Below are 115,343 nucleotides of genomic sequence, written 5' to 3'. Positions count from 1 at the left end.
AGTGAAAGCCGCGTGCTTCATTTCAAGGATGCTGAATCATGGATGGAATATCAGTCTGAATTTGGCGGTATGCCGTTTGTAGACTTGGTGGAAGCGCATATTAACGGCTTGTCTAAAGATATTGCATTGGTTGAAAATCTTGGCAGCAGTCCTAGAAATTCCATGCGCATTTTGATGGATGCTGCAGAACAAAAGGACTGGCAGAAAGGCATTGATGCAAATGATACAGGTAAGTCACGTAAACGTGCACAGACCATGTTTGATGAGTTTACTGGGCAGAACACACCACAATCCGAAGTATTAGCCAATTTAGGCTTGGCATACCGTTCAATGAATGTGGCATCTATGCTTGGTGGTACCACACTATCATCCATTACTGACCAAGCCATGATTGCTAAAACAGCACACATGCATGGCATTGCATTCCATAAAACTTTTGGTGAGCTGCTAACACAATTAAATCCAGCCAATAAGCAAGATCGGGAGCTGGCACACAGTTTAGGTTTAGCCACAGAAGAAATGCTTGGCAGCATTGCACGTTGGTCAGACGATGGATTGACTTCGGTGCATGGGAAGTCACAGAAATTGGCACGTGTATCCAGTGGTGTTGCCTCTCAGGTGATGCGTGTATCTGGTTTAAATGCTTTGACTGCGGCCAGTAAGGTTGGTTTTTCCAAAATGCTGATGGAGAAGTACGGACGTTTAAGCCGTTCAAAAGCGTGGGCAGACTTGGACGCTATAGACCGTGAGATGATGGAAAAAACAGGACTCAGTGAACGTGCATGGGAGGTAATGCGCTTGGCTGATCCAGTGGTAGACCGTAAAGGCAATCAATTAATGTCGGCACGTTCTATCTATCAAATTCCAGATGATAAATTAAAAGCCTTTGGTGATCCGCAAAAAGTACGTGACGAAATTGCTAGCCAATTCCAAGCGCACCTACTTGATGAGCAAGGCATGGCCGTTGTAGAAGCAGGCTTGCGTGAACGTACATGGATGAGCGCAGGGCAGAAAAAAGGCACGGCAATGGGGGAAATTCTAAAATCCATGCTGCAGTTTAAATCGTTCCCTGCATCGTTTTTAATGCGCCATGGTAGCCGAGCAATGAGCCAGCCAACATTACAAGGTAAAGCTGCTTATGGCATTTCAATATTTGCCATGACAACCTTACTCGGTGCATTGGTTGTTCAGCTTAAAGAGCTGTCAAACGGTAACGATCCGCAAACTATGTGGGATAGTGACGATCCACAAAAGACAATGAATTTCTTAACACGTTCAGCCATTCAAGGTGGGGGCTTGTCTATCCTTGGCGATATTGTTGTTGCTGGTACAGATACATCGGGGCGAAGTGCTACAGACTTCATGGTAGGCCCATTTGGTTCTGATGTTAAATCAATGCTTGGTTTAACCGTTGGTAACTTCACTCAATATTATGAAGGCAAGGACGCCAATGCAGCCAGTGAAGCATTCCGCTTGGTTAAAGGTAAGATTCCTGCGCAAAACCTTTGGTACACTAAGGCCGCAACAAACCGTTTAGTGTTTGACGAAATTCAGGATATTGTTGCGCCTGGTTATCGTGAAAAGTTATTGCGTAAAGCAGAACGTGAGCATGACCGAACACGTTGGTTAGGTGATGATTTTGGCGATATTCAAGCGCCTGATTTTGAAAAAATGGTTCAGTAATACTTTACCCAACAAACCACAATTTTATCCCCCGTATATATGGCTTATATGCGGGGGATTTTTTATGCGTGATGATCAAGTAGAACGAATTAAATTGCTGTCCGAAGAAATTGCGGACGACATGATTAGCACAGCCGCAGTGGCCATTGATACGACAGTGGAAACTAAAGTGGGCCGTGGTGACAAGGCTTTCTTGTATGGCATTGTGAAAAACCAAGCTGGGGTAATTGCCACTTTGCAGCGCGTACTTGATGTGAAGTCCGGGGCAATTCCACCGATCAGTGCAACTCAGGCCACACAGGAGAAATACGAACAGCAGTTAATTAAAAAAGCCGAAGAAGCAGCCGCAAAACTTAAACAACGCCTTAGCTAATGACCAACCCGAAGATTTCATTCTTAGCGTTCTTTCTGCTTTGGGCTGAGCTTCAAGGCTGGAAGGTACCGCTATTCCATGTTCAGGTCTGTATTTTCCTTGAGGTTTTCTACCTAAAGGGACGTACAGGCTTGCTCATGCTTCCGCGTGGGCATTCCAAGTCCAGTATTCTGGACGTGTTTAACGCCTGGGTAATTTACTGCTGGCCAAGCACTCAGATTTTGCATCAAGGCACAACGGACTCAGATGCTTATAAGTGTTCCAAAGGTACACGTGATGTTCTGGAACGGCACCCGCTATGCCAGGGAAACCCGAATACCGGTATTCGTCAGGGTGAAATTGAACGATGGTTCGTAAATGGTACGCCCGATGTGCGTTACGGCACCATGCTGGCCAAAGGGATTTTATCAGGCGTGACAGGCCACCGTGCGCATTTCATTCAAAACGATGACGTCGAAACACCTCAGACCACAGCCAATCCTGAACAGCGTGAAAAGCTGCCGAAGAAATTATCTGAACAGACGCACATTGCCATACCAGGTGCTAGAAAGCTTTGGATCGGCACACCGCATACGCACGATTCCCTGTATGAAAAAATCAAGAAGCAGCGGAAATTAGACAAATTAATTCTCAAGATGTTTGAACATGAAAAGCGTTTTGAGGATACACAGAAGGGCCAGAAAGTATTACTTGATTTTGCACCGGTGCATGCCTTCTCTGGTATTGGTACCGGGTCGAAATATCTTCATAAAGGCGAACATTACGAATGCCGAAAGAAAGGTAATGTCTGGGAAATTACCTTCTTAGAATCAAACTATGTTGTGGATTTCTATTCGAAAGGGCTTTGGGAAGAACGTTTCACGCCTGAAGAAATGGAATTTCGCCGTGAAGAATGTAAAACCCTGAATGAATGGGATTCACAGTATCAGATGCATGCCAAGCCGATTGGCGATGTGCGTCTTGATCCTGACAAGATTCTGGCCTATGACTGCGAACCGGTGCTGAAACGCGCCAATGGTGAATACTTCATGATGCTGGGTGAACGCCGTATTGTCGGCATGTCTGCTAAGTGGGACCCATCATCCGGAAAACTTAAATCGGATATTTCATCGGTTGCATTGGTGCTGCATGATGACCTGGGGAACAAGTACTGGCACAGATCCATTGCCTTGACTGGTCCCGATATTCTTACCAATGATAATGGTGAAATTGTTGGTGGTCAGGTATGGCAGCTTTGTGATCTGATTGAAGAATTCCATATTCCAAAAATTGTGATTGAGACTAACGGCATTGGTGGCTTTGCAGGCTCATCACTTAAAGCAGCTTTGAAGAAACGGAAACTTCGCTGTGGTGTTGAAGAACGTCATGCATCGCAGAACAAGAACAAGCGAATCCTGGAAAGTCTGGAAGGCCCATTAATGTCTGGTCTGCTTTGGGCACACATATCTGTGCTTGTGGTAACTGGTCCTAGCGGTGAAGAAGATTCACCAGAAGCAAAACAAATGCGCGAATGGAACCCAGCACTTACCAATCAGCCGGATGACTATCTGGACTCAGCCGCAGGCGCTGTCGTGGATCAGCCAGAACGCGTCGGAAAAATACACAGAACAAACGAAGTGAATGAAGGCCCTAATTGGAGGACAAACGGTGGCGTAGTTGAAGCCACTCTAGACTTTGAGAATTAGGGGTAAGTCATGGCAGTACAAGAGCAAACGCCGCTGCGAGAATACACAGCAAATGGGGTAACTACCTCGTTTGCATTAGGTTTTGATTGTGATAATCAAGACCATTTAATTGTACTGGTTGATGATATAGAGTCAGTTGTAGGTACCTGGTCTTTAAGCAGTGGTGCTGTGGTTTTTAATACTGCGCCTGAGAATGGTAAAAAGATTACCATTCAACGAAATACACCATTTAGTCGCACTACAGATTACCAATCCTACAATAATTCATTCCGTCCACCTGCGGTAAACAAGGACTTTGACTGGATTTGGTTAAAGCTACAGGAGTTGGGTGTTGCAGACTGGATTTTAAGTAATCGTATTGATGCACTGAAAAACTATGTGGATGATCGAGATGATGAGCTTCGCACCTATCTTTTGGAGGAGATTCGCAAGCAAGGTGTTGCTCTTGATCAGTTAGAAAATTATTACAATCATTTAATCCAGCGTCTTGCTAATGCTGCTATGGATGGTGGATTTGATACCAGTCTAGTTGCTGAAGGAACAACAGGTTTCTCCCAATCTCAAATTAATGCAGGTCTGTCATCTGTGGCAGAATTATTATCAATCGAAAGTCCGTTAAAAGGGATGCGTTTTTTTGTAAAAAGTCATCACAATGAGGATGCAGTTGCTTCTTCCGAGTTCTTGGGGAACGGTTGGTATGTTTATGATCCAAAACAAGCAAACATTAATAATGGTGGAACAGTCATTAATGGTTGGGTGTTAATTCCCGAAAACAATACGATCACACCATATCATTTTGGTTGGACAGGTCGTGATTTAGCAGCAGATATGGAGGCGTTTCAGAAATGTTTTGATGCTGTGAAGAATGGTCAGACCATCCGTTTCTGGCATACTTCACGTTTAGAAAAGCAAGTTGGTAAGCATACTGACATTTATGGTACTGAGGGTCGATCACTAGGTCGATTAACACTCAATGGTGGTCAGCCGTGTTTGATCATGCGAGCCAAGAAGAACGTAACTGTTATTCTTGATAGTGCTGAACTGTTTACAGAAACCGCATGTCAAGGCTTATTAGATTTGTACAAGTGCCATCGTTGCAAAGTGATTTCAGGAACACTAACTGGCGGTAACTATATTCGAGAGACAGGCGAGTATCAATTCCCACCTATCGACGGAACTACAGGACGAGCAGAAAAAGGCTATTCAGATAGTGGGTTTAATACAACAACATTAAGCCCTGATATTGGTGGTATGTCTAATAACATGGTCATTACCCAAAACGAAACATCTGGCGGATATGGTGGTCAATTTCCTCAATTTGATGGAACTACAGCACCAACATGGGGTGTTTGGCGTGGTGGTCAATTAGGTAATCACTCAGAAGGAATTCGTGTGATTGGTGGTTTTGGTAATGAAATTTTAGGCACAGAAATTCACGGATTCAACGGTTCAGCAATTCGATTGGGATTATTGCGTTCACTTGATGGTAAAGTTGATTATCCACGCATAAGTAATCCAGAATCTCGCGCTATTACTGCAAAGGGTACTAAGATTCGTGGCACTTATCTTCACAATTGCTATATTGGTGGCTGTCAATCAGACCGCTCTATTGATACGTATTTTAATGATTATAACATTGTTGAGGATATGGGACATCCAGACGCATCTATTGCTCATGAATACGTAGACCCTGGCTACGGATTCTCAACGTCTAGGGCAATGCCTAACTTCAAGATACACATCAACCATAACGCTTTCACCAACTGCTTCCGAAAAGGCATTGACTGCCATCAGGGTTCACAATTGCATATAGAAAAGAACAGTATCAAGGGAACTATGTTTCATGGGATTGGTATTGCTGTTGATGATGATTTTGCAGATACTTTCTATCAACCATACTTTGAGCATGTTGGTATCATTAAGGACAATGAAATCGAGTCTCACGATGTTGGTATTTTCTATGCAAACGGACAGTTTGGGCGAGGAAGGCGTGAAACTGCTAAAAAACGATGGGAGCGATTACATGTCAATATTACTGGTAATGTGATTAGATCAACCAGCCCATTCTTTTATAATTTTGCTCATAGTCCGTTTTATATTGCAAATAATACATTTATTTTTGCTGCACCATATGCATATCAAAAAGCCGTAGTGGGTAATAAGTGTGGTGTTTATATAGGCTCTTTTGCAAATCGTGGTTTTACATCAGGAGATGTGATTTCACATAACAAATTCCTCAACTCAAAAGACGGGAACTTTGCTTATGGTGTTTTTGTAGAGAATGGATCAAAGCAAACTAAAGCTATAAAAATTACTGAAAATCATTTTGATATTAGTCGATGGTATCAAAAAGACGGTGCAGACTCGATGTATGTCCATAATGATGTTGTCTATCGTTCAGGATTTTCAACTGCCCCCATTCAGTTTGGCGGTAACAACATTCCTCAAGATGTGGTAGTTGAAAATAATACTGTTTGGGATGATTTTAATCATGAGCTTGTCGCGTTATATGCAGGTGGTGGGTCGGGTTTAATTGCATACCCATTGATTGACGGGCATGGGCGAGTGACAGGTATTCAAGTGTTTGATGGTGGTAGTGGTTATTCACCGTCTACGGTATTTGTATTGAGGGCAAAGGGGAGATCGGCTGGGGCTACGCTAAATGCAACTATCGTAGATGGAGTTGTAACTGGCATTCAAGTTACGAATGCTGGTCGGTTCTATAGATCAAGCTATGGTTTAACTATACCGAGAGGTTTGGTTTCATACGATATGCGTCACGTTTCTGGTTCGAGTTGCTACGACAAAGGTATCGGCTCATCTACAGATACAGGATGTGTCCTTTCTGTCGTTAGAACAGATATGACCCCACCTATTACACCATTCTCCATAGAATCAGGTGTACGCTGGATGAACACAACAAAAGAAGGTCAGTATGCTATTCATAGCGGTGGTGTACGTGGTGGTACTTTGAGTTTCTGGATTGAGGTATCTTCAACTACGTCAGCAGGGGGACGGGCACTTGCCCTACCAGTTGATAGTCTCGATGAATCTAGTAACGCAGCTGCAGCAATATTAGCAAATGTGAGTACAACTGGGTTTACTGTATCAGGGGTATATGTAGATAATGAGCTTAGCACTGGGCAGACTCTAAGCTTTGATACTCCATATCTGATTACATTAAGCTCTGCTGAGTTGAGTGGGGCGAGTATATTATTTGGGTCTAATGCTGATTTTACGGGCGCATTTCTAGATGCTAAATATGCATTCATTGAACTTCATCGAGGTTATACATACTCAGCGAACGAGGTTTCAGATTTGTTTGAAATGAGACGATCAATGTTCGGTAAGTAATAGAAAAGCCGTGCTGGATTTAATCTGACACGGCTTTTGGATCATTTAATTCCAAATAAGAATCTAGTTATTTTGAATATCTTTAAAATTTTAAATATTAAAAATGAAATAATGAACGTTAAAGTACATATAAAAAAGAATGAATATATGCTTGAGTTAAAATTTTGTGCATAAGGCTCAATTATGAAAATTATTGGATAGTGAACCATATAGACAACTAATGAGCTATCAATCAAGAATTTAGTAACTTTTGAACTGCTCTTATTGATTGATAGAAAGAATATAAAAATATATAAGCTTAATGATAATGATAAAATATTGTTGATTGATATATTTAATATCTTGAAGTAAAAGGAATTAATAAGATCATGTTGCTGATAGCTTAAAATTTGAAGTATTGTAGCGACTATAAGACTAACTGCTGCTACTAGAAATGCTGGCTTTTTTAAAATTGAAAAATAATTTTTATCTTTATGTATGTATAAATAATATCCAATCGTGAAATATGGAATATAGTATACGGTTTTATAAATAAATATAAAATTTAGATCGTTAATTATGGCTGGTAGGTATTTTGTTATGACTATAAAAGGGATACTAATAAAAGTTACTATTAAAGATAATGTTAATGTGCTTCTAAGGCTTATACTTTTTAATATATTTTGATATCTATCGGTAATTGATATTCCTGAGAAAATTAGAAGGGTGATTAAAAACCAAAAATGAAGAATAATATTTTTTAAAGTGAAATTTTCTTCATTTAATAATATGAATGGTATTGATATAAGCAAAATGCCTGTTATTAAGGGTATTAAGACCCTATCAATCCTATTTTTAATATAGTAATTTCTGTTTTTTTTAACTAAAACCATACTAGATAAGAAACCGCAAAGAATAAAAAAGGTTTCCATTCTAAAAGAACTAAGAAAAAACTGAAGATAAGATATCAACAAACTTGTATCGTATAGTTCGATATATTTTTCACTTGCTGATACCGTAAAGAAATATGCAGCATGAACCACAATACCAAGTAGCATCATTAAAGCTCTAAGTGTATCTAGACCGTAAAATCTCATTTAAATAGATCTACTAAAAAATTTTAATTGATTATAAGTATTTTACTTAAAAAATCATTAGCTAATTACACTCAACAAACCACCACCAACCCTGATCTTTAATAAGGTCAGGGTTTTTTATTACCAAATTTTAGGGGGCGCAAGTGAATGAGCCGAGTGCATCGCTTTGGAAAAAATTAAATGAGGTATCGGATCGACTGCAACGCGTATCCGAACAATTGATTGAAGCAAATGCGATTAACAAAAGTTATCACCAAGCACTAGAGCAGCAGCGCATTAAAGTTGAAGTGCTAGAGCAAGACAATCACAAAGCGCAGGGTGCAATTGGAATGCTCAAATGGGGCTTAGGGATTCTTATTAGCATCGCAATTTCAGGCGGCAGCTGGGCTGTAACTTCTATTAACCAACTTAAACAAGATGTAGCCATTGTTCAAAGTCAGCGAGAGGATAAAAAACAATGAAATTTATTCAAGAAAGCGCATGGCAATATTTGTCTGTAAAACTTCCAGCTTGGGGGGCATTTATTTTTGGTGTGTTGCCTGTGCTAATCCAAGAGGGTGTGAACACTCAGTTGATAGCACCGCAGTATCACGCCATGCTTTTAACTGTAGTTTTGCCTGCACTAGCATTGTTCGGCAAAAAAAAATATCAGCCCGAATTGCATCCTGAACCAACCGTTTTAGGCTTCGCAAATCTTCCAGTTGATTCTATTACTTTTGATGAAGCATTTAAGCGATTAATCGGGCATGAAGGTGGTTACAGTACAGATCGTCGTGATCCAGGCAACTGGACTGGTGGGCGTGTTGGTGTAGGCACCTTAAAAGGCACTAAGTTTGGCCTAGCTGCAAATACATACCCTAATCTTGATATTAAAAATCTCACACTGGCGCAGGCTAAAGCGATTTATAAAAAAGATTGGTGGGACAAACTTGGGGCAGATGGCATGCACTCGGCAATCGTGTTTCAGTTGTGGGACTTTGCGATTAATGCAGGGAAAAGTCGAGCGATTAAAGAATTACAGCAAGCAGTTGGTGTGCCTGCGGACGGCATCATTGGGCCACAAACTTTAGCAGCTGTGAATGCGCATGACTTGAACGATGTAATTTTAAGTTTAACCGCAGAGCGTTTAAAGTTTTACACCAGCCTGAGCACATTCAAAACATACGGCAAAGGCTGGACTAATCGGGTAGCAGACAACTTGAAGTACGCGGCTCAGGATAATTAAAAAAAGCCCTCAAGTGAGGGCTTTTTAATCCATCTAAGCGATGGTTTAGACTTATTAACTCAAAAAGAGCTAGCAAGTGTTAATTTCTAAACCACCTATGCGGTGGTTAATCATTAATCTACATAGCTACGCGAGAAATGTCAAATTTTCAGTACCGTGTGCCGAAACTTGTATATATCTCGCTTTCTGAGATCGATCAACATACAGACGTCTTGCGCTATTTTTCATGCTTTGAATACTGCAAGTGCGATTAAGTCGAGATGGCGCTGCATATACAACCGCTTTATTTAAATAATCTAGCTGGTTTTGCAATTCAGCAATAAAGCTAATGTTTTCGTCTTCGCAAGTTTGTAGAACAGATTGCCAGTTTTCTACTGATTTTAAGCTATGTCTTTCTTGCGAAAAGCGCATGTGTGCAAATGCGCCAGTGGCTTTTTGATTATTTAAATAATTAAAACAATCATTAATCGTTGGCACCATTTTTCCGTTATAAAAATCAAGTTTGATTTCAACGTCTTTAAATTTAATCACAATGTAATTAATATCTCCACTTCGATAATCTTCAACAATCTCCAAAATTTCAAAATGAGAGTTGATAATTGACTCATCAATGTCAATAGCACTTAAAAAATCTTTTTCTAAATGCTTTGGTAGATGAAAGTTTTTGTGATACTCAAGTGTTTCCGTGATGTACTTTTCACTGTAATGTGATGATTTTGAAAGAACATGAAGCCACTTGCCACCATGTTTCTTTCTTAATTCTGCGATTAATGTTGCTGGCATCATGATTCAATCCTCTTGTTCTTCTGTGTTTTCTTCAATATCTGAAAAATTAATATTCTCTTGAAGATAGTTTTTAATGTCGTTGTAAGTTACATCTGAATCTTCAAGAAAGTCACTAGCTTCACGTCTTGCTCTATTAAACCCATACATGCCATCCACATATTCAAAAGAATAAAAAACAACATGGTCTCTATATACACACTGCTCTGAAACATAATCGTAAATCGAGAACCAAATTCTATTTCCTTTTTTTGACAAATAAATGCGGTATGTTTTTTTATTTTTCGTAAAAACTAGAACATTTTGTTTTTTAATATATCGACCATGAAATTCCTGAGCCAACTCATCAAGCAATTCAAATTTTACTTTCACTAAGACACCAAGGTCATTGCCAACTTTTTCAGGCACTGGTGATTCACCGCTCAACCAGCGACGCATGGTTCTATCATTTACATCAAGTGCTTTTGCTAGATCGGTTTGAAACTGAGTACCAAAAAGTGCCATGCCGTATTTAACTAGATCTTCTTTAGTTAGCGTTCTCATGTTGTGCTCCAGTTGGGGTTTTCACCCCGTTTTGAATTAAGCGTAGATTTTGCAGAATTTGTCGAACTTAGTTTCTGACATGAAGATTTTAGTTTTGATTTTCTTTTCCATTGCTGCGACAACTTTTAAAGTCACAAACTCAACAAATAACTGGTCTTCAGTTTCAATAACAATTTCAGAAGAATTAAGGTCGACATATAAACCTTTTTGACCAAAAGCAGGAGAGAAGTAAATGCGATGATGTTCGCCTTTTTCCCACTCTTTACCACCTTTGTTTAAAAGCAATTCGCGTGAAACTTTAGCCACTTCTACAGATGCGTTTGCGTAAGCAAGTTTTAAGCAGGCTGCAAAAGTAACAGCGTAGCAGTCGCCTTTTTTATTAATAGCTTTTGCTGCTTCGTGAGCTTGTTTGAAGATTGTTTTGCGAGATAATTTGAAAGTTTTCATTTGGTAGCCCTTTAGCTTTTAGACATTGCCTTATGCCCTGTCTGTAGTATTATAATGCCCTAAAAATAGGGCAAATGCAATAAGTATGATGATTTATTTTTATTCTGCCGACGAACGGCAAACCCTACGCAACAAGGCGTGTTGGGGTTTGCTGTTTTAGAATACATTAAATTATTAAAATGTGGATAACCTACCTTTTTATGAGCATACGAATCACGCACAAAGAAACGGAAATGGGGATTGATTTTTATTTATGCGTTACAGTTTGCGTTACACATACTTTTATTAGTTTATTATTTAATATAAATCAACAATATAAGAATTATATTATATGCACGCTGAGCGCACCATTTCCTTGTTTGATCACATCCGAATTAATCCTAATATTATTAAAAATTAATAACTTATATCTACTTATTGTCCGATAATGTCCGAGGGCGTTTTAGGATACCGTAATCTTTTACGGTATTTTTTACGGTACATTCCATTTCTGACAAAAATATACCGTAAAAATGCCTAGATTAGTTATCAGTCTGACTGACTCAAAAATTAAGTCTGCAATATCAATGCAAAAGAAATCATTTGAAAAGAATATTAAGCTTTCAGATGGTGGTGGCCTTTATCTATTGTTAGATAGAAAAGGTGGGGCATATTGGCGTTTTGATTATATTCGCCCAATCTCTAAGAAAAGAGCCACTATAGCTATCGGTATTTATCCAAGTTGTACATTGGCCAGAGCTCGCGCAAAACGAAGTGAGTTTAGAGAACTGCTTGCGCAGAATATTGACCCAGCAATTCAAAAGCAAGATAAACAGTCCCAATGTCGAAATAATAGTTTTAGATCAGTAGCAGATGAATACCGTAAGACTGAAGAGCTGGAACCAAGTACACAACGTCGGAATCAGTTTATCTGGGATAAGCTTTATGTTGCTATTGGTGAGTTCCCCATTGATTCGATAACAGCCACTCAAATTTTGGAAGTATGCCGTCTTTATGAAAGACAAGGTAAGACTGACTCAGCAAAGCGAATGAGAAGTAAAGCATCTCAGGTGTTTCGGTATGCGATTGCTTTGGGTTTATGTCAATTTAACGTTGCTGACCAAATTAGCGGTATTTTGAAGGTGGGTAAAACTAAGCATCGAGCGGCTATTACTGATGAGCAAAAGCTAGGACAACTATTAAAGAATATTAATACACATGCAGGTCGTGGGGATATTGCTATTGATTATGCAGTCAAAATCTTACCCCATGTATTTGTGCGTCCTGGAGAATTACGTGCAGCAAAATGGGCAGATATCGATTTTAAAAATAGAACATGGAGTTATACACCGCCTAAGACCAAAAATCAGACAGCCCTACAACATATTGTTCCTTTGTCTGATCAAGTCTTGAAGCTGTTCCAAGAATTGTATTGCATTACTGGATATACCGAATATTGTTTTGTGTCTATGCGAGATAAAACGAAAACCATCAGTGAATCAACTATTAATAAACGATTGAAACAATATGGTTTTGAAAATGGTGAGACAACAGGGCATGGCTTTAGAGCTACGGCAAGAACTTTATTAGATGAAGTTCTAAAATTTCCTATTGAACGTATAGAACAACAACTTGCACATCAGGTTCGCGATATGCATGGTCGAGCGTACAACCGTACTAAGTATTTGGAGGAGCGTTCAGTGATGATGCAAGCATGGTCTGATTATTTGGATCAATTAACGCATAAAAATGTAGAGTAATTAATTTAATAAATATTAGTAAGTTATAGTTTCAGTTAAGTTGACGCCACCTCCACCAAAATTCTTTCCGAAGTAATCCATCGGAATCTAAAAAAGCCTTTAAACTCAATGTTTAAAGGCTTTTTTATTGGCTGTATTGTCCGACTCTGTCCTAAGCTGTTTGACCCTATTTTTGCTTTATTAGGGTCAAAATTGGGACAATTTGACCCACTAAATAAGTTTAATTATGTGGGACAAAGATATGTCGCTTACTGATGTGCTGTGTAAAAAAGCATTACCGCAGGAAAAACAGTACCGCCTTTCTGATATTAATGGTCTGTCTTTACGAGTCGATCCGAATGGCAAAAAATATTGGTCTATCAGATACACGGAAAATGGACAAAGGAAGTCCAAAGCATTAGGTATCTATCCTGAGCTAAGTTTAAAGCGTGCAAGGGAGATCGCGCTTGATCTGAGATATAAACTCAAAAATACAACTGAGGTCGAGCAGGAGCAGCCTTATTTTAAGGAAGTCGCAGAGGATTGGTTCAATAATCAAAAAGAAACCTGGTCATCCAAACATATTAGTAATGTTCGAGCTTCCTTGGATGAGCTTTATATTGCTCTTGCTAATAAGCGTATTAATCAGATTCAGGCACCTGAGATTCTGCAGATCATTAAGAAAATTGAGGCAAGAGGCTCGCTTGAAATTGCAAAACGTACCTTATCTCGTTGCGGCATGGTCATGAAATACGCTATTGCCCATGGATACCGCTATGACAACCCGGCAGGTGATTTAGTTTATGCCCTCAAGAATAAACGGGTCAAAAACTTAGCTTCGCTTTCGGCCTCTGAAATGCCTGAATTTTTAAGAAAGGTAAGAGCATACCCAAGTGATGCTCAGACACATCATGCGATTATTCTGATTATGCTGACAGGCGTTCGGGTTAGTGAGTTGCTGCAAGCACGCTGGGAAGAATTTGATCTGGAAGGACGTAAGTGGGATATCCCTGAAGAGCGTATGAAGAACCGTCTTCCGCATCGTGTACCGTTGACGGACATGATTATTGCTGAGCTAAAGGCTTTGAGGCTTACTCATAATCAGGAACTGTTATTTCCACATCGTTTAAATAACAAAGAATCAATGCGTAGTGAGTCTATTTTGGCTGTGATCAAACGTTCAGGCTATACGGGACGAATGACCACACATGGTTTTAGATCTCTATTCAGTACTGTCGTAAATGAATCGAATCTGTTTAATCCAGATGCCATTGAGCGCCAGCTTGCTCATGTGCCGCAAAATAGAATTCGCTCGGCCTATAACCGAGCGCAATATTGGGATGAAAGGGTAAGGTTGATGGAGTGGTACGGGGAGCAGGTGAGGGAATGGATGGCTCAGTAAAGAGCCCTCCCTTCATCATCACACATTTCAAGTAAATACGATTCATTAATTAATTCTTCAAGTATTTCGCTCTCACTCTTGTTTTTAAAGAGCGCAAGTTTTTTTAGATTTCTTTTCGCTTGTTTTGTGAGAGGTAAGTGGTGTTTTGTCTTGGTTTTTCCCGCATCTCTAAATTTTTGTTGGCTCCACGATTTTGACATTCTTTGAAGTAATAGTTTTTTTTCTTTTGTATCAAGGGATAGGGAGTCTAAAGAGGAGGTAATAATAATAGATGGTTGATCCCTTAAGCTAAAATTTCCCAAAAATAAACTTAGTAGCAAGTTTTTAGATTCGAGATATTTAATGATCCAACTTGTCTGGTGTGAATTTTTAAAATCTATCCATTTAAGATCATTTTCAGGGGTGGCGTTGTGTTGGTAGTTGTGCATGTACATGAATAAAAAATTTATTTTCTCTCTAATCGATTTGTTAATGGTATCTATCGTAAATTGCAAATACTCGTATAGATTCGTGTTTGGTAATCCTTTAGTTCCCTCAGGTAAATGCTTATGTAATAAAAAGACTATTTGTCTTAAATCATTAGACTGAAGATGGTTAAAGCATTCTTCATCAATCAAATTTTCCATTAGTATTGAATTTAATTTATTCAGATCAATTTCAAAAAAATCAATTTGATTTCTTAATTGAGATATTTTTACGTGTTTATTTAAGTTGTTGATAAATATAAATTGATCTTTGTTACAGATTTTCAAGTTATAGCATAAAAAGTTAAGTTGCCTATTTGAGCATTCATATAACTTTTTTTCCAATAGGTCTGAATACTTAAAGTGCACTGCCATGATACAAAATTCCTTGTTGATAATGATACTTTTATCCTTTTTTTTAAAAAAAATAAAGATATTTAAGGAATATTTAAATATTATTTTGGTGATATTTTAGTGATATTTTAGTGATATTTTAGTGATATCTTAATTATCTATTTAATATTAAATCAAATACTTATGTTATTTTTTTTATTTTTTTTGGGTAAGCATCCGGCTAACACAGCCTTACCAAGCGATCCTATAAGCCTTAATTTAGTCCCCACCTAAAAACAAGTGGGGACTTAATCCATGAACACGGATATATATTCAGCAACACCTCCTGTTGCTAAAAAACGCAGAACATACAGCAAAGAATTCAAACTCAGTATTGTCAATGCCTGCAAAAATCCTAATACCTCGATCGCTTCGGTCGCACTGCAACATAGTATTAATGCCAACCTTGTCAGTCGTTGGATCAGGATCTTCAGCCATCATGATGGTGCCGTGCAGGATCCTACTCATGTGAATCCAGCATTTATTGCTTTGCCTTACACTGCTGCAATCAGCCAACCTATTGATGAGAGGATCACGTTGTGTATCACCGTGCCTCATACGAATAATGATATTCAGCTAAAATGGCAGACATCAGAAATACCTGCCTTGGCAGAATTACTCAAGGCACTGGCAACATGATCCGCATTGATGAAATCTGGTTGTCTACTCAGCCCATGGACATGCGTGCAGGTATGGATACGACCATGGCTCAGGTGGTGAGAGCCTTTGGCTACATCAAACCATAATGTGCCTACCTTGTTTTGTAATAAGCATGACTATCATATGAAAGTCGTGGTGCATGATGGACAGGGGGCTGGCTGTGTGCCTGGCTGCTAGTTACTAGAATAAAGTAAATTTCACTGGGCTAAAGTTCACCAGATTGAAATAGTGGCGATTAGCTCGGAGCAGTTACAGCCCTTGATCCTGGGGTTGCTCTGGCAGAGAATCGCATTACAGCGGAGGGTGAATATGCTCTAAATCAGTCTATTCAGCCGTCCTCCAAACCTTCTATCTGCCAAACAATGCGGTCACTACTGGGTCTGCCTTAAATCGGTCATCAAAGAAATGGCACAGCCGCTATATTCTGAAGCTAAGTCATCGGGTATGGAAGCGTCCGCTAATATTTAGATCTACTACTTGTACTACGCAAAGGAGTACATAATTTTTGAATATTAAGGAGGGTATAACCGGGTGCTGAATTGCGCCTTCGTAGAGATTAGGCTGTGTGTTGGAAAGCTCATATGCATGGTTCCTAGGTTCGCGTAGGTAATTACGTCTGATGATCTAACGATCAGATACGTCCCTGTTGCTCTGCATTAACTGCAGCTCATGGGGCGTAGAACTAGTTGTTTGTTGCTCACTACAAAGTGGTCAGCTAGTGGCGAATATCATGACCTTGATTCAGTCAGTAAAACTGAATGGGCTAAGTCCCTATGCCTATTTAAGTGATGCGTTGAAAAGGTTGCGTACACATAATTGGCAACTATTTTGACACCACATGAGGTTAACCAAACGCTTGTCTTAAAAAGTTAACTTTAGCTTCAAAAAAATTATGAATGACAAGGATGAGCTGGGTTGCCTTTCTTTTGATCGTTGGCCACCCCGTGTTCTTAAGCTATTCTCTTAATGGGTTTTTATAATTATATATTTAATTTAATAAGAATTTAAAAATATCTAATCTATTCATTTTCTTACATAGAGCTTTACCATTGAACTGGTCTCACTGCTTATGGCTAGCAGTGATAGATAAGAAGCTCATAAAAAAATACATAGCATGCTTAGGTATGATTAATAACCTAAGCGTGATGAGCATGTTTGATACTTCATTATTTTACAATGAGTCCTATGTGATGACTCAAATTGATCTTTTTATAAGAAAAATCCCTTACCAAGGGATTTTGTTAAAAGAGTTCAGGAAAACTCTGTCTGAATTAATTGTACCCTTTAAATTTCATGATAAGCCAGGACTATCTTATTGCCTATCTATTCGAATATTTTCTGATATAGTTGCTTTAATTGATAGGAGGTTAGAAGCAGATGGGTTTGGTATAAATTATAATATAATTATATACTTAGATGATAATTTAACTAAAGCTCTTATTGGGATTATAAAGGACCAAGGATCTGCGCTGAAGGCAGATACAGAAAAGTTAAAAAGACAGGAAGTCTTGAACCGTGAGTCTTTAAAAGAATATGTAAATCAACTCACACAGCATTATGCAAAATTACTTTTTGTGAGAGTGGATCTTTATTTTGATGAGGAGGGAGCAATAGACGTATCAATGGTTGAATATGCTCAATATATGAAAACCTTGAGAAATAGAATATCCAATAAGGATGGTTGTTTTTCTGATTTACAGGGATATGCCTGGGCAGTAGAGCAAGGCGAGCAGCGAGGATACCATAGCCATTTACTTCTTATCTACGATGGTCACAAGCATCAAAATGACTGCTACTTAGGTTTAGAAGTGGGTGAGTGTTGGCAGAAGCTTCTCAATGGAAAAGGGACTTTTTTTACATCCAACCATCCGGATTATAAAGCCAAATTTAGAGATGTTGGTTCTTTGGGAGTGGGAATGATTCATCGTAATAATGTCAGGGAAGTAGCTAATGCAATCAATGCGGCAATGTATCTCGTGAATCCTGAGAAAACCAATCAATTTTTAAAAGTCAAATTACCTAAAATGAAAACATTTGGGACAGGTCAATTTAATGTTAGCTGGAGAAGAGGAATCTAAAGCTAAATTATTTCAAATATATAACATCACTATGAATGTCATGGCTCTTTTACTTTGAGCTATTAAATCAATGAATTTTAAGCCTGTTTTCAAAAGCAGGCTTTTTCGTTATTTGGAGCTATATATTATGAAACAATGCCCATCTTGTAATTCTAGTCAGATCAGCTTGATTGGGATCAAGTCACGAGTGCCAGCAGTATCCGATGTTTCAACTTTACTGACTTCTCCTACCACAATGTCAGCATTAGGGGTAAACCTAATTCGTTCAACCAATCTACCCCCAGTTATTGGGGCAATTGCAGGGATCGTTATTAGCGGGGTGTTTATGGCGTTAACGAATGATGAAACTAATCAGCCTATGTACTATTGCCATTCATGTAAAAACCATTTTGATGCCAATTTACGTCAATCCCTTCAAGTCTATAACAGATATTAAAAGGAGACTAACTATGGCACATCAACTTGAACAAATGGCGTATGTCGGTCAAACTCCTTGGCATGGTCTAGGGAATCAACTCACTCAAAATCAGCCGATTGAAGTCTGGGCAAAACAGGCAGGCATGGACTGGCGAATTGAATCTTCCGATGTCAGCTACATGGCACAGAATGAACGTGGGCAGAGCATCATTATGCCCTATGAAGAACAGCGAGTACTGTATCGTTCCGATACTCATGCACCCTTGTCTGTGGTCAGTCAGCGGTATCAGGAAGTTCAGCCCAAAGAGATTCTGGAGTTCTACCGGGATCTGACTGAGCAATCTGGCTTTGAGCTGGAAACCGCTGGTGTACTGAAAGGCGGGAAGAAGTTCTGGGCATTGGCACGTACTGGACAAAGCACAGCACTCAAGGGCAAGGATGTCAGCAATGGTTATATTTTATTGGCAACAGCCTGTGATGGTACGTTGGCCACCACAGCACAGTTCACCAATATCCGTGTGGTGTGTAATAACACATTAGCCATTGCCCTACGTGGGCAAAGTAGCAATGCTGGTGTGGTGAAAGTACCACACAGTACTAAGTTCGATGCGGACAAAGTCAAACAACAATTGGGCATCTCAGTTCGTGCATGGGATGAACACATGTATGAGATGAAGCAGCTGAGTCAGCGTAAAGTCACCCAAAGCGAAGCGGCTGCTTATTTTGATGCGGTGTTTAACAATACCAACATGAGTGTTATCGACCAGGATGAGAACATCATTCAGTTCTATCGCAATATCGCTACTCCAACTCCAGCCAAAGAAAAGTCTGAACCGAATGGACGTGCCATGAATAAGGTCATGGATATGTTTAATGGACAGGGGCGTGGTGCAGAACTCAGCTCAGCCAAAGATACTGCCTATGGTTTGCTGTGTTCAATCACCGAGTTTGCTGACCATGAACGTCGTGCCATGAGTACCGATCACCGCCTCGATTCAGCTTGGTTTGGTGCAGGTGCTGCGTTAAAGCAGCGTGGACTAGAACAGGCGCTTCGCTTAGTGGTTTAATTTTCATTTAAGCCAGTGCTATTACAATAATGGTCAAGGGTCATGCAGATGATCCTTCTCCAGTGAAAACCCCCTTTTGCCACATCTCCAGATGTGGCTTTTTTTATGCCGAAAATTTTACAGACTTCACTATTTATAAGGATCAAAGCATGAATCAGATTGCACCGATAAATACCTCTCAACTCCCTCATTTCCCAATTCCGAATGAGATGAATGAATCAAATACCGCAGCTAAACGAACAGCGACAGCCAAACGTTTAGCCAATACTAAAAATATGGATTACCAAGAATGGCTAGAAGTGCGTAAGCAAGGCATTGGCAGTAGTGATGCCGCAACCGCTTGTGGATTGAATCCCTACATGTCGATGCTGGAACTGTGGATGATTAAAACTGGTCGAACTCAGCAGAACGTTGATGATGACAGCTCAGGCGTTGCACCATTGTATTGGGGCAAACAGTTAGAGCCACTGGTTGCTGAGTATTACAGCCTGCATACCAATAATAAAGTGAGACGAGTCAATGCCGTGCTTCAGCATCCTGATCCTGATAAACACTTTATGTTAGCCAATCTGGATTACACGGTGGTCGGTAGTGAGGACGTTCAGATCCTGGAATGCAAAACCGCAGGTGAGCATGGAGCAAAATTGTGGCGAGATGGTGTGCCTTTATACGTGCTGTGTCAGGTGCAACACCAACTTGCGGTAACAGGCAAACAGGCTGCACATGTCTGTGTTCTGATCTGTGGGCATGAAACCAAAATCTTCAAAGTGACACGGTCTGAATCAGTGATTCAACACATCATTCAGGCAGAGCGTTATTTCTGGGAATGTGTGGAAACGGATACTCCGCCATCAGTCGATGCCAGTGAATCCGCAGCCAAAGCGATTCAGCAACTCTATCCAGCGCATATCCCACTGAGCGTTGAAGATCTCTCGCAAAATGAAAATGCCAATTTGATGTTCGATCAACTCATTAAAATGAAAGAAGAGATTCAGCACAAGCAGGAACGCTTTGACCAGCTGAAGCATCAAATCCAAATGCTGATGAAAGATGCTGAACGAGCCACCTTTGCCAATGGCTCTGTGGTCTGGAAGAAAGCCAAAGACTCCATCAGTCTGAATACCAAGGCATTGCTTCAGCACCAGCCTGAACTCATTGAGCTTTACCCCCTTCAAAAGCCAGGCAGTCGTCGTTTCAATATCTATACCGACTAAGCCTATTTCAGCCCATTCAAATAGCGAGGCGCAAAAACCGCTCCCCGCCCTCCATTCGCTAGGAATAGAGGGCAAACGGTCGCGGCTTTTGTAGCGAGCTATATACATATTTCTTGAATCAGGTGATCTACATAAAGCTGGATGATCTGTACAAAATCAAATTGAGGAAAATAAAATGATTAAAGGTTTAGCGATTACACCACCAGCTCTAGGGCGTATCAGTATTGGTCGGGTAGTAGAAAAGAATGGCAAACGCCTACCTGAAAAAGATGATCAATTCACCATTACGTCCCAAATTCAAAGCAAAGAAGGATGGGTGAAACACCCACTGGATGAACAGCTTCGAGCCAATACTCTCAATCAAAAGCTACGCTCAATCCCCGTCAGAATGATCTTCAATGATCCTGACTTAAACCTACGTGCAGAATACAGCCTATTTGACCGTCAGACTGGGCGCCCAGTTTGTGTCGGTAATGGCGAAACCTGCCAACGTTTAACTAATCAAGGTGTAGAGCAACATCCCTGTCCATCACCAGATTTATGTCCGTTGGCTCAAGGAGGTAACTGCAAGCCTTATGGACGCTTGCATGTGAATTTAGATGACTCGGATGAGTTTGGCACCTTCATCTTTAGAACCACAGGCTTTAACAGTATTCGGACTTTGGCTGCACGGCTGAGTTATTACCACGCAGCTTCAGGAGGTTTACTCTCTTGCCTGCCTTTGCAACTGACTTTAAGAGGCAAAAGCACCACACAAAGCTATCGTCAGCCGGTGTATTACGTGGATCTAACTTTAAGGGATGGGATTAGTCTCAATGATGCCATTACTCAAGCCAAGCAAATTGATGAACAGAGCAAGCAGGCAGGGTTTTATCAGGAGGCTTTGGACTTTACGGCAAGGAAGGGTTTTGCCAATGCAAGGTTTGAAACGGATATAGAGGAAGGGTTAGATGTGCTGGAAGAATACTACCCTGAACAGGAACAAAACCGGGCAGTGGAGCAACAAGCTTCACCTGACGGATTTGTACAGGATATTCAGCAGGTGCTGCAGCAGAGTGTAAGAGCTGTGAATTAAGCGAGAGGAGAGAAGATAGCTAACGTTAAATTTTACAGACCAGCTCTATTATTTGAGCGAATAGCCGCTCGCATCAATGATTAGGAGCTAGCCTCATGAATGCGTTTATCGGTCAAACATTTCAAATGAATCAACTCATCAGTATTAAGCAGGTCGTAGAATTTGTCGGTGTAGGGCGTTCTACCATCTACGAGATGATGGATGAAAACTCACCTTATTACGATCCTTCATTCCCAAAGAAAGTTAAAATCACTCAAAATCGTATCGGCTGGTCAGCTTATGAGATCCATCAATGGATTGAAAGTAAGTTGGCGAGTCGAGAATAAGGGATGCTCTTAGCTCCCTTATTTTTTTTGTTTTCTTGTAGACTGAAAATGTCTTTTAGCCTAAGTGTCCGTAATGAAAACAATAGACTACTACAATAAACATACAGAAGAATTTACAGCTTCAACTTTTGAAGTTGATATGGAAAGCCTATACAAGCCATTTTTAGCTGAGCTGCAGGAAGGTGCCAAGATTCTTGACGTTGGCTGTGGCTCAGGACGAGATACTCTGGCTTTTAAAAATAAAGGCTATCAGGTCGATGCAATAGACTATTCCGAAGAACTTGTTAAAAAAGCATCTCTACTTACAGGTATTCCTATTAAGTGGAAGAGCTTTTATGAGGTTGATGACTATGAAACTTATGATGGAATTTGGGCGTGCGCATCGTTGTTGCATTGTGAGCGTACTCGTTTAAAAGAGGTGATTGGAAAACTGCTGAGTGCGCTCAAGCCAAATGGTGTGCTTTATATGTCTTTTAAATATGGCAATACAGACCGTGAGAAAGAGGGACGTAGCTTTACTGACTTGAATGAGCAGCAAGCACATGAATTAATCAAGCAGATTGATCAGGCTTTACTGTTACAGCAATGGATTACTATAGATAAACGTCCAGACCGTACGGAAGAGTGGCTCAATATCCTGATTAAAAAAGAGCAGGCTTAGATATGTTGTTCAATACAGCTGAAATACCAACACCTCAAGAACAACTGAAATTCTTAAAGCATATTCAGCAGATATTACAGTCCGGGACGTTTACGTCGACCTATAAGTTTGCCTTGTTGATGAGTATTACACGTCTGGCGATTGAGCAGGGTGAGGATACTGGTGCTACATTACATTTAAATTATCAGGATATTGCGGAAAAATTTATTGGTCTGTACTGGAAACAGTCATTGCCATTTCAGTTTAATCACTATGAGCCTTTTACTATTCATCAAAGCACTGGTAAGCAGGCAAAGATCATCAGTGAAATTCAAAAGGCACAACAACAATTTAAAACCTTGGCTGCGTTGAGAAAAGACCAGTTGCACTGGAATCAGCTTAAGAAAGTGGTTGCAGTAACCGTCAAGCAAATGCCGGTGGTGTATTTACAGAACCTGAATGGTCAAGCGGTGGAGTTTCTTTACCATTTGGAAGATTGCAAACAGTCCCTCAAGCTTTTACCCAAAGTGATGTATTGCTTGAGGCAGTTTAGTGAAATTATTGAAGAGTTGTGCCAGAAGCGCTGGATTGATTTTGTCCGACTGAATAAGCAGAATCTGGTGATACTGGATGGTTTGCCTGACTTGGATGAATTCATGTTTGCCCCGAGTCGCAATCAACTGGGGCAGGTCGCGGACTTCTTAATCGACTTACAGCAATGCCAGTGTTTTTACTGTGGCAAAAGCCTAAAAAACTCAAAATATGCCGTGGATCATTTTATTCCCTGGTCTCTATATCCTGCCGATACTGGACATAACTTTGTTCTGGCAGATGACAAATGTAATTCTCAGAAAAGTAATTATTTGGCGTCGGAACAGTTTTTGCAAAAGTGGCAGGAGCGGAATTATCTACATGATCAATCTATTGTTCGGGAAATTTCTCAATTCGGTTTCTTAACAGATATTCAGCGCTCGCATCGGGTTGCCGACTGGGCGTATAAGCAGGCAATAGAGAATGAGTATTTAGTCTGGCTGGGTGGAAAAGATAAACAGATATTAGTTTCTCCCATATCTGGAGTATTTTGAGTCTTTGTTTTTCTGTAGTGCAGATTACTGGAGTAGGCTGCTATAAAATTTAGATCATGTATCTGTCTAGCGCTTGAATTGATAGATTACATCGCTTGAGCACGACAATTCATGTCCTTTTCCACCTTTTTACTGCTGCATGTTATAGAATTTTAGGTAAAATCATTTTATTAATGATTTACTTATTTGGACTTCCATAACAATGACCCAAGTACAACTGCAACAATTACAAAAACAACTTTGGAATATTGCCAATACTTTGCGTGGCACCATGGGCGCCGATGAATTCCGTGATTACATTCTGGGTTTTATTTTCTTTAAATATTTATCGGAAAAATCGGTGAACTTTGCCAATGAATTGCTCGATGGCGAAGACCTCAGCTTTTTAGAGTTAGATGAAAATAATCCTGAGCATGTGCCATACATCGAAGAAATTAAAAAGAATGCCATTGCCGAAGTCGGTTATGCGCTCACACCAAAACAGCTATTCCATACCTTAGCCGAGCGTGGTCGTCAGGGCGAATTCATTTTGGATGATTTAACTGCAACCTTAAAATCAATTGAACAAAGCACTTTAGGCACCGACTCTGCCGATGACTTTGCCAACCTGTTTGAAGATTTGGATCTAAACTCGACCAAGCTTGGCAATAATGCCAGTGACCGTAATGCACTGGTGGCGAAAGTCCTCAGTCATTTAGATGATATTGATTTTGATATTTCCAATACCGAAGCCGATGTGCTGGGGGATGCTTACGAATACCTGATTGGCGAATTTGCCTCAGGCGCGGGCAAAAAAGCGGGGGAATTCTATACCCCGCAAACAGTATCGACTTTACTGGCCAAGATTGTCACCCAAGGCAAAGAGCGTTTACGTTCGGTCTATGATCCGACTTGTGGTTCGGGTTCGTTGCTGCTGCGGGTCAAACGTGAAGTCAAAGATGTCGATATGATTTACGGTCAGGAAATGAACCGTACCACTTACAACCTGGCACGCATGAACATGATTCTGCATGATGTGCATTTTGCCAAGTTCGACATCAAGCAGGAAAATACCTTAACCCGTCCGCAGCATTTAGATAAAAAGTTTGATGCGGTGGTGGCGAATCCGCCATTTTCTGCAAAATGGTCTGCCGATCCGTTATTTTTACAAGATGAACGTTTTGCCGCGTATGGCAAACTGGCGCCAAGTTCTAAAGCCGATATGGCTTTTGTACAGCACATGCTGTATCAACTGGATGACAATGGCACCATGGCGGTGGTGCTACCGCATGGTGTCTTGTTTCGTGGTTCGAGCGAGGGCGTGATTCGTCAGTATTTGATTGAACAGTTGAACGTGGTGGATGCCATTATTAGTCTACCCGCCAATATTTTCTATGGCACGTCTATTCCGACCTGTATTTTGGTGTTGAAGAAAAACCGTGAGCATAGCGGCAATATTTTGTTTATTGATGCCAGCAACGAATTTGAAAAGCAGAAGAATCAAAACAAGTTATTGCCTGAGCATTTGGATAAGATTGTTGCGGCCTTTGAACAGCGTGAAAATATTGAAAAGTATGCGCATGTGGCGACCTTGCAAGAAGTCAAAGATAACGATTACAACCTGAATATTCCGCGTTATGTGGATACTTTTGAAGCGGAAGCCGAGATTGATTTAGATGCGATTGCAAAACAGCTTCAAGCTTTGGAACACGACAGCCAAAAGACTGATGCCATCATTGCAGAGTTTTGCAAAGAGCTAGGCATTGCTTCGCCTTTTGCGGAGGTGAAGTAATGGTTGCGCCAAAGTTAAGATTTAAAGAGTTTAATGGTGATTGGACTAATAAAAAAATTGGGGATATTGCTGCTAAGGTTGGCAGTGGTAGCACACCAAGAGGCGGTGCTGAAGCATATACAGATACAGGTATAATTTTTATTAGAAGTCAAAATGTTAATAATGATCGACTTCTTTTAGATGACACTGTTTATATCCCAGAAAGCACGCATTTAAAAATGTCGGGAAGTAAAGTTGTTGCCAATGATATTTTGCTAAATATAACCGGTGCTTCGATTGGAAGAAGCTGTGTTGTTCCTAGTGACTTTACTGAAGCAAATGTAAACCAGCACGTTTGTATTATTCGCACGCCAAATGATGACCCTGTTTTTGTTCAGTCATTTTTAAGCTCTGAAAATGGACAAAATTCAATTCAGTCTAAGCAAGCCGGTGGTGGTAGAGAAGGGTTAAATTTTCAAGCTATTCGCTCAATTGATTTTCATTTTCCACCTTCAAAAGAAGAGCAAACCAAAATCGCCTCTTTTCTTTCCGCAGTAGATGAAAAAATCAGTCAATTGACACAAAAACACCAACTCCTCAGCCAATACAAACAAGGCATGATGCAGAAGCTGTTTAGTCAGCAGATACGCTTCAAATCGGATGATGGCAGTGAATTTGGGGAGTGGGAGGAAACTATTTTAAGTGATATTGTGAATTTATTTCATGGATATCAATTTCGGACTTCAGACTTCACCTCTAAGGGGATCGCAGTAATCAAAATCGGGAATGTCATAGGCAATAATTTAGATTTAGCCAATTTAACTTATATCAATGAGAAGCGACTTGAGGATTTCAAAAAATTTGAAATTCTGAATGGTGATATTTTGATGTCTTTGACAGGTAATATCGGAAGAATTATAGAGGTGAAAAACAAACCTTTTATTCTATTGCAAAACTATCGTGTTGGTAAATTTATCCCTTTGAATGAAAATTTCTTGATAAAACCTTTCTTAAAATATCTTTTAACATCAGATTTAGTTTTTGGAAGATTTTCTCAATTAGCAAATCAATCTGCACAGGCTAACTTTGGGAAACAAGACATGGATAAAATAACAGTATTTTATCCTTCGGTGAGTGAACAAACTAAAATCGCTAACTTCCTTTCTGCTATTGACCAAAAAATTGAAGTGGTTGCACAGCAAATTGAACAAGCCAAACTTTGGAAAAAAGGCTTGTTGCAGCAGATGTTTGTGTGAATTTTAAGGTTTAGAGTTTTTAAATTTTTTTGTATGGGTGTGGAATGTTGGACTGGCAAAAGTGGAAATATGAAAATAGAGACAAGATTAAGCATATTGTTGGGTATGAAGAAAAATTTGTAGATGAAATCTTAAGTCAAATTCCAGAAATCTCCCCCGATGATGTTATCGCTCAGTATCCGTTTAAAGATAATAAATCTGGTAATCGGTATATTGATTTCATGATCGTAAATAAAAGCAAAGGCTATCAATTGCCAATTGAGTTGGACGGTTACGCAAAAATCAATAATAAGGGGTATGAAAAGTTTAATGACTTTCTCGAGCGTCAGAATGATTTAATTCAACAATTTGGAATTGTCTTACGCTATACCAATAAAAAAGCATTTCAACAACAGCAACAAGTGATCCTTGAGATTCGTAAAGCATTACAAGCTCAAGCGAGCCATCAAATTACTGAACAATCTAAACAAAAACAGATTCAAGTTCTGATCGCTGAATATGAAGCTAAAATAGCCGATTATGAAAAACAGCAAACCACAAATAATTCACTAAATCATTCAGATGTTTCAAATGAGCTAAGCAATGTCAGAAAAGGTATAGATGCATTTAAACAAAATCATTTACAAGAACTACAAAATGTACAAAAAGAACTTTCAGAGATGAAAGGAAGGCAAACACAAGAGCTTGGGTCAGTTAAAAATGAAATCAAAAAACAGATTTATATCGGAGTAGGTCTTGTTGCCTCTATTGCGCTAGGTGCAGTGGTATATATAAAATCAACCTCACAATCTGCTGAAAATATACCCATAACAGAGCAAGTTTCATCTAGTTATCTTTCATCAGATGTTCAGGCAGATCAAAATTCAACTTCTAGTGCGAATCATATTCAATCTATTCAAGCTAGTATGTATATTGGTCAAAATCGAATAGTATGCGGTAAGGTAGCCCAATTAAAAGAGTTCTCAAAAGGGGTGTATTTGAACTTTGATCAACCTTATCCCAAAGCGACTTTTACTGTTGTGATTTGGAGCAATAATTCGCATATCAGCCAACAACTTCAAAACGTAGAAAATAATACACTCTGTGTGAAAGGGATGATCGAGGAGTACAAAGGCAAGCCTCAGATGATTCTAGGCTCATTGGATCAAATCGTGTAAAGAGATATTTAATGATTGATTTCATAATTTTTTTGGCTGGCTTAGTTGCTATCGGGATTGTTTTAAGTATTTGTAATTCCTTTTCAGAAACCTATCAAGAGATGAAAGCAAAAGAGCGATATGATCTTGAACAAAAGAAAAAACAAGATGAGTTTGCGCTAGAAGCACAGAGGAAGCAGGTTGAACAAGAATTAGAGTTTAGAAAGCAAGCGGGTCTTGATCCTATATACCAAGAACAGACTCGCAAGAATAAACAATATAAGGCTGTAATTGTTGGCTTGATTGCTTTGATAATTTTTATTGGTGGCTATATTTTATTTTCAAACAATGAATCTGCAGTTGCTAGAGAAGATCACATACTTCTTAACGCAGAAGAAATAGCAGATGCCTCACGACAATTGACAGTGGACAGCCAAAAAAATCAAGGCTTGCCAGAAAGATTTACGCCATCGAATGTGCATGAGCAACAAATAGAAACTGATACAGCATCAACTACTAAACCAATTGATCAACCTAAAATTGAAGAGCCAAGACAGGCTGTTTTAAATCCATTTGAAGGCAATATAGACGATACAAATTTATCGACATCTGGTCAGATTTCAGTATATGAAGCAGATGCACATATTGGAGAAAGTACGACTGTGTGTGGTGAAGTGAGTCAAATTTCACAAACATCAAAAGCAACGTATATAAATTTTGGAGGTATATATCCAAAACATAAATTCAGTGCAGTGATGTGGTCAAACAACATCATGCCGACATCAGAGGGTAGCAATATTTGTATCACTGGCTTAATCGAAAGCTATAAAGGTGTTCCTCAAATTGTGATTCGCTCTGTTGAAAATCAGATTTCAAGCTATTAAATACTTAAGGTGTTCCCTATGCTAAAAAAAATATTAATTACTTCTTTGTTGTTTATGGCGAGCTTAAATGCTTTTTCGCAGGAAATTAAAATTGAGGCAATTAAAGCTCCATTCCATGTTGGTAAAACCGTGATGGCATGTGGGCAGTTAGCTGAGATTAAGCATTTAGAAAATCGGCATTATTTAAACCTTGATCGAATGTATCCGAATCAAACGTTGACGATTTTAGTTTGGGACAATAACTACAAATGGTTTGAAGAGCGCTTCGGTCGTATTGATGGCATGGTAGGTAAGCGTTTCTGTGCTCGAGGAACAATTGAAGAATATAAAAACAATTTGCAAATGAAGGTGAATAATCCTCAGTTTTTGAGATTAATGCACTGATTCTTTAAAGTTTTCTATGTGGCATTCCTCTTATCAAGTCTTTAAATGAGATTAATGAAAAATATGCGTTGCACAGATTTTGTTTAAATAGAGTCTAAAATTTGATAAATAGCTAAAACTATGCTTAGTTATTGTATTGGTTAAGTTGTTGTTAAATATTGATTTAAAGTGATGGTGAAATGACAGTACAAAGCGAATACCAACTTGAAAATGAACTGATTAGCCAGCTCAAGCAATTGGGTTATGCCTCAGTGACGCTCAAGGATGAACGCCAACTACTGTCTAACCTCAAAACCCAAGTCGAACGTACCAATGGGCTAGCACCCCTGTCAGAAACTGAATGGAAACAGGTCATCAGTTTTTTAAACACGGGCACCGTGTTTGAACGCGCCAAGAATCTGCGTGATCTGTTCCCAGTCAAATTTGATGATGGGACCAGCAAACACATCTTTTTCCTTTCAGATGACCCAAGCAAGAACATCTATCAGGTGACCAATCAAATCACCATCGATCACCGCGACTATAATGGCCGTACCAGCCGTTTTGATGTGACCTTACTGGTCAATGGTTTGCCTTTGGTACAGATCGAGCTGAAAAAACGCGGCATGGAAATTGCCGAAGCTTTCAATCAGACCCAACGCTATATTCGTGAAGCCTACTGGGCAGGGCAAGGGCTATTTGGTTTTATTCAGCTTTTTGTGATTAGTAATGGCGCAAATACCCGTTATTACTCCAACGGCACCACAGGCATCGAGTTTGCCTTTCCATGGGCGGATGTCCATAACAAACACATCAATGAAATTGTCGACTTTGCCGAAGCATTTTTAAATCAGCAGCATCTGGCCCAAATGCTGACCCAGTACATGGTACTGCTAGAAACCACCAAAAGTCTGATGGTACTGCGTCCCTATCAGATTTATGCAGTACAGAAAATTGTGGAGCATGTGCAAAACTCCGATCAGAACGGCTATATTTGGCACACTACAGGTTCAGGCAAAACCCTGACCTCATTTAAAGCCAGTCAGATCATCATGCAAATGCCTGATGTGGAAAAAGTTCTGTTTGTGGTGGATCGTAACGACCTCGATACGCAAACCTCACGCGAATTTAATGCTTTTAAAGCCGACAGCGTGGACAGCACCGATAACACATCGACCTTGGTGAAACAGCTGGATCAACGTCATGACAAACTGATTGTGACCACCATCCAAAAACTCAATCGAGCCATCAGTACTGACCGATATTTAGAATCGATTGATTATCTTAAAAATAAAAAAGTGGTCTTTATTTTTGATGAATGTCATCGCAGTCAATTTGGTGAGACCCATCAGAACATCAAAAAATTCTTCAGCAATGCACAAATGTTTGGTTTTACCGGTACGCCTATTTTTGAAAAGAACAGCCAAAGCAAAGCAGGTTTAAAACTCACCACAGATTACCTGTTTAATGAGTGTTTGCATAAATACGTGATTGTCGATGCCATCCGTGATCGTAACGTCTTGCAGTTCCAGATTGATTATCGTGGCAAATACACCGCCAAAGGCATGGCGACGAATGAAAGTTATGAGGAAGATGTAGAAGGCATCGATACCAAAGAACTGTATGACAACCCGCAACGCCTTGAAATGATTGCCCGCTACATTGTCAATATTCACGATACCAAAACCCGTAATCGTGAATTTACCGCAATGTTCTGTGTCAGTTCGGTCGAAACACTGACCCAATATTACGACCTCTTTGAAAAGGTGCAGGCTGAAAAGCAAATTGAAGATGAAGCACAAGGTCGGATATTTAAACCGTTGACCATTGCCACTATCTTTTCTTATGCGGCAAATGAGGCTGTACCGACTGATGACTTAAATGGCTTAATTCATGAAGAAGCCGCAGATATTCCAACTCAGGTCAATTCATCCAGTCGGGATAAGCTGGATCGCTACATTGCGAATTACAATCGACAGTTTAAAACCAACTACAATTCTGGTGATCAATTTTATGCGTACTACCGCGACATTGCACAGCGCGTAAAAAACAGACAGATTGATATTCTAATTGTGGTCAATATGTTCCTCACGGGCTTTGACTCTAAGCCGTTAAATACCTTGTATGTCGATAAAAATCTAAAATATCATGGCTTAATTCAGGCATTCTCTCGTACCAACCGTGTCTATAACGATAAAAAACCATTTGGCAATATCATCTGTTTCCGCAACCTAAAACGTGCAACAGATGAAGCACTGGCACTATTTTCCAATAAAGAAACGACCAAGATTGTACTTGTTCCCAGCTATGCGGAAATCGAACAGGATTACCAAGCAGCGGTGAGCAAATTGTTTGCCTTAACGCCCAATTACCAATCAGTCGATGACCTTGTCACTGAAGAACAGCAACTCGAATTTATTAAAGCTTTCCGTGAAGTGATGCGCTATAACGCGCAATTACAAACTTTTATTGAATACGATCAAGACCAAACACAACTTGATAAGCAGCACTTCGCGAACTTCGCCTCTAAGTATGCTGACCTATGTCGTGCCGTTAGAAAGACCACCAAGAGAGACAAAGTATCGGTATTGGATGATGTCGATTTTCAACTGGATTTACTGCACAGTGACCGTATCAATGTTGGCTATATCATCAATCTACTACAGCTCGTAATAGATACAGACTCAGAGGACAAGCGTAAGAGGTACCAAGCGCAAATTTACGATTTAATCAGTAGTGATATTAGCTTGCACGATAAGCAAGACCTCATTCAAAAATTCATTGAAGAAAACATGCCGAAGATGATCAACGGCCAAAGCGTCCAAACGGCTTTTGCTCAGTTCTGGGATGCTGAAAAAGAACAGGCCTATCAGCATCTTTGTAAAGAAGAAAACCTGAAACCAGAAGCGATGAAGCAGGTTCTGGAGCATTATGAGTTCACCAAACGCCTACCACGTAAAGAAGAGTTGAAGGACTTACCAAACTATAAGGTTAAGCTGTTTGAACGGGAGAGCATTTTTAGCAATTTGCTGGTCAAGACACGCAAGTTGATTGAAAAGTTTTATGTGGGGTTTTAATTGAGGTAATAATTGGGTCAAAGCAATTATAAAAATTTAGATTTATTAATCAGCAAGGTGGTAGTTCATCTGTCACTATCTCCGCACTAAAATGAAAGTCATTTTGACTAAATCGCATATAGGGAGATTGGATAAGAAATAAAATAAATGTTAAGATTTGTTAATTAATTTTGCGATATTGTTAAGATTAATTTAACTAACTAATTTTATTAAAAAAAAATCAAATAAAAGGTTTGAAAGTGAAAAAAAATGACTAGAATGTTGCAAAAGAAATTCAAAATATGGGGTGTGTCTTGGTTCATGATCACGATAAGACAGTGTGGAACTTAGCATCTGGTACTTGGATGCGAGATGAGACAGTGGGTTATATTTTAAAAAGTACGCCAAATTCAAATGTTGAAAATCATGTGAATCCTCATTTTGTTCAACAGATGCTGAACTTGCCAACTTTGGCTGGAAAAGTGTATCCACCTGAGTTTTTATATGATCCTGAAACAGGTACTCCTTTAGAAAAAAAGCAGGTTGATTCAGAAGCATATTGGCTTCCGCCTTATGGGCAGGGACGACATTATGATGATAATCGTCAATACATGGATAGCCATGGCTTACAGTTAAGTCATCAACTTAAAAAATTAAAGAATGAGCCACAGATTGATGCTGATACAGAACAGAAAATAAAAATGCCACCAAGAGGTATTTTTGAATTTGTGTCGATCAAAGCCAGTACCGATATTCCTCAACTCGTGGCATACAATAAAGTTAATGGCAATCTCTTGATTTGGAGTCAAGACAATCAGGAATGGTTGGAATTAAAAGCAGTTGAACGTCGTTTAGAGCGTTGTCCAGAAAAATTGGAAGAATATTTGCAACTTTTAGGCGTTGTAAATGATGCTGGTATTCAGTGCTTATATATTCCAACCAAAGCAGGTTTAGCACGAGTCACCATTGAAGGTTTGTCATTGACCTATCGTGCTGAGTATATCACCCCACTTAATAGTCCATGTTTAGGTACACCGGTTTATTGGAATAAAAAGATTTTAATACCAATTTTAATTGATGATCAGGTTAAAATTTTTGATGTCACGAATCAGATAGAGATTTTGTTGAATGAACAAACCTCTGAAATTTATTTTGAAAAAGTTGTTTATGACACTAGACGTATTATTTGGGTTGGTACGTCAGGGCAATTGATTTTAAAATATAAAATCTCTGATGATGAAGCACTCAATATCGTCTATAAAATGTGGCTACCAAGCTACACGCCTGATTTCCGTTTTGGTGCACCGTATGATGATCAAAAAGGGAGTTTTTATCAATTTGGTAAAACTCAAAGTAATGAAAAAGGTCCTTTGTGTTATATCGAATTAGATTCTGAAGACCAACTCGAAAAAACTCCATCATTCCGTTTTACCACAGGTATATCAAAGTTCGGCCTAGATGGTAAATTGGAAATCAAACAAGATATATGGAAAGAAGCAAGTGTGGTCGAATCAACTCATCGTTTTACAGTTCCAATGATTGAAGATGAGAAAAAAGAGTTAATTTTAGGATTCAGCTTCGATACAGATACCAATATCGGTATTGAACAAAAACTTGCAGATGACACAAAGCAAGACATTAAATTATTTATAGATACACATGATGGACTAATTGATTTTCATCGTGTTCAAGTAGAAAAGCCATTACATTCAAAATTTTTTATTCATCAGAATGTTTTGTATTTCTATAACCCAAGCTTAAATGACATCTTAGGTTGGGAGTTGGTTGCATGAAACACATTGGTTTAATGGTTGCTGTGAGTTTAGCTTCAACGCTCACTTGTGCGGGTCAGCATGCATTTTTAGTCCAAAACTCTGGTTGGATGGAGCCATTTTACCAGGATCAAAATTCTCAATTAAAACCGCTGGTCAATGCAGTGGTTCAAACGGTAACGCAGCCCAATGATACGGTTGCGGTTTCCATGTTTAACCAAAGTAACACAACTGCCCAATCACCTGTGTTGATTTATCAAGGGGCAGGTAAACAAAATGTCAGTCAGCAACTCAGCCAACAGGGGATTGCCAAAAAATCTGATAAAGCCTATGCAGACACAGATTTTAAAGAAGCTGTCGTTGCCACGATTACAGGTCCATTTGCGAAAAAGTCAGGCATTATCTGGATTTTTACTAACAATAAAAATAGTCCCAATAATGATGAGGCAACGGCTGAACGCAATAAAGAGTTTTATGAGTTAGTTCACTTAGATCCAGCTATAAATAAAGTAATGGCTTATCCATTAAGAATGCCTGTACAAGGGAAACATTTTAATGCATCAGGACTAATGGTTTATGTATTGGCTTATGGTGAGCAGGCAGAAGCTGAGTTAAACCATTTGGTAAAATCAGGTCAGATGGAAAAAGTGTTTACCCAACAGCCTGCATTATTAAAGCCTTTAGATAAAGAACCTGTTCAGCTCATTCCGACAGGTGTAAAAAACTCATCGACGATTCATGCCTCTTTGGCAGCAGATCAGAAAACTTTGGTTTTTAATTTAGAGCCTAAAGATGTCATTCCTGAGTTAAAACTCACAGCAGATCTGAAAAACAAATTTTATCCTTACAATATTGCAGCAACTCGTGTTGAAGCAAAATTAAGATTAGCAAATGGAATGCAAGCACCGATTCAGATTTCTGAAACGGATATCCGTTTGATGACTAAGGATAATACCAAGCTCGAGTTTCAGGTGCCAATACCTTCGCATTTAATTGTGTCCCCATGGTCTTGGGAAGTGTTTAAGGCAATGGGTAAGGCAGTTACGATTCCTGCAAATATTGATGTGACCTTATATGAGCAGAAGCTGAGCTTATCTGAAGATTTTAAACAGAATTTGCAGAGTTTATTTCCTGGTGATCCATTATCGGATGTCTTTGTTGCACCACAAAGTATTCAGTCGTCCACAGCCACAATTCCGGTACAATTCCGTTTGCAATATCCATTATGGCCGGTTGTAGTCATGATTGCAGGGATTTTATTGGCACTTGTACTCGGAATTTTGGCTTTGGCATTGAGCTCAAAACGTAAAAAATATGATGTTTGGGTGAATGGCTTGAAGAAACAAACTATCCAATTAAAACCATTTTCAAAGATGAGTGTTTATGGTGATTCAGGGAAAGAAATTGCGATTGTAAAACGTGGTATTTCAGACGCATCTGTACAAGTTTTAGATAAAGAATTTAGTGTAACACTACGTTAAATATTTAAGATTAATTTTAAAAAAGCATCCAGGGGGATATATGTCAGAGTCAAATACAAATAACGGTTTTGTTTTACCAACGGCAGATGAGCAGGCTCAAACTGAAACAGGTACAGCAGCACAAACTGTTCAAGAAGTGAATGTACCTACAGTTCAAGAGGAAACAGGTTCTCGTGATCTCATGATTGCTAGTGGAATTATCGTTGTTCTTCTCATCGCTTTCTTTTTTGCAAAACGCGGTTTCAGCAATAGTTTGGTAAAAAAACGTATTTCTCCGAGCAAAGCAAGTATGGCAGGTTGGTGGTTATTTATTTTCCTTGCTGCGGTTGCCATTGGTGCAGTCTTGGCAGCAGTCAATCCAGTGAAATTCTTATCCCTGCTTATTTTAGGGCCATTAGGTATTGTTGCATTGGTAAGTGCTGTCCTGACATTCACATCAAGCCGTGCTTAAGCACTGACTGTAAGTTAAGCAATTAAAAAATAAAGAACCAGAGGGAAGATGATGACAGACGCACAAAATGTCAACACAGGCACTGCAGCCAAATCAGCAGAGCAGACCGTAAAACTCCGCCCAACACTTTATATTGGTGTTGGTGGTACAGGTATGGAAGTGATGATGCGTGTGCGTCGTCGTATTCTCAATGCAAGTTGGGGTAGTGATAATGTTCGCTTAGAAAACTTATCACAGTTTCCAATTGCACAATTTATGCATTTTGACTTAGATCAGGGTGCAATTATTGATAGTGGTCGTGCACAAACTGAAGATTTGCAATATAACTTAGTCAAGTTTACAGATGATGAAAAGATCGTTGAGTCTTTTGATATTGAAAAATATAGTCGTGATGATGCTTCATTAAGCCGTTATCCACATATTCAAAATTGGTTACCGCTAACCCCTAAAAAAATTCGTGAATTAGGCATTGATCCTGCAAAAGGTGCGGGGCAAATTCGATCTGTATCACGTTTATATTTCTTTGATAAATATCCAAAAACTCGTGACAAAATCCGCTCAAAATTAAATACATTAAAAGCAGGTTTATCGCGTGATGACATTCTTAAAAAACTAAATTTACAACTAGATACAAGCAAATTTCGTATTGTGGTTTTGGGCTCTGTTGCTGGAGGTACAGGTTCCGGTTCATTTTTGGATATGGGGTGGTTATCTAAATGGGTGGCAAGCAACGAAGTTGAAGCTGCTGACGTAGAGTTGATGTTGTTTTTACCGACAGGTTATTCAAGCGCGAATAAATCACGTACTGAGGCGAATGCTTATGCAGCGTTGATGGAAGTTGAATCTGCAATGGTGGGGCATTCAAAGTATGTGGAAAAATGGGATGATTATGATCGTCCACAGCTTGCATCGAAACCGTATGATGAAGTTCATTTAATTGATTCCGGTAACCTGGCACGCCAGCATACGGACAATATGAATGATGTCTACTCGATGGTTGCGGATACGTTATTTGAAGATTTTCGTTCTGCTGACTTTGCCAATCGGAAACGTTCAGTTGCTGTCAACCAACGCCAACATAAAATTCATATGTTTGCGCCACCTGTTCCGACAGGTCGTTTCGGTGATATGAAGTTAAATTACTCATGTGCCTATTCAGCATTCGGTCAATCGACTTTGGACACACTTGGTCGTGCTCGCTATGATGAATACGCATACAGCCTAGCTTCGGACATGCTGAAAGCCTTCTTTGGTGTAGCAAGCGCGAATCCTGCTGCAAATCGTGCGAGTCAGAAGCAATGTGATAACTTTATGTCTGAATATATGTATTCAGCTTTAGTACCATTTAACAACTTGCCAGAGTTTTCTGCTGCAACACTGAAAAATCCTGAAATTCGTGAGTTAAATACAGAATTTATGGATTTGACGATTGTTGAAACATTGCTTCGATCAGGTCAGTCGGGTGTAGAGGTTGATATTGTTGATGAAACACGCCAACGTGTTAGCAAGCGCATTAATGAAGTCAGTAACGTAGATCGTGATCAATGGCCTGTTCAAGTTCGTCTTGCGATGGATAATTTACTCGAACAAGTGATCCGTAACCCGAATACTAAAGGGGATACTGCTGAAGATCAGGTAGTGCGTCGTAGAAAATTAATTTTTGATGCACTGAAAAAAGACATCGAAAACCGCCTCTATCTTTATATTGATAATCAAGATCTAGGTGGTTTTGAGTATGTCATTTCTTTAGTAGAACAAATTAAAGGCCGTATTGAAAATGCCAATACAGGAATTTGCGTATACCTAAAAAATTCTGCAAACCGCTATACAGCTATTAAAGATGCTGTACAAACCTATGAATATGAAAAACAACTCAAGGATTTAGAAGAAACAAAAGGCTCGGGCTTCCTCGGCTTGGGTGCATCTTCTCGTGAAGAGCAGGCACGAAATATTTTAGATCATTTGCGTAATGATATTTCAAATGTTCTTGCATTCCATTTACAAGCTAAAGCTGCTGTCGAAGCGATTGAGTTGATGCAGGATATCTCGAACTGGTTAGGTAACAGTTTGGGTGTGGATGAGAGTGGCAAGACGATTTGGAATGGGGTGATGGGTGACCTGCAAAATGGTCAAGAGTCTGTCATGGATATGATGAAGCGTCTTGATCACGATCGTGAAGTGATTCATCAACAAATTCGGACTAAACATGCAACTTTGCAAATCATCGAAACTGACGATGTGAAAGAGCGTGAGATTGATCCTCGTTTATTGTGTGAATGGGCAGCTGAAGCATTTAAAGATTTTGGTGGCTCAAGAGAGCTGTTTAAAGTCCTTGTTGATCCAGATCAGCAAACACCATTATTGCTTAAAATTATTCGTATGGCTGAGCGTCGTCTGGTTGTTTTTGAACAAAATGATCAAGAAGAAGATGCACTGTTTAAAGCACTTGAAAACATGAGTGTGGTTGAGCGTCATAATGTATTCACTGAGTGGTTACAACGTGCCATGCCTTGGATTGATGCTAAAATGGGCGGCGATTTCACACCGCCACCAGACCGTTTCAAATGTTTCATTGGTGTGAATGGGGCAGATCAGTTCAGTAAAAAGTACAAACACGAATTAACTGGCTCTATTCCAAGTGGTTTAGGCTTAAATGCTCAAGCATTGTCGATTGTCGAAACCGGGGAACCTGGTCGAGCAGTATGCTATGTCGAGTTGTCAGGTATTCCTCTTACGATTTTACGGGGTATTGAAACTTGGCGTACGAGTTATCGTAAAGAGAGTGAAAGAACTCCTTTACATACCCATATTGACTCAACACGATTCAAGCATCCATATGCCCCGACACCTGATGAATTAAACAGCTTAGCTGATGATTTTAAATGCTACCTGAAAGCAGTGATGTTGGGTATTTTAAAGCGCTGTGATGTTCCAGGCTTGATTCCAAGTGGGCAATATGAATTTGCAGTAGCACGAGGTGATGTTCGCCGCTTAGGTAATGAACGTGGTTTCCGTTTAAATGGCTTACCTCAGACTTACCGTGACAACATTTATGATCAAGTTCAACAGAAATTTAAATCTCTGAGTGATGCAAATTTAACAATGCTAATTGCATTAGTTGATCATTATGAGCGTGAAGTTTACACGCCACGTTTGGTACAAAATGAAACTGGTGCTCAGGTTGAACATGTTGGTTTTGCATGTGCCATTGCGAAAGAATTGAAGAAAGAACTTATTGAGTTAGCTGAGCGTAAGGAAATTTCACAAGAATCGATCGACAGAGCATACGAGTTAACTGAATATCGCGAAGAAATGGAAAAATGGGCTGAAGTGCTCAAAGATTCAGACGAGGATGCATATCAGGACGAAATTCGTGAGCCAAATAAAGGTCGACGTCTGAAATGGGTGATGAATATGTCACCAAGTATCTTACAAACACATGAACAACTTCTTGTGAAAAAAAGTGTGGCAGAAGTAGTTACGCCAATAGCGACTTTTGCAATGCCTGGCATGACTCCACCGCCACCTCCAGGCGCGATGCCACCACCCATTCTGCAGCAACCTCAGTATCAATATCATATAGCGATTAATGGGCAAAACTTTGGACCATACTCACATTCTAAAGTGGTTGAAATGTTGCAGCAGCAACAAATTAACACTGCAACGATGGTATGGCGTGAAGGTTTAGCTAATTGGATCGCAATTGCCCAATGCCCTGAGCTTGCAATGCCTGAGCCACCACCAATTCCAGGCATGCCGCCAATTTTACAATAATGCCCATCGCAGTATTGTTCTCGAAGGAGGGCAATACTGCTCATGCTCAACACAAAAAGAAGTAATAGGTTTAAATGAAATGGTTAAGCAGCAAGAATATACGGCTTGTATTGGATGTAAGCATGAGCTACAGCTCAAAGTAAAGTTTTGTCCTTTTTGTAGTGTTGCACAAAGCGTTCAAGCTCAAACTCTGCCTGCAGAGCCAGAAGAAACATCGACTATTCCACAAGAAATAGTCAGTGACCTACCAGAATCGACGGTTAGTGAAACACTAAGTGAAGCTCAAAATAATGAGGCTGCTGATACATCGGTTGTGGTCAAACATATTACGAAACAGGGTAAAGAATTATTCGGGATCATTATTGTTGGTGCATCCCTTGAGTTGATGCGAACTTATGATCGTTACGCCTTTAAAAAAGATGAAGGGATTTTTGTACGTTTAAAACATTTAGCGAATATTCCAAATGAATATTTAAGTTTGCAACAATATCAACTCAAGTTTCAAAGTGATCTGTCCGTCTTAGATGCTGAGCCAGATGAGCTTCTTGAACAACCAAAGCCTGAAGCTCCGGTCTTCACGCCACCAGAACAACCATCTTTGAATAGTCAACCTACACCATTCGATCCACCACAGCAAAAAACATCAAGCTTTAAATATATTGCAATTGCATTTATTGTGATTTTGGCTGTGATTTTCTTTATATTTAGTGGCAAAGACAATGTAGAAGAAGTTGCATCTGTAGATGAAGGGGCACAGGTTGATCCTTGTGAAAATGCAAATGCAGAAATTAACAGTTTGCTGAGTGAAAAAATGCCGACACGTGCATTGAGTATCATCAAACTCAACCAGGCAGAATGTAAAACCAATGCAAGTTTTGTTCAATTGGTTGTATCGGCTGAAGCACAAGCCACATCTGCAAAAGAGAAGCTCACTTTAGCAAAAGAGTATTTGCAAGCTGGAAACTTGGAGTTAGCACATCAGACAGTGCTTGCTGCATTAGAACTTGATGCTGAACTTATCGGTGGTGTAGAGCTACTACCACAAATCGAATCGATGATTGAAGAATTCAATCTTCAACAAGAACAAGAGACAGATGAAGTTCCATTAGAAAGTGAGGCTGTACAAGATGTTGTTCAAAGTATACCTCAACAAAATACCAATCATGAGGTTGAACAAGCACAACGTTTAGCCCAAGTAGAACGTGAGCGTGCAGATGCACAACGCCAAGCTGAGCAAGCACAAAGAGAACGTCAACAAGCTTTAGAAAAAGAGCATCAAAAAGCTGAAGAGGCGGCACGTAAATTAGCAGCAGAAGCAGCACGTCGTCAAAATGAAGCCCGTTTTGATTCTCAGCTCAATCGTGCAGAGCGTGCATTAAATGCAAATAACTACGGTCTGGCTAAATCTTTGGCTCGAGAAGTATTGTCTGCTTCCCCGAGTAATAGTCAAGCAAAACGTATTTTACGTCAGGCTGAAGCAGGTGAGTCAGCAGCCTTTGACGATATGGTAATTCAATAATTTTTAAATTTTACAGAGGGTCTATGATGAAAAAAGCGATATCTATTACTATGCTGAGTTCAGCAATTTTGGTTTCTGGTTGTGCAAGTACAGGTGGGCTAGCAACGTCAGCTAACGGTGGATGTAATACAGGAATGTCTACAGCAGTAGGTGCATTACTTGGTGCTGCTATTGGAGCATCTGTAGGTGATAGTACCTATGCTGCAACAGGTGCAGCCATTGGCGGTGCGGTTTTTGCAGCAGGATGTATGATGATTAATGCACATACTATTCAGAAAAAGTCAGCTGCTGAAGTTGAAACGGCATATAAAAAAGCTAATAAGGGGAAACTGCCTCAAACAACAAGAGTTCAACAGTATTCTACGGTTATTTTACCAAATCAAACTGTTTCAGCTAACCAAAATATTACAGTGAAATCAGATTTGACTGTTGTAGAAGGTGTTGCTGATCCCCTTCAGCGTGTCCAAGAAAAATTAGTTCTAAAAGATGCGAATGGAAAAGTGATTCGTGAATTAGTGAAAGATGTTCAGGTTTCAACAGCCCAAGGTTATAGTTCAGGAGATTTTGAAAATTCCTTCAATTGGAAGTTTCCAGCGAGTGTATCTAAAGGTAATTATACTATTGAAACAGAATTATTAGTTAATGGTAATAAAGTAGCTAATAATCGTAAAATTTTAAATCTTGTCTAAATTTATAAGCCCATATGTATTTATATGGGCATTTTTATATTTAATATTGAATGAGTATATGCAGTGAAGCATTTTTTTATTGGTATAATGCTGTTGTTGGTTACCACTATTACTATAGCAAGCGAAACAGTATTTGAAATTAATAATAAACTGTCAAATTTCGATATTGAAGAAAACTCTGTAAAATATTTACGTGTTTTTGATCAATTAGTTGATGATCTTAGAGAAAATGGTATTCGTTTTAGTTACGATGGGACTATGGTGAAAAATGATTATAGAGGTGTTCCTTATTTTTTAGTAAAAAATATTCAAGTATATATAAAAAAAGAAATTTTTGAAAAATATGAAAAACATGAAAGCTTATTAGATAAGCAGACATTCTTTAATGATGCAATAAAACGTTATGGGCAAAGTTATATCTTTTCAAATTTAGAATATAAATGGGCTAAGCCAAAGTTAAAGATAAAAATGGAATTACTAGATGCAAATCAAAAAGAAATTTTTAGTGGATATATAAAGACATCTTCTATGCTTAATGATGGTACAGGTGTGCCATTTGAACACTTTTTTCGGTATATCACGCGCTATAAGCAGGATAATAAAGTGTTCCATGATGTAAGTATTGCTGAAAATATTAGTATGTTTAGAGATAAAGAAATTCATATAAGTTTAGAGGAAATACAACGTATTAAATCAATTAAATTTAAAGTTCTTGATAATAGGTAGGACTCTTATCTATTTATAGGTTAACCAATTTAGAAGTAAATTTTGGACCAAAAAAAAGGAGTATATTTTTTTCGGATTAATTTTCCTTCTTAAACTAACCGGACTTTAAATTGGTTTAGATTTGATTGACATTTAAATGAAGTTAGAGTGTTGACCGGCTTGAAAATATATTCAGCTAAAAGCTTCTATCAGTCTAATAAAGGGTGAGGATATTATATTCTAGAGATTGGGATTTTTGTAAATGGCAACAAAATTACAAATAATCCGTAGACTATTATTTTAGTTTAAGAATTTAAATTCTTAAGAATTTTCAATTAATACATTGTTTCCTTGAGGGGTTTATGAAACAGAAAATAATTTTGTTGGGCAGTATTTTGATGCTCAACGGCTGTGCAATCATGTCAAAAAGTGAATGTATGACGGCAAACTGGTCATTGATTGGGCAAAATGATGGTTATAACGGAAATGGCTCACTTATGCAGAAACGAGCGCAAGCTTGTATGAAGCATAATTCTATTTTGGATACAGCAGCGTATACAGCGGGCTATAAGAAAGGTTTAAAAAACTACTGTAACCCACAAACGATTTTTGATTATGCATTGCAAGGTAAAGGCACATATCAAAGTTGTCCAATGGAGTTACAGAATAATTTAAGACCATATTACAATGTAGCAAATCAGTTTTATACCGCGAATAAAAATTTAAAATCGATTGAAGATACAATTACTACCGCAAAATCTAATATGTACAACTCTGATCTTAAAGAAGAGTCGCGCAAATACTATCGCGAAAGATATAACGAAGCTAGCAATAAACTGGGACAAGTTCAGCGAGAATATAATCTGGCAGAGCGTGAACTCATGCAATTCAAGCGAACAGCAAGTTTTGAATAGTAAGTGTGAGTTATAACTTTGAAAAATGCAGTTTCTGATTTAAAAAGAGACTGCATTTTTTATTTTTGAATAGTTATCAATATTTATTACACTGTTTTATTTTAGATCATAAAGAGTCTTCAAATTTAATGGATTATTTATATGAAATACTTAAATATAAAATTACTACTTTCATTATTAGCATTAGCTTTACCTTCGTATGTGACTGCAAATACTAAAAGTGAAGAACTTCATTTCAAAGCTCTAGGCGGAATTGACAAGGCAGGAGAGATGGCCTCTCTCGGTATTGGAAAATTATTTTCGCCCTTGCATAAAGGGGTTGAAAAAGTTGTCAAGCCTCGTATTGATAAAATTAATGGTGAGTACTATTTTAATCTGGGGGAAGCTTACTATAAGGGAAATATTTCTTTTAATAATCAGTATATCTCAAAAGATAATGCTAAGGCACTAGAAGCATGGACGAATGCAGCATATCACAACCATAAGTCTGCGCCATTGAATTTAGGGATTATGTATTACAAAGGTGAAGGTACACCTGTCAATAAACAGAAAGCGTGTGAATGGTTTCTGCGCGGGGCTTTATTAGGTGATACTGGCGCACAAGCAAATGTGGGTACTTGTTATTATACTGGTCAGGGAATGCAACAAGATTTACCTGAAGCCTTTAAATGGTTCTCACTAGCTGCAACAGATGGAAACAGAGCAGCTCAATTCTTACTTGGTGAAATGTATTCTGACGGTCAAGGTACCGAGTTAAATTTAACTTTAGCAAAAGAATGGTATGAAAAAAGTGCCGCACAAGGCCATGAAGGCGCTCAAAAAAAACTAGATAAACTTAAAAGTTCATGGGATATACCATATAAGCAACTGACTGTAGCAAATACAGCAGGAAAAGTGATTGATGGTGATGCATTTTTTGTATCTGCTGCAAATAATGCACAAAATGGCGATGCAAAAGCACAATTTGATCTTGGAGTCATGTACTTTAGAGGAATCGGTGTACCTCAAGATTACATGAAGGCATTAGACTTCTTTGAAAAAGCTTCTAATCAAGGGTATGAGAGAGCTAAAGAGTATATTCCTACAATATATTTTGCATTGGGATCGGACTATTTCAGTGAAGATGCGGGTGAACGTCAAGATGATCAAGAAGCATTTAAATGGTTTTCAAAAGCAGCCGAGCTAGGTCATGCTAAGTCACAATATATTATTGGTCTCATGTATTATTTTGGAGAGGGCATTCCGAAAGATGAATCTAAAGGGGTTCAGTTGATAAAACAGTCCGCTCAAAATGGTTTTGGAGAAGCCCAAAAAGTGATTGATGAATATAAGCTTTAAACTGAACTTTATATAAAATGGTGTTTATTATTTTAAATTAGCAGGATGAAACAGCATTTCATGCTGTTTCATCCTCTAGATAGGAGGTCATTGGCCTTTTGGAGAGAAATACTTTTACCTTTCTAACCAACAAGCCTATTGTTGAAATTGATCTATACAAGATTTTGAAAAACTTTTCGTACTCATGAGGCTACTCCCGATGAGACAGCTCATGAATATTTTCTTTTTGAATGTCATTATGAATGCTCATTTCAGGCTGAGAAGGCAAAGATGTTACGGCCCTCTTGGGTGAGTAAAAATCATAAATTGCATAACCGATACCACACAGCATGATGAATACAAACAATATGAGAATAGGAGTGAAGTTGAAACCTTCTTTTTTCTTCATACGAGCACGAGGTCTACGCTGAATATTTTGATTCGACTGATTTGCGTGTGGTTGATCATTTTCACCATATTGGGCGAAAGGATTTAGTTTTGGGTGAGGAATATCTTCATCAATGTCGGTTTGTGCAGAAGAGACTTTTTCTTGAGTGACTTGAGTCGAGTTGATTTGGAGAGGGTCAGGAATTTCAAATTTAAAGTCTGGCTGAGGAAGTGCTGAATTTGTTTCAGCTCTTCCTTGAGTAGGGACAGATGAAGTAGGGGTGATCTCTAAACACTCATAGTAGCTATTCTGGTAATCTTGTAAAGCATCTTTTAACTTATTCAAGGACATTATTTGCGAATCCTTGTATAGAAGATGCCTTGGACACGATCTCGTGGTGCAACAAGATTTGAACGCTCATGTAATGTCACGGTATAACGGCATTGAGGATATTTGACCAATACATGGTGCCAAGCAGAGCTAAACCCCCGTAGTGACCATTGTTGGTTGTTACTGATCGGTTGATTGATTTGTTTGGCTAATTGCGCAAATTCAGGCTGCCAAGAAATCAAACGAATCGAACTATTTGTTGCTTCAAAAACTGCAACGGTTTTTGCAACTTTTAGGCCGTTCTCCATTGCAAAAACACAGGGTGGTTTGCCTTGGCCTTCCTTAAACTTTTCCACCATGGCATTTACTTCTTTTAAGCCGCCATTTGAATTCATAAAGTCTTGTGCCTTTTTTGCATCTTCTAAATTATTGATGGGGGCAAGCGTTTGTAAACGGTCGATGAGCTCCTGAACACTATCAACTTTATATTCCTTCGCAAGGTCAAGAAACTGTTTCGCTTCAGCATTATGGCGACGTTCGACATAAATATAAGCTAACAATGCAATCATCACGAGAAAAAGCATTTGCAGAAAAAAATCAATCAAGGTGAGATATAAAACATCTTCTCTTCTGTTCATTTACTTAACCTACGACTTGATCAAGATTTTTTGATGTATTTGGTTTTGCTTTGCGCATAGTTGTAGACGTATTGTTTGCGACTTCAATTAGGGCATCATTGACAGCATCTACTGAAGCTTTCGTACTTTGTAATGTATGTTGCAGTTGCAATTGGTGTTGTTCATGTAAATGGGTAAATCGCTCAGTCATATTTTGAAGCTGAGTATTAAAATGCCCAATATTCTGTTGCATGTCACTGTATGCACCGACCAGTTGTTGAGATGCTTTTTTAGCAGAATCTGCAACGCTTGGGATAGCTAAATCATGAATCGCTGTACCAATATTGGATGCTAAATCTATTAAATGTTGTTGTGATCTTTCGACATATGCAATATGTGATTGATTCGCTTGTTGCATATTGCTATAGAGTGAATTATTCATTTCTTGCATCTGTTCATATAGATTTTTTTGTAGTTGTTCTTGATATTCAATTAATTCAAGATTTTTTTGCTTTTGGTGCTCGATTAAAGCATTTTGTACATTGATCGACTGTTCATTAAAAGTCAAAGTTGCTGCTTTTAAGCTCTCAATAATTTCTAGATTAAGTACTTTCTGTTGATTCTTTAAATTGACATTAATGTCCTGCAATTCACTGGCAAAACCAGTAATTTCTTTTCTCAAGTCAATGATGTCATTAATAAGTGCATGACGTTCATTTTGTTCCTGATCTGCGTTTTGTTGATTCATGGACGCCAATAAAAACAAACGTAAGATCAAACCAAGACAAGTTACTAATAATCCAACACCAAATTGTGAAAACACAAGATTTAAGTTTTGTAGGTCTTCAATATCAGAAGATAGACCAAAATGAATGATGGCAGAAGTGGCAAGTGTTACGATAGTTAAGCTAAAACCAAAGTAATAAACACTATCTACAGCATTATAGTCAGGTTGTTTTAGTAGGCTTTTTTTAACAATATTAAAATAAAGAATAAGGGGAACTGTTACTGTGAAAGCTAGTAATACAATATGTAAATTAAACCAAATGATAATAATCGAGACTAATGCTGCTCCACCTAAAATCGGTAAAAAGCTACTTGGAAGCCCTTTTTTTGCTGCAAATGACATGATGAATCCCCTCTAAAAAATATTATGAACCTGGTAGATCGTGACGTTCCAAACCATATGCACGTCTATCGCCACGCATATCTCCAAAAAACCATATCCAAAAACCATCACGAATATTGAGTAGGTTCTCAGTGAGTTGTGCAGGCGGAATAATATGTAAATATGCAGTGGTGTTGATAAAAGTTGGACGTTGTACACCACCAAGGCGGCTTAATTTGAATTGATTAATCGCTGCCTTTAGATCTGTACTTTGTGCAAATGACAAATTTTGTGAATTTTGTAAGAAATTGGAAAAAATAAATAATCGAGTTTGCTTCGGCTGAATCTGATGTTGACTTAGCTCGATATCGAGTAATGCTTCAGCAAGCGGAATGGCTGTTGAATGCTGTGGTTGAGCATAGACCGCATAATGTACAGATTTCAAAAATAATTTTTTAAAGTTCGTATCGGTGTGACATGCTTTAAATACAGGTTGTAATTCACTCATGGATTGACCATTTATCACATATACTAAAGCTAAATCTTCACGTTTGATCTTGTGGGCTTGCTGTGTAATTCTAGATAGAATTTCAGATTGTGTTTGAGTGCTATGAATCGATGATGGATCAATGACAAAAACATGTTTTTGTTCAATTTTATTGAGGCAACCTGTAAAGCGGTCACGTTGATTCTTTTTATCGAATTGGTAGAGAAGTATACAATTAATTAGAACAGTACAACAGAATAACATCCACAAAAGTGGCCAAAGCTTCTTGGAATTTTGACTTAAATGCATTTATATTCTCTCTGCCTGAACAGTATTAATTATTTCAAACTGCTGTTGTAGAGATGATGCATCTTGAGAGAGTAGTTGTAGGCTACTCAGTAAATGTTGAATGCGCTCAAGTTGATATTGTTGTTCTAGATGACTGTGATCAAGAGAAAGACAGGTTAATTTCTCTTGTATCTTTTGAATAGGGTCAATTAATTCAATAGTGGGAGAGAGGTTTATATGCTCTAGGATTGGATCATTTTCAAGTTCCGAAATTACCTTGGCTTTGAAACGCTCAAATGCTCTTAGGTTGCTGTTTGCTTTATTGATTTCTTGGATTAAGTCTCGTTTTTCTTGCTGCAATTCATGTGGATTTCCAACCTGGAAAATATCAGGGTAGCGTCGCATAATATTGGCAATTTCAGGGGATGCAGAAAATAAATATGAGCTTACATAAAAAATAACGATCCCAATAATACAATATAAAATGAATAAAAATTGTGCCCACGTGCTTGCAGGAATCTGAGTATATAAATGGAAAATTTGGCTAGGGATTAAACTTTTATGCAAGCTAAATGGAATTAAGTGATCAGCATAAAAAAATAGACGTTGTGCAGAACCAAATGCAAGGACAAGTCCAATCATGGAGAAAATACTCCATAAAATCTCATCAACTCTTCGAGTTACACGCGTTGCTCTGAACATTAAACCTGAACCTACGCAAATTAAGAAAAATATGCTGCATTCAATATAGGTAGAAATAAGATTTACCCAATCAGATGCTGTTTGAAAAAGCAGTAGATGGGTTAAAATAAGTAAGAAGGAAAATAAGTTTAACAGTCCAAAGCCGATCAAACCAATTGATGGTAACTGTTGAGCATTTTTAAAACTAAAACCTAAGATATGTAAGGTGTTTAAATCAGTTTGAGAAATATGTTGAAGATTTTGGGGAGGGTGATTGATTTGAAATTGTTGTACAAGCTCAGAAATTTTTTTTTCAAAAAAATGAACTTTGATTTCATGACTTAAAATCTTTCCACATAAAGTATTAATATCATCGGAAGTAGGTGGTTTTGATTCTATAAAAAAATTCATGTTTATTGTGTGAAAAAGAAATTAAAGCACGAGATTATATTAAATCATGAATTCGAGTTTGTTCATAATTTATAAGCCCATAAAATTATGGATCGGCATAAGTAGAATTTTGATACTATTGTATAAACTAAGTCTTCATTTTAAAGACCTAAAACAACTTGATACGGTTTAAATCCTGCGAGTACCGTATCGGAAACCAAGTGGATAAATGCGTCAGTTTCCCCATAAGCCATCCATTGATCAAGAGCTTCATAATAAGCTAATCGACTTTCAACAGTGATAACACAAGGCGGATAGCCAGCTTTTAATAATTCAAGATTCATCAATAGACGTGATGTACGCCCATTGCCATCAATGAATGGATGAATGCCAACAAAATCAGCATGTACTTTGGCTGCACGTTCAATTGGATGTAGTTTATGTGCTTCACTATTATACCAGTCTACGAATTGAGCCATCTTGTCATTTAATAACGTGTAATCAGGCGGGGTAGACGTAGCACCTGATATCAGGACATTTTGCTGACGATAACGTCCAGCATTATCATCATCAATATTCTTTAAGATAAGCTGATGGATATTACGAATTTGCCATTCAGAAAAAGACTCCTCTTTCCGAATAATATCTTCAACATAGTAAATCGCATTTCTATGATTGATCGCTTCGAAGTGCTCGCGTAAGGCTTTGCCACCAACGGTTATGCCTTCTAAAACAACTTTTGTTTCAAGCAATGTAAGTGTATTGCCTTCAATTGCATTCGAGTGATATGTCCAACGGACAATAAGATCTTCTTGTAAATTTTTTACAATTGCAGGAGAAAGAGGACGATGCTGATCTAATTTTTTCTTTAAATCATCAATACTTTCAAACATGCCCTGAGCCCTGAATGTTAATTAACTAATGATACATGAAAAAAGGAGCATCCAAAAACGTAATGATATAACATATCATATATGAGAGATTGAATATGATAGAATAATGAGATAGATCTAAATCATGTATGTGGGAAATAAAATCATTAAGCATTTGATGTCATACATCTGATTAGAGTTTTTACGGTATTTAATACGGTAAATAAAATCTTTAAGTATAAAAAGTTAAATACTATCAATAGTCTACTGATGGTTTCTAGTGCGCGCTGAGCGCACCAAATTAGTATATAAGCATTGAGCTGTAATATAAAAAATAGTTGAAAAGTATATAAAAAATTAAGATAAACATTCGATCTTATTTGCCATAGCCTGATCACGTTTTTCAGCATATAAAACTCACATATTTTAAAACTGAAAAATCTGAGGGCAGCTTCGTGGGCTATATCGTTAAACTCATTCCAGAAAACTTATATTTTGTTCCGCATGATAATGAAATTGGTACCACGGAATTTCGCAGTAAAGCCGTCGCAGAAGGTTTGTTCTACGATTATGCTGAAGCAACAGCAATGGTAAAGCTATACAATAAAGATATGCTGCAAGATGTTGATTATGAAATTGAGTTAATTGAATAATCGTCGACTTCTTATTATTTGAAAGTATCGCCAAGTTATGCAGAAGCTAATCGCAAAGCTGGAGCTTTTAACCGCATAAAATTATGCCGTAACTGAAAATTAAATCAATTGAAATTTTGCTGTGTGAATGTGTTGAAATGTAGTGGGCTATTGCAGCAAAAAATAAGTTTCACTATATTAAAACTACAGTAGGTCATTCAATGTAATAGACGCTACGATGCAGTTGGACGGATCAATGACAGCTCGTTGAGTTTGTAACTCTTGTTCAAACAATAAAATCAGCACTAGCCTTCCAACATAAAAAAACTCGCAGCAATGCGAGTTTTTTCTGTGCTAGAATGAAAAACAAGCAAATTTACTGTGGTTTTGTAAGTTGTAAATAAAATTTTAAAAAATATGTGTTTGAATTTATTAGATAATTTAAATTTAGTTTAAAAAAATACTACATTGTCAAACAATCTAACAACTCACTTTTTTAAAAAATTTATAAGCTATGGTATAAAAAATTTCCGTCAAGAAAAAGGGAACAACAATGACGCAAATCATCGATATTAAAGTTAAAGACCAGTTTAGCCATATTTACGAAGCAAAAGCATTGCTACGTAATATCCCAGAAACTTCATTGGCAGCGGGTTTGGCACTATTTCACAAAATTGAACACATTATTGTGGAAGGTGAAGTGATTTTACCAAGCATCGAACTTTTGTTTGAAAGCCGCGAGTCTGATAGTATTTTCCGTGTGTTGGAGTAAATATTTGTGAGACTACTTTATTTTTAGAAAAGCTCCTTTCGATGAGCTTTTTTGTGCGCAGGATTTTTAAAGCACACGTAAATAAAGTGCTCATTAAGTGTAAAACATATCGCTTTAAACCGTCTGATCTTCTACAAGTTGGATATTTACATCGTATTTATCAAACTCTTGAATAATTTTTTGAATGACCGCTTGCCCAATGTCATCATCGGGTTGAAAACTCAACTCTTGATTGGTTTGACTATCAAAACATTCAATTTGCAAGATTTGCCAGAGCTGGGCATCTGTACTTTGTTGAATCACTATGCGTCGCGGTTGTAAATGTGCTGAAATTTGACGCGGCAACACATTGGTAATCGCTAACTGTATTTGGCTTTCCTGATCTTTTGGGCTTAAAAAGGTAATCACCCAATTGCCAACTTTACTGAGTTGCATTGGATTGTCATAAGCATCAAACGCTAAAAAAAATGCATGATTCATCATGACCCTGTGCCTCAACAATTCTGGAAAATACTATATCGCTGATTTTTATGAGTCGGGGCTATGCCGCTAAAGTCTTAGCTTTTATAGGGATAATGAATCTAAGGTTTAGATGTGGATTTATATGTGTTTTTAAGGTGTTGAAAAGTAATAAAAATAAATTAATCCATATGTCCCTGAGCATGGTTTTAATTGTTAAAAAGACTTAAAACTAAGTAAAAAAATCTAAGCTTTAAGTCGGATTAAGCTTTTGTAGGGAGTGATTGATTTGCTGCAAAATCTGATTGAGTGCTTTCGGTGGTAAACGAGTTTCTTGCAAAGAGGTAATCCATTGCATTTGGCAGAGTTTTAAGCTGCGAATATCCTGAGCTTGTAAAATTCGCTGAATCAGTTGTTTTGCCATTAATCCACAATGACGCTGCAAAGTATCCATCATGAGAAATTTTACATCTTCAAAACTCAAAGCGGTAATTTCAGGCTGTATTTCTGCTTGGGGTTCAGGTTGTTCAGCGGGCTGTTCTGTATTGATGGCAGCTGCAACACGTGCTTCTAAATATGCAGGAACTGAATTTACTTGAAGATGTTGGGTGTGGATTGGTTCTGCCAAACTTTCAGCATGCGCTTGCGGGGTGCTGCTTGCAAGTTGGCTATGAATTTCTGTGTGTAAAGTGGTAGATGATGCCTCTTGCTCTTGTTGCAGCAGAATGTTAGCCGTTTGCTCTTGGTGTTGCAAAGTGTCTTGCTCAAGCGCAGCAGGGGCAATTAATTGCATATCTAATAGCTGTTCAATCAATTCAGGTGGTGCAAGACGCTGCTTGAACTGATCTCCGAGTAAATCAAAATCTTCAGTACCAATCAGTACCAATAAACGACGTTGACGTGCATTTAAATCACGTGTGCGCTGTTGTAACGCATCTAGACCGAGTTGAGTTTTTTGATAATTAAACATGCGCCTTAATTTATTTCCCCAATAAATTAAGGCACAGCATAGACTTTGAAAATTACAATAATATGAATAATTTATGACAGCTAAATGCAATAAGATTCACTTGAAACATTTATAAAGTCAAAATGCTGGTATTTTCGAGCGCCTTGCGTAAGTAAGGATCTAAATCTTCTTGTCTTAATAACCATTGCACATAATCGGCAGGAAGGTCAGCAATTGCCGTACCACGATGTTTACCAAAATTGATAATTTGTGGAATACGTGCTTCTTCTGAGGCGATATAGAGTTCTTCAATACTTTGAATTTGTAGTTGATGAACTTCATGCATCAAAATATTGGCCGTTAAAATAATATCCATATCGGCACGATGCGCTTTTTTAATCATGTCACGCGCTTTTTCGCTGCCTTTGGTAATCATATAAATTAAAGCTGAAATATTGTGTGCTTCGGCGTTTGGCCATACGCGACGTGCAAGTGCCAAAGTGCAAATGGCTTTAATTTTAGAAGTATCCACACCACATTTTTCTAAAGCGCGAATATCGTAATCAATATTATGCCCAATGATATAGGTGGTTTCGGCAGGTAATTCAAAACTGCTGTAATGCGGTTGATCAATTAAATCCGATTCTAAAATATGATGCACCGCCATCGCTGCGAATGAAATAGGCTCATCAACTTGATACAACTGATCGAAAATTTTACTTTTATCTAGACTGATTTTGCCATCTTGAATTTGAATGGGGGCGTAGGCAATCTCAATGGGTTGTCCATTTAAAGTATGGGTTTCTGTGTCGAGAATAATAGCCTGCATGTCCTGATTCGCTTGCGTCATTCAATAAAAATGCAATCTAACATTAGCCACTGCGTATGACAAATTGAATTGAAATTTAATAGACAGCTGTATATGTGATCAATTTACTGATTTTTAACGTAAGTAACTAATTTTAAATAAAATACACTTGCATATTAATTATCCAAATCTTGCCTAATACGGTAAAGAAGCGTACAAATAAAGATTGCGAAGGATGCAATCAATAAGAATATGAAGATAAGGGTAAACAAATGAAAAAAATATGGTTAAGTGTGGCTTTGGCTAGTAGCAGTTTGTTTTTAACCGCCTGTAATGATGATCATGACGATACGAGTGTTGTGGTTATTGAAGATGGCATTCCGAAATATAATTTTAGTGCCCCTATCGTAAAAACAGAGCCTTATTTGGATCAGGGTGCAAATGCGAATAATGTTTTAGATACAGTAAGTGCCTCTAAAACATTGATGACTTATAAAATGTTAGGTGTAAATGGACAGGAAACTCAGGCAACTGCACTTGTTTTTACCCCTCAAACAGTTAAACCTGCGGGCGGATGGCCACTTGTAGTATGGGCACATGGCACAACAGGCGTGGCAGATGCGTGTGCACCGAGCCGTCAAGGTTTAAAAGGAAATGAATACTTCATTGCTAAACTATTGGCGGCAGGTTATGCCGTTGTTGCACCAGATTACGAAGGTTTAGGTGAGCCGAGCGGTAAAGAATTACACCCATTCTTAAATTTAAAAAGTGCAGCTTATTCGATTACAGATGCTGTTGTCGCTGCAAGCAAGCTTTTGGGTAATACTGCAGAAACGCGCTGGAGTGTAGTTGGACATTCACAGGGTGGACATGCGGCTTTAGGTGCAGCGCAGTATGCATCGCGTGCGCAGTTAAATTATAAGGGTGCCATAGCTATCGCACCTGCATCAAATTTAGCGTTGGTATTGGCGGGTGGTGAACAAAAAGCAGCTCAGGAGCCAGATGTAATAAAGAAAGTACAGACACTTGTACCATTAGATACGTTTACTGCTCTAATTGCTGCGGGGCTAAGAAATACTGCTCCAACCTTGAAATATTCTGAAATATTTGTGTCACCAACAGATCAACTTGCTGCTCAGGCAGAGTCAATCTGTTATGAGGCATTAGGTGGGAGTATGCTTCAGCCAATGCGAGAGCACGCACAGACTTATGGAAAATTGGATGGTTATCCACGTACTCAACCGAATTTCATGACGACCATCCCTGAAGTTAAAGATTTCTTAACCAATGGTTCACAGCCATTAAAAGTGAAAATCAGTACGCCTATATTTATTTATCAAGGAACGGCTGACCCAACTGTACCGAAACAAGTCACGGATTACTTGGTTCAGTCAGCTCAAGGGATGGGAACTAAAATTCATTACGTCACTGATCAGGATTTACCTGTAGAGCAAAAATGGGATCATGGTTCGGTGTATGTGGATAATATGGATGAGATTATTAAAGATGTACAATCGTTAATGCCTATTCAATAAGCCATTGAATTAAGGTAAAGATTGATTTGACCTGAAATAGCTCGTGTTTAATCTGAAACATGAGCTATTTTTGTGTAAAACTGAGCAAAGTTCATTCTCTCAGTTCACAAACTTTATGCTACAATACGCGCCAATCTTAGCACGGCTTAAAAGCCCTAAATTAATAGGACCTCGCTAATGTTTGCCAATATTTCTATTGCCGAATTTGATCCAGAATTAGCTCAAGCGATCACCAATGAAGATGCGCGCCAAGAAGCTCATATTGAGTTAATTGCTTCTGAAAACTACTGCTCACCTGCAGTAATGGAAGCTCAAGGTTCAAAACTTACCAATAAATATGCAGAAGGCTACCCAGGCAAACGCTACTACGGCGGTTGCGAATACGTAGATATTATTGAACAATTGGCGATTGACCGTGCTAAAGAACTCTTTGGTGCAGATTATGCTAACGTTCAACCACACGCTGGTTCACAAGCAAACTCTGCAGTTTACTTAGCTTTACTTAACCCAGGCGATACTGTGTTAGGTATGAGCTTGGCACACGGTGGTCACTTGACTCACGGTGCAAAAGTAAGCTTCTCAGGTAAAACATATAACGCTATCCAATATGGTTTAAACCCAGAAACTGGCGAAATTGATTACGAAGAAGTTGAGCGTTTAGCGCTTGAACACAAACCACGCATGATTGTTGCGGGTTTCTCTGCGTATAGCCAAATTGTAGATTGGCAGCGTTTCCGCGACATCGCAGACAAAATTGGTGCTTATTTATTTGTAGATATGGCACACGTAGCAGGTCTAGTGGCTGCAGGTGTTTATCCAAACCCTGTGCAAATTGCTGACGTAACGACTACTACTACACACAAAACATTGCGTGGCCCACGTTCTGGTCTAATCCTTGCGAAAGCAAACGAAGAGATCGAGAAAAAATTACAATCTGCTGTGTTCCCTGGTAACCAAGGTGGTCCATTAGTACACGCAGTTGCAGCAAAAGCAATTTGCTTTAAAGAAGCAATGGCGCCTGAATACAAAGCGTATCAACAACAAGTTGTTAAAAATGCGCAAGCGATGGCTGAAGTTCTTATTGAACGTGGTTATGATGTAGTATCTGGTGGTACGAAAAACCACTTGTTCTTGCTTTCTTTAATCAAGCAAGATATTACAGGTAAAGATGCAGATGCATGGTTAGGTGCTGCGCACATTACTGTAAACAAAAACTCTGTACCGAACGATCCACGTTCTCCATTTGTAACTTCTGGTATCCGTATCGGTACTCCAGCGGTAACTACACGTGGTTTTGGTGAAGCAGAAGTACGTGATCTTGCAGGTTGGATTGCAGACATTCTTGACAGCAAAGGTGACGAAGCTGTAATTAATACTGTAAAAGCAAAAGTTGAAGCTGTTTGCGCGAAATTCCCAGTTTACGCAAAATAAGCACAGCCTTGAGAAAAGCCCCTCAAGGGGGCTTTTTTTATGGATGTAAAAAATTGATTTTTCGTTCAATAAGCTGAATTTCTGTTATAACTTAAGCGTATTGAATATGATTGTAGGCAAGCTGATGATGACAGTATTGTCGGAATGACAGGAATAAAAGTAAATGATTAGACCAAAGATTATTATTTCAGAACAAGATTTGCACCGTTTGGAAACGATGCTTGAGCATCAACCTAAATTGACGCCAACGATGCAACATCTAGAAGATGAATTGGCACGTGCTGAAGTGGTTGCGCCACAAGATGTACCGAATAATGTGGTGAGCATGAATGCCCGCGCATTGATTACCATTGCACCTGCAAAAGAACCGACTGAAATTACCTTGGTTTATCCGCATGACTTTAAAGGTGAGAAAGGGCAGGTGAATGTGGTTGCACCTGTCGGGACTGCCATTTTAGGTTTAGCTGAAGGTCAGGAAATTGAATGGCCACAGCCCGATGGTCATATGATGAAAGTCAAAATTGAGAAGATTTTGTATCAGCCAGAGCGTGAAGGCGATTATTTATAATCTGTTTATCATCCTGCGTTAGGAACATTGAAAGCCATGTTGATCATGGCTTTTTTATGCACTGGTGTTTTGAATCAGGCATTTTATGATTAATGTTATGCGAATCTATTAAAACGCATTTAAGCAGATCGAAATATAAAATTGCAAAATATTACATGACCTTAGCCGAAAAACACGTACTATCAAATCATGAAAAGAGGGTTGTGATGGTCTATGGCTCAGTTTGAAGTGTTGCTGCCTTTGCAAGAGATTACGGTGGATCGTGCTGAGCTTTTGGCGATTCAACGCAATGATTTAGTACCGTTGTTGAATGATCAATATCGTCTAAATCATTATGCAGATCAGGTGATTCAAGCACAGTCAGTTTTATTGGATGGGGTAGATCCACATTTAACCCAGCAATTGAGTGTGACCATTGAGCAATTGATTCAGGCGCTTGGCAAATCTAAAAAAGTGTTAAAGCAACGTAAGTTTAATGCGCTGCAAAAGTGGCTAGGCATAGATTTGGAATATGGCGCGGGGCAAGTGCAATATTATAAAAACCTAGATCATTTGTTAGGGCAAGCAGACCGTTTGAGTCAAAAGCTGCAAATTGAAATTCAGAAATCACAATCACGTTTTCAGCAGTTGGTTGGTTTGCGTGAGCAAATGGCGAAATATATTCAAGCTGCCGATGAATTTTTATTGGAATATCCACGATTTGTGCGCAATCAGCATCCTTTGGATAATTTTAGCGAACGACTGGCCAAGAAAATTTATAGTTTAAAGACTTTGCAAAGTAGTAATGATATTGCGATTACTCAAATGCAACTTTCACAGCAACTCTCTTTTAGTTTGTTAGATCGCTTTAAAGAAGCGCAGCAGGTACTCATTCCTGCATGGCAATATCATGTCAAACAAAGTCAGCAAAGTGGCTCACACAGTCAGCTAGAAAAGCTGGATCAAAGTCGTGAGCATTTAATTAAGACATTAAGAAAATCCTTAGAAAAACCTGCGCAATCATAAGGCATGGTTTTGATTAGATAGAGGTGAAATATGACAACTTCTGAACAACGCAACGTCGCTGTGCAAGTGAGTGATGAACAGACTCAGCAACAATTTCAGCAACTCAATTTGCAGGAAATTGGCTTACAGCCTGATGACTTTCAGGAGGTGCTGGCTGCGCGTAAAGAATTAAGCGATCTTAGCCATCATTCGGTTGCAGAATATGGCAAAAATATCGCCACTAAAACGTCAAGTTATACCGATGAGCTTTTAGGTTTGGTGCAAAATAAGGATTTGGATGTCGCAGGGCAAAAGCTGAATCAGGTGGTGCAGGTTGCACAGCAGTTAAATACCAACAGTATTTTAAATCCAAACAAAAGCAGTGGCTTTTTGGGTGGTTTATTCAATAAGTTAAAAGGCGCTAAACAAAGTTTTGATCAAAACTTTAACAGCACCAAAGCGCAAATTGATAGTCTGGTCACAGAAATTGAAAGCTCACAAAATGGTTTAAAAAACCGTGTAGATACACTGGATAAAATGTTTCATGGTGTGCAAGATGAATATAAACAATTGGGGATTTATATTGCAGCAGGTAAGTTAAAACAGCAGGAAATTCAGCAGCAAATTTCTGAATTTTCCGCGCAGCCGCAGGATCAGACCACGACTCAAAAAATTTATGATCTCAATCATCTTGCTAATAATTTAGAAAAGCGGGTGAGTGATTTGCAGGTGTTGCAACAATCTGCCATGCAAACTTTGCCGATGATTCGGATTATCCAGTCCAATAATTTAATGTTGGTCGATAAATTTTATGCGATTAAAAACATTACCTTACCTGCGTGGAAAAACCAGATTAGTTTGGCGATTTCTTTAAATGAGCAGAAAAACAGTGTGCAACTGGCCAACAGTATTGATGATGCCACCAATGAATTGCTGCGCCGTAATGCAGATTTATTGCATCAAAACTCGGTTGATACTGCCAAAGCCAATCAGCGTTCGGTGATTGATATTGAAACCCTTGAACACGTACAAAATACCCTCATTAAAACAGTGAACGATGTGATCCAGGTACAAAAAGAAGGCATGCAAAAACGTGCAGAAGCGACTACGCGTTTGCGAGCCTTACAGGAGAATCTGAATCAATTGGTGATTGGTTCAAGTCAACAGTCTGGTCAATAAATGCATTTTGACAATGACTTCATTTAATCTGAAATTTACCTGATAAGGAGTCGAATTTGCCCCCACTTGATGAATATGCCATTCAGCCACAGCAGCTAAAAACAGGTGTTGTGGCATTACAGCAGCGTCAAAAAAAGCTCAGTTTTTTGGCTGTGCTGTCTATGACGGTGGTGCTTATATCGGCAATTGGCTTTTTTATTCAGCAAGATGTGATTTATAGCTTCTTTGGTTTAAGCACTGAAGTTCAGCAATTACACATGCCTGCAAGTGTCGATGCGACTTTGGCAAATTTAGGGCAGCAACCTGATTATTTTTTCAGTTTGTTGAACTGGTTGGGTTGGTTGATTTTAAAACTGTCGGTGTCATTTATTGGTGCATTCGTTCTAGTTCATCTACTCAAGAAAATTCGTTTTTTTTATATTCGCTTTCAGTCCTTTGTCTTGAAATTTGTAGCTTGGTTGCTGAGTTTTATTTTACTTTGGTCGGCATTGAGTTATGTTCAGCATGACCGACAAGATGATACGCAGCAGGTATATGCCAAAATTGTGCATTATGAAAAGCACATTCAAGAAAGTGAATTGGCGCGTTATTTACAAAATGCAGAAATGGCAGCGCCTGTTAAAGCCTATTTGTTGGCGCAAACGGCATTGATGCATCATCCCGCAGATAAAGATGCAGCCATTCCGCAAGTGTTGACCTTGGTCAAAGCAGAGCAGCAAGATCCGCAATTTTTACATTATGGATTTAAACCTGAACAATTATGGACGATGCAGCAGCAAGTTTATGGCAAAGCTTTAACGCCTATGGCGCAAAGCGTACATAAGCAAGTGCAGCAAGCACAGCAATTAAATACGCTGGTTTATTATATGAATCTCGCGGTTATGGCGCTTATGTTAATACTGTCTGCGGTACTCTGGTTTTTATCGCGACATTTACAGCAGCGTATTCTGCGGATTCAACAACAACTTGAATAAAAAATGATTAGGCTCAATTGCTTAAGGCAGACATTCAGTTTTTATGTTAATGTCTAAATTGAATAGCTTTAGGTATTTTAAATGAAATAGTAAGCTTGAAACTCACTATCATTTAAAAAAACGATCATAAATATAAAAATAAACCGTTTCCCCTATGTAACTATTTTTCGTAAGATGACATCAACAAATAAATTTACTCCCTTGGAGACGTTAGCCATGTTAGACCAAAATACTTCTACACAACTTAAAACTTTATTAGAACGTCTTGAAAGCCCAATCGAGCTTGTCGCGACTTTAGATGGTTCTGATAAATCTGCCAAAATTAAAGAATTGGTTGAAGAAATTGCGGCACTTTCGCCACAAGTTACTGCGCGTTTTGACGGTAACAACGCACGTGCACCAAGTTTTGGGATTGCAAAAGTAGGTGAGCAACCGCGCGTATTCTTCGCAGGTTTGCCAATGGGGCACGAGTTCACTTCATTAATTTTGGCGTTATTGCAAACTTCAGGTTATGCACCAAAAGTATCGGATGAAGTATTAACGCAAATCAAAGAATTGAATCTTTCATCTCACTTTGATGTGTTTGTATCGTTGAGCTGCCACAACTGTCCAGATGTAGTACAAGCTTTGAACCTCATTGCGATTTACAACCCTGGCACAACAGCAACCATGATTGATGGTGCATTCTTCCAAGAAGAAGTTGAGCAGCGCAAAATTATGGCTGTGCCGATGGTATTCCAAGATGGCAACCACATTGGTCAAGGTCGTATGACTTTGGAAGAAATTGTAGCTAAATTAGATACAGATTCTGCGAGCAAAGATGCAGCGAAACTGAATGCCAAAGAGGCGTTTGATGTCTTGGTAATTGGTGGCGGCCCTGCAGGGAATACATCTGCAATCTATGCAGCACGTAAAGGTATTCGTACAGGTATTGTGGCTGAGCGGATGGGCGGTCAGGTGATGGATACCATGGATATTGAAAACTTCACTTCTATCCAAAAAACACAAGGTCCAAAGTTTGCGGCAGAAATGGAAGCGCATGTGCGTGAATACGATGTCGATATTATGAATCTACAAAAAGTATCTGCCATTAAAGGTGCTGATGAAACTGCCAATGGTTTGGTCGAAGTGACTTTGGAAAATGGCGCAACACTTGAATCGAAAACGGTGATCTTGTCTACAGGTGCACGTTGGAGAGAGATGAATGTACCTGGTGAAGCAGAATACCGTACCCGCGGCGTGGCATACTGCCCACACTGTGATGGCCCGTTGTTTAAAGGCAAACGTGTTGCAGTGATTGGTGGTGGTAACTCAGGTGTAGAAGCAGCGATTGATCTTGCAGGGATTGTAGAGCATGTGACTTTGGTAGAGTTTGATACTAAATTACGTGCAGACCAAGTCTTGCAAAACAAATTGAACAGCTTGCCAAATACTACAGTAATTACTAATGCATTATCGACTGAGGTGATTGGTGATGGCGCACAAGTGACTGCATTGAAATATAAAGACCGTGCGACAGATGTTGAGCATACTGTTGAACTTGCAGGAATTTTCGTACAAATTGGTTTATTACCAAATACGGACTTCTTAAAAGAGTCAAAAGTAGAGCTGACGAATCGTGGTGAGATTGTGATAAATGAGCGCAATGAAACCAATGTAAAAGGTGTATTTGCGGCAGGTGACTGTACAACTGTACCGTACAAGCAAATCATCATTGCAACAGGTGAAGGCGCGAAAGCATCACTTTCAGCATTTGATTACATCATCCGTTCAGGTCAATAAGTCTGAACGAATACATCTGAATACGCGGATTAACCATCCTTAAATTGTATTCGCTAAAAAGATAGCGCCTGAGTTCCCCAATACTCAGGCGCTATGTTCAGTAAAGTGCGTTATCGCACAGTATTAAAAGTTTATTTATTCTATTTTTGGTTTTAAGAACTGAGTCGGCTAACAACTCAGTTCTTTTTTTATTTTTAACATCCAGTTTGATTTACAGCAGTTAGATTCATTTCAGTCTAATTAGCCTTATTATTTTGTCCAAATAAATTCAACTGATTAAACTTTTCCTGTAGCTGCTCTTTGGTTTCGACATGCTCAGGATGCGGAATAATACATTCAATTGGGCAGACTGAAACGCAGGTTTGATAGTCATAAAACCCAACACATTCTGTGCAACGCGCCACATCAATTTCATACACCTTTTCACCCTCATAAATTGCTTCATTCGGGCATTCGGGTAAGCACATATCGCAATTGATGCATTGGTCGGTAATCAGGAGTGCCATCGCAATACTCGCTTAGTTTATTGCCACTTAGTTGGCTTGATAAGCCAACGATGAGGCAGAAATATCTGCAGTCGAATTTGGTAAGTTGCGAATCAGCAGGGCATAACGCATATCGACATCTGCAGGTATAGGGATTTCTACAATATGCCCTGAACCTTTGGCATCTTCAATCAGATTGCCTTTTTTATCTTTAATTTCAGTTAAAGTGAAATAGATATTGCCTTGTGGCGTCATCAATTCTAAAGAATCGCCCACTACAAAACGGTTTTTTACATCAATTTTAATGTAGTCACCATTGCGTTCTAAGACTTCACCACAAAATTGCTGATGATCAAAACTTGATGAACCTGTTTCGTAGTTTTGGTATTCGCTGTGCACATGACGACGCAAGAAACCTTCGGTATAACCACGGTTAGCTAGACCTTCTAATTGAGTCATTAATGCAGGGTCAAATGGTTTGCCTGCAAGCGCATCATCAATCGCTTTACGGTAAATTTGTGCAGTACGTGCGCAGTAGAAATAAGATTTGGTGCGACCTTCAATTTTTAGTGAATGGATGCCCATTTTAGTTAAACGGTCAACGTGCTGCACTGCACGTAAATCTTTAGAATTCATAAAATAAGTGCCGTGTTCATCTTCTTCGGCAGCAAACATATCTTCGTCATTACGTTGTAATAACACAGGCTCGTTAAATTGATGCTGTGCCTGCATGTGTTGTTCATCTGCATCGGCAGTTTCAGAAAGATTTTTGACAGGAATTACGTCACCTGTTTCATCTTCTTTTGCATCGTGAATTTTATATTCCCAACGGCAGGCATTGGTACATGCGCCTTGGTTGGCATCACGTTTATTCATATAGCCTGAAAGCATGCAACGACCTGAATAGGCCATGCACAGCGCACCATGCACAAATACTTCAATTTCCATGCCAGGCACGTTGTTTTTAATTTCTTCAATTTCATCAATCGACAATTCACGCGAAAGAATGACACGGGTTAAACCCATATTTTGCCAGAATTTCACCGTTGCCCAGTTCACCGCATTGGCTTGTACCGATAAATGTACAGGCATGTCGGGGAAATTTTCACGCACCATCATAATCAGACCTGGGTCAGACATGATCAGCGCATCGGGTTGCATGGCAACCACAGGTTCTAGGTCACGAATAAAGTTTTTGAGTTTGCTGTTATGCGGTTGGATGTTCACCACCACATAAAACTTTTTGCCTATTTCATGTGCTTCTTGAATACCAATTGCTAAGTTTTCATGATCAAATTCGTTATTACGCACGCGCAAACTGTAACGCGGCTGACCTGCATAGACTGCATCTGCACCATAAGCAAAGGCATAGCGCATGTTTTTTAAAGAACCAGCAGGAGAGAGAAGTTCGGTGACGTGGGAAATGGTCATGATCAAAAAGCAATAGCAGAAATATGGCTTTATTGTATGAATCTAAATTTAGGATTCAACCTAGTAAATAGCTCGGGATTCAGAAGAAAACTTGTGCTGAAACGCTGGGGCTAATCTTGATATAGAAAGTTCCTCATCCTGAGCTATACAAAACGCACGAGAAGGGACTTTCAATACCAATTTGACAGATTGCTTATAATCAATTTCTGATGGATGAAAGCGTGTTAACGTACACGTTGCCCATGTTTATCAATCACCACTTCACCATCTTCTTTGCTGAAGCTTTTTAATTGTGGTTGAGTGAGCAAGTCTAAGACCAGTTCAGAAGGGCGGCACAGTTTCACACCTAACTCGGTCACGACAAATGGACGATTAATTAAAATCGGATGCTCGACCATCAATGCAATTAATTCCGCATCGCTGTGTGAGCTACCTTCAAGTTGCAACTGTTCGTATGGTTCTACATTTTTGCGGATTGCATCGCGCACGCTTAAACCTGCTTGTTGAATCATGCTAGTAAGTTCAGCTTGTGTAGGTGGGGTTTTTAAATATTCAATAATTTCAGGTTCTTGTCCTGTATTACGAATTAATTCTAAAGTATTGCGTGACGTTCCACAGGCAGGGTTATGAAAAATTTTGATGGTGTTGCTCATGCGTAGTGACTCGTTTTAGGTCGATAAAATTTCAATATTGCATTTATATATGGATATGCGTATATTCGCAATAGTTAATATTGAAGTGCAGATAAAAAATGAATCAAACTGATTTTTTTAAATGTTTGTCAGACCCAACCCGACTGGACATTCTGAAATTGGTGATGGCTCAACACAATATTTGTGTATGCGAATTGACAGAACAATTGCAGTTAAATCAACCGAAAATATCACGTCATTTGGCGTTGTTACGGAATTTATCTATTTTGCTAGATCAACGTCAGGGGCAGTGGGTGTATTACCGTTTGAACCCAGATTTACCCGAATGGGCGTTTGCTGTTTTAAATATTATCGCGCAGCAAGATGTCAGCCCGATGACACGTATCAACCCTACAATTGCAACACATTGCGAGTAAGCACATGGCACAGTCCAAACTTTCTTTTTTAGATCGTAATCTGACCTTATGGATTTTTATTGCCATGGGGCTAGGTGTTGCGATTGGCGTGGTATTTCCTGCAGTATCGGCAAGCTTAGATCAAATGAGCGTGGGCACAGTCAACCTTCCTATTGCGATTGGTTTGATTTTGATGATGTATCCACCGCTAGCAAAAGTCGATTACGCAGCTTTGCCAGAAGTGTTTAAAGACCGCCGAACCTTGTTGCTGTCTTTGGTACAAAACTGGTTGATTGCTCCGTGTTTGATGTTCGCTTTGGCAATTATTTTCTTGCAAAATTATCCTGAATATATGACAGGTTTGATTTTAATTGGTTTAGCACGTTGTATCGCAATGGTCTTAGTCTGGAACAACTTGGCGTGTGGTGATAACCAATACGTGGCAGCGTTAGTCGCGTTTAACAGTATTTTCCAGATTGTATTCTTTAGTACTTATGCCTGGCTGTTTCTGAGTTTCTTGCCGCCGTATTTTGGCGTGGCAGGACAAGTGATTGATGTTGGTTTTTGGACAATCACCCAAGCTGTTTTAATCTATTTGGGTATTCCTTTTTTGATGGGCTTTTTAACACGCTTGATTTTAGTGAAAAGCAAAGGCTTAGATTGGTATCAAACGTCTTTTTTACCCAAAATTAGCCCATTTAGTCTGTTGGCATTGCTATTTACCATTGTGGCGATGTTCGCACTAAAAGGCGCAGAAGTACTGAGCTTGCCGATGGATGTTTTACGCATTTCCATTCCATTGATTATTTACTTCGTTGCCATGTTCTTTATTAGCTTCTTTATGAGCAAATGGATGGGCAATGATTATCCACGGACGACCGCCATTTCCTTTACCGCAGCAGGGAATAATTTTGAATTAGCACTTGCTGTTGCCATTGCAACGTTTGGCTTGGCTTCTCCCGTTGCATTTACCACGATTATTGGCCCTTTGGTTGAAGTGCCTGTGTTGATTGCTTTGGTGAGTGTGTCTTTATGGCTGCGTAAAAAGTTTTATCAAAATGAGTCGATTGTCAGTTCAAAGTAATTTTCTTCATTTTGAGGTTTAAGATAAAAACATGGGCATGCGTTGCCCATTTTAGTTTTAAGAGTATGCAGCATGGTATTACCCAATATTGATTTAGATTTATTGCCTACACCAAGTTTTGAACAGGTGCAGGCAAAGCCGTTGAACCATCCGCCACGTATTTTATTGATGTACGGTTCAAACCGTGAGCGTTCTTATAGTCGTTTGGCGGTACAGGAAGCGGGCAGAATTTTGGAGCACTTTGGCGCTGAGGTAAAAATTTTCCATCCCAAAGGTTTGCCTTTACCTGAAGATGGCGATGCTTCACATCCCAAAGTTCAAGAGCTGCATGAATTGTTGGCGTGGGCAGAAGGTATGGTTTGGTGTAGCCCAGAACGTCATGGTTCAATGAGTTCGATTTTCAAAGCACAAATTGACTGGATTCCGCTTGCCGCGGGCGCAATTCGTGCCACACAAGGTAAAACGCTTGCTTTAATGCAAGTGTGTGGCGGGTCGCAGTCATTTAACAGCGTCAATCAATTGCGTATTTTAGGACGTTGGATGCGGATGATCACCATTCCCAATCAGTCTTCTATTCCTAAAGCCTTTTTAGAGTTTGAGGAAGATGGCCGCATGAAAGCGTCTAGCTATTACGACCGTATTGTCGATGTGATGGAAGAGTTATATAAATTTACTTTGCTGACTCGCGGGCAAGCAGCATATTTGGTAGATCGTTATTCTGAACGTGTGGAAACTGCCGAGCAGCTATCGAAGCGTGTTAATCAGAAGTGTTTATAATCCAATTTTAGATACGTAAATACTGCATTACAAAAGGCTTAGAGAGCGATTATTCGGCTTCAAGTCGCTTTAAAATCTGACAATCATCAATGGTTGTTTGCGTGGTGCAGGCTTGTCTAAGTTGCTGAAGTTGTAGCTGAAAATGCTGCAACTCGGCAATTTTATCTTCTACATGCCTTAAATGTTCATCAATCAATTCATTCACAGCGCAGCAGTTTTGTTTCGGCTGCTTTTCTAATTCAATCAAAGCTTCAATTTCTTTTAAGTTCATATCTAAAGCACGACAACGCTTAATAAAAATCAAACGCTTGAGTGCCTCATCATTGTAATAGCGATAATTATTTTCGGCACGAAAGCTTGGGGTGAGTAAGTGTTTCTTTTCATAAAAACGAATTGTATCTGTGCTGACTCCAACTTTTTTAGCTAATTCATGAATTAAATATTGTGTCATGCTTGACCTTGGACTAAGTCTATAGTTTTAAATGAGCATAATCGAAACAGTTTCATTTTGAAAGAAGGTGTGTCTATGGCATGTACGTGTAGTCATGAACCTGCGCCAATCAAACCGAATAGTAAATTTAGAACCGCGTTATGGATTGCATTGGTGATCAATCTCAGCATGTTTTTTATCGAGTTGATAGGTGGTGCCTATGCCCATTCATCATCCCTATGGGCAGATTCACTGGATTTCTTTGGAGATGCTGTCAATTACGGGATTTCACTTGCGGTGTTAAGTGCAAGTTTGTATTGGCGTGCTACTGTGGCTTTGGTCAAAGGCATCACGATGGCCTTGTTTGGTGTGGTGGTGATGGGCAAGGTTATCTATGCCTATATACAGGGTATTCCACCTGAAGCCATAACCATGGGTATTATTGGGATCATCGCCTTATTAGCCAATGTGGTTACTGCATTGATTTTATATGCATTTCGAGATGGTGATTCGAATATGAAATCGGTGTGGTTATGTAGCCGTAATGATGCGATTGGTAATTTCGCAGTTATTTTGGCGGCAGTGGGTGTATTTGGTACGGGTAGTTTGATTCCAGATCTTGTGGTAGCCGTGATTATGGCGAGTTTGGGCTTAACAGCGGGGTATCATGTGATTCAGCAAGCTTTGGCTGAACGAAGAGTAAATGTACCAGAATAAAGAATAAACGTAAAAAGCACTCCATCTGATTTGAGTGATTTAGATGGAGTGCTTTTAATTTTTTGTAGTCGCAATAATTTTAAAATTTGAAGTAAAAATAACGATAAGTTATTCTAAATTGCTATTTACAAAAAATAATATATAACTAAAATTAAAAATAAATTGATGTATTTAAAAATAATTTACACGATGAATAATATTTAATTTTTTTTAAATTGAGGGTTAAATGAAACTAATTAAATTATTTTCTATAGCAAGCCTGATTGCTTTGGCTGGCTGTAGTTCTAAAGTAGTGACTTATGATACTGCAGGGCAAGTGATTGGTTCATGTGTCGCTACACAGGGCTTTATTTTGGGGGCTAAAGCTGTGTGTTATGGTGGTGCCAACATACAAGGCATTAACTATTCTAAAGTAGATGAGCGCACGGGTTTATTGCCAACCATACCAAATAATTCGCAGATTTCACTGCAACAAGACTAATTTTTTAGAGGGGTAATACAATGAAAATTTCTAGTTTAATCGCATTAACAGCGGCTATTTTGATGACAGGTTGTGCTTCAAAAGTGACAACTTATGATTCGAGTGGTCGTATGATTGGTTCATGTCAGGCAGAGCGTGGGTTTGTAATTGGTGGTGGTGCACACTGTGAAGGACGTGCTAACCAAGAAGGTCGCAGTGTACGTTAATTGATGCTAATGACAAAAAACCGAGCTATTGAGCTCGGTTTTTTAGATTCAACAGCTTTTATTTTTCAACGAAAGCACGTTCAATCACGTAATCGCCCAATTCACCCATACGTGGTGATTCTTTTAAACCATGTTGGTCAAGTAATGCTGCAACATCTTTTAAGAATGCAGGGCTACCACATAACATGGCACGGTCAGTTTCAGGGTTAAAACGTGGTAAACCAATTTTTTCAAAGATTTCACCCGATTCAATTGCCGTGGTCACACGTCCTTGGTTTGGATATTCTTCACGTGTAACGGTTGGGTAATATACCAGTTTTTCACGAATACCAAGTTCTTGGAAAAACTCGTGATTTGGTAATTCATTTAGAATTAAATCTTGATAAGCCAATTCAGAAATGAAACGTGTACCGTGAACCACAATCACTTTTTCAAAGCGTTCATAAGTTTCAGGGTCGCGGATGGTTGCCAAAAATGGAGCTAGACCTGTACCTGAAGAAAGTAAGTATAGGTTTTTACCAGGATTTAAATCATCCAGTACCAAAGTGCCTGTAGGTTTTTTAGAAACCAGCAATTCATCGCCCACTTTTACTTTTTGTAAAATAGACGTTAAAGGGCCATCAGGTACTTTAATTGAGAAGAATTCTAGCTCTTCTTCATAGTTAGCACTGGCAATCGAGTAAGCGCGCATTAAAGGCTTGCCATTTACTTCCAGACCAATCATCACAAATTGACCGTTTTTAAAACGTAGTGCGGTATCGCGAGTCGTTTTAAAACTGAATAAAGTGTCATTCCAGTGGTGTACGTGAGTAATCTTTTCGACGTTGAAAGCAGCCATTAAAGGTCTCAATAAATTATCAAATTAGAACAGCTTGCTATTCTAATCTAAAATCATTCTCTATAAACTGAATATATTTAATTGAGCTTATCAGAAAAAGTGATGAAGACTGATCTAAAAATGCCAATAATCGGATTTATGCACTCTCCCTACCGAGAAAAATTTGGTATTCCTCGTCAACCGAATCTGGTACAAGTCGAATCGTATATTGAAATGCAGGCGCCTTATAACGATGTGTTGGCATTTGAAGGGATCGAAGCGTTTAGTCACTTATGGTTAATCTGGCAATTTCACGACAATAAAAACCAAACCGATGCTCATCCAACCGTACAGAAACAGCAAAACCCTTGTTTTCGTGCACAAGTGCGTCCGCCACGTTTGGGTGGTAATCAAAAAATAGGTGTGTTTGCGACGCGCAGCATGTATCGACCTGCACCCATTGGTTTGTCTGTGGTGCAATTTAAACAGGTCAAAAAAGTGGGTAAGTCACTGCGAGTTTATGTGACAGGGGCAGATTTACTGCATGGCACGCCTATTTTGGATATTAAACCTTATATCCAATATTCAGATGCTGTGCCTGATGCACAAAGTGGTTATGCGCAAGATGAACCCATAAGAAAAACAGTGCTATGGATGGACACAGCAGAAGCGCAAAAAAATCAGTTACTCGGCTCAGGCGTATTGCAACCACAAATTGTGCAGGAATTGGAACAGGTCTTGTCTTTAGATCCACGACCTGCATATCAGGATGATGCTGAACGAATTTACACCATGAATTTTGCAGATTTTGATGTCAGTTTCCGTGTTGATCAGCACGCAGTACATATCCTAAAAATTGTTTTAATCGCTGTCGATTAAACCAGCATATATAAAATAGCCACCAACGCCAGCATGTGCAGAATTTGGGCAGGGGCGAAATACAGTGCAAAGCGCAAACCACCAATGAGCGCGGCATTGACGCATTTGGCAATCGCATGTGCCACCACACCTAAAATTAAGGCATACAAAAGTACCTGCTGGCTCGGTGGACCTTGCATCACCACGGTTGCAATTGCGGCATGAACCTCAAATAACGAGGCGAGCAGGGTACCAATGATTAAACCTGCATCCCCAAGGGTTTGTTCCAAGCCGTATACCATCGCTTGAATTGCGGTCAATGTCGCCACAATAATTGCGGCTTCTTTAAGGCTAAACATACGGGTATCGGTTTCTGGCTTTGCCGTTGCCGTACTTTTATGTTTTTTGAGCAACCAGACACCCGCTACAACCAAAATCGCGATTCCGACCAAACTTGGAATAATTAATAACTTAAACCAAATCAGATTGACACCCGCCACAATAATCAACATTTGCGCTAAAGTCGCCACGCAAGACATCAGCGCTGCACCTGCATTGGCACGTGCGTCGCCACGACCTGCGCGTACTTCCATGCCTAAACTGGCAATGGTTGCGGTGCTTGATACAAAACCTGAAGCAATTGCAGATAATATGAGGGCGTTGCTGCTTGAGAGTAAACGCTTGGCGATATGCGCCAAAGCCTGCACACTTAGAATTAAAATCAATAATTTTAAAATCACATAAGGATTAAGCACATTGCCCCATAGTGCAGTATTAGGCGTCAGTGGCAAGGCAATTAACACCAAAGCCAGTAAAAACAAGCCATCACGTAGTTCAGCTTCGGTAATCCACTGACTGACAATGCCATGCATGGTGTGCTTGGTCATGAGTAAACCTGTCAAAATAACCGATAAACCTGCTGCCAATGGAATATTCCATAAACACAATGCACCAATAAAATAGGTCATCACGAAGGCAAGTTCGGTGGTAGCGCCGGGGTCATCTTCCGTTTGATTTTTGAGGGAATATAAGCCAATTCCCCCAACAATCAACGCACCCACAATGGCAATGCTCGTGCCCAATAAGAAGCAAATGGCACCTAATAATGCGCAAATTCCAAAGGTACGTACGCCTGCAAAACGGTGATGTTGTCCATTTTTTTTACTGCGTTCACGCTCTAATCCAATCAGTAAGCCACAGCCAAGTGCTGCTGCAAACATGGTGAGCAGTTCGGGAAAATTGGTTGTAACCAAAGATGGAGGAGTCAGAAAATCCACAGCAACATTCCAAATACAAGGTGTTATTTTAAACATCATATATTTGAATTGTGTTTATCTCCATTTATGAATCTATTTTCACTCTAAAATTATGGCTTAATCGAACCATACAAGATTACTGTATTAAAGAAGTCATTCAGCCCTGAAAGCAAACTCTGCTATAGTAAACCCAGATTTTGGGGCATATAACAATGAATTTTAATTTTGAAATAGACAGTACTTGGTGCTTAGAACAATTAGTCAAAGATGGTAAAATTACCGAACGTGATCAGGCTTTGGTACAAACCACGCATCGTCAACGTGATCAATTAAAATGGCATCCGTTACAATGGATTGCCAACTTTAATTTGGTCGATCAAAGTCATCCCCAAACCACTTTAACTTTAAACCGTTTATGCCAATGGCTGGCTGATAAATCAGGCTTGCCATTCTATATTATTGATCCGTTAAAAGCCGATGTTGCTGCTTTAACAGCTGTGATGTCGCAGGAATTTGCACTGCGTAACCGTATTTTAGCGGTGGAAGTGACTGCAGATGCGGTGTTAATTGCGACAGATCAACCTTATAAAAAAGAATGGGTTGCCAACTTAGAACATAGTTTATTGCCCAAAAAAATTCAGCGAGTTTTACTCAGCCCAGATCAATTACAGCGTTATTTGATCGAATATTACCAAGTGAGTCGCGCAGTACACTCATCACAAAAATCTTCTGCACATGACCGTGAAAATAAAGGGGTCGAGGCTTTATTGCAATTGGGCGATACCCAAAACCCAGATGCCAATGATCAACATATTGTGAAGTTGGTGGATTGGGTGCTGCAATTTGCCTTTGAACAAGGCGCAAGTGATATTCACCTCGAACCACGTAAAGATACTGGCAAAGTACGTTTTCGTATTGATGGCGTGTTGCACACCATCTATAACATGCCTGCCAATACGCTTACCGCAGTCATCTCACGGATTAAAATTTTAGGGCGTATGAATGTAGCCGAAAAACGTAAACCGCAAGATGGACGTTTAAAAACCCGAACTCCAAAAGGACAAGAAACTGAACTGCGTTTATCGACCTTACCAACGGCGTTTGGCGAAAAACTGGTGATGCGTATTTTTGACCCAGAAGTATTGGTACGCAGTTTTCAGCAATTGGGTTTTGATAGTCGTTTGTTGAATGAATGGCATGCCCTGACTGCACATAGTCACGGCATTATTTTGGTTACAGGCCCTACAGGTTCGGGTAAAACCACCACGCTGTATTCATCGCTAAAGCAATTGGCTACCGATGAAGTCAATGTCTGCACCATTGAAGACCCGATTGAAATGTTAGAACCGAGTTTTAACCAAATGCAGGTGAATACTGCAATTGATTTAGGTTTTGCCGATGGTGTGCGTGCCTTAATGCGTCAAGACCCTGACATTATTATGGTCGGAGAAATTCGAGATCAGGATACCGCAAATATGGCAATTCAAGCGGCACTGACGGGGCATTTGGTTTTATCGACACTGCATACCAATGATGCGCCTTCAAGTTTGACTCGTTTGCATGATTTGGGCGTACAGCCATTTTTGACAGCTGCCACAATTTTAGGCGTTTTGGCACAGCGTTTGGTGCGTAAACTGTGTCCGCATTGTAAGCAAGAAGGCTCAATAAATGAAAAAGATTGGGAACATTTGACCTTCGATTACATTATGGAAATGCCTGCACAAGTGTTTAAACCTGTTGGATGCGATGAATGCCGTCAAACGGGCTATAAAGGTCGGGTCGGAATTTATGAGTTTATGCCGTTAAGTTTAGATACCAAACAGCTCATCAGCGCCAATGCCAATTTAAATGAATTACGTCAGCAAGCTAAAAAAGAGGGCATTGAACCGTTACGTATTGCGGGCGCGCGTAAAGTTTTAGAAGGCATGACCACTTTAGAGGAAGTGTTGCGCGTAGTGCCATTAAATTAGCAGATTCAAACTTTTTACGATGAATTTTAAAAAAATGGAAATCTTAAGATTCAGTTCATCTTGCTTTGTTTTAATCACCATAACGAAATGAGCAACACAAAAAGGTGAAGCAATGAAATTTACAATGAAAGCAATGTTGATGGCAGGTTTAATGGCAGCAGCTTCAATCACCATGGCAAACGACAGCATTAATACCCAAGCACTACATCAAAATGTAACGGTAAAACAAGCATTAAGCCTGAAAGATGATAGCAAAGTGCAGTTAAAAGGTTATGTGGTGAAATCTATTGGTGATGAAAAATATCAGTTCCGTGATAACACAGGCACCATTACGGTCGATATTGATGATGATTTATGGAATGGCAAAGCCGTTTCTGCCAAAACGCCTGTTACCTTAATTGGTGAAGTGGATATTGATCACAAGCCTGCAAAACGTATTGAAATAGATGTCGATCAGGTTCATTTCTAACATTCAATGCGTGCGCATGATTTACTTCAAGCAGCATTCATCACTGAAAAACCACATACCTCACAGGAGGGATGTGGTTTTATAATTCTTAGATTCTTAATTGAAGTACATCAAAAATAACAGAGGATGGCATGCGACTACTCTTGGCTGAAGATGATGTATCACAAGCAGAAAGTATTAAAACCTGGCTGGAAATGGATGGTTATAATGTCGATTGGGTCGAGCGTGGCGATCACGCCATTTTAGCCATTCAGCAGCATCATTATGATTGTGTGTTGTTAGACCGTGGGTTGCCTAAAAATAGCGGTGATGAAATTCTGCACGCTTTACGACAGCAGCAACAGGATACTCCTGTTATTTTCATTACTGCGCGCGATAGTATTCAAGATCGGGTACAGGGACTTGATTTGGGCGCCAATGATTATTTGGTTAAACCGTTTAGCCTTGAAGAACTCTCGGCACGGGTACGCAGTCAGTTACGCAATGCGCAAAGTCATCCGACACAGCAGCTTGAATTTGCCAACTTGGTTTTAGACACGCAAAGCAAACAAGTGAAAGTGGATGATCAACAGGTCAATTTAACGGCTAAGGAATTCCAGATTTTACATAAACTGATGCAAAACCCGCAGCATGTGGTGACTCGTGAACAGCTCGAAGAGTCTTTATATGCATGGGGCGATGAAATTGAAAGTAATGCGATTGAAGTATTTATTTATCAATTACGCAAAAAAATTGGCAGTAGCCGCATTAAAACCATACGAGGTTTAGGCTATCGTATGCAGCAAGATAACTAATTCAGTTTGATCTCTGCATGTCTAAACAGGTCATTTCTTTACAATCCAAACTGGTTAAAAGCTCCGTTTTAAGCTCGGTCTTGGCGGGTGGACTCGCCCTGATTTTATTATTGGCGGTTGCCAGTTACCAAACCATGCAAGTCCATGACGAGATTATGGATGAAATAGCCGATATGTTGCTGCGAGCAGACTTGCGTGACCATGCAGGCAATCAGGTCGATGAGTTGAGCGAGCAATTTCATATTGCCTATCAATTGGGTTTGGATGATCTGATTCTGACCACCTCTGAAGATGAACAAGACATACCTCCGCTTCACTTGCCTCAGCTTGCCGTGGCATCTGAGCATGGTTTTTCATTTCACTGGCAAGATGGGCAAATTTGGCGCAGCTATGTGGCAGAGGAAGATGGCTTGCATGTGATTGTCGTGCAGCCGCTTAAATATCGCTTTAAGGAAATTGCTGCAACCAGTTTGGGCTATGCCGCTATTTTATTGCTGTTGTGGTTGCTGCAATGGGCAATTGTGCATTTTATGATTGGTCGTCAATTTAAGCGGATTCAGCAACTCTCCCAACAAATTGCAGAAAAAAATCAACATGATTTGACGCCAATTATCCCCACACAACCTGAATTGAAAGAACTGCAACCCATGCTGCAGCAATTGAATAAATTGTTGGGGCGAGTAGAGCAGTCTTTAATTGCAGAACAGCGATTTACAGCAGATGCTTCGCATGAGTTACGCTCTCCTTTATCTGCCATTCAATTGCGTTTGCAGGTGCTAAAACGTAAATACCAACAACAACCTGAGTTGGCACAAGATTTAGAGCAAATTCAGCGTGATGTCAGTCGTGGTACACAAGTATTGGAAAATTTGCTGTTATTGGCACGTTTAGACCCGACAGATGCGGCATCGTTAAATAAAAGTGCGGTATCTATAGCAGACTTGGTGCAGGAAGTTTTACAAAGTCTGACGCCGTTTATTCAGGAAAAAGCCATTCAGATTCAGTCAGATATTCAACCGATACAAGTGCAAGGCAATCCTGAATTGCTATTTAGCTGCCTGCGCAACTTGATTGACAACGCAGTGCGTTATGCAGCACCTCAAGGACGTATTTGGATTGAAGCGAAACCGCATGAATTGATGCAGGAAATTTGCATCGCCGACAATGGTCATGCAGTGACTGATGACGTTTTGGCACGTTTGGGCGAACGCTTTTACCGTGCTTTAGGCAGTAAAACTCAAGGTTCTGGTTTAGGACTGTCGATTTGTAAGAAAATTATAGAGTTGCATGCAGGAAAAATTGAATTTTCACGTGCTGAACAAGGTGGTTTAAAAGTGCGTATTTTGTTGCCTAAAGCCCAGTTGTAAATATGATTGGTTTTAGGAAGCAAGTTAAAATTAAACAAGTCAGAACTTAAAAGCAGTATGCGCTGATTCATACTGCTGTTTCCACGTTTATTATTGTGTTGATTATTTTAATTATTTTGTGAGAATAAGACGATTGTTACGGGTTAAGCGTAAACGATATTCTTCGCCTGCATGCAAAATACGAATTTCGCGTCCTAGCGCGAACAAGTTATTTGAATGTAACATAGGTAGGGCATGCTGAGTGTCTGAATGACGTGAAAATAAGTTAAATGGGGCGTTCATTTTGAGTTACTCCGTGGTGTGTAAGAATTGTTTTAAATGATAATCATTATCATGTAAACCTGTCAACGGATTATTTTTAATTTTATAAAAGTCTACAATTTGCAGTAAAACGTACATTGCAAAAAAGGAATCGGGTTCATGTCCAAGCCAAATATTCATGTGGCAATTGCGCTGTTATTTCATCAAAACAAAGTGTTGGTGGGTTGGCGCGAAGCCAAACAACATCAGGGCAATAAACACGAATTTCCAGGTGGGAAAGTGGAAGCAGGCGAAACTCCTGTAGATGCTTGCCGCCGTGAAGTGTTTGAAGAAGTTGGTGTTGGCATACAGCATTGGCATGCTTTTGATATTATTTGCCATGAATATGATGATGTGATTGTCAATCTGCATATTTTTCAGGCTGCTGTACCCGCAGCTTTATTAAAAGATATTCAAGTGCCTTGGACATGGTTTAGCCGTCCGCAACTTTTAGAGCTGAATTTTCCACAAGCCAATCGTGCAATTGTGCAACGACTAGTGTGGCAACAGGCAATTAAAGTCAGTGAAAATTTAAAACATTTAGCAAATTTGCCTAAGCAAAAACTGCTGTATTGGCGGGTTGAACCCAATGCTGCATGCAAGGTCGAATTGTCAGAATATTGCATTGAGCAACTGGGGCAAGTGATTGTCAATTTGGAATTGTGGAAGCAATTAAATACGATTCAGCAACACGCCATTGCAGCAATTCATTTAAAACAATCGCAACTGATGCAATTACAAAAGGGCGATTTAAAAGTTGGGCAGCGTTATATTGCAGCGTGTCATGATATTGTTTCGGCACAACATGCACAGCAAATTGGTTGTGAAGCAATTTTACTCAGTCCTGTTTTAGTAACTACTACGCATCATGATGCCACACCTTTAGGATGGGAAAAATTCCAGCAGATCGCTGAATTTGTCGATATTCCTGTTTTTGCTTTGGGTGGCTTAACTCAAGATGATTTAACTACCGCAGAGCAGCATCATGCCTATGGCATTGCAGGTGTACGTTTTATTTGATTTTTTCTAGTTTGCGCAAATAAAAAAATCGCTGATGTAATCACACTCAGCGATTTTTAGTTTATTAAATTATCGTCCTTACAAATCTTTCAAAGCTTGTTGGGCTTGCGCAAGGCTTTTGGCATTATTTTGTTGCTGTGCTGCTTTTTGAATGACTAGCCATAATTGACGTTTCATAGCATCGCTTTGTGCATAGCTTAAACCACGACGTGCCAAGGCTTCTGCATTAGCGGGTTGCTTCTTTTGGTTGGCAATTAAAGTCAAATATAAATAGGTTTCAGCCGCTTGCGGGGCAAGTCGCTGCGCTTGCAAAGCTGCTGTTTCGGCCTGATTGAATTGACCTTGTTTATAAGCGGTCTGGGTTTGCTGCATCAACTTTTGAAAAGCAGGCAAACTACGACCATCCTCTAATTTTTGTTGCACGGTTTGTTGTGGCACCACCACTTGCAACGATTGACGCTTAATTTCTTCACGTTCATAAGGACGAATCACCACACCTTCTGGTGTCGTCACAGTTTTAGGTTTTTCAGGCACAGGCTGAGGAGCAGGCGGTTCAGGTAAACTCTGGCAAGCTACAATCGTTGCCATCGCACCCATAGCGAATGTGGTGAAAAAAACTTGTCTTAAACGTGATAATTTCATAAGCGTAACTGACCGATATCCTCAAGTTTAATTGATATAACTGCCACTTGAGATGACACGACCATCGGTATTGTCATCTGTTACGGGTTCAGTTTCACGGATATAATTTTCGATACTGTCACTGGTTTCAGGAGCTGTTTGCTGAGTTTCAGTATCGGGTTGGTAAACGGGTTCAACTTGATAGTGTGAAAAACCACATGCGGTTGCCTGACGCGGTACATTATTACGATTCACTGGAATATACATCGCACCTTCACAGCCTTGTGCAGATAAATGCCCAGAACTGCGGTCAATCCAATGCCATTGAATTTGTTCGGTCTGACGTAAGTTGACAGGTTTTTGACGCAATTGCTGCATCACATTACTCCAGACAGGCAAAGCACCAGACGAGCCTGTTAAGCCTGTGACTTTGTTATCATCCAAACCAAGCCATACAACGGCTAAATAATTGCCTGAATAGCCCGCAAACCATGAATCACGAGTATCATTGGTTGTACCTGATTTGCCTGCCAATTTTAAATCTGTCGATAAGCTATTATAAGCTGAACGACCTGTACCAGAACTCATCACTTGCTGTAAGCCATAATTCAAAATATAGGCGGCAGAAGGATCAATAGTTTGTTGTACAGTTAAACCATAACGATCCAGTAAACGTCCATTGGCATCGACCACGGTACGAATCGCTTTGGTCGGATATTTAAAACCACCTGTGGCAAAGTTGCCATAAATATCCATCACCTGCATTGGTGATAAATCTACCGCACCCAAGAAAATAGATGGATATTGCGGAATCGCATCACTTGGTACACCAAATTTAATGAGGTGATTACGGAAGGTGGATAGTCCAAACTCCTGACCCAAACGAACTGCAGACAGGTTATAAGACTGAGATAGGGCTTGTGACATAGACACAATCCCATGGTCGCTGCCACTGTAATTACGTGGTGTCCAAGATTTACCATCAATTGGGATGCTGATCTGACTGTCTTCTACAGGACTTGCCCAGTTATATCGACCAGACTCAATTGCACTTAAATAAATAATCGGTTTGAGCAGTGAGCCAACTTGACGTTTGGCGTCCAAGGCACGGTTAAAACCCGTAAAATCTTGCGTAGAACCTACCGCTGCCACTAACTCGCCATTTTCAGGATGAGAAATCAGCACCGCGCCTTGTAAATCTTTTAAACGCTTTGGATTGGCTTTGCTTAAACGCTCAACCGATGCTTTAAAAGCATTTTGTACGTTGGTTTGTGCAATCGGATCAAGCGTCGTGAAGATACGCAAACCCTGATTGGTCAAATCTCCTTCTTGATATTCAGTACGTAATTGACGGCGGACAATATCTAAAAAGTCAGGGAAACGGGCAGGGCCAATGGTCGGTTTTGTAATGACATTTAAGGGACGCGCAGTTTCTTTTTCATATTGTTCTTGGTTTAAATAACCCATCACCAACATATTGTTTAGTACAATGTCACGACGTTTTTTGGCAGCTTCAGGGTTGCGCCAAGGATTATATAATGATGGACCTTGTACCAAACCGACCAAAAAGGCTTGTTGTGAAATGTTTAGCTCACGCAACGGCATACCAAAATAAAACTGTGAAGCTAGACCATAACCATTAATAGAATAGTTACCGTTTTGACCTAAATTCACCTCATTTAAATAGGCTTCTAAGATTTCATCTTTGCTGTAATGTAGTTCAATCAGCATGGCCATGAGTGCTTCATTGGCCTTACGTTTTAAGGTGCGTTCTGGGCTTAAATAAAAGTTTTTCACCAATTGCTGCGTAAGGGTAGAACCACCCTGACGTTTGCCACCAGTGACGTTGCTGACAATAGCACGTGCAGTACCACGAATTGAAACGCCGTGATGTTGATAGAAATTACGATCTTCAGTGGCAATAAGGGCTTCAATCAGCGGTTTAGGTACTTTATTCAGTTTAATCAGCACTCGATCTTCATTGTGCTGTGGATAAATTCCGCCAATCAACATCGGTTCTAAACGTGCAATACCTGTATTAGATGGTTTGGTGGCGCTCACTTCACTAATTTGATTGTTGGCAAAACTGACTTTTAAAACCTGTTCAGGTTCGACACTGTCTCCAAAGTCAAAACCACGGGTATGCACAAATAAAGTATTACCATCGCTGACATAACTGCCTGATTTAGCATAATTATCTGTATTTTTATAGCCAAGCAGTTTCAGTTCTTGAGTAAAGTCGGTCTGGCTGACAGGTGCATTGCTATACACTTCTAACGGGCGTGCAAAAACCTTGGCTGGAATATCCCAACGCTGTCCTTCAAATTTGTCTCTGACAATATTATCCAGACGAATCAAGTAGATACTAAATGCAATAAATCCACCAATAACGATGATGCAAAATAGTAATGCAATTATGCCTATGCCACGCTCAGACTTCATAAATCGCGATAAGATCCTGATAAATTTTGCTAATCATGCGAAGCTTTTACTGAATTTGCAATAATTAATCTGTGACTGAAGGGAAAATATCGTCATAAAATTGAGCAGAAATGTAGTTTTAAAGTTTTTTTAAATCAACTAGGTTAGTGCTATGATAGGCGTCGAATCGTAGCGGAGCGATATCGCAGGTGCAAATTTCACATAAGAACTTTCGGAACATTGGACTGATTGGCCGTCCAGACAAATATTCTGTCGTAGAAACATTATGTCTGATACACGACCATATTTTAGGATTGGGTTTGCATCCCGTTTTTGATTCTGACACTGCTCAACTTGTACCTTATAACAACACCCAAACAGTCAGCCGTGCTTTATTAGGCGAAGTGGTCGATTTGGTGATTGTGGTGGGGGGGGATGGTTCATTGCTGCACGCAGCGCGCGCTTTGGTTAAATACAATACCCCTGTAATTGGTGTGAACCGTGGGCGTTTAGGCTTTTTAACCGATATTAAACCGACAGAAGTAATCTTTAAACTCGATCAGGTTTTGCAAGGACATTTTCAGTCAGACCGTCGTTTTTTATTGGAAATGGAAGTGCGCTCTAAAGGTGAAATCATTTATGAAGCGATTGCCTTAAATGATGTGGTGCTACATTCGGGTAAGTCGGTTCACATGATTGACTTTGAACTGAATATTGATGGGCAATATGTCTATCGTCAGCACAGTGATGGTTTAATCGTTTCGACCCCAACAGGTTCAACGGCTTATGCTTTGTCGGGTGGTGGCCCAATTGTACATCCGAGCATGGATGCAATTGCATTGGTGCCTATGCATCCACATACCTTGTCTTCACGCCCAATTGTGGTGGGTGGACACAGCGAAATTAAAATCAATATTCGTGAAAACCGTGTGTTGCCGATGGTTAGTGCTGACGGTCAACATAGTGTTTCATTAAATGTCGGAGATAGTTTGCATATCCGCAAACATCCTTATAAATTAAATTTATTACATCCACCAGGTTATGACTTCTATATGGCTTGTCGTACTAAGTTAGGGTGGAATCAAGATTTTGAATCAATGCAACAGCAGGATGAATGATGAATATTGAACAAATGCTTGCCGTACTCGATCCTGAAATTGTTGGACGTTTAAAAACGGCAATTGAAATTGGCAAGTGGCCTAATGGTGTTGCGCTGACCCAAGAGCAACGTCAAATTTGTATGCAAGCAGTGTATGCGTGGGAAATGAAAAACCTGCCTGAAACTGAGCGTAGTGGCTATATTGACCGTGGCACTAAAGAAGAAGGCGAGCAGTGCGATGACGATCATCACAAGCATGAAGAATTTAAACCGATTCGTTTTGTTTAAATGATGCAAAACTGCTTTCATGAAAATTGAAAGATGAAAAAGACACCTGAGATGGGTGTCTTTTTTTGTATTTTCAATGACGTTTTAGTTGTGACGATTTTGCCAAAGCTGCTGTGCGTTTTGCATCGCTACAGCATAATCATCACAAACGCCCATGGTATATAAAGCGATACCTATGGTTTCGGTAATGGCGACTTCACCATACTCATGAGTTTGCTGATCTAGCCAGACGGCTTTAAATACTGCCAAATCCAGTTCTTCTTCTATAGGGCTGCGGTTATCGGTCAGTTTAGGCAGTTCGTGTTCATATAAAGCGCCATTTTTGATGCCACAAATTAAAGTTTTGGCATCGGGGTTGCGTTCAAACTCGCCACCTTCGCCTTTAATCACTGCACTGTTTTGATAACCCAGCTGAAATGCGGCTTGTTGATGTGAACTGCGATAGGCAGGGTGAAAAATCGCCTGCATGGTGGCTTTGGCATTAAAAGGGTTGATTAAACGGGCAAGGGTATGAATGGGTGAACGTAAACCCATCACATTGCGTAAATTAATCAACTCACTCAAAATCGGTGAAATAACATCCAATGGTAAGTAAGCAAAATTACGCTGTGCCAATTGCTGTTCAACGTCTAGGTCATTTTGGCAAATTGGATAATCTAAATATTGCAGTGCTTGTTCGGTATATAAACGGTTGATGGTATGCCCAGAAGCACCATGCATCACCACTTTATAGTTATGTTTTGCTAAAGTCAGCGCTGCCAATAAAAACCACGGATAATGTCTGCGTTTACCTGCATAAGATGACCAGTCTAAATCGACCTGAAGCGGTTTAAATAGCAGTTGATCACGGGTGGCTTGCACAAAACCTGCCAACTCCTCTACAGATTCTTCCTTCACACGCAGCAGCATTAAAAAAGCGCCTAATTGAACGTCCAAGACTTCATTGCGCAAAATCATAGAAAAAGCTTGATAGGCTTCATCATAGGTCAGTGAACGTGCGCCTGTTTTGCCTTTGCCAATAATTCGAATAAATTGTGCAAATGGATGTTCTACATCTTTATAAATATTTCTTTTATTGGGGTTTGTATTTGGCATAAGCGAGTTCACACGACATCAATTTAAATTAGGGTCTGATGACATTTCATAAATGGCTTGCGCTGTAGGCTAAAACTGAGCAGATCAGGCATGAAGCGCAGGGAATAGTGGGTCTATTGCTAAGCTTCATAACGCAATCTGAGAAAGTTTTAGCCACAGCCTTTCAGGGCGAGCATATTTTTGCTGCTATTGCGTTATGTGCCAGTCATTTAGAATGACTAAATTTCCTGTCCCATGCCTTATATCAGCTAAAAAACCTTGCGAGATATATCTCTCATGCCGCAAACATAGACGAATTGTCAACAGACCCTAGTATACTAGTGTATAAACTTCGGCAACAGTTTGCAGCACTATTCATAGCTTCAGCTTATACAAGCTTCGTTTGCACATCTGAAATGACGACTAAAGTTTGACTGTAAAGTAAGACAATCTGTAGGGATAACACATGACAGCCTGCATAAAAATGCATAGCATGGATACTGTTGAAAACAACAATTGAAAAATAAAGGATTGGATATGCTGGCTTATGATGCTGATTTAGAATTATTTAGAGATAACTTTCGACGTTTTATGCAGGAGCATATTGCACCGCATTATGCTGCGTGGGAACGTGAGGGCATCATGCCGCGCAGCGTGTGGAATCTGTTAGGTGAAAATGGTTTTTTATGTATTGATGTGCCTGAAGAATATGGCGGCTATGGTGTTCCAACGCATTATTCCCTAATGTTGGTCGAAGAGTCGGCACGTGCAGGTTATAGCGCACTCTCTACAGGTATTTCCTGTCACTCTGAAATTGCTGCGCCGTACATTTTGCATATTGGTACAGAAGAACAAAAACAATACTGGCTACCTAAAATGGTGTCGGGTGAAGTAGTTGGTGCAATTGGCATGACCGAGCCAGGTGCGGGTTCAGACTTACAAGCCATGCGTACTAATGCCATTTTGCAAGAAGATCATTATGTACTGAATGGCTCTAAAACCTTTATTTCCAATGGTCAGCATGCAGACTTGGTGGTTTTGGCAGTAAAAACTGATCCGCAAGCACGTGCCAAAGGCGTGTCGCTCATGTTGGTCGATACTCACTTGGAAGGCTTTAAAAAAGGCACCAATTTGGAAAAAATTGGTTTGCATTCACAAGATACGTCAGAGCTATTCTTTGACAATGTCAAAGTGCCGAAAAATCAATTGTTAGGACAGGCAGGGCATGGTTTTGCCTATTTAATGCAAGAATTGCCACGTGAACGTACTGCGATTGCAGCTACTGCATTGGGTGCTATTCGAGGTTCAATTGATGTGACCACACAATATGTGCAAGAGCGTCAGGCGTTTGGACAAGCCATTGGTCAGTTCCAGAATACCCGTTTTGTTTTGGCACAGGCTAAAATTGATGAATTGGCAACCGCTGCTTTTTATAATCAAAACGTCGAATTGTATATGCAGGGCAAACTGGACGTCGAAACTGCAGCCGCTTTAAAAAGCTTTGCGACAGATATGCAAATGAAAATTGCCGATCAATTGCTGCAACTGTTTGGCGGTTATGGCTATATGACGGAATACCCGATTTCTCGTTTCTTTGTCGATGCGCGAATCCAGCGAATTTACGGTGGAACCAATGAAATTATGAAAGAAATTGTCGCGCGTGGTTTATTGGGGCGTTAAAACAATGCCTAAAAGTCCAATTGAATAAAGATCAAGGATCATCTCCAGAGTCAGCCCAGTGCTGGCTCTTTTTTTATGAATTTGATCAGACTTAAAAGCAATGAGCTGATTGATAATTACACTTAAAAATAAAATTACACCGCTTAGAATTAGAGATGCAAAAAAGAAAAGCATAGTTGCCCAGTTTTAAGCGGTACGTTGTGCAAAGTTGCGGCTTAAATGTATAGATTGGTGATGCTTTGATCAACTGTATGTTTTTAAATCTGAAACACTGAAAGTTGTATTGCGCAACATTTGAAAGCTAACTATTGTTATACTATTTGCAAAATGTTTATGAAGGGCGACATAACAATGATCCAAGACGATCAGAACACAACGACTTCTCTTGATCTCGCTAAAATCCGTGAAGATATTGACTCTGTAGATCAACAGATTCAGCAGCTGATTAACCGTCGAGCACGACTTGCTGAAGCGGTGGCGAAAGCAAAATTTGCAGCAGAAGAGAGCCCGTTGTTTTACCGTCCTGAACGTGAGGCGCAAGTTTTACGTAATGTTATGGAACGCAACGAAGGGCCGTTGTCTGATGTGACCATGGCACGTTTATTCCGTGAAATTATGTCGGCATGTTTGGCACTTGAAGCGCCACAAAGTATTGCGTTTTTAGGGCCAATTGGTACTTATACGCATTCCGCAGTACTTAAACATTTTGGTCAAGATGCGATTGTGCGTCCTTTGCCTACTATTGATGAAGTTTTCCGTGAAGTAGAAGCAGGCAGTGCACACTATGGTTTAGTACCTGTCGAAAACTCATCTGAAGGTGTGGTGAACCATACTTTAGATTGCTTTAAATCATCGCCATTAAATGTGATTGGTGAAGTAGAATTGCGTATTCATCACCAATTCCTTGTGTCAGAAAACACTCGTAAAGACAGCATTAAACAAATTTATGCGCATCAGCAAACTTTGGCACAATGCCGTAAATGGTTAGATGTGCATTATCCGGGTGTAGAACGTGTGGCACTCAGCTCCAATGCAGAAGCAGCGCGCCGTATTCGTAATGAATGGCATTCTGCTGCAATTGCTTCTGAAATTGCGGCCAATATTTACGAACTTGAAATTTTACATAGCAATATTGAAGATAACCCAGAAAATACCACACGTTTCTTGGTGATTGGTCGTGAGAAAGTTCCACCAAGTGGCAATGATAAAACTTCATTGTTGGTGTCTGCACATGACCGCGCAGGGGCATTGCTTGAGATTCTTGCACCATTTGCGAAGCACAATATTAGCTTGACCAGTATTGAAACACGTCCTGCCTTGCCTGAAAAATGGGCCTATGTATTCTTCATTGACCTAGAAGGGCATGTCGAGCAAGACAATGTCCGTGCAGCGATTGAAGAAATCCGTCCATTGGTGAAAGAAATTCGTGTCTTGGGTTCTTATCCTGCTGCCGTGTTGTAATCGTATTTAATTCAGTGGTGTGCATGTTTGTCATGCGCGCCACATTCACCACCTAGTCAACTGGAAGTGTAAAATGTCGTTTGTCCCAGCCAATGAAGGCATCTCGAAGTTAAAGCCTTATCAACCAGGTAAACCAATCAGTGAACTTGAGCGTGAGTTGGGGATTACAGATATCGTCAAACTTGCTTCAAATGAAAACCCATTGGGCTGTTCAGACAAAGTCAAAGAAGCCGTTGCAGCAGAAATTGCTGAAATTGGTCGCTATCCAGATGGTGGTGGTTTTATTTTAAAAGACCAAATTCAAAAACAATTTGGCTTTGCGCATGACCGTATTACTTTGGGCAATGGTTCAAACGATTTGCTAGAAATGTTTGCTCGCGCATTCGTTTCAGATCAAGATTCAGTGTTGTATAGCCAACACGCCTTTGCAGTATATGCTTTGGTGACGCAAGCGATTAATGCTCAAGCGATTGAAGTGCCTGCCAAAGGTTTTTCACATGACTTGGATGCTATGGCGGCAGCAATTCAAGACAACACCAAGTTAATCTTTATTGCCAACCCAAATAACCCAACAGGCACATGGTTTGAAGAGGCTGAATTTGAAGCCTTTATGCAAAAAGTTCCTGCACGGGTGATTGTGGTATTAGATGAAGCCTATGTGGAATATTTTCCAGAGAACTTCAATAGCCTTAAATTCCTTGAGCAATATCCAAACTTAATCGTGAGCCGTACTTTATCTAAGTGCTATGGTTTGGCGGCGCTGCGCGTTGGTTTTGCTTTAGCTTCTGCAGAAGTGACCGATTATTTAAACCGTATTCGTCAACCATTTAACGTCAATCACTTGGCAATGGTGGCTGCGGTTGCGGCATTAAAAGACGAAGATTTTATCGAAAAATCACGTATTGCCAACAAAGCAGGCATGGCGCAATTGGAAGCAGGCTTTAAAGCATTGGGTCTGAATTATGTGCCTTCACGTGCTAACTTTATTTTGGTAGATGTAGAAGCCGATCCGGGTCAAACTTTTAATGCCTTATTGAAAGAAGGTGTAATTGTACGTCCTGTGGGTATTACGACCCATTTACGTGTTTCAATTGGCACAGAAGCAGAAAATGCCAAGTTCCTGCGTGCATTAGCCAAAGTATTGGGCAAGGAAGCGAAGGCATAAAACATGGCGCAACCATTGTTTGAAAAAGTTGCATTTATCGGACTCGGGCTAATAGGCTCGAGTTTGGCACGTGTAATGCTGGCAGAAAACTTAAGTCGGCATATTGTGGCATCGACCCGTTCTGAAAAAACGCTGCAAGATGCTTTGGAATTAGGATTAATTGAACAAGGCTTTAACAATCCTGTAGATGCGGTACAAGGCGCAGATTTAGTGGTGTTGGCGCTACCTGTGCAAGCCACAGAAAAAGTCTTGCGATTAATTCAGCCACATTTGGCAGATAATGTAATTCTGACCGATGTAGGCAGCACCAAAGGCAGTGTCGTGGCTGCAGCCAAAGCGGTTTTTGGAGAACATTTACCTGCAGGTTTTGTACCCGGGCATCCAATTGCTGGGGCAGAGCATACAGGCGTGCATGCAGGCAAGGTTGATTTATTTGCCAATCACAAAGTCATTTTGACACCATTGCCAAGCAGTGCGCCGTGGGCAGTCAATAAACTGATTCAAATGTGGGAAAGCGCCAAAGCCGAAGTAATTTGCATGGATGTGGAAAAACATGATGAGGTATTGGCGTATACCAGTCATCTTCCACATTTAATGGCCTTTAATTTGGTCGAACAATTGGCAAATCGGGAAGATAATTTAGACATTTTCCGCTATGCTGCAGGTGGCTTTCGTGACTTCTCACGTATTGCTGCCAGCGATCCACAAATGTGGCATGACATTTTCTTGGCCAATAAAACTGCATTGTTAAAAGCGGTGGATGGCTTTGAAAGTCAACTCGCGATTATTCGCCAACTGATTGAACAAGAAGACTCGCATGCTTTAATGGGCTTGCTTGGACATGCACAAGCGGCACGACAGCATTTTAATCATATGCTCGCCAAGAAACCTTTTATGGAGAACAATAACGTGACACAACAATTTACGATTTTGCCAGGTGCTAAGACTTTCCAAGGTAAATTTACCGTACCGGGTGACAAATCTGTGTCACATCGTTCAATTATGTTTGGTGCAATTGCCGAAGGCACTACGCATGTGACAGGTTTCCTTGAAGGTGAAGATGCATTGGCGACTTTGCAAGCATTTCGTGATATGGGTGTGAGCATTGAAGGCCCTAAAAATGGTGAAGTCACCATTCATGGCGTAGGCATGCAAGGTTTAAAAGCACCTGCAAGCGCAATTTATATGGGCAACTCAGGCACGTCTATGCGTTTGTTGGCAGGCATGTTATCTGCACAGCAGTTTGATTCTGTTATGACAGGTGATGCGTCATTGACCAAGCGTCCAATGGAACGTATTGCTAAACCATTGCGTGAAATGGGTGCACAAATTCAAACGACGGGTGAACGTGGCACACCGCCAGTATCGATTACAGGTGCGCAAGCGTTAAAAGGCATTCACTATGATTTGCCAATGGCATCTGCACAGGTGAAATCAGGTATTTTATTGGCAGGGCTTTGGGCAGAAGGTGAAACTTCAGTGACTGAGCCTGAACCAACGCGTGACCATACCGAACGTATGTTACGTGCATTTGGTTATGAAGTGAAAACTGAAGGTAACCGTATTTCATTGCAAGGCGGCGGTAAATTGGTGGGTACAGATATTCAAGTACCTTCTGATATTTCATCTGCGGCATTCTTCATGGTGGGTGCAGCCATTACAGAAAATTCAGATGTAACCTTAGAAGCGGTGGGCATTAACCCAACCCGTACAGGTGTGATTGAAATTCTGAAACAAATGGGTGCAGACCTGAGCGTGGAAAATGAACGTATTGCAGGCGGTGAACCAATTGCAGATATTCGTATTCGTGGTTCACGTACTTTAAAAGGGATTCATGTTCCTGAAGATCAAGTGCCATTGGCGATTGATGAATTTCCTGCATTGTTCATTGCTGCAGCTTGTGCTGAAGGTCAAACTGTACTGACAGGTGCTGCAGAATTGCGCGTAAAAGAATCAGACCGTATTCAAGTGATGGCAGATGGTTTAAAAACCATGGGCATTGACTGCACACCAACTGACGATGGCATCATCATTCAGGGTAAAGGCAAAGCAGGCGACTGGTCAGCGATATTTACAGGCGGCGAGATTGAATCACATCATGACCATCGTATCGCCATGAGTTTCTCTATGGCAGGCTTGCGTACTTCTGGTGAAATTAAAATTGTAGGTACAGAAACAGTAGCAACAAGTTTCCCTACCTTTACTGAGCTTGCAGGTGTGGCAGGTCTGAATATTCAAGTGACAGAATAAGCCAAAACGATAGGGGCTGCGATGAAGAGTCGCAAAGCCTAGACTTTATGCTGAAACAGCCAAGCTTTTGCTTGGCTGTTTGCGTTTTATTGCTTATGCTAAACCCATACAAGAAAAAAGCCTTTGGGTTCGAGCATGCGCAAATTAAAATTTATGGCGAATTGTGAAAATAAACAAGAGTTACAAGATTGCACTCTGGCACAGAATTATGTGGCGAATTTACTTTCACAAAACTTATCTCATTATGGCTTTCAAACGTTGCCGCAGAGTGGTGCACAAGTCGCTGTAAGTGTAGATCAACATGCGCTGCCTTTGGCAGTAAACTGTCAAAGCCGTGGTGAAGATGGGCATCTTGTTTGTGAAATTACTTCATACCCAAATGAGGAACAAGACTGGCTAGAACGAATTACCGAGCAAAGTTTATTAAATCAATTGGCGCAAGCGGTAGAAAATACTCTGAAAGAAGACCAATCTTTTAGTGAGTTTGAATGGAAAGGTTAAACCAAGCTGCAAAGACGTTGGATGTTTAAAATTTATACTTGATTTTTAAATTAAAAATAGGGTCTGTTGACATTTCATAAAGGCAGCCACAGATAAATACAAGCTAAGGCAACTGCGCTTCGAAAGTTTCGCTTTAGTTTATCAAACCGTGTAGCAATTCCTCGGAATTGCTACAAACGGCAAAAAGCATTCTCAACTAAGTGTCTGATTTTATATAAATACCAGTCCATATGATCATTACTTGATTTCGTGTTTGATTTCTTCGGTATATTCGCTTTAGCACTTTAATTTTTAATCTGCTCTCTTAATATTTCAGAATCATAGCCTTTATCCATACAGACTATTTCAGTGTCAGTTAAATCTAATTGTTCGACTAAAATAGGGGCAACTTTGACATCATGGGTGGTTCCATCTGAAATAATAAATTCGATCGGGTTACCGTGAGAGTCAATAGCTAAGTGAATTTTAGAACTATTACCCCCAACACTTTTTGAAATATCCTGATTAGGGATTTCTGCTGAATGTTGGTGTGCTCTAACATGAGTAGCATCAATAAATATCCATTCACGATCAGCGTTCTCTGAGAATATTTTAAATATTTTCATTATCTTATCTTTATTAGACCAGCGATTGTACTTTTTAAAAATTGAGTTTGGATTACCAAAAACCTCGGGTAAATCTCTCGAAGGGCATCCTGTTCTAATACGATATAGGATTGCCTCAAAAAAATTTCTCAAATTTGATTTGAGATAAATATTAAAATTGCGAGAATAGCTTTTAACTTAGACCAGTGTTGATCATTCAACATTGTACGAGGTATAGCGAGTAGTGAATTTGGTTTGGCGATTGAATTTTACTATCTCGCTATTTTTTTATACAGCAAATGTCAACAGATCCTATTCATTTTTTAATTGAAATGTCATCTAAATGACACATCGCAACCGTATATTAAGCAGCAAGAACAATACAACAAAATAATTTTTATTTAACCCGCTTAATTTGGGAGAGTTAAGTGGGTTTTTTATTGCCTAGAGAAATGTTGCAAGTACTATAAAAAAAATAAGCTCAACTGATCAGAGTGAATCAATGTTTTTTTAAAGCAGACACTGAAATAAAAGCACCTCAGCCTCCACGTTGGATTGATCTAAGAGATCATCTTCTAGCAATACAACGCAACGTGTTTTTCCGATAGGGTTAAACAAAAACACGCATTGGAGTTTGTTGAAAGCTGCTGCTATAGTGAGCGCAGTATTTTTTATTTAGGTGGTTTATGCTCGCTTTAATTTCTCCAGCCAAGACTTTAGATTATGAAACTGCATTACCAAGCGATGAATATACTCAACCTAGATTACTTGAACATTCACAAGAGTTAATTGATGTAGCGCGTAAACTTTCTGCTACTGAACTTGCCAGTTTAATGAGTGTGAGTGAAAAAATTGCCACTTTAAATGTCGAGCGTTTTCGTGACTGGCAAGCAGAATTTGATCTTGCCAATGCGCGTCAGGCCATGTTTGCTTTTAAAGGTGATGTGTACACAGGCTTAGATGCTTATAGTTTGTCTGCTGCAGATATTGAGTTTGCTCAACAACACCTGCGTATGCTTTCTGGCTTATATGGCTTATTGCGTCCTTTAGATTTAATGATGCCGTATCGTTTGGAAATGGGCACTAAGTTGCATAATGCGCGCGGTGAAAATTTGTATCGTTTCTGGGGCGATATCATCACCAATTTAATTAACCAAGATTTAAAACATAACCAGTCGGCATTATTAGTTAATCTAGCTTCCGATGAATATTATAAGTCGGTGCAGGAAGCAAAAATTCAGGCTGAAATTATTAAACCTGTATTTTTAGATCAGAAAAATGGTAAATATAAAGTCATCAGTTTTTATGCCAAAAAAGCCCGTGGTTTGATGGCACGTTTTATCATCGAGAATAAATTAGAACGCGCAGAAGACTTAAAAGCATTCAATAGTGAAGGTTATTATTTCGATGCAGACAGTTCTTTAAAAGGCGAATTGGTCTTTAAACGTGACGAGCAAGCCGCCTAACTGTCGGTTTAATCGTTGAATCTCCCATCATGCTAACCTATGGCAGATGGGGGCGAGACTGACCAATCTCCTGTTTGTACTCTTAAAGCTGTTTAAAGGCTTCTATGGCACGTAATCGGCTAAGTTTTAAATCTACAATTGGATGCGGATAATCCAGTTTTAGATTTGGATTTTTCGCATATGGTTCATGAATATTTTTGGCATCTAAATGAGCCAGTTTAGGTAGCCATGTGCGAATATAATCACCATTGGGGTCAAACTTTTGTGATTGGCTCACAGGGTTGAAAATCCTAAAATAGGGCACTGCATCTGTACCAGTCGAGGCACACCATTGCCAGCCACCGTTATTGGCAGCCAAATCACCATCAATTAAATGTTGCATAAACCACTGTTCGCCCAAGCGCCAGTCAATTAACAGGTTTTTGCACAGAAACATTGCGCAAATCATTCTGACTCGATTATGCATCCAGCCCGTTTGCAAAAGTTGTTGCATGCCTGCATCCACAATGGGGATGCCTGTTTTTCCTTGTTGCCATGCTGCTAAACCTGCAGGATCATTTCGCCACGCCACCTGTGCGGTCTGATCTTTAAAAGGGCGGTGCTTTGAAACTTTTGGATAATCAAACAAAATATGTTGATAAAACTCACGCCACAGTAATTCATCTAACCAAGTTTGTTGCCCTGTATTTTCAAGATGAAAATGTCCTTGTGAATGCGCAAAAACCGCAGCCAGACATTGCCGAATGGAGAGAATGCCACAGTTTAAATACGCAGATAATTGGCTGGTACCAGACAACGCTGGAAAATCACGCTGTTGCTGATAATCTTGCATTTGTTCACGTGTAAAATCATCCAACAATTGCTGTGCATGTTGTTCCGTGACTGCCCATAAATTTTGTTGTGCCGTTGGAAGTGGGTCGAAACCTAAGTGTTCTAAACTTGGTACAGTAGAGAGATATTGTTCAGGAAGTTGAATCGACGTTTGAGCTTGTGGCAGAGGAAAGCAACGCGGAATACTGACACTCAACTGTTGATAGGCATACTTTTTAAATGCACTGAATACCTGATAAGGTTTCATGCTCTGATTGCGCACCGTACCCACAGGAAAAAGCGTACGGTCATGGTACAAAATCAAGTCCTGACCGTGTTGGTTTAAGGTTTGTTGAACTTCAAGATCACGTTTTAGTTCATTCACTCCTAATTCAATATTGGCATAAATATTTTGAATCGGATGAGAGTCCTTCAATGTTTGGCATAGTTGGAGCAGTGTTTGTGCAATGTCAGTCCAAGATGGTGTAATTTGAACAATCAGTGGGATATTGAGTTGTGCGAGTTCTTCTTTTAGCGCATTTAATTGACGCAAATAAAAGTCAATTTTAATGGGCGCATCGTGATGCAAACGATATTGCTGAGGCGAAAGAATCACTACGCCAATACAAGCTCCTACTTGGCTAGCATGCCAAAGCGCGGTGTGATCTGAAATTCTTAAATCTTGTCGGAACCAAACTAAATTATAGCTTTGCATGGGAAGAATGCTTGAGGTGAGCGCTGGAAAAGTGATTTCATTATAAGCATGGCTGGGTCGCATTGTCTTAAATGTGAAGGATTTATTTGACCAATAAAACAACAATGTGCTGTGTTGATTTTTCCTGTAACGATCTTTCCGCAATAGCCTGCCTGAAAGGATCTTTCAGTAATGTGCTTATCCTAAATTTTAGAATGGCAAACAAAAAAGCAAAGTAAAAATACTTTGCCTTTTGCTTCGATCAATACTGATCTTAGTGGTGATGACCACCCGCACCGTGTACGTGACCGTGATCTAATTCTTCTTGAGAAGCTTCACGGATTTCAATGATTTCAACTTCAAACGTTAAATCTTGACCAGCAAGTGGGAAGTTTGCATCAACAATTACGTTGTCGCCTTCAACTGCTTTTACAGTTACGATTTGAACGCCATCATCAGTTTGCGCTTGGAATTGCATGCCTGCTTGGATGTTGTCTACACCTTGGAACATTTGTGCAGGAACTTCTTGTACTAAGTCTGGGTTGTATTCGCCATAACCTTCAGCTGCAGGTACGTTTACAGTAAATTTTTCACCTACTGTTTTACCTTCTAACGCTTTTTCTAAACCAGGGATGATATTACCTGCACCATGCAAATAGGCAAGTGGTTCACCTTGAGATTTGTCGAGAGTTTCACCCTCTGCGTTAGTCAATGTGTAGTGGAAAGAAACCACGAGGTCATTTGCAATAGCAGTCATGTTATTGATCCATTCAATTTTTTAAGGGTACATCATAAAGTGAAACGTGGAATTTGTTATAGACATTTCTGCAAATTCTTCACTTTTCCGAGTTTTTTATGACATTTTTTAGTTAATCGGGGCAATTTTTATAATTTCAATGCAAATTTGTGCGTCATACCTATAAATTTGCAGATTTTATTGCAGGCTCATTTTAAGCCCTTTGTATGATGTGTAGATGACAATAAAAAAGATGGGACATTGCCCATCTTGGTGATATTTAATTCTTGAGGATCATCGGCTTCTAACCGAGTGAAGTTTTCTCATCTTCTACAGGTTGATGGCTAAAGAAATTAAACAAACTGCCAAACCACATCATGATTCTTTCAAAAATATTGGCTTCAACAATGTTGACCTGTTCTTCAATTGCAAAGCTGTTAATCAATTGATTATTTTGATAAACGTGTACGGTTGCCAGTTTCATAACCTGTGCCAATGGCGCAGTCAGTAACTTTTCAGACAATTCAATATTGACATGCGTTTGTGTACGCTGTGCAGGTTCAAGTGTTTCTAATTCGCCCTGTGCATTCGTAAGTTGTAGACGTTGAGTGCTTTGATCAAACTGCGCCAAGTTAATTGCATGTGGCTGTTCATACAGTGATGTCGTTACAAACTTTGGCTGACTGCTTTCAATCTTAAACATGCGTAAGGTCGATTTCACCACAGGCAATTCTGCAATCATTTGTTTGGGTTTAATCGCGACTTCATTACGGGTATAGCTATAAGCTAAATTTAATAATTGATGTGCCACTTCAGCACGTTTTTGCGCACTCTTGGTTCCCATCACCACCACCACTAAACGACGCTCAGGTGCAGCACTATCCAATGTTGGGCGGTTTGCAGTTAAGGCAAGGTTGTAGCCTGCAGCTTTGGTGAAGCCTGTTTTTAACCCATCTACACTTGGGTCTTGTTTTAATAATATATTGGTCGCACGGTGAAAGTGCTGATTGTAGGTAAAACTAGTTTGTTTTGAATAAGCCAAATAATCGGGTGTTTCAGTCACTATCGCTTGTGCTAAACGTGCCATATCTGCCGCAGAAGAATAATGACTAGGCATAGTCACACCAGACGGATTCTGAAAATGTGTGTCTTGCATACCCAAAGCTTGCGCTTCCTGATTCATTCGGGCAATAAACTGCGGCACACCACCTGCAACACGTTCACCTAAAGTGAGTGCAGCATCGTTAGCAGACATAATAATTAAGCCTGCCAATAATTGATCTACCGAAATCTGCTCACCTGCTTTTAGATACATTTGTGATTCATCCCACATCACTTGTTCTACCACAGGTGTTGCGGTCAAAATTTCATGTCGGTCTAATTTACCTGCCTGAATATCTTTCAGCACAATATAGGCCACCATCATTTTAGTGAGTGAAGCAGGTGCACGTTGTACGTGACTATTGTGTTCTGCAATCACTTGCCCAGATTGTGGGTCTAAAATTGCCCATGCTTCGGCTTCGACACTTTCAGCTTGAATATTCAATAATGCGGCATGCGTGATTGCGCTGCAGAGCCAGCAGAGCGCCGCAATCAGATAGATAACACGTTTCAAAGAAGTTCCTTATTTACACCAATCCATTGGTGTCACAATGGTTTTAAGCAGAAAAACATAGGAGGATGCTATGCCTTTTTTGCTCAGTTGGCTAGCCATAAATGCAGACAAATCTCGTCTTGACGCATCAATTGCTAAAAAAATGTTAAGCTTGTGGTCAAGTTCTTATTTATACATTTTGTATTGCCTATTATGTTGCATTATCAAATCGAATTTGACGATTATCGTCAGCATCTTATGCATGTCACCGTGCGTTTTTTGGCTAATCCTACTCAGGTTTTATCGCTACCTACTTGGATTCCAGGCAGCTATTTAATTCGTGAATTCTCCAAACATCTTGAATCGGTACGTGCTTATGATGAAGCGGGGCGTATCCTCAAAATTCAGAAATTTGAAAAGAATAAATGGCGCTTATTTAATACCGATCATGAATTGATTACGGTGGAATATGATGTCTACGCTTATGATTTGTCGGTGCGTGGTGCATATGTCGATCAGACGCGTTTATATGTCAATCCTGCCTGTGCTTGTTTGGGCTTAGATGGACAAGAAGAAAAAGCCATTGAAGTTGAAATATTTTTACCAGATGAGCTGAAGCATTTTCAGCTTGCAACAGGTTTGACTGCAAAAAGTTTGGTAAAAGGGCGTTATACCTTAAAAGCCAAAAACTATGCCGAATTGATTGATGCACCGTTTGAATTGGCAGAACAAACTCGCTTTAGTTTTACCGCAGCAGATATTCCACATGAATTTGTGGTTTCGGGTAAACATGCAATGAATGCTGCACGTATGCAGCAAGATATTGAAAAAATCTGTGCCACACAAATTGCTATGTTTGGTTCTGCGCCATTTGCAAACTATACCTTTATGACCATGGCAACAGGCAATAGCTATGGTGGCTTAGAACATCCAAACAGTACTAGTTTAATTACACCGCGTGATGATTTGCCGAAAGCCAACGAGCCTGAACAACCTTCTAAAGATTATCAGCGCTTTTTAGGTCTGTGCAGCCATGAGTATTTTCACAGTTGGTTGGTGAAATTCATTCGTCCTGAAAATTTTGTGAATTATGACCTGAATCAGGAAGGCTATACGTCACTGTTATGGATTTTTGAAGGCTTTACGTCTTATTACGATGATCTGTTATTGCTTCGTAGTGGTGTAATTGATCAGGCGTCTTATTTGGAGCTACTTAAAGCACAAATTAATCGTTATTTGCAAAACCCGGGTCGTGCGATTCAAACGGTGGCAGAATCCAGTTTTGATGCTTGGGTCAAGTTCTATCGTCAAGATGAAAACTCGAACAATGCAGGAACCAGCTACTATAACAAAGGTTGTTTGGTGGCTTTATGTTTAGATTTGGGCTTGCGCTTACGTGGTTCAAGCTTAGATGCCTTAATGCAGAAATTGTATGCCAATGCGCAACAGGGCATGCAAGTACATGAGCGCACCATCTTTGATTTATGCAAAGAATTAACTGGGGATGATTGGTCGGAGCAAATCCACCATTTAATCAACACGACTGATGAATTGCCGCTCGATCAGTTATTGCCTGAGTTCGGGATTGATTATCAGCTAAAACAGGATAAGTCTTTGCCATTTGGTTTGAAATTGGCAGATAAACCTGAAGGGGTATTGGTACAAACTGCACATCGTCAGGGTTCAGCGGCAAAAGCGGGACTTTCTGCGCATGATGTGATTATTGCGATTGATGGTTTAAAAGCTACGGTAAAATCCCTTGAGCGATATGCCAAACAGGATGCAATTTATACTGTTCATGCTTTCCGCCGTGATGAGTTGATGACTTTTGAGCTAAATGCTGCGCAGATTGAATTGCCAGAAGTGGTATTAAATGTTACAGATCAGGCAAAAGTAGAGCAGTGGTTGAAAGGTTGATCATAAAAAATGTAAACCGATGCTTTTGCATCGGTTTACTTTTAATAAAAATATTAAGAAAGTAACTAAGTGTAATGCTTAAGAGGGACCAAGGCTTAAGTTATGAGAAATGAGGTGGAATATCAGTTAAAAGAGCTGATATTAGATGATGACTTCAATAGTTTGCAGAATTTAGTAAATGAAGAAGTCAATCTTATGGAAATTTTAAGAGTTTCACACAGAGAATTACAGCATTCAAATTTTTTAGCATGGCTGTTTGATCCTGCAGAAACTCATAAATTAGGAGATTTTGTATTAAAAGAGTTTATAAAATTATATTTTAAAGAAAATGAATTTCAAAATTTAGGTAATAAGTCAGGTTTATCTGTTTTTGATTTTGTTCACTTAGATTTCGATGACCTCGTAATTCATAGGGAAATGCAAAATATAGATTTATTGTTTTTATCTAAAAAGAATGAATTTTGTATGATGATTGAAAATAAAATATACTCTGGAGAAGGAAAAGGTCAGCTTAGAAAATATAGAAATATTATTGAAACAAGTTATCCTGATTATAAACATAAGATTTATATTTATTTGTCTTTGGAAGATCAAAATATTAATGATCAGGATTCAAAACATTATGTTCAGTTAAATTATGGTCATATTAGTAAGCTGATTGAACAAAAAATCCTAAAACAATCAGCTAATTTGGCTGAAAAAACCAAATTTGTTCTTGAGCAATATTTACAGACGTTAAAATCTATGTTGAATGAAAATAAAGAAATTGAAGATATCGCAAAAAAAACTCTATAAGAGATATAAGTCTGCTTTCGATTTAGTTTTTAAATATAGTACGCCAAATGATACAAGTGAAATTGGTAATATTTTACGTGAACTTATCGAGCAAGAGAAGTTATTGTTACCTTATAACAGTAATAAAACTTATGTCCGCTTTCAACCAATATTTTTGCATAAAAATATTGAGAAATTAAAGGATAAAGGTCTGTTTCCAAAGGATGGAAATTTAGAAAATAATACTATTTATTTGTATGAGTTCAATATAAGAAATCATGTTGTTAATTTTGATTTAAAAATTGGAGCAGGTGAACAAGAAGTTCGTGAAAGGCTTTTTGAAATATACCGCAAACACAAAAGTTTTTTTAATCGTGTTGACAAGAATTTACAGCCTAAATGGCATCAGTCATTTCAGAAATTAATTTTGTCTGAAAATGATATTGGTGATTTTATAGAAAGTGGGGATACAGAAAAATTAAGAAAAATTCTGACTGAAAAGTTTCGTGAACTTATAGAGCAGGATTTACCAAAGTATATTCAAATACTAGAGTCTGAGCTCCTTTAAAATAATGGAATAAGCCCACTATAATGAGTGAGCTTATTCCTTTTTATTTAACGCGCCCGACGTCCACGGCTTTTGGTATTAGGACGTGTGGTACCATTGGTCTTACGACGTGGCTTTTCACTTTCTTCCATTTGCCAAATACGTGGCGTACCTGATTTTTTCTTAGGCGTACCATCTTTATTTTTCTTTTGATGGGTTGGCTTGCCACCCGTACCACCTGGTTTTTTCACATAAGAACGCGAGCGATACGGTTCAGCAGCAGGCACATCTTTAAAATCAGGATACAACAACGGTTCTATTTCTTTAGTTTCACCGGGTTGTAAACCCAATTGTACCAAGTCAATCGAACCAATTTTGGTGCGGATTAAACGCAAAGTTGGAAAACCAACCGCAGCCGTCATACGACGCACTTGGCGGTTGCGACCTTCACAAATTGAAATTTCAATCCACGAAGTAGGTACAGAAGCACGGAAACGTACAGGAGGATCACGCTCCCACAACCATTCAGGCTCATCGACTTTATAGGCTTGCGCAGGCAAAGTCATGCCATCTTTCAGTTCCACGCCTTTACGCAATTGTGCTAAGGCATCTTCAGTGACATCACCATCGACTTGAACCAAATAGGTTTTGTATTTTTTATTGGCTGGATTGGTAATAAACTGATTCAAGCCGCCATGATCAGTCAAAAATACCAAGCCTTCCGAATCCATATCTAAACGCCCAGCTAAACGTAAGTCTGGATCATCTACAAAAGCCGACATGGTGAGATGTTTTTCATCTTCACGGAATTGAGAGAGAACGTCATATGGTTTATTTAAGATGACGATTTTCATAAGAAATGCTTCTTTAAATTCAACAAATTGGGAAAATTGAGAGTATTTAAAAGGAAAAACGGGCGATTTCCAATTAAATCGCAAATACAGTGCGTTTGAGATGGGTCTATTATGCGATAAGAATAGGGGAAAGTATTGCTTAAAGACAATTATTTTTTTGTGTGTGCATTAAACTACAGAAACAGACTAGGCATCTATAATGCATAAAATTAAGATAAACGTGTATGAATATAAATTAGGATGTTATGCAACAAGCTCGTTGGTGCTTTATACTCTTCTTTAGCTTTTCAATGCTGGCTTTGCTCAGTGCATGTCAGCCACCCGTGTCTGGCGAGTCTGCAGGAATTCAAACCCCGTATTTATACTGGAAATTGCAACAAACTGAACTCACAGTGACTCCACTACAAATTCCAGTGAAAGGTGTAAATATTGCTCAAATACAAGATACCTGGGGTGCAGCACGCAGTGAAGGGCGAAAGCATCAGGGGACTGATATTTTTGCGGTGCGTGGGACAGCCGTCATTGCGGCGACAGATGGCATTGTGCATAAAATTGGTTTAGACCGCTTAGGTGGAAAAGTCATTTGGATTACTGGGCCTGCATTAAGCCAACATTATTATGCACACCTTGATGATTATGCTGAACATATTCATGTGGGAGACTGGGTAGAAGCTGGTGAAGTCATTGGTTTTGTTGGCACGTCAGGCAATGCCCAAAACACGCCGCCACATTTGCATTATGGCATTTATTTACGCGGGCATGGGGCTGTGAATCCTTATCCATATTTACTAGCAAGTTCACGCTAAACTCAGCTTTAATATTTTATAAATAACACACATTTTTAGCATTTAAGTTTAAAGCCTATTCATATTAGGTAGCCGTCATTATTTTTAGGACAAACCATTTAATCATGAAAATTTACCAAGTTGATGCTTTCAGCCATGAATTGTTTAAAGGCAATCCCGCAGCCGTGCTTGTGAGTAAAACATGGTTAGCTGATGATTTAATGCAAAATATCGCATTGGAAAATAATCTGTCCGAAACCGCTTTTGTCAAAATAATAGATGCGGAAAACTTTGAAATCCGCTGGTTTACCCCCACAACAGAAGTCGATTTTTGCGGACATGCGACACTTGCCAGCAGCTTTGTTTTATTTAAGGGTTATACAGAGGCTAAGACAATTCAATTCTATGTGAAAAATTTGGGGATTTTTACAGTTCAGCAACAGCAAGATGGCAAAATTTGCATGAATTTCCCGATACGTGCTGCCCAGAAAGTTGAAGATTATCCCGATATTTTACGCCAAGCTTTGACTAAACCATTTAAAAATGTCTATATCAATACGCAAGCTTATATTGTGGAGTATGAGTCGGTACAAGATGTGCTAGATGAACAGCCGAATCTTGAATTATTAAAACAATTGGGACAATTGCGTACAGCTATCACAGCACAGTCGAGTGTTGATGTTGCGATTACTGCCTCTGCAAATACACAGTATGACTGCGTATCGCGTTATTTTGCACCAGCCATGGGCATTGCAGAAGATCCTGTTACAGGTTCAATTCATACTGCAATTGCACCGCTATGGGCAGAAAAATTACAGCAAACCGAACTTGTGGCATATCAGGCTTCTGCCCGAGGTGGCGTACTGTATTGCAAGATTTTGCCTAATGATCGCATCGAAATTTCAGGTTATGCGCAGTTATATTTGCAGGGCGAAATCATGATTTAAACATGCACAGCATTAGACCTTGTATCTTGGAGATGAAGCTGAGATGAGAGAAGTCTGCTAGATTTTTTTCTTGGTTTTAACTTACATCATTTGCAAATATTTACTGTGGGTTTAATTGCAGCTTGTTATGCTGTTTGCGCTCAAGTTGAAAATTGTCATATTTCATGGCAAATCAAAAAATAGAATGAAATCAATCGGGAAAAAGAAGTTGCTACGTTTTAAAACCCTCACTTTATCTTTATGTGTACTGGCATTCAATGGCGTGGTTTTCGCGCAGCCAGTTTTAGTAAAATCTCAGCAAGAAATACAAGAATATCAACTTGATAATGGCTTAAAAGTCATTTTGGCACCCAATCAGAAAGAAAATAAAGTCTTTATGAATATGGTGTATTTAACGGGTTCATTGAATGACCCACAAAGCAAAGGTGGTTTGGCACACTTGTTAGAACATTTGGCATTTAAAGGTACAGAAAATGTGCCTGCCGAGGAATTTCAGCGCCGTTTAGATCAATATAGTTTAATGCACAATGCCAGCACCGACTATTACTCGACCAAATACACCAACATCATTCGTCCTGAAACTCGCGCCGTCAATGAGATGATTTATCTTGAAGCGGAACGCATGGATAAATTGGTCATGCAGGAAAAATATGTGCCTGCCGAAATTGCGATTGTAAAGCGTGAACGCGAAGTGCGTATGGATCAACCGTTTTCAGTCTTGTTAGATCAGGTGTGGAAATCGGCCTATGGCAATCAGTATTTCGGACGCTTACCCATTGGCGATTTAAATGAACTGCAATCCATTAAAATGCAGGAGTTAAATCAATTTTATCGCACATGGTACGCGCCGAATAATGCCATTTTAGTGATGACAGGCAAGTTTGATCAGGCAGCGGTGTTAAAACAAATTGATCAACATTTTAGTCCAATTGCAGCACGACAAATTCCCAAACAAGTACAAGTGCCACGATTAGACAGCAACAAAATTCAGCAACGAAATTTCGTGGTACAAAAGGGCAGTCAACTGGCCAAATTTAATCTGTATTTAAATGGCAATGACGAAAAGATCAAAACCGCTTTGGTGCTGTCACCTTATTTACATACGTTGCAACCGAGTGGGCATTTATATCAAGCACTGGTAGAAACCGGCAAAAGTACCATGGTGCAGTCCAGCACATGGCTAGATCAAGATTTTAATTTGGTGTTGATGGGGGCTTTGTATGCACCCAATCACGATGCCAAGCAAGTACAAGCTGGCTTGAATCAAAGCATCGAACAGGCAAAAAACTTTGATGATGCTGAGTTACAACGCGTCAAAAACCTGATTCAAAATCAGGCAGACAGTGTGATGAATGATGCGGTGGCTTTGGGTGGTCGCTTGAGTGATTATGTTGTGGCTTATCAGGGTGATTGGACACAATATTGGCGTGATTTGAATAGTATTCAACAGTTAAATGCAGATGAACTGAATCAGCGTTTAAAACAATTTTTTACTGCAGAACATCGCATAATAGGGGATATTCAACCCACTCCTGAAGAACAAAAACAGGCACTCACAGCAAAAAATAATCTAAATACAGCAAAAACTTTAGATCAGCAAGATACACCTGTTACACCTTTGAAAGATGTGAAAAGTTATCAGCAAGAAGTGACAGACTATGTGCAAAAATCTAAACAAGCTTTGATTCAAAATGAAAAAAAGATTCAGCGTGGCAGCTTAAAAAATGGTGCCAAGTATGCATTATTTCCAACTGCAACTCGTGATGATAAAACCTATGCCACCATTTCGGTAAATTTTGGTACGGCACAATCTTTATTTAAGCAGGGCGAAATTTTAGATTTAACCGCGTATTTGTTGCTGCGTGCATCTCAAGAGCATAGTTTGCAAGACATTGCCGATCAGTCAATTGCTGCAGGTGGTTCGGCTTTTGCACAAGCCGATGCTAATGCGATTCATATTCAAATTGTGGCAAAAAAAGAAAAGTTTAATGCGTTTTTTAATTTTGTTTTAGATGTCATGCAAAACCCAAGTTTTGAGCAAAGTCAGTTTGATTTAATTCGTTCTCAAAGTTTATCCAGTTTAGAACGACCTTATACCGAGCCTGAAACTGTGGCTGCTTTGACTATGGCGCGTTTAATTGAAATTTACCCGCAGGGCGATTTACGCTATCACTTCGAGCCTGAATTTGCGAAGCAACAACTACAAGCTGCAACCCAAGCGCAGGTGCAGCAGTTATATCGTCAATTTTTTGCTATGAATCATGCACATATTGCCATTACAGGTGAGTTTGATCCGAAACAAATCAAAAAAACTTTAGTTCAGCGTTTAGGACAATCACGCAATACGGAAGCGTATCAACGCTTAGATTCAGCCTATACGGCATATCCTGCGAAAAAGTTGCATGTATTGGCAGAACAGCGCGAATTTGGTAGTTATCAAAGTTTATTGACCTTACCTTTGGGTGTGAATCATCCTGATACACCTGCCATGATGGTGTTGAGTTATATTTTGGGCGAATCGCAATTGTCTTCACGTTTGGCGCAAGAATTACGTGAAAAAAATGCATTGGTTTATGGTTTTAGTAGTGGTTTGAGTTTAAGTGAATTTGAACAATCGGGTGCGCTCAGTATTTCTGCACAATACAGTGCAGGCAAGTCGGCTCAAGTGTCACAGGCGGTGCATAAAGTGTTGCAGGATTTGCGCCGTGATGGTGTCAGCTTGCAAGAAGTTGAAGCTGCAAAAGCCGATATTTTGAAAAAACGTGTGACTGCCTTAGAAGATGAACGCAGTATCCACCGTATGTTGGTGCCACAATTAGAACAAGGTCGTGATTTACGCTATCGTGAACGACGTGATCAAGCGTTGGCAAAACTCAGCAAAGCCGATGTAGATGCTGTGATTCAGAAATATTTACGCTTAGAACATTTGCTTGAAGTAGCCGCCGATCAATATGGTCAAGCCAATGTTGAGGTGCTGCCGTTAAAGCCGCAGTCTAAATAAAGATTCAATTTAATTTTGAGCAGATACAAAAAACGCATCCATTTCGATGCGTTTTTTGTCTTCAAGTTTGCTATCTATGCTCAATTGGCTAAAGCTTTATAAACGATAAAACTGTTTGGCATTATGATGAAACACTTGCTGCAAAGCATTTGGATGATAGGCCGCAACAATATCACTAGTCGCATCAATTAAATTGACCAAAGACGTGCTCACTCGATCCATTGGAAAATTGGAAGCAAACATCAACCGATATATTCCAAAGCTTTGTAAGGCATGCTGAATCAGTGGTGCAGTTAAATCTATAATTTCCTGTTTTGAGGCTTCACGTTTTTGCAAGTGAAATTGATGACCTAAAACAGGCATAAATAACCCTGAAATTTTACTGTAAACATTTGGGCAGTGTGCCAACTCGGCAATATCTTCTTGCCAACGAAATAGAATATTTTCTCGTGCTGTTTTGGTCACGCCTGTATGTGTGCCAACTTGCCCGAACAGTCCTGCGGGTGTGCCCAAATGGTCAAGCACAATAGAAGTTTCTGGAAATTGTTTGGCCAATGTCAAGACATCACCCAATTGGGTCGAATACGTCCATGCATCAAAACTTAAATTATATTGCGCCAAAGCTTCAAAACCTTTTAGAAACTTTTTGTTCCGATATAAGTGTGGTTCGTCTGCCCAAGCAAAAATCCCGTGATCTTCATGCACGGCTGCCATTTTACGAATTCCGCGAAAATGCGGAGAAGCTTTGTGATGTAATTTGAGAATTTTCTTAAAATTAGAATCGCGCGGGTCTGCAGTGGCGACAATCGCGCCCAAAGCCAAACCATTATTTTTAAAATCCAGACTTTCTATAAATTCGGTTTCACCAACTACGCCTTTGCCTTTATGGTCGTGCCAATTTGCTTCAATATGCACGACTTTTTCAGCGGTATAAAAACCTAAGTCACGGGCATAATGCTCAGGTAAATAGGGCGATGTGACGTGCTCGGTGCGTCCTAAAGTTTCAATGAGTGTTTTTGGTTTTATCAGGCGAATGGTTTTATCCAGCAAATTGGGATGCTTGCCCAAAAGCTTAACAGCAAGTCGTGCGCTGTGCGGCGTGTTGTACGGATCCCACTGATGAATATGTGCATCAATGAGTGCAAATCCTAGATTCTGCATAATCATCCTGTTTTTATGACGCTAGTATTTCACTATTCAAAGCCATCATGTTGCAAAAGGGAAGGGTTATTTATCGAAAAACTACAAATTTTAAAAATAGCCTCAATAAAAAAAGCCCCGTAGGGCTTTGTTTATACGAAAAATTAATGATCGTGCGAGTGGTCGTGATCATGTTTATGGGTATGAAATTCTTCGTTGTGGCGGAAGCGCAAATAGTTTTCAAACTGCTCGCAATATTCGTCATAATTATCTTCAAGCATCATTTGAAATTGCTGCAAGATATATGACATAACTTGGTCTTTGGCATCGCGCATTTCATTGCCATCTTTAAAATTATTGGCTGCCACCCAAGTATTAAAACGTGCAGTAGCAAATAACATGGCAGCACTCACCTGACCACGAATTTCGGCAGGTTTTACTGTCGAGCCTTTTTCAAAATGACAGAAGCCATTGGCCTGTTTAATAAATTCATCGGCACGTTCAAAAAAAGCCGCATTTAATGCTTCTTCTTCGGTTACATCGGTTGCTTCAATCTTTTGAACCATGAATTTTTCCTAAGCTAAAAATCTGAATGTTTCATTATAGGCAAAGCCTTGCAGAAACAAAACCTTTGCCTTAAGCTAAAAATAGCCTAAGCAAAATTGGAGTGGTTGATGCAAGATGCGATTGCGGTACAAAGTTTAAAAAGCGACATTGCTTTATTACGTCAAAATATTTGGCCACCCGTGCAACTTGCCCATGTTGAAGGCTTGCCGATTTATTATGGAACACGCGCAGAAGTAGCAGAATACTATAAACAATGGACAGGGTTGATTGAACGTGCACAGGATTTATTCCAGCCTTTTATGCAAGATGAAGTAATCGATGCCATTCATTTGCCTAGCCATTTAAATTTACCGTTGTTTTATTTTCATGTAGATCGAATTCGGGTGAATAAAACCCGTGCTAAAGAATCGAAAACTTTTCGGGGAATTGCTAGCCTGAGGGAAAAATGCGGGCAATTTGAACCGCGGGAAATTCAGCTTATGCAGCGTTGGTTAGACAGTGATGATAATGCAGCACTGGTGGCACATCGTGAGTTTATTGATTTGCGTACTTATGTGTTTCAACATGGACAAAGTGATTACACGCGCACCCGTTTTTATGTGAATGGTATTGTGTTAAGTGTTGAACCGCATTTTGAACTGGTCGATGCGCGCGATAAGCCACGTAAGCAGCGCAGTGACAGTTATCAAGACCCTTTAGCGGATAACCAAACATGGAAAGTGTTTGGTAAATATCGTTAAGCTTTTAGAAAGTGTGCAATATTAAGATTAAATATAAAAAAGCTCAACATGAAATGAATCCCTGTTGAGCTTAAATGTGATCATTGATTGATGATCAAACTTCAACTACGACCAAAAAGGCTGACTTTCAGCAAACTGCTGTAAATCCTGTTCAATCTGTATGGAAATATGACGTTCTTCCGACGCAATCCAACCCAATACAAACCATGTTTTCGGTTCAGTTTGAGCATGGCTTTCATATAGACCTTGTGCCACCATTAAATCATTAAAATGCCCTAAAGTTTCCTGTAATGGTTTTAGGGTTTTTAAATACGTTTTGACGTCATCTTCTGCAAATAAACTACTCACAAACTCCACGGTATAGCGTAAACGTTTTACACGCTTACGCGTGCGGTGTTTAGATTCCACATCCAAGGTTTGGAAATGACCTGTATCATCACAAATTTGTTGATGCATTTTCTGCAAGCGTTTACGTAATACTTTTTTGAATGGTTTTGATTCTGCATCTGCAATCGCAGCCGAATGTGCAAAACTCATAAGTTGTAACAGTAATAAGGTTGTGCTCGGTGAACGGAAAATTGCATCAATCGCAATGTTTTCAGATGCTGCAGGTGGTAGTTCGGTAATAGGTGAGCCTGCATTTTCAAGTTGCGGAATCAGACTTTCGCGCAAAGCATCTTGATCGCGGGTCGAACCTAACTGCTGAAAAAGTGTCGCCAATTGACTTTCCCAATTGTTATTTGCCAACGCATCATATTCAGCAAAAATTTTTAAGGCACTGCGTAAACGTCGAATGGCAACACGCGCTTGATGCACATGCCCACTGGCATAATCTTGACTGGCAATCGCAGTTGCATTTGGCAGCAAGTGTGCCAAACAATTCTGGGTAATTTGCGCCAACAACTCATGCATATTTTCGGGGTGTTGCAATTGCAAGGTACTTTGCTGCTGTACAGGAATCATGGTTTCATTGTTATACAGCATATTGCCACGCTGCGATTTACTGCGTGTGTCGAGCCATAAATGATATTTTTTAATCCACGGCTGAATATAGGCAATTAAGTCTGCAATTTCACCTTGTTTCAGTTCAAACTCAACTTCGTAAATTTCAACCGAATTTTTGCTTTGGCGGATTTCACCTAAATCAAAAGCAACTTCAATTTGGCTGTTTTTATAATGTGCCAATTGGCTGTAGCGTAAAACATCGGTTTCAAACTGCAGGGTTAAATCTACCTCTGAACCGTCTAAGGCTTTTTTTAAAATCTTTCGTGCTTGTTTATGATTTTCATAACATGCCAAATCACACAATTCAGGCGTATCATGTCCTAATTCATGTTCAAGCTCAAAGCGTTCATAATGTTGTGGACTAGGCGCTTTTAAAGTTTGTTTCCAAATATCGCCCTCTAAACGCTGACGCAGGGCAATGCGTTGCTTGGCTAAGTGCTGTTCAGGACTATCATAATATTTAGCCCATAAGCGTTGTTGTTGAACCAGTTTGTTCTTTTTAAATGCTTTTTCAAATGCCGCACGATAGTTGTGTGGAATTTGAAATTTTAATTCTATTTCACACATCGGGAATGCCCTCGATGAAACAAGATAAGTTCTCTTTACTATAGTGTAAATCTATAAATGAACAAGGGGAGAACTGTGAACAAAAGCTTGAAAAATAAAATAATTTGTATTCAGTTTTTAACACAAAGCAGCCGAATGAATATTCACAAGGCTGCCGTTGTATTGCAGTATTTTTAGTGTGTGCTTTGAGGATGTTAAGGATACTTATTTTAAGAATTTACGGCTCACCATAAATTGTTCTGTCGCTTCCAATAAACGCTGTGCATACACTTCCTGTTTTGCAGTGAGCCAACCTAAAACAAACCAGTCGCTCGCTTCCAATTCAGTTTGTTGAATGTATGCTGCAGAAGATGCCAACACTTGATATTCCTGTGCTGCAAGCTGTGCATCATTCAAAGCTTTACTATATTTCTGCAAATTTTTGACATCATAAATATGCGTCAAAATGGGGAAGCTAAATTTTAGTTCCTGAATACGCAAAGCCAGTTGATCTAAACTTTCAAAATCGTGAATATCACTGTGCTGTAATTGTTCATGCAACTGCTTATATTGCTGTTGCAACGTGTTTTGTGCGGCAGTTTTTAAGTCTAAACCTGAGTGATCGCTCGCGGCTAAACTAAACATCAATAATTCTAAATAGTGATGCACATTTTGCGTTGAACGGACTAAATTGACCAATTTTTCTTGGGCGTACAAGGTATCTTTTTTTAGGTTCTCTGCAGTCGTCGGGTTCTGTAAAAATGCGCCGAGTGTGGCTTGCATGTGTTCCAAATGCTGCAGGTGATCAAAATGTTGTTTAAATGCTGCAATTTGCATTGCCCATTTATCGCCTAAATGCTTCGACCAATCTTTAAATAAGGATAGTGTTAGTTGTAAATGTTGCAAAGCGAACTGCGCCTGATCAATATGACTTTGTTCGGCAACTTGAGCAGAAATTGCGGCAATATTGGGCAATAAATGCTGTAATTGTTGTGCAATTAACAGGCGTAAATTTTGGTCGGCATGGTCTTTTTTACTGAATTGAAATTCTTTACTCTGAGCCGCAGGGCTGACTTTTTGCTGCACAGAAAGCAAATGTCCAATTTCTGCTTTATTGCGCACATCCAGCCATAAATGAAATTTTTTCACCCATTCAAAACTAAAAGCCAGCAATTGCTGAATTGAACCTTGTTTCAGTTCAAACTCAACTTCATGTACTTCAACTTCAGCATCTGCACAACGAATGTGACCAACATCTAAACTGATTTCAATGTCAGTATCTTCAACGGTCATTAGTCGTGAGGTACGTTGAATATCGGTTTCAAATTGTAGTTGCAACTGATCCCAATTTTGTCCCAAAGCTTGATTTAGCAATTGTTGTGCTTCGGGAATACTTTGATAAATTTGCAGATCAAGTTGTGGTGGAGTATCTGGATTTTCAGTTGGCGCAAGTGGATGGTTATGTTCAAAACTATGAAAATGACTTTGACCTGCCGCTTTTAAAGTTTGTACCCATTGCTCACCTTCTAAACGCAGTCTTAACGCCATGCCATGATGCGCCAAGCTGTGCGTAGATGTATCAAAATAGCGTGCTTTTAATGGAATTTGAGTCGATTTTTTCGGGTCTAAAGTTTTGAGTAGTGCAGTACGACGTGCGACTGGAATTTGAAATTTTAATTCAACTTCGACCATGAAAAATATCCTGAACGTAAAGTATGTTGCGCCAAAGCAGCGGCAAGCAAATTGGTATTATGAATGTGTGAAAATTGCAGAACGAAGGTTTTGCAAAAGTGCGTTTGATTGTAACCAAAATGTGCCAAGAAGTAAGACTTGACCTTGGATTTTTAGTGCTTGGTTTTTATTTTGGCTTAGTTTAAAGTGTCGTTGAGCGTAGCAAAAATAATTCAAATCTATAAACATCAGGATGATGAACATGAACGCAGCATCAAAGCCCGAATTTGAGCCGACACCAGACCCCAAGTTTGAATTGCCAATTCAGGACTATTCAACATTTTACCGTTTTTATTTAACTGAACACCGCAACATCATGAGCCGTCGTTTGCACGTTGTTGGCAGCAGTATCGGTTTATATTGTGTGAGCAAAGCCATACGCCAGAAAAAAGCCAAATATGTACTCTATGGTTTGCTAGCAGGCTATGCCTGTGCATGGGTCGGGCACTTTGTTTTTGAAAAAAATAAACCTGCCAGTTTTAAACAGCCTGTGTATAGTTTTATTTCAGACTGGCGGATGTTTGCAGATGTTTTACGTGGTCATTTAAGTTTGCAAGATCGTGCTAAAGATAAAATTCCAAGTTGAATTGAGTGTTTAGTTATACCGTTTAGGCAAAAACTAGACGATATGTGATTATTGTCATAAAAAATGTACAAATAAAATTAATTTTTTGTTGAAATGATAGAGTGAATATTCTAATAATGTGTCATCAAATTTATTGATAAAAGTTTGTGACTTTCCAAGCCTAGAGTGACCTTTCTCTAGGCTTTTTTTATGCGAAAAATTAGGGTCTGTTGATATTTCATAAATGGCTTGCGCTGTAGGCTAAAACTGAGCAGATCAGGCATGAAACGCAGGGAATAGCGAGACTATTGCCAAATTTCATAACGCAATCTGAGAAAGTTTTAGCCACAGCCTTTCAGGACGAGCATATTTTTTGCTGCTATTGTGTTATGAGTCAGTCATTTAGAATGACTAAATTTCCTGCCTCATGCCTTATATCAGCTAAAAAACCTTGCGAGATATATCTCTCACGTCGCAAACATAGACGAAGTGTCAACAGACCCTATATTCAGAATGGTGTTAAATCAGAAGTCATTCATCTTTAAGAAAGGATATAAAGCAAGTAGATTACTGAGAGAGAAGTATGAAAAAAATATAGACACATGATCATTTGTCGCATCCCCACATGCGCTCTGGCACAAATGATCATGTGTCTAAATGGGCGACCTAAATATGTCGTTATTCGCTGTAGTCACCCGTATGGATTTTAAAATCCATATCTTATTGAACTGGTTGCAGTTCTTGTTTTGCGCAGTTCAATTAAAGCTAAATCTATCTTTTAGCGCTATCACTAGAATTTGGTATTTTTAAGTTTTTGACTCAATAAAACCCAAACAAAATAGAAGCTTATAGAGCCTATATAAAAAACTTGTTGAGCCTGAGGTTCTGACACATGCCGCCTGAATGTGTAATAATACAGACCTTGTATTATTTGTGGCTGAGATTATGCGCGGTTTATATTTGATTACCAATGATGATCCTATCGAACTGCTTTTGGCAAAATTAGAAGGGGCGATGGCAACTTATGAAGTCGCGGTGTTGCAATATCGCCGTAAAAATGTGCCTCAAGCTCAGCAGGCATACGAAATTGAATATATGAAATCCATGTGTGATCAATACAAAGTGCCATTTGTGATTAATGATGATCTTGAAACTGCAGTGAAATATGGTGTTGGCGTACATTTGGGTCAAGAAGATGGCTCTATTGTTGAAGCGGTTGCACGTTTACCACAAGATGTATTGATTGGTCGCAGTTGTAATAACTCGATTGAATTGGCAGAGCAAGCCATGGCCGATGGTGCAAACTACGTGGCTTTTGGTGCAGTCTATGCAACTGAAACTAAACCTGAGGCAAGTACACTTACATTAGACACGCTCACACTGGCGAAGCAACAACTCAATGTGCCAATTTGCGCGATTGGTGGTTTAACTGTTGAAAACAGTCAGCCTGTCATTGAAGCAGGTGCAGATTTATGTGCAGTGATTAGTGATATATTAAGACGTCCGATGCATACTGTTGCACAGCGTGTTTATGATTGGTCTGCACTTTTCAAAGCAGACACTTAAAGCAGACAGCTAATTTTTTATTTTATTTTTTGAGTTGAGTGCCTCCATGAGCTTATCTCCAAAGCAAGAACAATTGTTTAAACAAGCCAATAAGCATATTCCAGGTGGTGTCAATTCACCTGTACGCGCATTTAACGGGGTAGGCGGAACCCCTGTATTTATTGAAAAAGCCAAAGGTGCTTATTTGTACGATGTCGATGGCAAACGCTATGTCGACTATGTAGGTTCTTGGGGACCAATGATTTTAGGTCATGCCCATCCTGCTATTATTCAGGCGGTGCAAGCTGCAGCTGAAGATGGTTTGAGTTTTGGTGCGCCAACGGTGCATGAAACGACTTTGGCCGATATTATTTGCGAAATTATGCCTTCAATTGAATTGGTTCGCATGACCAACTCAGGTACAGAAGCCACCATGACTGCAATTCGTTTGGCGCGTGGTTATACAGGCCGTGACAAAATCGTCAAATTTGAAGGTTGTTATCATGGACATTCAGATTCGCTGTTGGTTAAAGCAGGTTCAGGACTTTTAACCAGTGGTGAAGGTGAGGCGACTTCTGCGGGTGTTCCTGCCGATTTTGCCAAACACACGCTGACTTTACCGTATAACGATATCGCCATTTTAAAAGAATGTTTTGCAAAGTTTGGTGCTGAAATCGCAGGGGTGATTGTTGAGCCAGTTGCGGGCAACATGAACTTGGTTAAACCAATTGATGGTTTCCTGCAAGCAATTCGTGATGTCTGCGATGAACACGGCTCAGTCTTTATTATTGATGAAGTGATGACTGGTTTCCGTGTTGGCTTGGGCGGTGCTCAAGCACATTATAATGTTAAACCAGACCTAACCACGCTTGGTAAAATTATTGGTGCAGGCTTACCAGTAGGCGCATTTGGTGGTAAACGCGAAATCATGGAGTGTATTGCACCATTAGGTAAAGTGTATCAAGCAGGTACTTTGTCTGGTAACCCGTTGGCGATGCGTGCGGGCATTGAAATGTTTAAACATTTACGTGCCGAAGGTTTTTATGAAAACTTAACTGCGCAATTGGAAAAATTGTTGGCAGGCTTGCAAGCAGCAGCAGATGAAGCAGGTATCCCATTCAAGACACAACAAGTTGGTGCGATGTTTGGTTTGTACTTTACTGATCAAGATGACATCACCAGTTTTGATTCTATGCTGAAATGCGATGTCGATGCTTTCCGTAAATTCTTCCACGGGATGTTGCAACGTGGAGTGAACTTGGCACCATCTGCTTTTGAAGCAGGCTTTATTTCATCTGCGCATAGTGATGAAGATATTGCCTACACCATTCAAGCTGCAAAAGAAACATTTGCGGAAATGAAGGCGTAATTTGACTTTTGGTTAACACCGTCCTAAAAGGCATAGATATCTCCACAATATCTATGCTTTAGGTTAAATTGAAGAGCATGCTCTTCAGTTTAATATCAAAGGCTTAGATCAGCATCTTGTTAAACACTAAAATAGTCTAGTCAAACTAAATATGAATCCTCTTGCTTCACTTGCTCCCGCCATCAAAGATATAGCTTCAGAACGGCTTTGTTGTGCAGCTACCTTGCACTATGATTTCATTGTATTTTTCTATCCAAATTTTAAAAACCTTTAAAACAGTATCTTAAAAAATATTTATGCAACAAAGCCTCCTGCATGCTATAAAACCCACATTTCTAAAAGCAGGCTGATTTAAAATTCAGCAGATTGTCTGATTCAGGAATGTAAATCGGAAAATTCATCGGGAATTGATGTATTTTGCATTGTAATTCTGTGTCAGGCTTTTTATTATTGCCGCCTTGTTTTCACGATCGGCCCGGAATTGAAATTGAGTAATTTTCTAAGCGAACACCTGATTCATCGTGACGATGAGTTTATGGTGATACATAAACCCGCTGGCATACTCACCGTTCCAGGTAAAACAGCAGATTTGCAAGATTGTGTGATGAGTCGTCTAGTTAAAATTGAGCCGCGCACTTTGCTGATTCATCGCTTAGATCGTGATACTTCGGGTATTTTGGTATTTGCACTCACGAAATGGGCGCAAAAACAAATTTCGCGTCAGTTTCAAGAACGCCAAACCGATAAAACCTATCAGGCATTGGTGGCAGGGCAACTGCAAGGTGAAGGCACTGTAGATGTGCCTGTGGTCTATGATCCTGCACATCCTCCATTACACATTGCCGATGCAACCCATAACAAACCTGCGTTAACGCATTGGCGTGCATTGGAGCAATTTGAATTGCAGGGGCAAATTGTGACTCGTGTGCAACTGACGCCGATTACAGGTCGTTCGCATCAATTGCGAGTGCATATGCAATATTTAGGTCATCCAATTATTGGTGATACTTTATATGCCACGCCCGAACAGCAACAACTCATGCCTCGGTTGTGTTTACATGCAGCAGAATTGAGTTTTCTACATCCACAAACTGAGCAACGTGTACAGTTTGTTTGCCCAGTCCCATTTTAAGCGAAAAAGATTACGCAAAGCCTGTGCTTTAGGCTCTCTTTTTAGTGCGCTTTATGTCAAAATATATTGCTATACGCCCTGAATTTTTGCTCAAATACTCAGCAGGTTTTGCGCAAAAATTTATACGTCCTAACTTCTAAATAAAGGTGGAAAAATTGCAGCAGTTTGCTATTGGTCAACGTTGGTTATCAGACACAGAAACGGAATTAGGACTT

104 protein-coding genes and 2 pseudogenes (2 of these 106 cut by a window edge) are annotated in these 115,343 nt (G+C 39.5%); 73 read left to right on the top strand and 33 right to left on the bottom strand.

Translation table 11 applies throughout. The features are described from left to right. The 4 genes from FTT91_RS01020 to FTT91_RS01005 all read left to right on the top strand — a co-directional run. Window positions 1–1,683: the 3' portion of a hypothetical protein gene (locus tag FTT91_RS01020; protein WP_180168802.1), read on the top strand. 843 nt of this gene lie to the left of the window's left edge; the window shows 1,683 of its 2,526 coding nt (coding positions 844–2,526); its start codon lies off the left edge, out of view; the stop codon is at window positions 1,681–1,683. Between the two features lie 64 nt (window positions 1,684–1,747). Beyond that, the gene (locus FTT91_RS01015; protein WP_180168801.1) at window positions 1,748–2,056 is read left to right on the top strand and encodes a hypothetical protein; all 309 of its coding nucleotides are present in this window, start codon (window positions 1,748–1,750) and stop codon (window positions 2,054–2,056) included. After that, the gene (gene terL / locus FTT91_RS01010; RefSeq protein ID WP_180168800.1) at window positions 2,056–3,741 is read left to right on the top strand and encodes a phage terminase large subunit; all 1,686 of its coding nucleotides are present in this window, start codon (window positions 2,056–2,058) and stop codon (window positions 3,739–3,741) included. The genes FTT91_RS01015 and terL overlap by 1 nt, the downstream gene beginning before the upstream one ends. Window positions 3,742–3,750: 9 nt before the next feature. Continuing rightward, window positions 3,751–7,095 (top strand): right-handed parallel beta-helix repeat-containing protein, encoded by a 3,345-nt coding sequence (locus FTT91_RS01005; protein ID WP_180168799.1) that lies wholly within the window; start codon window positions 3,751–3,753, stop codon window positions 7,093–7,095. Window positions 7,096–7,136: 41 nt separating this feature from the next. Here FTT91_RS01005 and FTT91_RS01000 read toward each other — a convergent pair whose 3' ends face one another. Next, on the bottom strand, window positions 7,137–8,171 hold the full coding sequence (locus FTT91_RS01000) for an acyltransferase family protein (protein ID WP_257229559.1): 1,035 nt from the start codon (window positions 8,169–8,171) through the stop codon (window positions 7,137–7,139). A gap of 143 nt (window positions 8,172–8,314) precedes the next feature. Between FTT91_RS01000 and FTT91_RS00995 the strand changes: the two genes are divergently transcribed. Beyond that, entirely contained in the window at window positions 8,315–8,632 is a 318-nt protein-coding gene (locus tag FTT91_RS00995) for a hypothetical protein (RefSeq protein ID WP_120365335.1), read from the top strand. A gap of 248 nt (window positions 8,633–8,880) precedes the next feature. Further along, entirely contained in the window at window positions 8,881–9,396 is a 516-nt protein-coding gene (locus tag FTT91_RS00990; protein ID WP_180168900.1) for a glycoside hydrolase family 108 protein, read from the top strand. A gap of 126 nt (window positions 9,397–9,522) precedes the next feature. On the opposite strand, the gene FTT91_RS00985 is transcribed toward FTT91_RS00990, so the two are convergent. Genes FTT91_RS00985 through FTT91_RS00975 form a run of 3 tightly spaced genes read right to left on the bottom strand, consistent with a single transcriptional unit; the run spans window position 9,523 to window position 11,169 of the window. Continuing rightward, window positions 9,523–10,182 carry a hypothetical protein gene (locus FTT91_RS00985; RefSeq protein WP_180168797.1) on the bottom strand — a complete coding sequence of 220 codons (660 nt, stop codon included), beginning with the start codon at window positions 10,180–10,182 and terminating at the stop codon, window positions 9,523–9,525. A gap of 3 nt (window positions 10,183–10,185) precedes the next feature. After that, on the bottom strand, window positions 10,186–10,722 hold the full coding sequence (locus FTT91_RS00980) for a hypothetical protein (RefSeq protein ID WP_180168796.1): 537 nt from the start codon (window positions 10,720–10,722) through the stop codon (window positions 10,186–10,188). Between the two features lie 36 nt (window positions 10,723–10,758). Then, a complete protein-coding gene (locus tag FTT91_RS00975; protein WP_180168795.1) occupies window positions 10,759–11,169 on the bottom strand; it encodes a hypothetical protein in 411 nt (136 codons plus the stop codon). A 512-nt stretch (window positions 11,170–11,681) separates the two neighbouring features. Between FTT91_RS00975 and FTT91_RS00970 the strand changes: the two genes are divergently transcribed. Continuing rightward, window positions 11,682–12,908, top strand: a complete 1,227-nt coding sequence (locus FTT91_RS00970; protein ID WP_180168794.1) for an integrase arm-type DNA-binding domain-containing protein — start codon at window positions 11,682–11,684, stop codon at window positions 12,906–12,908. Between the two features lie 241 nt (window positions 12,909–13,149). Next, complete coding sequence (locus FTT91_RS00965; RefSeq protein ID WP_104853241.1) at window positions 13,150–14,289, top strand: tyrosine-type recombinase/integrase; 1,140 nt, start codon at window positions 13,150–13,152, stop codon at window positions 14,287–14,289. Here the strand turns inward: FTT91_RS00965 and FTT91_RS00960 are convergent. Further along, window positions 14,283–15,128, bottom strand: coding sequence for a hypothetical protein (locus tag FTT91_RS00960; protein ID WP_104852228.1), 846 nt, complete (start codon window positions 15,126–15,128; stop codon window positions 14,283–14,285). The genes FTT91_RS00965 and FTT91_RS00960 overlap by 7 nt on opposite strands. Before the next feature lie 273 nt (window positions 15,129–15,401). Here FTT91_RS00960 and FTT91_RS00955 point away from each other — a divergent pair, with 273 nt between their 5' ends. The 24 genes and pseudogenes from FTT91_RS00955 (at window position 15,402) to FTT91_RS00840 (ending at window position 44,796) form a co-directional block, all read left to right on the top strand. Further along, window positions 15,402–15,785, top strand: coding sequence for a transposase (locus tag FTT91_RS00955; protein WP_180168793.1), 384 nt, complete (start codon window positions 15,402–15,404; stop codon window positions 15,783–15,785). Between the two features lie 718 nt (window positions 15,786–16,503). Continuing rightward, window positions 16,504–16,638: pseudogene (locus FTT91_RS00950) on the top strand (transposase domain-containing protein); the annotation flags it as partial. A 358-nt stretch (window positions 16,639–16,996) separates the two neighbouring features. Beyond that, window positions 16,997–17,884 carry an inovirus-type Gp2 protein gene (locus FTT91_RS00945; RefSeq protein ID WP_180168792.1) on the top strand — a complete coding sequence of 296 codons (888 nt, stop codon included), beginning with the start codon at window positions 16,997–16,999 and terminating at the stop codon, window positions 17,882–17,884. A 449-nt stretch (window positions 17,885–18,333) separates the two neighbouring features. Further along, window positions 18,334–19,368, top strand: a complete 1,035-nt coding sequence (locus FTT91_RS00940; RefSeq protein WP_180006002.1) for a DUF932 domain-containing protein — start codon at window positions 18,334–18,336, stop codon at window positions 19,366–19,368. A 149-nt stretch (window positions 19,369–19,517) separates the two neighbouring features. After that, window positions 19,518–20,582, top strand: coding sequence for a YqaJ viral recombinase family protein (locus FTT91_RS00935; protein WP_180168791.1), 1,065 nt, complete (start codon window positions 19,518–19,520; stop codon window positions 20,580–20,582). 175 nt (window positions 20,583–20,757) lie between these two features. After that, window positions 20,758–21,657, top strand: a complete 900-nt coding sequence (locus tag FTT91_RS00930; protein ID WP_180168790.1) for a hydrolase or metal-binding protein — start codon at window positions 20,758–20,760, stop codon at window positions 21,655–21,657. Between the two features lie 95 nt (window positions 21,658–21,752). After that, window positions 21,753–21,983, top strand: coding sequence for an AlpA family transcriptional regulator (locus tag FTT91_RS00925; RefSeq protein WP_005172256.1), 231 nt, complete (start codon window positions 21,753–21,755; stop codon window positions 21,981–21,983). A 73-nt stretch (window positions 21,984–22,056) separates the two neighbouring features. Beyond that, window positions 22,057–22,644 (top strand): bifunctional 2-polyprenyl-6-hydroxyphenol methylase/3-demethylubiquinol 3-O-methyltransferase UbiG, encoded by a 588-nt coding sequence (locus FTT91_RS00920; protein ID WP_180006005.1) that lies wholly within the window; start codon window positions 22,057–22,059, stop codon window positions 22,642–22,644. A 2-nt stretch (window positions 22,645–22,646) separates the two neighbouring features. After that, window positions 22,647–23,708, top strand: coding sequence for an HNH endonuclease (locus tag FTT91_RS00915; protein ID WP_180168789.1), 1,062 nt, complete (start codon window positions 22,647–22,649; stop codon window positions 23,706–23,708). Window positions 23,709–23,910: 202 nt separating this feature from the next. After that, window positions 23,911–25,479: a type I restriction-modification system subunit M gene (locus tag FTT91_RS00910; protein WP_180168788.1), complete on the top strand. Its 1,569-nt coding sequence runs from the start codon at window positions 23,911–23,913 to the stop codon at window positions 25,477–25,479. After that, entirely contained in the window at window positions 25,479–26,714 is a 1,236-nt protein-coding gene (locus FTT91_RS00905; protein WP_180168787.1) for a restriction endonuclease subunit S, read from the top strand. Before FTT91_RS00910 ends, FTT91_RS00905 begins: the two co-directional genes overlap by 1 nt. A 44-nt stretch (window positions 26,715–26,758) precedes the next feature. After that, the gene (locus FTT91_RS00900; RefSeq protein ID WP_180168786.1) at window positions 26,759–27,871 is read left to right on the top strand and encodes a hypothetical protein; all 1,113 of its coding nucleotides are present in this window, start codon (window positions 26,759–26,761) and stop codon (window positions 27,869–27,871) included. Window positions 27,872–27,882: 11 nt separating this feature from the next. Further along, window positions 27,883–28,734, top strand: coding sequence for a hypothetical protein (locus FTT91_RS00895; protein WP_180085478.1), 852 nt, complete (start codon window positions 27,883–27,885; stop codon window positions 28,732–28,734). A gap of 18 nt (window positions 28,735–28,752) precedes the next feature. Further along, on the top strand, window positions 28,753–29,118 hold the full coding sequence (locus FTT91_RS00890) for a hypothetical protein (RefSeq protein ID WP_257229558.1): 366 nt from the start codon (window positions 28,753–28,755) through the stop codon (window positions 29,116–29,118). A 179-nt stretch (window positions 29,119–29,297) separates the two neighbouring features. After that, window positions 29,298–32,174: a type I restriction endonuclease subunit R gene (locus FTT91_RS00885; protein ID WP_180168785.1), complete on the top strand. Its 2,877-nt coding sequence runs from the start codon at window positions 29,298–29,300 to the stop codon at window positions 32,172–32,174. A 344-nt stretch (window positions 32,175–32,518) separates the two neighbouring features. Then, the gene (locus FTT91_RS00880) at window positions 32,519–33,946 is read left to right on the top strand and encodes a hypothetical protein (protein ID WP_257229557.1); all 1,428 of its coding nucleotides are present in this window, start codon (window positions 32,519–32,521) and stop codon (window positions 33,944–33,946) included. Continuing rightward, complete coding sequence (locus FTT91_RS00875; protein ID WP_151723393.1) at window positions 33,943–35,406, top strand: hypothetical protein; 1,464 nt, start codon at window positions 33,943–33,945, stop codon at window positions 35,404–35,406. The genes FTT91_RS00880 and FTT91_RS00875 overlap by 4 nt, the downstream gene beginning before the upstream one ends. 40 nt (window positions 35,407–35,446) lie before the next feature. Then, window positions 35,447–35,857, top strand: a complete 411-nt coding sequence (locus FTT91_RS00870) for a hypothetical protein (protein ID WP_078426611.1) — start codon at window positions 35,447–35,449, stop codon at window positions 35,855–35,857. 51 nt (window positions 35,858–35,908) lie between these two features. Next, window positions 35,909–39,631 (top strand): tubulin-like doman-containing protein, encoded by a 3,723-nt coding sequence (locus FTT91_RS00865; protein ID WP_180168784.1) that lies wholly within the window; start codon window positions 35,909–35,911, stop codon window positions 39,629–39,631. Between the two features lie 79 nt (window positions 39,632–39,710). Further along, on the top strand, window positions 39,711–41,150 hold the full coding sequence (locus FTT91_RS00860) for a hypothetical protein (RefSeq protein ID WP_180168783.1): 1,440 nt from the start codon (window positions 39,711–39,713) through the stop codon (window positions 41,148–41,150). A gap of 23 nt (window positions 41,151–41,173) precedes the next feature. Continuing rightward, window positions 41,174–41,839, top strand: coding sequence for a hypothetical protein (locus FTT91_RS00855; RefSeq protein ID WP_257229556.1), 666 nt, complete (start codon window positions 41,174–41,176; stop codon window positions 41,837–41,839). Window positions 41,840–41,902: 63 nt separating this feature from the next. Further along, entirely contained in the window at window positions 41,903–42,565 is a 663-nt protein-coding gene (locus tag FTT91_RS00850; RefSeq protein WP_180168782.1) for a hypothetical protein, read from the top strand. A gap of 341 nt (window positions 42,566–42,906) precedes the next feature. Further along, on the top strand, window positions 42,907–43,458 hold the full coding sequence (locus tag FTT91_RS00845) for a DUF2799 domain-containing protein (RefSeq protein ID WP_180168781.1): 552 nt from the start codon (window positions 42,907–42,909) through the stop codon (window positions 43,456–43,458). A 141-nt stretch (window positions 43,459–43,599) separates the two neighbouring features. Next, entirely contained in the window at window positions 43,600–44,796 is a 1,197-nt protein-coding gene (locus FTT91_RS00840) for a tetratricopeptide repeat protein (RefSeq protein ID WP_180168780.1), read from the top strand. Between the two features lie 190 nt (window positions 44,797–44,986). Here FTT91_RS00840 and FTT91_RS00835 read toward each other — a convergent pair whose 3' ends face one another. From FTT91_RS00835 to FTT91_RS00810, 6 genes are all read right to left on the bottom strand, one after another. Continuing rightward, window positions 44,987–45,514: a hypothetical protein gene (locus tag FTT91_RS00835; RefSeq protein ID WP_163166903.1), complete on the bottom strand. Its 528-nt coding sequence runs from the start codon at window positions 45,512–45,514 to the stop codon at window positions 44,987–44,989. Beyond that, on the bottom strand, window positions 45,514–46,131 hold the full coding sequence (locus FTT91_RS00830) for a hypothetical protein (protein WP_163166901.1): 618 nt from the start codon (window positions 46,129–46,131) through the stop codon (window positions 45,514–45,516). Before FTT91_RS00830 ends, FTT91_RS00835 begins: the two co-directional genes overlap by 1 nt. A gap of 4 nt (window positions 46,132–46,135) precedes the next feature. Next, complete coding sequence (locus FTT91_RS00825) at window positions 46,136–47,239, bottom strand: hypothetical protein (RefSeq protein WP_180168779.1); 1,104 nt, start codon at window positions 47,237–47,239, stop codon at window positions 46,136–46,138. A 22-nt stretch (window positions 47,240–47,261) separates the two neighbouring features. Further along, a complete protein-coding gene (locus FTT91_RS00820) occupies window positions 47,262–47,726 on the bottom strand; it encodes a hypothetical protein (protein WP_180168778.1) in 465 nt (154 codons plus the stop codon). Between the two features lie 288 nt (window positions 47,727–48,014). Further along, on the bottom strand, window positions 48,015–49,085 hold the full coding sequence (locus tag FTT91_RS00815) for a hypothetical protein (RefSeq protein WP_180168777.1): 1,071 nt from the start codon (window positions 49,083–49,085) through the stop codon (window positions 48,015–48,017). Between the two features lie 140 nt (window positions 49,086–49,225). Beyond that, entirely contained in the window at window positions 49,226–49,957 is a 732-nt protein-coding gene (locus FTT91_RS00810) for a Fic family protein (RefSeq protein WP_180168776.1), read from the bottom strand. A 434-nt stretch (window positions 49,958–50,391) separates the two neighbouring features. On the opposite strand from FTT91_RS00810, the gene FTT91_RS00805 reads away from it, so the two are divergent. Both FTT91_RS00805 and FTT91_RS00800 read left to right on the top strand, forming a co-directional pair. Beyond that, window positions 50,392–50,589, top strand: coding sequence for a hypothetical protein (locus tag FTT91_RS00805; RefSeq protein WP_004972905.1), 198 nt, complete (start codon window positions 50,392–50,394; stop codon window positions 50,587–50,589). A 532-nt stretch (window positions 50,590–51,121) separates the two neighbouring features. Further along, window positions 51,122–51,340 carry a hypothetical protein gene (locus FTT91_RS00800; RefSeq protein ID WP_004972907.1) on the top strand — a complete coding sequence of 73 codons (219 nt, stop codon included), beginning with the start codon at window positions 51,122–51,124 and terminating at the stop codon, window positions 51,338–51,340. A 114-nt stretch (window positions 51,341–51,454) separates the two neighbouring features. Here FTT91_RS00800 and FTT91_RS00795 read toward each other — a convergent pair whose 3' ends face one another. The 3 genes from FTT91_RS00795 to FTT91_RS00785 all read right to left on the bottom strand — a co-directional run bounded on the left by FTT91_RS00795 (window position 51,455) and on the right by FTT91_RS00785 (window position 53,577). After that, on the bottom strand, window positions 51,455–51,823 hold the full coding sequence (locus FTT91_RS00795) for a hypothetical protein (RefSeq protein WP_371971679.1): 369 nt from the start codon (window positions 51,821–51,823) through the stop codon (window positions 51,455–51,457). 229 nt (window positions 51,824–52,052) lie between these two features. Next, window positions 52,053–52,769 carry a hypothetical protein gene (locus tag FTT91_RS00790; RefSeq protein WP_180168775.1) on the bottom strand — a complete coding sequence of 239 codons (717 nt, stop codon included), beginning with the start codon at window positions 52,767–52,769 and terminating at the stop codon, window positions 52,053–52,055. 109 nt (window positions 52,770–52,878) lie between these two features. Beyond that, window positions 52,879–53,577: an exonuclease domain-containing protein gene (locus tag FTT91_RS00785; RefSeq protein WP_154321257.1), complete on the bottom strand. Its 699-nt coding sequence runs from the start codon at window positions 53,575–53,577 to the stop codon at window positions 52,879–52,881. Window positions 53,578–53,828: 251 nt separating this feature from the next. Here FTT91_RS00785 and FTT91_RS00780 point away from each other — a divergent pair, with 251 nt between their 5' ends. From FTT91_RS00780 to ahpF, 7 genes are all read left to right on the top strand, one after another. After that, window positions 53,829–55,091 carry an alpha/beta fold hydrolase gene (locus tag FTT91_RS00780; RefSeq protein ID WP_136144553.1) on the top strand — a complete coding sequence of 421 codons (1,263 nt, stop codon included), beginning with the start codon at window positions 53,829–53,831 and terminating at the stop codon, window positions 55,089–55,091. A gap of 177 nt (window positions 55,092–55,268) precedes the next feature. Then, window positions 55,269–56,522 (top strand): serine hydroxymethyltransferase, encoded by a 1,254-nt coding sequence (gene glyA, locus FTT91_RS00775; protein ID WP_178318923.1) that lies wholly within the window; start codon window positions 55,269–55,271, stop codon window positions 56,520–56,522. 163 nt (window positions 56,523–56,685) lie between these two features. Beyond that, on the top strand, window positions 56,686–57,090 hold the full coding sequence (gene rnk / locus FTT91_RS00770) for a nucleoside diphosphate kinase regulator (protein ID WP_004972920.1): 405 nt from the start codon (window positions 56,686–56,688) through the stop codon (window positions 57,088–57,090). Window positions 57,091–57,303: 213 nt separating this feature from the next. Further along, window positions 57,304–58,095: a tellurium resistance protein gene (locus FTT91_RS00765; RefSeq protein WP_178318924.1), complete on the top strand. Its 792-nt coding sequence runs from the start codon at window positions 57,304–57,306 to the stop codon at window positions 58,093–58,095. A gap of 30 nt (window positions 58,096–58,125) precedes the next feature. Next, entirely contained in the window at window positions 58,126–59,253 is a 1,128-nt protein-coding gene (locus FTT91_RS00760; protein WP_180168774.1) for a toxic anion resistance protein, read from the top strand. 56 nt (window positions 59,254–59,309) lie between these two features. Beyond that, window positions 59,310–60,227: a hypothetical protein gene (locus FTT91_RS00755; RefSeq protein WP_131261786.1), complete on the top strand. Its 918-nt coding sequence runs from the start codon at window positions 59,310–59,312 to the stop codon at window positions 60,225–60,227. A 216-nt stretch (window positions 60,228–60,443) separates the two neighbouring features. Next, complete coding sequence (ahpF, locus tag FTT91_RS00750) at window positions 60,444–62,009, top strand: alkyl hydroperoxide reductase subunit F (protein ID WP_096901839.1); 1,566 nt, start codon at window positions 60,444–60,446, stop codon at window positions 62,007–62,009. Window positions 62,010–62,245: 236 nt separating this feature from the next. On the opposite strand, the gene FTT91_RS00745 is transcribed toward ahpF, so the two are convergent. The 3 genes from FTT91_RS00745 to arsC form a co-directional block, all read right to left on the bottom strand. After that, on the bottom strand, window positions 62,246–62,515 hold the full coding sequence (locus tag FTT91_RS00745) for a YfhL family 4Fe-4S dicluster ferredoxin (protein ID WP_004972931.1): 270 nt from the start codon (window positions 62,513–62,515) through the stop codon (window positions 62,246–62,248). A 27-nt stretch (window positions 62,516–62,542) separates the two neighbouring features. After that, the gene (gene yegQ, locus FTT91_RS00740; protein ID WP_096901841.1) at window positions 62,543–63,925 is read right to left on the bottom strand and encodes a tRNA 5-hydroxyuridine modification protein YegQ; all 1,383 of its coding nucleotides are present in this window, start codon (window positions 63,923–63,925) and stop codon (window positions 62,543–62,545) included. A gap of 224 nt (window positions 63,926–64,149) precedes the next feature. Continuing rightward, window positions 64,150–64,578 (bottom strand): arsenate reductase (glutaredoxin), encoded by a 429-nt coding sequence (gene arsC, locus FTT91_RS00735; protein ID WP_004972934.1) that lies wholly within the window; start codon window positions 64,576–64,578, stop codon window positions 64,150–64,152. Window positions 64,579–64,676: 98 nt separating this feature from the next. Between arsC and FTT91_RS00730 the strand changes: the two genes are divergently transcribed. The 3 genes from FTT91_RS00730 to arsH all read left to right on the top strand — a co-directional run bounded on the left by FTT91_RS00730 (window position 64,677) and on the right by arsH (window position 66,834). Continuing rightward, window positions 64,677–64,994: a metalloregulator ArsR/SmtB family transcription factor gene (locus FTT91_RS00730; protein WP_180168773.1), complete on the top strand. Its 318-nt coding sequence runs from the start codon at window positions 64,677–64,679 to the stop codon at window positions 64,992–64,994. 4 nt (window positions 64,995–64,998) lie between these two features. Further along, entirely contained in the window at window positions 64,999–66,057 is a 1,059-nt protein-coding gene (arsB, locus tag FTT91_RS00725; RefSeq protein ID WP_004972938.1) for an ACR3 family arsenite efflux transporter, read from the top strand. A 72-nt stretch (window positions 66,058–66,129) separates the two neighbouring features. Beyond that, window positions 66,130–66,834 (top strand): arsenical resistance protein ArsH, encoded by a 705-nt coding sequence (gene arsH / locus FTT91_RS00720; RefSeq protein ID WP_004972939.1) that lies wholly within the window; start codon window positions 66,130–66,132, stop codon window positions 66,832–66,834. A gap of 49 nt (window positions 66,835–66,883) precedes the next feature. Here the strand turns inward: arsH and cadR are convergent, their stop codons facing one another. After that, window positions 66,884–67,285, bottom strand: a complete 402-nt coding sequence (gene cadR, locus FTT91_RS00715; protein ID WP_179990669.1) for a Cd(II)/Pb(II)-responsive transcriptional regulator — start codon at window positions 67,283–67,285, stop codon at window positions 66,884–66,886. 75 nt (window positions 67,286–67,360) lie between these two features. Here cadR and FTT91_RS00710 point away from each other — a divergent pair, with 75 nt between their 5' ends. The 3 genes from FTT91_RS00710 to FTT91_RS00700 all read left to right on the top strand — a co-directional run bounded on the left by FTT91_RS00710 (window position 67,361) and on the right by FTT91_RS00700 (window position 68,668). Beyond that, window positions 67,361–67,981: a cation transporter gene (locus tag FTT91_RS00710; RefSeq protein WP_180168772.1), complete on the top strand. Its 621-nt coding sequence runs from the start codon at window positions 67,361–67,363 to the stop codon at window positions 67,979–67,981. A gap of 226 nt (window positions 67,982–68,207) precedes the next feature. Further along, complete coding sequence (locus FTT91_RS00705; RefSeq protein WP_004972946.1) at window positions 68,208–68,462, top strand: hypothetical protein; 255 nt, start codon at window positions 68,208–68,210, stop codon at window positions 68,460–68,462. 20 nt (window positions 68,463–68,482) lie between these two features. Further along, the gene (locus FTT91_RS00700; protein WP_004972947.1) at window positions 68,483–68,668 is read left to right on the top strand and encodes a hypothetical protein; all 186 of its coding nucleotides are present in this window, start codon (window positions 68,483–68,485) and stop codon (window positions 68,666–68,668) included. Between the two features lie 58 nt (window positions 68,669–68,726). On the opposite strand, the gene FTT91_RS00695 is transcribed toward FTT91_RS00700, so the two are convergent. After that, complete coding sequence (locus FTT91_RS00695) at window positions 68,727–69,506, bottom strand: ferredoxin--NADP reductase (RefSeq protein WP_004972950.1); 780 nt, start codon at window positions 69,504–69,506, stop codon at window positions 68,727–68,729. 102 nt (window positions 69,507–69,608) lie between these two features. Between FTT91_RS00695 and tsaA the strand changes: the two genes are divergently transcribed. Next, window positions 69,609–70,364, top strand: a complete 756-nt coding sequence (gene tsaA / locus FTT91_RS00690; protein ID WP_035310989.1) for a tRNA (N6-threonylcarbamoyladenosine(37)-N6)-methyltransferase TrmO — start codon at window positions 69,609–69,611, stop codon at window positions 70,362–70,364. On the opposite strand, the gene FTT91_RS00685 is transcribed toward tsaA, so the two are convergent. Beyond that, window positions 70,361–71,563, bottom strand: coding sequence for a DUF4010 domain-containing protein (locus FTT91_RS00685; protein ID WP_180168898.1), 1,203 nt, complete (start codon window positions 71,561–71,563; stop codon window positions 70,361–70,363). The genes tsaA and FTT91_RS00685 overlap by 4 nt on opposite strands. Before the next feature lie 248 nt (window positions 71,564–71,811). Between FTT91_RS00685 and FTT91_RS00680 the strand changes: the two genes are divergently transcribed. From FTT91_RS00680 to FTT91_RS00665, 4 genes are all read left to right on the top strand, one after another. Further along, a complete protein-coding gene (locus FTT91_RS00680; protein WP_004972956.1) occupies window positions 71,812–73,569 on the top strand; it encodes a GspE/PulE family protein in 1,758 nt (585 codons plus the stop codon). Between the two features lie 112 nt (window positions 73,570–73,681). Further along, window positions 73,682–74,038, top strand: a complete 357-nt coding sequence (locus FTT91_RS00675; RefSeq protein WP_131261782.1) for a NirD/YgiW/YdeI family stress tolerance protein — start codon at window positions 73,682–73,684, stop codon at window positions 74,036–74,038. 131 nt (window positions 74,039–74,169) lie between these two features. Continuing rightward, window positions 74,170–74,832 carry a response regulator transcription factor gene (locus FTT91_RS00670; protein WP_096901847.1) on the top strand — a complete coding sequence of 221 codons (663 nt, stop codon included), beginning with the start codon at window positions 74,170–74,172 and terminating at the stop codon, window positions 74,830–74,832. A gap of 17 nt (window positions 74,833–74,849) precedes the next feature. After that, complete coding sequence (locus FTT91_RS00665) at window positions 74,850–76,199, top strand: HAMP domain-containing sensor histidine kinase (protein ID WP_096901849.1); 1,350 nt, start codon at window positions 74,850–74,852, stop codon at window positions 76,197–76,199. Between the two features lie 111 nt (window positions 76,200–76,310). On the opposite strand, the gene hemP is transcribed toward FTT91_RS00665, so the two are convergent. Further along, the gene (gene hemP, locus FTT91_RS00660; protein WP_004972965.1) at window positions 76,311–76,481 is read right to left on the bottom strand and encodes a hemin uptake protein HemP; all 171 of its coding nucleotides are present in this window, start codon (window positions 76,479–76,481) and stop codon (window positions 76,311–76,313) included. Window positions 76,482–76,619: 138 nt separating this feature from the next. Between hemP and FTT91_RS00655 the strand changes: the two genes are divergently transcribed. After that, entirely contained in the window at window positions 76,620–77,519 is a 900-nt protein-coding gene (locus FTT91_RS00655; RefSeq protein WP_180168771.1) for an NUDIX domain-containing protein, read from the top strand. A gap of 78 nt (window positions 77,520–77,597) precedes the next feature. Here the strand turns inward: FTT91_RS00655 and FTT91_RS00650 are convergent, their stop codons facing one another. Beyond that, entirely contained in the window at window positions 77,598–78,116 is a 519-nt protein-coding gene (locus tag FTT91_RS00650) for a tetratricopeptide repeat protein (RefSeq protein WP_180168897.1), read from the bottom strand. Between the two features lie 72 nt (window positions 78,117–78,188). After that, window positions 78,189–80,582: a penicillin-binding protein 1B gene (gene mrcB / locus FTT91_RS00645; RefSeq protein ID WP_131261780.1), complete on the bottom strand. Its 2,394-nt coding sequence runs from the start codon at window positions 80,580–80,582 to the stop codon at window positions 78,189–78,191. A gap of 179 nt (window positions 80,583–80,761) precedes the next feature. Between mrcB and FTT91_RS00640 the strand changes: the two genes are divergently transcribed. Continuing rightward, window positions 80,762–81,679, top strand: coding sequence for an NAD(+) kinase (locus FTT91_RS00640; RefSeq protein WP_207973958.1), 918 nt, complete (start codon window positions 80,762–80,764; stop codon window positions 81,677–81,679). Next, on the top strand, window positions 81,679–81,948 hold the full coding sequence (locus FTT91_RS00635) for a YeaC family protein (RefSeq protein WP_004972971.1): 270 nt from the start codon (window positions 81,679–81,681) through the stop codon (window positions 81,946–81,948). Before FTT91_RS00640 ends, FTT91_RS00635 begins: the two co-directional genes overlap by 1 nt. Window positions 81,949–82,032: 84 nt before the next feature. On the opposite strand, the gene FTT91_RS00630 is transcribed toward FTT91_RS00635, so the two are convergent. Further along, a complete protein-coding gene (locus tag FTT91_RS00630) occupies window positions 82,033–83,043 on the bottom strand; it encodes a glycosyl transferase family protein (protein WP_180168770.1) in 1,011 nt (336 codons plus the stop codon). 516 nt (window positions 83,044–83,559) lie between these two features. Between FTT91_RS00630 and FTT91_RS00625 the strand changes: the two genes are divergently transcribed. The 5 genes from FTT91_RS00625 (at window position 83,560) to FTT91_RS00605 (ending at window position 90,079) form a co-directional block, all read left to right on the top strand. Beyond that, entirely contained in the window at window positions 83,560–84,702 is a 1,143-nt protein-coding gene (locus tag FTT91_RS00625; RefSeq protein ID WP_131261776.1) for an acyl-CoA dehydrogenase family protein, read from the top strand. A gap of 351 nt (window positions 84,703–85,053) precedes the next feature. After that, window positions 85,054–86,163, top strand: a complete 1,110-nt coding sequence (pheA, locus tag FTT91_RS00620) for a prephenate dehydratase (protein WP_004972976.1) — start codon at window positions 85,054–85,056, stop codon at window positions 86,161–86,163. A gap of 73 nt (window positions 86,164–86,236) precedes the next feature. Beyond that, window positions 86,237–87,328, top strand: a complete 1,092-nt coding sequence (gene hisC, locus FTT91_RS00615; protein ID WP_004972978.1) for a histidinol-phosphate transaminase — start codon at window positions 86,237–86,239, stop codon at window positions 87,326–87,328. A gap of 3 nt (window positions 87,329–87,331) precedes the next feature. Beyond that, entirely contained in the window at window positions 87,332–89,578 is a 2,247-nt protein-coding gene (locus tag FTT91_RS00610) for a bifunctional prephenate dehydrogenase/3-phosphoshikimate 1-carboxyvinyltransferase (RefSeq protein WP_136144523.1), read from the top strand. Window positions 89,579–89,713: 135 nt separating this feature from the next. Further along, entirely contained in the window at window positions 89,714–90,079 is a 366-nt protein-coding gene (locus tag FTT91_RS00605) for a hypothetical protein (protein WP_004972981.1), read from the top strand. Between the two features lie 74 nt (window positions 90,080–90,153). On the opposite strand, the pseudogene FTT91_RS00600 reads toward FTT91_RS00605, so the two are convergent. Beyond that, a pseudogene (locus FTT91_RS00600) lies at window positions 90,154–90,899 on the bottom strand (IS5 family transposase). A gap of 450 nt (window positions 90,900–91,349) precedes the next feature. On the opposite strand from FTT91_RS00600, the gene yaaA reads away from it, so the two are divergent. Beyond that, entirely contained in the window at window positions 91,350–92,129 is a 780-nt protein-coding gene (gene yaaA / locus FTT91_RS00595; protein ID WP_004972986.1) for a peroxide stress protein YaaA, read from the top strand. Window positions 92,130–92,211: 82 nt separating this feature from the next. Here yaaA and FTT91_RS00590 read toward each other — a convergent pair whose 3' ends face one another. The 3 genes from FTT91_RS00590 to FTT91_RS00580 form a co-directional block, all read right to left on the bottom strand. Next, window positions 92,212–93,654, bottom strand: a complete 1,443-nt coding sequence (locus tag FTT91_RS00590) for a deoxyribodipyrimidine photo-lyase (protein ID WP_180168769.1) — start codon at window positions 93,652–93,654, stop codon at window positions 92,212–92,214. 253 nt (window positions 93,655–93,907) lie between these two features. Then, entirely contained in the window at window positions 93,908–94,390 is a 483-nt protein-coding gene (gene slyD, locus FTT91_RS00585) for a peptidylprolyl isomerase (RefSeq protein WP_096901865.1), read from the bottom strand. Window positions 94,391–94,673: 283 nt separating this feature from the next. Beyond that, complete coding sequence (locus FTT91_RS00580; protein ID WP_180168768.1) at window positions 94,674–95,984, bottom strand: D-alanyl-D-alanine carboxypeptidase family protein; 1,311 nt, start codon at window positions 95,982–95,984, stop codon at window positions 94,674–94,676. A gap of 192 nt (window positions 95,985–96,176) precedes the next feature. On the opposite strand from FTT91_RS00580, the gene FTT91_RS00575 reads away from it, so the two are divergent. The 3 genes from FTT91_RS00575 (at window position 96,177) to FTT91_RS14710 (ending at window position 99,222) form a co-directional block, all read left to right on the top strand. Further along, a complete protein-coding gene (locus FTT91_RS00575; RefSeq protein WP_180009071.1) occupies window positions 96,177–97,880 on the top strand; it encodes a M61 family metallopeptidase in 1,704 nt (567 codons plus the stop codon). 114 nt (window positions 97,881–97,994) lie between these two features. Beyond that, window positions 97,995–98,675 (top strand): PD-(D/E)XK nuclease family protein, encoded by a 681-nt coding sequence (locus FTT91_RS14715; RefSeq protein WP_373686093.1) that lies wholly within the window; start codon window positions 97,995–97,997, stop codon window positions 98,673–98,675. Beyond that, window positions 98,647–99,222: a hypothetical protein gene (locus tag FTT91_RS14710; RefSeq protein ID WP_257229554.1), complete on the top strand. Its 576-nt coding sequence runs from the start codon at window positions 98,647–98,649 to the stop codon at window positions 99,220–99,222. Before FTT91_RS14715 ends, FTT91_RS14710 begins: the two co-directional genes overlap by 29 nt. 47 nt (window positions 99,223–99,269) lie before the next feature. On the opposite strand, the gene FTT91_RS00565 is transcribed toward FTT91_RS14710, so the two are convergent. Continuing rightward, window positions 99,270–100,055 (bottom strand): rRNA large subunit pseudouridine synthase E, encoded by a 786-nt coding sequence (locus FTT91_RS00565; RefSeq protein ID WP_154320596.1) that lies wholly within the window; start codon window positions 100,053–100,055, stop codon window positions 99,270–99,272. Between the two features lie 245 nt (window positions 100,056–100,300). On the opposite strand from FTT91_RS00565, the gene FTT91_RS00560 reads away from it, so the two are divergent. The 3 genes from FTT91_RS00560 (at window position 100,301) to FTT91_RS00550 (ending at window position 104,788) form a co-directional block, all read left to right on the top strand. Next, window positions 100,301–100,861 carry a M23 family metallopeptidase gene (locus FTT91_RS00560; protein ID WP_180168767.1) on the top strand — a complete coding sequence of 187 codons (561 nt, stop codon included), beginning with the start codon at window positions 100,301–100,303 and terminating at the stop codon, window positions 100,859–100,861. 104 nt (window positions 100,862–100,965) lie between these two features. Continuing rightward, complete coding sequence (locus FTT91_RS00555) at window positions 100,966–101,787, top strand: PhzF family phenazine biosynthesis protein (RefSeq protein ID WP_180168766.1); 822 nt, start codon at window positions 100,966–100,968, stop codon at window positions 101,785–101,787. A gap of 184 nt (window positions 101,788–101,971) precedes the next feature. Next, entirely contained in the window at window positions 101,972–104,788 is a 2,817-nt protein-coding gene (locus tag FTT91_RS00550; protein ID WP_180168765.1) for a pitrilysin family protein, read from the top strand. A 96-nt stretch (window positions 104,789–104,884) separates the two neighbouring features. Here FTT91_RS00550 and FTT91_RS00545 read toward each other — a convergent pair whose 3' ends face one another. Further along, window positions 104,885–105,949 carry an amidohydrolase gene (locus FTT91_RS00545; protein WP_180168764.1) on the bottom strand — a complete coding sequence of 355 codons (1,065 nt, stop codon included), beginning with the start codon at window positions 105,947–105,949 and terminating at the stop codon, window positions 104,885–104,887. Between the two features lie 143 nt (window positions 105,950–106,092). Beyond that, a complete protein-coding gene (locus FTT91_RS00540) occupies window positions 106,093–106,494 on the bottom strand; it encodes a DUF3144 domain-containing protein (RefSeq protein WP_004973007.1) in 402 nt (133 codons plus the stop codon). A 108-nt stretch (window positions 106,495–106,602) separates the two neighbouring features. Between FTT91_RS00540 and FTT91_RS00535 the strand changes: the two genes are divergently transcribed. Next, a complete protein-coding gene (locus FTT91_RS00535; RefSeq protein WP_180168763.1) occupies window positions 106,603–107,235 on the top strand; it encodes a hypothetical protein in 633 nt (210 codons plus the stop codon). A 105-nt stretch (window positions 107,236–107,340) separates the two neighbouring features. On the opposite strand, the gene FTT91_RS00530 is transcribed toward FTT91_RS00535, so the two are convergent. Beyond that, entirely contained in the window at window positions 107,341–108,807 is a 1,467-nt protein-coding gene (locus tag FTT91_RS00530; protein ID WP_180168762.1) for a CHAD domain-containing protein, read from the bottom strand. Between the two features lie 204 nt (window positions 108,808–109,011). Then, the gene (locus FTT91_RS00525; protein ID WP_096901882.1) at window positions 109,012–110,478 is read right to left on the bottom strand and encodes a CYTH domain-containing protein; all 1,467 of its coding nucleotides are present in this window, start codon (window positions 110,476–110,478) and stop codon (window positions 109,012–109,014) included. 241 nt (window positions 110,479–110,719) lie between these two features. Between FTT91_RS00525 and FTT91_RS00520 the strand changes: the two genes are divergently transcribed. The 5 genes from FTT91_RS00520 to rapA form a co-directional block, all read left to right on the top strand. Beyond that, on the top strand, window positions 110,720–111,103 hold the full coding sequence (locus FTT91_RS00520; protein WP_004973016.1) for a DUF962 domain-containing protein: 384 nt from the start codon (window positions 110,720–110,722) through the stop codon (window positions 111,101–111,103). Between the two features lie 924 nt (window positions 111,104–112,027). Next, complete coding sequence (thiE, locus tag FTT91_RS00515; RefSeq protein ID WP_180168761.1) at window positions 112,028–112,648, top strand: thiamine phosphate synthase; 621 nt, start codon at window positions 112,028–112,030, stop codon at window positions 112,646–112,648. A 46-nt stretch (window positions 112,649–112,694) separates the two neighbouring features. After that, on the top strand, window positions 112,695–113,996 hold the full coding sequence (gene hemL, locus FTT91_RS00510) for a glutamate-1-semialdehyde 2,1-aminomutase (RefSeq protein WP_180168679.1): 1,302 nt from the start codon (window positions 112,695–112,697) through the stop codon (window positions 113,994–113,996). Window positions 113,997–114,483: 487 nt separating this feature from the next. Further along, window positions 114,484–115,128, top strand: coding sequence for an RluA family pseudouridine synthase (locus FTT91_RS00505; RefSeq protein WP_154320656.1), 645 nt, complete (start codon window positions 114,484–114,486; stop codon window positions 115,126–115,128). Between the two features lie 146 nt (window positions 115,129–115,274). Further along, on the top strand, window positions 115,275–115,343 hold the beginning of the coding sequence (rapA, locus tag FTT91_RS00500) for an RNA polymerase-associated protein RapA (protein ID WP_131260833.1). The gene runs 2,769 nt beyond the window's last position; the window shows 69 of its 2,838 coding nt (coding positions 1–69); the start codon lies at window positions 115,275–115,277; its stop codon lies off the right edge, out of view.

This window comes from Acinetobacter sp. YH12021, assembly GCF_013420145.1.
Classification (GTDB): domain Bacteria; phylum Pseudomonadota; class Gammaproteobacteria; order Pseudomonadales; family Moraxellaceae; genus Acinetobacter; species Acinetobacter towneri.
Note: the sequence above shows the minus strand (reverse complement) of the source record. Positions and strands in the feature narration are given on the sequence as shown.

Excerpts from the sequence above, each read along its gene's own strand:
- FTT91_RS00605 (WP_004972981.1), top strand. The coding sequence starts at position 89,714 with ATGCGCAAATTAAAATTTATGGCGAATTGTGAAAATAAACAAGAGTTA.
- FTT91_RS00560 (WP_180168767.1), top strand. The coding sequence starts at position 100,301 with ATGCAACAAGCTCGTTGGTGCTTTATACTCTTCTTTAGCTTTTCAATG.
- FTT91_RS00555 (WP_180168766.1), top strand. The coding sequence starts at position 100,966 with ATGAAAATTTACCAAGTTGATGCTTTCAGCCATGAATTGTTTAAAGGC.
- FTT91_RS00845 (WP_180168781.1), top strand. The coding sequence starts at position 42,907 with ATGAAACAGAAAATAATTTTGTTGGGCAGTATTTTGATGCTCAACGGC.
- FTT91_RS01000 (WP_257229559.1), bottom strand. The coding sequence starts at position 8,171 with ATGAGATTTTACGGTCTAGATACACTTAGAGCTTTAATGATGCTACTT.
- FTT91_RS00840 (WP_180168780.1), top strand. The coding sequence starts at position 43,600 with ATGAAATACTTAAATATAAAATTACTACTTTCATTATTAGCATTAGCT.
- FTT91_RS00885 (WP_180168785.1), top strand. The coding sequence starts at position 29,298 with ATGACAGTACAAAGCGAATACCAACTTGAAAATGAACTGATTAGCCAG.
- FTT91_RS00830 (WP_163166901.1), bottom strand. The coding sequence starts at position 46,131 with ATGAACAGAAGAGAAGATGTTTTATATCTCACCTTGATTGATTTTTTT.
- FTT91_RS00785 (WP_154321257.1), bottom strand. The coding sequence starts at position 53,577 with ATGCAGGCTATTATTCTCGACACAGAAACCCATACTTTAAATGGACAA.
- FTT91_RS00960 (WP_104852228.1), bottom strand. The coding sequence starts at position 15,128 with ATGGCAGTGCACTTTAAGTATTCAGACCTATTGGAAAAAAAGTTATAT.
- glyA (WP_178318923.1), top strand. The coding sequence starts at position 55,269 with ATGTTTGCCAATATTTCTATTGCCGAATTTGATCCAGAATTAGCTCAA.
- FTT91_RS00935 (WP_180168791.1), top strand. The coding sequence starts at position 19,518 with ATGAATCAGATTGCACCGATAAATACCTCTCAACTCCCTCATTTCCCA.
- FTT91_RS00865 (WP_180168784.1), top strand. The coding sequence starts at position 35,909 with ATGACAGACGCACAAAATGTCAACACAGGCACTGCAGCCAAATCAGCA.
- FTT91_RS00685 (WP_180168898.1), bottom strand. The coding sequence starts at position 71,563 with ATGTTTGCAGCAGCACTTGGCTGTGGCTTACTGATTGGATTAGAGCGT.
- FTT91_RS00915 (WP_180168789.1), top strand. The coding sequence starts at position 22,647 with ATGTTGTTCAATACAGCTGAAATACCAACACCTCAAGAACAACTGAAA.
- FTT91_RS00655 (WP_180168771.1), top strand. The coding sequence starts at position 76,620 with ATGTCCAAGCCAAATATTCATGTGGCAATTGCGCTGTTATTTCATCAA.
- cadR (WP_179990669.1), bottom strand. The coding sequence starts at position 67,285 with ATGACACAATATTTAATTCATGAATTAGCTAAAAAAGTTGGAGTCAGC.
- FTT91_RS00745 (WP_004972931.1), bottom strand. The coding sequence starts at position 62,515 with ATGGCACTCCTGATTACCGACCAATGCATCAATTGCGATATGTGCTTA.
- FTT91_RS00890 (WP_257229558.1), top strand. The coding sequence starts at position 28,753 with ATGCTAAAAAAAATATTAATTACTTCTTTGTTGTTTATGGCGAGCTTA.
- FTT91_RS00925 (WP_005172256.1), top strand. The coding sequence starts at position 21,753 with ATGAATGCGTTTATCGGTCAAACATTTCAAATGAATCAACTCATCAGT.
- FTT91_RS00520 (WP_004973016.1), top strand. The coding sequence starts at position 110,720 with ATGAACGCAGCATCAAAGCCCGAATTTGAGCCGACACCAGACCCCAAG.
- hemP (WP_004972965.1), bottom strand. The coding sequence starts at position 76,481 with ATGAACGCCCCATTTAACTTATTTTCACGTCATTCAGACACTCAGCAT.
- FTT91_RS00525 (WP_096901882.1), bottom strand. The coding sequence starts at position 110,478 with ATGGTCGAAGTTGAATTAAAATTTCAAATTCCAGTCGCACGTCGTACT.
- FTT91_RS00930 (WP_180168790.1), top strand. The coding sequence starts at position 20,758 with ATGATTAAAGGTTTAGCGATTACACCACCAGCTCTAGGGCGTATCAGT.
- yaaA (WP_004972986.1), top strand. The coding sequence starts at position 91,350 with ATGCTCGCTTTAATTTCTCCAGCCAAGACTTTAGATTATGAAACTGCA.
- arsC (WP_004972934.1), bottom strand. The coding sequence starts at position 64,578 with ATGAGCAACACCATCAAAATTTTTCATAACCCTGCCTGTGGAACGTCA.
- FTT91_RS00635 (WP_004972971.1), top strand. The coding sequence starts at position 81,679 with ATGAATATTGAACAAATGCTTGCCGTACTCGATCCTGAAATTGTTGGA.
- FTT91_RS00665 (WP_096901849.1), top strand. The coding sequence starts at position 74,850 with ATGTCTAAACAGGTCATTTCTTTACAATCCAAACTGGTTAAAAGCTCC.
- FTT91_RS01015 (WP_180168801.1), top strand. The coding sequence starts at position 1,748 with ATGCGTGATGATCAAGTAGAACGAATTAAATTGCTGTCCGAAGAAATT.
- FTT91_RS00955 (WP_180168793.1), top strand. The coding sequence starts at position 15,402 with ATGAACACGGATATATATTCAGCAACACCTCCTGTTGCTAAAAAACGC.
- FTT91_RS00975 (WP_180168795.1), bottom strand. The coding sequence starts at position 11,169 with ATGAAAACTTTCAAATTATCTCGCAAAACAATCTTCAAACAAGCTCAC.
- FTT91_RS00900 (WP_180168786.1), top strand. The coding sequence starts at position 26,759 with ATGTTGGACTGGCAAAAGTGGAAATATGAAAATAGAGACAAGATTAAG.
- FTT91_RS00705 (WP_004972946.1), top strand. The coding sequence starts at position 68,208 with ATGAAACTAATTAAATTATTTTCTATAGCAAGCCTGATTGCTTTGGCT.
- FTT91_RS00590 (WP_180168769.1), bottom strand. The coding sequence starts at position 93,654 with ATGCAAAGCTATAATTTAGTTTGGTTCCGACAAGATTTAAGAATTTCA.
- FTT91_RS00790 (WP_180168775.1), bottom strand. The coding sequence starts at position 52,769 with ATGTTTAATTATCAAAAAACTCAACTCGGTCTAGATGCGTTACAACAG.
- FTT91_RS00835 (WP_163166903.1), bottom strand. The coding sequence starts at position 45,514 with ATGTCCTTGAATAAGTTAAAAGATGCTTTACAAGATTACCAGAATAGC.
- rnk (WP_004972920.1), top strand. The coding sequence starts at position 56,686 with ATGATTAGACCAAAGATTATTATTTCAGAACAAGATTTGCACCGTTTG.
- FTT91_RS00800 (WP_004972907.1), top strand. The coding sequence starts at position 51,122 with ATGACGCAAATCATCGATATTAAAGTTAAAGACCAGTTTAGCCATATT.
- FTT91_RS00730 (WP_180168773.1), top strand. The coding sequence starts at position 64,677 with ATGAATCAAACTGATTTTTTTAAATGTTTGTCAGACCCAACCCGACTG.
- FTT91_RS01005 (WP_180168799.1), top strand. The coding sequence starts at position 3,751 with ATGGCAGTACAAGAGCAAACGCCGCTGCGAGAATACACAGCAAATGGG.
- FTT91_RS00815 (WP_180168777.1), bottom strand. The coding sequence starts at position 49,085 with ATGAATTTTTTTATAGAATCAAAACCACCTACTTCCGATGATATTAAT.
- yegQ (WP_096901841.1), bottom strand. The coding sequence starts at position 63,925 with ATGACCATTTCCCACGTCACCGAACTTCTCTCTCCTGCTGGTTCTTTA.
- FTT91_RS00940 (WP_180006002.1), top strand. The coding sequence starts at position 18,334 with ATGGCACATCAACTTGAACAAATGGCGTATGTCGGTCAAACTCCTTGG.
- FTT91_RS00575 (WP_180009071.1), top strand. The coding sequence starts at position 96,177 with ATGTTGCATTATCAAATCGAATTTGACGATTATCGTCAGCATCTTATG.
- FTT91_RS00875 (WP_151723393.1), top strand. The coding sequence starts at position 33,943 with ATGAAACACATTGGTTTAATGGTTGCTGTGAGTTTAGCTTCAACGCTC.
- FTT91_RS00880 (WP_257229557.1), top strand. The coding sequence starts at position 32,519 with ATGCGAGATGAGACAGTGGGTTATATTTTAAAAAGTACGCCAAATTCA.
- FTT91_RS00895 (WP_180085478.1), top strand. The coding sequence starts at position 27,883 with ATGATTGATTTCATAATTTTTTTGGCTGGCTTAGTTGCTATCGGGATT.
- hemL (WP_180168679.1), top strand. The coding sequence starts at position 112,695 with ATGAGCTTATCTCCAAAGCAAGAACAATTGTTTAAACAAGCCAATAAG.
- FTT91_RS00700 (WP_004972947.1), top strand. The coding sequence starts at position 68,483 with ATGAAAATTTCTAGTTTAATCGCATTAACAGCGGCTATTTTGATGACA.
- FTT91_RS00630 (WP_180168770.1), bottom strand. The coding sequence starts at position 83,043 with ATGCCAAATACAAACCCCAATAAAAGAAATATTTATAAAGATGTAGAA.
- arsB (WP_004972938.1), top strand. The coding sequence starts at position 64,999 with ATGGCACAGTCCAAACTTTCTTTTTTAGATCGTAATCTGACCTTATGG.
- FTT91_RS00670 (WP_096901847.1), top strand. The coding sequence starts at position 74,170 with ATGCGACTACTCTTGGCTGAAGATGATGTATCACAAGCAGAAAGTATT.
- FTT91_RS00910 (WP_180168788.1), top strand. The coding sequence starts at position 23,911 with ATGACCCAAGTACAACTGCAACAATTACAAAAACAACTTTGGAATATT.
- FTT91_RS00820 (WP_180168778.1), bottom strand. The coding sequence starts at position 47,726 with ATGAGTGAATTACAACCTGTATTTAAAGCATGTCACACCGATACGAAC.
- pheA (WP_004972976.1), top strand. The coding sequence starts at position 85,054 with ATGATCCAAGACGATCAGAACACAACGACTTCTCTTGATCTCGCTAAA.
- FTT91_RS00860 (WP_180168783.1), top strand. The coding sequence starts at position 39,711 with ATGGTTAAGCAGCAAGAATATACGGCTTGTATTGGATGTAAGCATGAG.
- arsH (WP_004972939.1), top strand. The coding sequence starts at position 66,130 with ATGGTATTACCCAATATTGATTTAGATTTATTGCCTACACCAAGTTTT.
- FTT91_RS00870 (WP_078426611.1), top strand. The coding sequence starts at position 35,447 with ATGTCAGAGTCAAATACAAATAACGGTTTTGTTTTACCAACGGCAGAT.
- FTT91_RS00710 (WP_180168772.1), top strand. The coding sequence starts at position 67,361 with ATGGCATGTACGTGTAGTCATGAACCTGCGCCAATCAAACCGAATAGT.
- mrcB (WP_131261780.1), bottom strand. The coding sequence starts at position 80,582 with ATGAAGTCTGAGCGTGGCATAGGCATAATTGCATTACTATTTTGCATC.
- FTT91_RS00905 (WP_180168787.1), top strand. The coding sequence starts at position 25,479 with ATGGTTGCGCCAAAGTTAAGATTTAAAGAGTTTAATGGTGATTGGACT.
- FTT91_RS00530 (WP_180168762.1), bottom strand. The coding sequence starts at position 108,807 with ATGTGTGAAATAGAATTAAAATTTCAAATTCCACACAACTATCGTGCG.
- FTT91_RS00625 (WP_131261776.1), top strand. The coding sequence starts at position 83,560 with ATGCTGGCTTATGATGCTGATTTAGAATTATTTAGAGATAACTTTCGA.
- FTT91_RS00565 (WP_154320596.1), bottom strand. The coding sequence starts at position 100,055 with ATGAAAATCGTCATCTTAAATAAACCATATGACGTTCTCTCTCAATTC.
- FTT91_RS00765 (WP_178318924.1), top strand. The coding sequence starts at position 57,304 with ATGGCTCAGTTTGAAGTGTTGCTGCCTTTGCAAGAGATTACGGTGGAT.
- FTT91_RS00980 (WP_180168796.1), bottom strand. The coding sequence starts at position 10,722 with ATGAGAACGCTAACTAAAGAAGATCTAGTTAAATACGGCATGGCACTT.
- FTT91_RS00695 (WP_004972950.1), bottom strand. The coding sequence starts at position 69,506 with ATGGCTGCTTTCAACGTCGAAAAGATTACTCACGTACACCACTGGAAT.
- FTT91_RS00540 (WP_004973007.1), bottom strand. The coding sequence starts at position 106,494 with ATGGTTCAAAAGATTGAAGCAACCGATGTAACCGAAGAAGAAGCATTA.
- FTT91_RS00795 (WP_371971679.1), bottom strand. The coding sequence starts at position 51,823 with ATGATGAATCATGCATTTTTTTTAGCGTTTGATGCTTATGACAATCCA.
- FTT91_RS00680 (WP_004972956.1), top strand. The coding sequence starts at position 71,812 with ATGAATTTTAATTTTGAAATAGACAGTACTTGGTGCTTAGAACAATTA.
- FTT91_RS00550 (WP_180168765.1), top strand. The coding sequence starts at position 101,972 with ATGAAATCAATCGGGAAAAAGAAGTTGCTACGTTTTAAAACCCTCACT.
- FTT91_RS00535 (WP_180168763.1), top strand. The coding sequence starts at position 106,603 with ATGCAAGATGCGATTGCGGTACAAAGTTTAAAAAGCGACATTGCTTTA.
- FTT91_RS00545 (WP_180168764.1), bottom strand. The coding sequence starts at position 105,949 with ATGCAGAATCTAGGATTTGCACTCATTGATGCACATATTCATCAGTGG.
- FTT91_RS00780 (WP_136144553.1), top strand. The coding sequence starts at position 53,829 with ATGAAAAAAATATGGTTAAGTGTGGCTTTGGCTAGTAGCAGTTTGTTT.
- terL (WP_180168800.1), top strand. The coding sequence starts at position 2,056 with ATGACCAACCCGAAGATTTCATTCTTAGCGTTCTTTCTGCTTTGGGCT.
- FTT91_RS00855 (WP_257229556.1), top strand. The coding sequence starts at position 41,174 with ATGATGAAAAAAGCGATATCTATTACTATGCTGAGTTCAGCAATTTTG.
- FTT91_RS00825 (WP_180168779.1), bottom strand. The coding sequence starts at position 47,239 with ATGTCATTTGCAGCAAAAAAAGGGCTTCCAAGTAGCTTTTTACCGATT.
- FTT91_RS00920 (WP_180006005.1), top strand. The coding sequence starts at position 22,057 with ATGAAAACAATAGACTACTACAATAAACATACAGAAGAATTTACAGCT.
- ahpF (WP_096901839.1), top strand. The coding sequence starts at position 60,444 with ATGTTAGACCAAAATACTTCTACACAACTTAAAACTTTATTAGAACGT.
- hisC (WP_004972978.1), top strand. The coding sequence starts at position 86,237 with ATGTCGTTTGTCCCAGCCAATGAAGGCATCTCGAAGTTAAAGCCTTAT.
- FTT91_RS00945 (WP_180168792.1), top strand. The coding sequence starts at position 16,997 with ATGACTCAAATTGATCTTTTTATAAGAAAAATCCCTTACCAAGGGATT.
- FTT91_RS00760 (WP_180168774.1), top strand. The coding sequence starts at position 58,126 with ATGACAACTTCTGAACAACGCAACGTCGCTGTGCAAGTGAGTGATGAA.
- thiE (WP_180168761.1), top strand. The coding sequence starts at position 112,028 with ATGCGCGGTTTATATTTGATTACCAATGATGATCCTATCGAACTGCTT.
- slyD (WP_096901865.1), bottom strand. The coding sequence starts at position 94,390 with ATGACTGCTATTGCAAATGACCTCGTGGTTTCTTTCCACTACACATTG.
- FTT91_RS00650 (WP_180168897.1), bottom strand. The coding sequence starts at position 78,116 with ATGGGTGCGATGGCAACGATTGTAGCTTGCCAGAGTTTACCTGAACCG.
- FTT91_RS00965 (WP_104853241.1), top strand. The coding sequence starts at position 13,150 with ATGTCGCTTACTGATGTGCTGTGTAAAAAAGCATTACCGCAGGAAAAA.
- FTT91_RS00610 (WP_136144523.1), top strand. The coding sequence starts at position 87,332 with ATGGCGCAACCATTGTTTGAAAAAGTTGCATTTATCGGACTCGGGCTA.
- FTT91_RS00970 (WP_180168794.1), top strand. The coding sequence starts at position 11,682 with ATGCCTAGATTAGTTATCAGTCTGACTGACTCAAAAATTAAGTCTGCA.
- FTT91_RS00810 (WP_180168776.1), bottom strand. The coding sequence starts at position 49,957 with ATGTTTGAAAGTATTGATGATTTAAAGAAAAAATTAGATCAGCATCGT.
- tsaA (WP_035310989.1), top strand. The coding sequence starts at position 69,609 with ATGAAGACTGATCTAAAAATGCCAATAATCGGATTTATGCACTCTCCC.
- FTT91_RS00985 (WP_180168797.1), bottom strand. The coding sequence starts at position 10,182 with ATGATGCCAGCAACATTAATCGCAGAATTAAGAAAGAAACATGGTGGC.
- FTT91_RS00675 (WP_131261782.1), top strand. The coding sequence starts at position 73,682 with ATGAAATTTACAATGAAAGCAATGTTGATGGCAGGTTTAATGGCAGCA.